Origin of the sequence: Streptomyces sp. NPDC001401 (genome assembly GCF_042895385.1) — a bacterium.
Lineage (GTDB): Bacteria > Actinomycetota > Actinomycetes > Streptomycetales > Streptomycetaceae > Streptomyces.
In genome coordinates, this window is record NZ_JBIAWI010000001.1 from 154,349 (window position 1) to 267,027 (window position 112,679).

Consider the following 112,679-nt stretch of genomic DNA (forward strand, 5'->3'; position numbering starts at 1 on the left):
GACGGGGTTACGTAGGGTTAACAGGGGGGCCGTGTGGTTTAAACCCAACCCGCCCGCCCCCCGGGGGGGGGGGGCGCCCCCCGGGGGGGGGGGGGGGGGGGGCCCCCCCCCCCCCCCCCCACAACGACGTCAACTCCCCTGCTGCGAACGCGCCTTGAAGGCAGCCTTCCGCGCTTCCTTCGCGATCCGCTTGTCGGGGTGCAGCCGCCCCATGGCCTCCAGCACGTCCGCCGTAGCGGGATGGTCGACCCGCCAGGCGGCCGCGAAGAAGCCGCCGTGCTGCGCGGCCAACCCCTGCACCAGCGCCCGCAGCTCCTCGGAGTTCCCCTCCGCAGCCAGCTGCGCGGCGATCGTGTCGATGGTCAGCCAGAAGATCATCGCCTCGGACGGGGCCGGTACGTCCGGTGCGCCGTGCTCGGTCAGCCAGACCCGGGCGAGTCCGCCCAGCTCCGCGTCGTCGAGGACCTCCCGCAGTGCGGGTTCGGCCTCGGCGCCGACGAGCGACAGCGCCTGCTGGCAGCGCAGCCGGCGCAGGGGCGCGCCGGCGTCCACGCCACGGGCCGCCGCCAGCAACTCCCGCGCCGCGGCCAGAGGTTCGCGGCGGGCCAGCCACTGTTCGGTCTCGGCCTGCGCCGCGGCCTGGGGGAAGGTGGCCGTCCCGTCGAGCAGCGCGTCTGCGCCCTTGTCCACGAGGTCGCCCACCGCGGGCGCCGTCAGCCCGGCCTCCAGCAGCCGCGCCCGCAGCCCGTACAGGCCGAGGGGGGTCAGCCGCACCATGCCGTAGCGCGAGACGTCGGTGTCGTCGGGCCGCGCCGCGGGTTCCGCCGCATCGTCTTCGGGGTCTGCCATCAGCGCCTCGTCGACCGGCTGGTACTCGACGAGTCCCACCGGCTCCAGCAGCCGGAACTGGTCGTCGAGCCGCATCATCGCGTCGGAGACCTGCTCCAGGACGTCGTTGGTGGGCTCCCCCATGTCGCTGGGCACGATCATCGACGCGGCGAGGGCGGGCAGCGGTACGGGCGAGTCGCCGGGGCCGTCCTCGCTGACGGTGAGCAGGTACAGGTTGCCGAGGACACCGTCGAGGAACTCGGCCTCCGCCTCCGGGTCCCACTCCAGCTGGGAGAAGTCGATCTCGCCTGCCTCGTCGAGGGCGCCTTCCAGGTCGTCCAGGTCGGGGACGCTCGCGTCGGCGAGCACCGTCTCCAGGGCCTCCTGCCACACAGCCAGCACTTCGTGCGGCGAGCCCTGGGTGAGCAGCGCCAGGTCCTCGCCGGCGGCGACGGTGCCCTCGTCCTCGTCGACGATCTCGACGAGCCCGGTGTCCAGGGCGACCTGCCAGGCCTCGCTCGCGAAGGCCGCGGCGTCGTCCCCGCTCAGCCCGAGCAGCTCTGCGGCGGCCGGCAGCTGTTCCTCGGCAAGCCCGCCCCCGGCGTCGACGCGCGTGTCCGGCCCGGCCCAGCGGGCGAGCCGCGCGGCCCGGGAGAGCAGCGGCGTGGCCAACGCGTCCCGCGCCAGCTCCGCTTCGGGATGCAGCCGCACCGGCGGCAGGGGGGAGCTGTCTGACATCGGCTGGTTCTCCTCGGGCGTGTCGTACCACTCAAACGCTCAGCCTAGACGGATTTCCACCCATGCCGCCCGGTTCATCTCCCGGACCCCATGCGTACATGGCCGAAACCTTGACAAGTGGCCTGAGAACGCAGGAGATTGACGCGCGTAGAAACCCGGCGGACACATGTTCACTGTAATTTCTACGCGCGTCGCCACCGCCCCACCGGTCGCGGCCTCCGACCGTCCCACGCACCACCCTCGTCCCGGCACCCACGCATGTCCCCGGAGGGATCCCGTTGCCGAGCAAGTCTTCCGCGCGTCTCGCCGCGCTCACCGTCGCCGCTGTCTGTTCCGCGGCGTCCGCCGTCGCCCTGACCTCGCCCGCGCACGCCGACTCCGTGCGCATCCATGACATCCAGGGCAGTACGCGCATTTCTCCGTACGCCGGCCAGAAGGTCACGGACGTGGCCGGAATTGTCACCGGCGTGCGCACCTACGGCTCCTCCAGAGGTTTCTGGATCCAGGATCCGAACCCGGACGACAATCAGGCCACCAGTGAGGGCATATTCGTCTTCACCAGCTCCACGCCGAAGGCCGCCGTCGGTGACTCCGTCACGGTCACCGGCACGGTCTCCGAGTACGTCCCGGGCGGTGCCTCGTCCGGCAACCAGTCGGTCACCGAGATCACCAAGCCGACGGTCACCACCGTGTCGACCGGCAACGCGGTGCCGGCCCCGACGGTGGTCGACGCGAAGTCGGTGCCGAGCGAGTACACCCCGGCCGGCGACACGGCCGCGAGCGGCTCGATCAACGGCCTGACCCTGCAGCCGTCGACGTACGCCCTGGACTACTACGAGTCCCTGGAGGGCATGAACGTCCAGGTCGCCGACGCCCGCGTGGTCACGGCCACCGACCCGTACTCCGAGCTGTGGGTCACGGTGAAGCCGCACGAGCACCGCACACACCGCGGCGGCACGCTGTACGGCTCCTACGACTCGCAGAACACCGGCCGTCTGCAGATCCAGTCGCTGGGTTCGACGGCCGACTTCCCGAAGGCGAACGTCGGCGACACGCTGACCGGCACCACGGCCGGCCCGCTGGACTTCAACCAGTTCGGCGGCTACACCCTGGTCGCGAACCAGCTCGGCACGCTGAAGAGCGGCGGCCTGGAGCGCGAGACGACGCAGAAGCAGTCGCGCGGCGAGCTGGCGGTGGCGACGTACAACGTCGAGAACCTCGACCCGTCCGACAAGACCTTCGACGCGCATGCCGCCGCGATCGTGAACAACCTGCAGTCGCCCGACATCGTGTCCCTGGAGGAGATCCAGGACAACAACGGCGCGACGGACGACGGCACGGTCGCCGCCGACGTGACGGTGAACAAGCTGATCGACGCGATCGTCGCGGCGGGCGGCCCGAAGTACGACTGGCGCTCGATCAGCCCGGTCAACGACCAGGACGGCGGCGAGCCCGGCGGCAACATCCGCCAGGTCCTCCTCTTCAACCCGGAGCGGGTGTCCTTCGTGGACCGCGCGGGCGGCGACTCCACCACCGCGGTCGGTGTCACCAAGGTGAACGGCAAGGCGCAGCTGACGGCCTCCCCCGGCCGTGTCGACCCGTCCAACGACGCCTGGAAGTCCAGCCGCAAGCCGCTGGCCGCCGAGTTCGTCTTCCGTGGCCGCACGGTCTTCGTGATCGCCAACCACCTGAACTCCAAGGGCGGCGACCAGGGGCTGACCGCGCAGTACCAGCCCCCGACCCGCAGCTCGGAGACCCAGCGCCACGCCCAGGCGACACTGGTCAACGCGTTCGTCAAGAGCATCCTGGACGTCCAGAAGAACGCGGACGTCATCGCGCTCGGCGACATGAACGACTTCGACTTCTCCGGCACCGCCAAGATCCTGGAGGGTGACGGCGAGCTCTGGTCGGCGATCAAGTCGCTGCCGAAGAGCGAGCGTTACACCTACGACTACCAGGGCAACCAGCAGGTCCTGGACCAGATCCTGATCAGCCCGTCGATCCGGCGCGGCTGCGACTTCGAGTACGACAGCGTGCACATCAACTCGGAGTTCAACGACCAGATCAGCGACCACGACCCGCAGGTGCTGCGCTTCCACCCGTAACGGGCCCCTTGTCAGGACTGGCTGAACACGCCGTTCAGCCAGTCCTGCCAGGCGAGTTCGTTCGCCTTGGCGTCCGCGTCCGGTGCGAAGTCGTGGATGCTGATGCCGACCGGGGCGCCCCAGTGGTTGCGTCCGAAGAAGCGGATGAGGGCGCTGCCGGTGCGCAGCCCGATGAAGTACGGGTTGCGGAAGTCGAGTACGGCGCCGAGGAGTTGCCCCTCCGGCCCGCGCGCCTGCACCCGCGTGCCCGCCGCGGCGTCGTCCGCGAGCCCGAGCGCACGCCCGACGGCGGCGAAGGCATCGGAGGTCTGCGAGGCCGCCGGCCCGTCGAGCTGGGCGAAGGCGACCGGGCGGGGCGCGAAGTGCGTGAGGTACTCGCGCAGGGTGTGCAGATAGAAGTCGGTGTGCTTGCTCGCGCCGTCGTACTGGTTGTCCCAGTCGTCGGTGAAGATGCCGCTGTGCACGTACCGCACCCAGGCGCGCCGCCCGTCGTCGCGCGCCTCGATGGTGTGGTCGAGCTGGTTGACGCTCTGGATGGGGAAGCCGACGTCCTCGCTGCGTACGGTGAGGTGGTGCGGCGGGTCGTAGGCGGTGACCGTGGAGCCGAAGGCGGCCTTGCCACCCACCCGGGGCTCGGGCGGGTCCATCGGCCACAGGTAGGCGCCGGTGCCGTTCGTGATCGCCTCCCACACCTGCTCGGGCGTGGCGTCGACCTCGAACTCGCGGACGATCTCGAATTCCTTGTCCTGGGACATGGCGGGCTCCTCAACTACGTTTACTGGTCGGTGAGTTCGGGATTCTGCGGCTTGACCGTGGGATGGACGGCCACGACGATCCGGTGATCACGGCCGTCCTCCGCGCCCGGGGCGTCGTACTTGTGGATCAGCGCGGCGACCGAGGCCGTCAGCTCCTGGATGAACGCGGCCCGGTCCGCGGCCGAGCCGAAGCGCACCTCGCCGTCCAGCGCGTACGTGGCCAGCCGCTTGCGGGCCTTGGCGGCACCGGTGATCAGCGAGCCGACGTCCCGCACCAGGCGGGCGCCCAGGGCAAGCAGCCAGCGCGCGGACAGCTGGTCGCGGAAGCGGTCCGGGTCCGGCTGGACGGCGGCGAGCGCGAGCGGCGAGATCACGTACGACGCCGCGGTCGCCTGCATCAGCCGCTCGGTGACATTGCCCTTGCGGCGCTCACCGGCCAGCTCCACCAGGCCGTGCCGCTCCAGTGCCTTGAGGTGGTAGTTCACCTTCTGCCGCGGCAGGCCGACCTTGCCGGCCAGCATCGCCGCCGACGCGGGTCCGGCCGCCAGCTCGGCGAGCAGGCGGGCTCTTATGGGGTCCAGGGAGACGGCGGCGGCCTCGGCGTCCTCGATCACGGTCACGTCCAGCATGCGTCCACCGTCCCACCGAAAACTTTTTTTGTCCAGACGGCTTCAGTTTTCGGTGAGAGGCCGAAAAGATGCCGGCCGGCACCGAAGAGTGCCGGCCGGCATCTGACGTACTGCTCTGCCTCCGCCCGCTACCGCCTGGCATACCTCCAGGCCACCACCGCGGCCACGGCCACGGCCACCGCCGCACCGACGACCAGCGCGGGCCGCGGATGCCGTACATCCACCGTCCTGGCCGCCTCGTCGTGGACCTTGTGACCGGCGTGCGCGGCCCTCTCGTGCGCGGCGTGGCCGGCCTGCGCGGCGGTGCTGCGCAGTTGCACGGTCATCGCGCCCGCCCGGTCCCTGAGGTCGGCCGCCCGGGCCCGTGCGCGTCCCTTCACATCCATCCTGGCCGCCAACTCCTCGACGGTTTCGCCGAGTTGGCTGCGTGTCCGCTCGATCTGCCGCCGCAGCTCCTCGGGCCCCTTCGCGCCGGCCGCCGGCGCGTCCTCGGTGCCTGACCCCTGCGGCCCTGCCCTGTGCGGTGTCCTGTCCGTCATCGGTGTGCCCTTTCCCTGATCTCCTCCACGTCGCCCCTGACGCTGCCCAGGGTCTCCTCGGGCGTGGGCGGTGCGGCGCGGCGCAGCTGTGCGCGGCCGGTCACGGCCGGCAGCCCTGCCGTCACGGCGAGCGCCGCGGCCCAGACCGGCAGCGTCAGCGAGAGGGCGGCGACGGCCGCGCCGGCCGGCCCGAGCAGACCGGTGTAGGCGAACGCACCCGCGGCGCCGAGCAGTCCGCCGCCGCGTCCGGCGCGCCGACCCCTGGCGGAGAGTTCCTTCTCGCCGAGGGCCACTTCCTGGCGTACGAGCCGGGAAAGCTGTTCGGTGGCCTGCCCGACGAGCTCGCCCGCCGAGTGGTACCCCTCGCGCACCGGCCGGGGATGCATGGTCCCGGTCACGGGGTCGCCTCCTCTCGTGTTCCTCTCGGTTTCCTCTCGTTCGGAACACGCCGGGTACCCCTGCCGGGCCCCCGCTACCCCTGCCTGCCGCCGCCCGGCCCGCGCTCGCCGAGCCGGCCGAGCTGGGTCTGGAACCAGTCGAGGCGGGCCTGCAACAGGGCCGCCTCGGCGACCAGTTCGGGCACGCCGAGCCCTTCGGGCAGCGCGAGGTCCGCCGACGGCAGCACGTCGCCGCTGCCTGCCACCACCCGCAGCCCCTCCCCGGCCAGCCGCGCGAACGCGGCGAGCGAGACGGACGTACGGCCGCGGACGCAGCCCGTACAGGAGGGGGCCAGCGCGCGCCAGCCGGGGCGGCCCCAGCCCACGTCGGCCAGCGCGGCGGCGAGTGTGCCGCACGCACAGGGGCCGACCGTGACGGTCCGTACCCGCTGGCGGGCGTAGCGGAAGCCGCGCTCGAAGCGGATGTAGCGGCCGAGGACCAGCACTTCGAGCAGGACGGCCGCCCGGTGCTCGGCCGTGCACAGCAACGCCTCGGCCGCCGTGCGGTCGTGCACGCAGTGGAAGCCGCAGTCGCAGCGGCGGTGCGGTGCCCGGTGGCGCAGGCCGTAGACGCAGGACGCGTCGGCCAGGACGCCGTACGGCAGCGCGCCGCCCAGCGACACACCGGTGAACCCGGCCCGGGTGCCGTCCTGGGACAGCACCGGGTGGGCGATCTTGTATCCGGTCGGCGGCTCCGTCGGGCGTTCCTCCGGAAGCCGCAGTCTCATCGGGTCGCCGGAACCTCTTCGCGCGCGGACGCCTCGACGTCCTGGGTCTCCTCGGGCAGTTCGAGCTCTTCCTCATGGATCCGCGGCTGCTCCTCCGCGACTCCGGTGGCCAGTGCCTTGCCGAGCTTCATGACGCCTCCATGGGCCGATGCCGATGACCGTCACGACCATGCTGACCCATGGCGGGCGAAATGGACATAGGGCCTGGCCAGCCACAACACAGCAACGCTTATCAATATCTCGTAGAAGAATTAAGTGGAGCTTCACTGTCGGTCCGCCGAGACTGAGCACATGACGACTGACGCCCCCTTCGGCCGTGCCCTCTGCGCAATGATCACGCCCTTCACCGAGGAGGGTGCGCTCGATCTCGACGGGGCGCAGCGGCTCGCCGACCACCTGGTCTCCCGGGGGTGCGACGGTCTGGTGCTCTCCGGTACGACGGGCGAGTCGCCGACCACCACGGACGCCGAGAAGGCGGCGCTGGTCGAGGCGGTGCGGGAGGCGGTGGGCGGCCGGGCGTCGATCGTGACGGGCGTCGGGACCTTCGACACCCGGCACACGGTGGAACTCGCGCTGGAGGCCGAAAAGGCGGGCGCGGACGCCGTATTGGTGGTCAGCCCGTACTACAGCAGGCCCCCGCAGGATGCGCTGGAGGAGCACTTCCGGACGGTCGCGGACGCGTCCGGGCTGCCGGTCGTGCTGTACGACATCCCGGGCCGCACCGGCACCCGTATCGAGCCCGACACGATGATCCGGCTCGCCGAGCACCCCCGGATCGTGGCGGTCAAGGACTGCTCCTACGACTTCCTCGCGGCCCAAAAGGTGCTCTCCCGCACGGAGTTGGCGTACTACGCGGGCTGCGACGAACACAACCTCGCCCTGTACGCGGTGGGCGGCGCGGGCTACATCAGCACGGTCGCGAACGTGGTTCCGGAGCAACTCCGCGCGGTCATCGACGCGTTCGAGGCGGGAGACACCCCCGTGTCCGCCCACCTCCAGCAACGCGCCACACCGCTCATCGAGTCGATGATGTCGGCGGGCCTGCCCGGCACGGTCACCGCGAAGGCCCTCCTCACCGAACTCGGCCTGCCCGCGGGCCCGGTCCGCGCCCCGCTGCGGCCCGCCGGCCGCGAGGCGGTCGACGGGCTGCTGGCGGCCTACGAGGAGTGTGTGACCGGCTGAGCGCTCAGCGCTCGGCGAAGACGGGTCCGCCCCTGTGCCCCTTGTGACGCGTACGGCCGTGCGCGGCCATGCCTGCCCGGGCGAGGAATTTTTCCGTACGTTGTTGCTGTGAGCCGCCCCCTGCTGTTCCTCGACGTCGACGGCCCGCTCAACCCGTGGGCCGCAAAGCCCGAGCGACGCCCCGAGGGCTATACGACGATCGGGGTGGCCCTGCATCCGGGCCGGGCCCTGCGGGTCTGGCTGAACCCCTCCCACGGCCCGGCGCTGCTCGCCCTCGACTACGACCTCTGCTGGGCCACGACATGGATGGACGCCGCCAACCGCTGGATCGCCCCCGTCGTCGGCCTGCCCGAGCTGCCGTACGTCGACTTCGGCGCGAGTCTGTTCGCGTTCCGGCCCGACGGGGTGCACTGGAAGACGGAGGCGATCGTGGCGTACGCCGGGGGCCGCCCGTTCGCCTGGGTGGACGACGAGCAGGGCCCGGCGGACAAGGCGCACGTGGCTGCCGTCCACCCAGGCCCTGCACTGCTGCACCACGTCAACCCGCGGATCGGCCTCCGGGAGGACGACTTCGCGGCGCTGGCGGAGTTCGCAGCCGCCGTCCGGGGATGATCACTCAGAAGGTGCCGGGGATGCCGAGGGAGACGTTGTTGGTGGTGTCGTTGAGTGTGACGCCGGTGAACGAAACGGTCATCGGCGGGCTGCACTCCGGCTGGAAGACGGCCGTCACCGACAGCGAGAAGTCGGCCTTGCCGTTCTGCACCGGGAAGTCGCCCGCGGCGTTGACGGACTCCTTGTTGACCGCGTGGGGGTGGTGGCCGCCGTTGTTGATGCACAGGGCGGTGGCGCTCAGGACGACGTGTACCTGAGCCTCGTCGCCGAGCCCGGCCTCCTTGCCGCTGACGGTCAGCGTGTTGTCCGACCGGGACACGGAGGTGGCGTTGCTGATGAAGTGCGGGCTGCCCGCATAAGCGGGACCCGCAAGCAGTGACACGGCGGCCGTCGCCGTCGCCGCGGGAAGTAGGAACAGTGCGCTTCGTCGCATGCTTCGTCGCATGGGAATTGCCTCATTCGCAGCGCGATTCGAAGTGTGGATGTGCCCGAGGGCGTCGGCCGGAGGCCCGGCCACCTGAACCGGCGCTTGGCTGCACTTCGTCATGCGGAGGGCCGCGCTGACGGGGCACGACGAGATGACGAGACGTGAGAAGCCTCGCCGCACTTCTGCGGGTGCCCGTGCCCAGCCCCGCGACGCCGTATCCGATCAAGACCACCACCTCCCCTTGGCAGCGCCTCGGGGTCACGGAGGCGTTCTGGGCATGGCCCAGGAAATGCCGTAAGGGGGGCATAACTGACGTTACGCCCCCCTGCGGGGTGTGCAAGTTCGGCGGCCGCGGCCGCCGGTGATCAGTTGTGGCTGTGCAGGATCTCGTTCAGACCGCCCCAGACCGCGTTGTTCGGGCGGGCCTCGACCGTGCCGGTGACCGAGTTGCGGCGGAAGAGGATGTTGGAGGCGCCGGAGAGTTCGCGGGCCTTGACGATCTGCCCGTCGGGCATGGTCACGCGGGTGCCGGCGGTGACGTACAGCCCGGCCTCCACCACGCACTCGTCGCCGAGCGCGATGCCGACGCCCGCCTCGGCGCCGATCAGGCAGCGCTCGCCGATGGAGATGATGACGTTGCCGCCGCCGGAGAGGGTGCCCATGGTGGAGGCGCCGCCGCCGATGTCGGAGCCGTCGCCGACGATGACACCCGCGGAGATACGGCCCTCGACCATCGACGTGCCGAGCGTGCCCGCGTTGAAGTTGACGAAGCCCTCGTGCATCACGGTGGTGCCCTCGGCGAGGTGCGCACCGAGGCGCACCCGGTCGGCGTCGGCGATGCGGACGCCCTTCGGGGCGACGTAGTCCGTCATGCGCGGGAACTTGTCGATCGACGTCACCTGGAGGTACAGGCCCTCGGCGCGGGCGTTGAGCCGCACCTTCTCGACGTCGTCGACGGCGACCGGGCCGAGCGAGGTCCAGGCGACGTTGGCGAGGAAGCCGAACATGCCGTCCAGGCTCTGGCCGTGCGGCTTGACCAGCCGGTGGGAGAGGAGGTGCAGGCGCAGGTAGACGTCGTGCGCGTCGATCGGCTTCTCGTCGAGCGTGGAGATGACCGTGCGCACCGCGACCACCTCGACGCCTCGGCGGGCGTCCGGACCGATCGCGTTCGCCGCACCCTCGCCGAGCAGCTCCACGGCCTTCTCGGCGGACAGCCGCTCGGTGCCGGACGGGCCGGGCTCCTCGCTGAGCGCGGGCGCGGGGAACCAGGTGTCGAGAACAGTGCCGTCGGCGGCGATCGTGGCGAGGCCGGCGGCCACGGCGCCGGTGGTACGAGGAGCAGTCGTGTCGGTCATGAGGGCAACCTAACCGGCGGGAGGCCGCGCAGGCCAACCAGCAAGGGTGACGTCTCAGCGATCGGGCGCCCCTGCAGCCCGTCCGGCGTTTGAGGACGAGACCACGCGGGCACTGCACAGCCCGTCCGGCGTTTGAGGACGAGGCCGTTCAGGCCGAAGGGGGGTCTGGGGGCGCAGCCCCCAGCGGGGCAGCAGGGGCGGCGCCCCTGGGACGGGACGGGTAGGGGCGGCGGGGGCGAGAACCCTCGGCGTACCGAGACGCACCCCGCCCACCCGCCACCAGCACCGCCACTGCGGCCACCGCCCCCAGCCCCGCACACACCGGCCACACCGCACCGGGCGCCGCCTCGTACAGCGCCCCGCCCAGCGGCGCCGCCAGCACCACCCCGCTGATCGAAGCCCCGGCATACAGCGACTGGAACCGCCCCAGCACATGGTCCGGCGCCTGATCGGCGACGTACGCCGTGGCGGTCGTCTTGTACAGGGCCTCCCCGAGGGTCAGCAACGCCATCATCACCGCCGCCGTGCCGACCCCCGTCCCGAGCAGCAGCACCCCGTACCCGCCCGCGACCAGCAACAACCCGCTCCCCACGATCCGCAGTGGCGACCTCCGGCGCAACGCCAGCGCCACCGGCAGCTCCAGGCACAGCAGCAGACCGCCGTTGATCGCGAGGAGCGCCCCGTACACCCGCGCGTCCATCCCGTGGTCGGCCAGGAAGACGGGGAAGGTCGAGTACTGCTGCCGGTACACGACGTCGATCACCACGATCGCCGGCAACAGCACCAGCACCGCGGGCCTGGCCCGCAGAGCCGGCCACACTCCGCCGCCCCGGCCGGCGCCGGGCTCCGCGGCCGGGCGCCCCCGGCGGGAGGGCACGCTCGGCCCGCTCACCACCCGCGCCGTCCAGGCCGCCAGCCCCAGGCTCCCGAGCCCCTCCGCCAGATACAGCCAGTCGTACGAGAACCGTGTCGCGACCAGCGCCCCGAGCACCGGCCCCACCGTGAACCCCCCGTTGGACGCCGCCCGCATCACCGCGAACGCCTGCCGCCGCGCCCCCTCGGGCACGATCGTCGCGACGAGCGCGGAGTTCGAGGCGCGCTGTACGCCGGCCAGGTACTGGGCCAGCGGCAGTGCGGCGAACAGTGCGGGCGTGGGCAGGAGCGGTACGGCGGCCAGTGTCAGGCCCGAGCCCGCGGCGCCCGCCAGGAGCACACGCCGGTGGCCGAACCGGTCGCCGTACCAGCCGCCCGTGAAGTTCCCCGCCACGAGGCCGATCCCGGCCGTTCCGCTGAGGACCCCGGCCTCGCCCGACCCCAGCCCGCGCGGTCCGGTCAGGTACAGGAACGTGTAGGCGAAGCTCACGCTCACGACCATGTTCACGAACGTTCCGCAGGCCAGCAGCCAGACCGGCCGCGGCACCTCTCGCAGCGCTCGCACCCGTTCCCCCCGTTCACAGACCGACAACCGAGTCAGTTCCTTTTAGGAACTCACTATGGACACGGTGACAGCCTCAGGTCAAGGACGGCTGCTTCAACTCCTCGACCACACGGGCGAGTTGCGCGGTGGCGCCGTGCACGGGGTCTCCACCCAACGCCCGTACGAACAGCGGGCGTTCACCCAGGAGGAGGGGCTGTCGAGGCAGCGCTCAGCGCGGTCCGGCGGCTCGGTTCGCAGGAATGATCCGGGCGGCCCGCACTCCCCTCGTGGTGCGGGCCGCCGGGGTTCGGGGGTGTCAGCCGCGGTCGCCCGGCTTGTCCACCACGGCCGTCGCGACGAGCGAGCCACCACCGAGGATCTTGTTCCCCTCGACCAGACGCTCGCCGACGATCCGGTAGGTCTGCGGGTCGATGAGCCACTGGTTGCGTCCCGACCCGCCCTTCTCCTGCCGGGGGAAGTCCAGCGCGATCACCTGGCGCCCGGAGGCCGTCTTGACCAGGTGGTCGACGACCTTCCCGCCCGGCAGGGCCGCGAGGGCCCGGTAGAGGGAGGCCAGCCCCCTGGGCGGCATCACGTCGGCGGCCATCAGGACGGCGATCTCCTGATAGTCGTTCTGCGCCTGGGACGCTCCGTTGATGTCGGCGATGGCGTTCTTCTCGCGCAGCACCTTGAGCGTCGCCTCACCGCCGGCCGGCAGCGCGGCGAGCACCCGGTACATCTCGCGCTCCGAGCGGTCGTCACCCTCCCCGCCGTTCTCCAGGTGCATCGGCTGAACGTGGATCTTGAGGGGACGGCCCTTGGCGTCGAGCTGCTGGAAAGCCATCGCGGAGCCGTCGTAGCGGATCCACTGCTCGTGCTCGGCCCACGGCAGCCCGCCCTTCTGCTTGTCCGGCGACTCGTCCGCCTGCTTGGTGTAGATCCACTTCTGGGCCGTCGGCGGGGTGATGTCCGGCTGCGCCTCCAGGACGTCGGCCGCCTGCTCCAGGAACTCGGCCGCGCTCACGCCCTCGAGGCTCACGCTCGGCGTGACCGCGGGCTGCACCCTCCGCCCGGTGCCGCCACCGCCCACCAGCAGGGAGACGGTGACGGCGACCGCGGTCACCGCCGCCACGACCCCGACGATCACGAACTCCCGTCGCCGCCACACCGCCCGGCGCCGCTCCCCGGCCCGTGCCGCCGCGACCAGCCGCGCCCGCCCCGGCGCGAGCCGTGCGCGGTCGGGCAGCGGGGCGTTTACGCGCAGCTCGCGCACCTTCGTCATCTCGTCCATCGCTACGCCACCTCCGCCGCGTCGCTCATGAATGCGGGATCGGCTCCCAGCGCCGTACGGACCTTGCGCCGCGCCCGGTTGAGCCGGGAGCGGACCGTGCCGACCGGGATGTCGAGCGCCTCTGCGGCCTCCTCGTAGGTGAGCTCCGCCCAGGCGATGAGCAGCAGCACGTGCCGGTCGCCGGCCGAGAGCACGGCGAGGGCACCGGCCAGCGGGCCCTGTGCGGCGATCCGGCTGTCGGTGTCCTCGACCCAGGACGCGCCCCAGGAGTCGGTGACCGGGTCGTGCCCGGTGCGGGCCAGTGCCCTGAGCGCCCGCACCTCGGCACGGCGCTGCTTGCCGATGAGGTTGCCCGCGATGCCGTACAGCCACGGGCGCGCGTTGGCGCGCGTCAGGTCGTAGCGGGAGCGGATGCGGAAGGCGACGAGGAAGGTGTCCGCGGTGACATCGTCGGCCGTGGTGTCGCCCAGGCGGCGGGCCGCGTAGCGGTGGATGTCGGACGCGTAGCGGTCGTAGAGCAGGGCGAACAGCTCCGGTTGCTCCAGCGACTGCGCGATGATCGCCGCGTCGTCCTCCGTCCGCGCCATGGGCGGCGGTGCTCCGCTCACAAGGCTCCCCCTGCTTCATCGGTGTGTGCGTGTCACCTCCTGTTCCCCGATGGACGGCGGAGAGTTCACGGTTTCCGGAAAGACATGCGCACGACAGAAGAACAGGGACGGCAGGGGCGGGCGTCAGGGAATCATGCGCGCCAGCACTTCGCGCGCGTACCCCTCGTCGTACGGCGTCCCCGTCAGCAGCACCTGCAGGCAGATGCCGTCCATCAGCGCGACCAGCGCCCGGGCCGTGACCGGGTCGGTGCGCCGTGAGATCCGCTCCGCGAGGTCCTCGGCCCACTCGGCGGCGACCGGGCGCAGGGCGGGGCGGCGCAGGGCGGCGAGGTAGAGCTCGTACTCCAGCTCCACGCCGGTGCGGTCGCCGGCCAGCCACTCGCCCAGCCAGCCGGCGAGTTCGGCGGCCAGGTCGGCGTGCGGGTCCTCCAGGCCGCCGCGCGAGGCGACCACTTTGGCGAAGCCCTCGCTGGCCTGGCGCAGCGCGGCGACCACCAGCTCGTCGAGGGTCTTGAAGTGGTACGTCGTCGAGCCGAGCGGTACGTCCGCCTCGGCCGCGACCGTGCGGTGGCTCAGGCCGGCCAGGCCCTTGGCCCCCACCACCCGGATCGCCGCGTCGATGATCCGCTGGCGGCGGTCGGGGTCGTAGCGGCGGGGCATCAGTGCGCGCCCCCCAGGTTGAGCACCACGACCCCCACGATGATCAGCGCGATGCCGACGGCCTTCTGAACGGTCATCCCCTCCCCGAGGAAGAGCGTCCCGATCGCCACGATCGCCGCCGTGCCGAGGCCGGCCCAGATCGCGTAGGCCGTGCCGACCGACATGGTCTTCAGCGTCTGGGCGAGCAGCGCGAAGGAGAGTCCGTATCCGACGAGCGTGAGCACCGTCGGCCACAGCCGGCTGAAGCCGTGGCTGAACTTCATGGCGGTGGTGCCGCCCACCTCGGCGCCGATGGCCGCGAGGAGAATCAGGAATGCCATGCGTACGAGTGTACATAACAGCGCTTACAACGGCGCTCGCGCCGGATGCGAAGTCCGGCATTCCACATGGGGAGGTTCAACATTCACGGAAATCGCTCGCTGCAAACCGCTCCCGGCACTCCCCCAGCTCCACTAGGGTTTCACCGCTCACCCACCCCACCTTCACACCCCCGGCCGCCGCCTCGGGCGCCGCTGGAGGAACAGCGCATGCCACAAACCACCCCCGAGCCGCCCCCGAAGCAACCCTGGGAGAACGGCTGGACCCCCGACACGTCCCGGGCCCCCGGAACCCGAAGACTCTGGCTGGCCGGCGCGCTGGCCCTGGCCACGATCGTCGCGTGTGCGACGGCAATAGCCGTGATGGACAACAGTTCTGACGCTCCGTCACGAGCGTCCGGGCTCCCGTCGTCCTCCGTCGCCGAGACGCCCCCCGGCCTGATCTCCTTCGCCACCCCGTCCACGACCGGCGTCACGACGTCCGCCGGCAAGAGCGGTCCGTCGTCCGCGCAGACCATTACGTCCCCTGCGCCCAGCCCGCGCGACTCCGCGACCGGCGGCACCGAGCCGTCCAAGTCGCCCACGTCCCACGCGAGTTCGCCGAGCGATCCGAAGCCGTCGGCCACCTACAGGTCCGTACGGTCGGTGAACTACCCCGACCGCTACTGGCATGTGAGCGGCGACTACGTGAAGCTCGACCCGGTCAACTCGGCCTCCGCCCGGCAGAACGCCACCTTCAAGGTGGTCAAGGGCCTGGCCGACAGCTCCTGTTACTCCTTCGCCACGCACGACGGCACATACCTGCGCCACCGCAGCTTCCTGCTCCGCTCCGAACGCAACGACGGCTCGAGCCTCTTCAAGCAGGACGCGACCTTCTGCCCCCGGCCGTCGTCGTACGCGGGCGCTGTGATGCTGGAGTCGGTGAACTACCCCGGCCGCTTCCTGCGCCACCAGAACTTCCAGCTCAAGCTGGATCCGTTCCAGAACGGCGACCTCTACCGGGCGGATTCGGCGTTCCGGTTCGTGGCCGGGCTCACCTGAGAGCACGAGAACGGCGACGCCCTCAGGGCGTCGCCGTTCTCTTCAACCAGCGGGTGGACCTCAGACGTTGAACCCGAGCGCCCGCAGCTGCTCCCGCCCGTCGTCCGTGATCTTGTCGGGACCCCACGGCGGCATCCAGACCCAGTTGATGCGCAGCTCGCTGACGAGGCCGTCCGTGGCGGACTTGGCCTGGTCCTCGATGACGTCCGTCAGCGGGCAGGCCGCCGAGGTCAGGGTCATGTCGACGGTCGCGATGTTCGCGTCGTCGACGTGGATGCCGTAGATCAGGCCGAGGTTGACGACGTCGATGCCGAGTTCGGGGTCGACGACGTCCATCAGGGCCTCGCGGAGTTCCTCCTCCGAGGCGGGCTTGATCTCAACGGTGTCACTCATGCCGTGTTCCTTTCGGCGTCGGCTCCGCCCAGGGCCTGGGCCGTCGCGTCCTTCCACGCCATCCAGCTGAGGAGGGCGCACTTGACCCGGGCCGGGTACTTGGAGACACCGGAGAACGCGACCGCGTCCTCCAGGATCTCCTCCATCGCGTCGTCCGGCTCGATCCGGCCCTTGGACTGCATCAGTTCCAGGAAGGTCTCCTGGATCTTCTGGGCGTCCGCCAGGTCCTTGCCGACCAGCAGTTCGTTCAGGACGGAGGCCGAGGCTTGGCTGATCGAGCAGCCCTGGCCCTCGTACGAGACGTCCTCGATCTTCGTGCCGTCGTACTTCACGCGCAGGGTGATCTCGTCGCCGCACGTCGGGTTGACGTGGTGCACCTCGGCGTCGCCATCCCGCAAGCCCCGTCCGTGCGGGTGCTTGTAGTGGTCCAGGATGACTTCCTGGTACATCGAGTCCAGCTTCACGGTCTCAGCTCACGCCCTTCAGCCGAAGAAGTTCCGTACGTGCTCCAGGCCGTCGATCAACGCGTCGATCTCGGCCGGCGTGGAGTACAGATAGAACGACGCTCGCGTGGTCGCAGGAATTCCGTAGCGCAGGCAGACGGGCCGCGCGCAGTGGTGGCCGACGCGGACCGCGATGCCCTGCTCGTCGAGGACCTGGCCCACGTCGTGCGGGTGGATGTCGCCGAGCGTGAAGGAGATCGCCGCGCCGCGCTCCTCGGCCGTGGTCGGGCCGATGATCCGCAGGTCCGGGACCTCGCTCAGCCGCTTCACCGCGTACTCGGTGAGCGCGTGCTCGTGGGCGAGGATCTTGTCCATGCCGATCGAGGACAGGTAGTCGATCGCCGCGCCCAGGCCCACGGCCTGCGCGATCGGCGGGGTGCCCGCCTCGAACTTGTGCGGTGCCGGGGCGTAGGTCGAGGAGTGCATCGACACCGTCTCGATCATCTCGCCGCCACCGAGGAACGGGGGCAGGTCCTCCAGGAGTTCCTGGCGGCCCCAGAGGACGCCGATGCCCGTCGGACCGCACATCTTGTGGCCGGTGAAGGCCACGAAGTCGGCCTGCAGCGACTGGACGTCCAGCGGCATGTGCGGGGCGGCCTGCGAGGCGTCGATGCAGACCAGCGCACCGACCTGCTGGGCACGGCGGACTATCGCCTCGACCGGGTTGACCGTGCCGAGGATGTTCGACACCAGCACGAAGGAGACGATCTTCGTCTTCTCGGTGATGATCTCGTCGATGTTGGAGAGGTCGAGGCGGCCGTCGTCGGTCAGGCCGAACCACTTCAGCTTCGCGCCCGTGCGCTGCGAGAGCAGCTGCCACGGGACGATGTTGGAGTGGTGCTCCATCTCCGTGATGACGATCTCGGTCTCGTGGTCCACGCGGTAGGGCTCGTCGGCCCAACCCAGCATGTTCGCCACGAGGTTGAGCGACTCGGAGGCGTTCTTGGTGAAGATCACCTCGTCGCGGCTCGGCGCGTTGATGAACGACGCGACCTTGTCCCGCGCGCCCTCGTACAGCGCCGTGGCCTCCTCGGCGAGCACATGCACACCGCGGTGGACGTTGGCGTTGTAGCGCTCGTAGTACTCGTTCAGGGCGTCGAGCACCTGGCGCGGCTTCTGCGAGGTCGCCGCGTTGTCCAGGTACACGAGCTTCTGCCCGTCGTGGACCTGACGGTCCAGGATGGGGAAGTCCTTGCGGATCGCCTCGGTGTCGAGAAGGCCCGGCAGCTGGGTCACTCGGATGCGCCACCCTTCGTGTATGCCTCGTAGCCCTCGTCCTCCAGCTTGTCGGCGAGCTCGGCGCCGCCGGACTCGACGATGCGACCGCCGGAGAAGACGTGGACGTAGTCGGGCTTGATGTAGCGCAGGATGCGCGTGTAGTGCGTGATCAGCAGGGTGCCGACCTCGCCCGTCTCACGGACGCGGTTGACGCCCTCGGAGACGATGCGGAGCGCGTCGACGTCCAGACCGGAGTCCGTCTCGTCCAGGATCGCGACCTTCGGCTTGAGCAGTTCGAGCTGGAGGATCTCGTGGCGCTTCTTCTCACCGCCGGAGAAGCCCTCGTTGACGTTGCGCTCGGCGAAGGAGGGGTCCATGTTGAGACGCTCCATGGTCTCCTTGACCTCCTTCACCCAGGTGCGCAGCTTGGGGGCCTCGCCGCGGATGGCGGTGGCGGAGGTGCGCAGGAAGTTCGACACGGAGACACCCGGGACCTCGACCGGGTACTGCATCGCCAGGAACAGGCCCGCGCGGGCGCGCTCGTCGACGGACATCTCCAGGACGTCCTCGCCGTCGAGGGTGACGGTGCCGCCGGTGATCGTGTACTTCGGGTGACCCGCGAGGGAGTAGGCGAGGGTCGACTTACCGGAGCCGTTCGGGCCCATGATGGCGTGCGTCTCGCCCTGCTTCACGGTCAGGTCGACACCCTTGAGGATCTCCTTCGTGGCGTTGTCGGCCTCGACGGTGACGTGCAGGTCTCGGATTTCAAGCGTTGCCATGGGTGCCTCAGGACTCCTGGGTGAGGGAGACGAGCACGTCGTCCCCTTCGATCTTTACGGGGTATACGGGGACGGGGCGCGTCGCGGGCAGGCCGGACGGCTTGCCGGTGCGGAGGTCGAAGCTGGAGCCGTGCAGCCAGCACTCGATCTGGCAGTCCTCCACCTCGCCCTCGGAGAGCGAGACGTTCGCGTGCGAGCAGATGTCGTGGATCGCGAAGACCTCGCCCTCGGTACGGACGACCGAGACCGGCGTGCCGTCGAGTTCCACCCGCTTGGGGGTGTCCTCCTCGAGCTCGCTCAGCCCGCAGGCGCGTACGAAAGCCGACATCAGACCGTGGCCTCCAGCTCCTCGTCGATCTTCACGAGAAGACGTTCCTGGATGTCGTCGACGCCGATCTGCTGGACCAGCTCGGCGAAGAAGCCGCGGACCACCAGGCGACGGGCCTCGTCGGCCGGGATGCCGCGGGCCATCAGGTAGAAGAGCTGCTCGTCGTCGAAGCGGCCGGTCGCCGAGGCGTGGCCTGCGCCGACGATCTCGCCGGTCTCGATCTCCAGGTTCGGGACCGAGTCGACCCGCGCGCCGTCCGTCAGGACGAGGTTGCGGTTCATCTCGTACGTGTCCGTGCCCTCGGCCTTGGCCTCGATGAGGACGTCGCCGATCCACACCGCGTGGGCGGCCTCGCCCTGGAGCGCGCCCTTGTAGGCGACGTTCGACTTGCAGTGCGGGGTGTTGTGGTCGACCAGGAGGCGGTGCTCCTGGTGCTGGCCGGCGTCCGTGAAGTACAGGCCGAAGAGCTCGGCCTCGCCGCCGGTCCCGGCGTAGGCGACCCTCGGGTGCAGGCGCACGAGGTCTCCGCCGAAGGTGACCACGAACGACTTGAAGGTGGCGTCCCGGCCGATCAGCGCGTTGTGCTGGCCGACGTGCACGGCCTTGTCGTCCCAGTCCTGGACCGAGACGACGGTCAGCTTGGCGCCGTCGCCCAGGATGTAGTCGACGTTGGCGGCGAGCACCGCGTCACCGGTGTGGTCGATGACGACGACGGCCTCGGCGAAGGCTCCGAGCTCCACGACCTGGTGACCGTAGGCGACCCCGCCCTCGCCGTGCACGGCGATGCGGATCGGCTCGGTGAGGACCGTCTCCTTGGGGACGGTGATCACGCCGGCCTTCTCGAACGCCGAGTACGCCTGGGCGGCGACGCGGTCCACCGGGGTGCCCGCCTTGCCGAGGCGCGCGTCGTCACGGCCGACGGTCTCGACGGTGACGCCCTCGGGGGCCTCGACGGCGACCTTCACGCCCTCGCCGGTCGCGACGGCGGTGCCGTCGTGCAGCCCGCGCAGGCGCTCCAGCGGAGTGAACCGCCACTCCTCCTCGCGGCCGTGCGGGACCGGGAAGTCCGCCACGTCGAAGGACGGGGGCGCGCTCATGCGCGTGGCGACGGTCGACTCGGCGGCCACCGCGATCTGGCCGGCGGTGGTGGACCCCACCGGAATGTTCTGAGCCTCAGCCATGGCTGTCGGTCTGCTCTCTTCCTACGTCAAGAAATCTGGCTACTGCTTCGGGAGGTGGGTCTTAACCGACCGCGCCTTCCATCTGCAGCTCGATCAGCCGGTTGAGCTCGAGGGCGTACTCCATGGGCAGCTCCTTCGCGATGGGCTCGACGAAGCCGCGCACGATCATCGCCATCGCCTCGAACTCGCTCAGACCGCGGCTCATCAAGTAGAAGAGCTGGTCATCGGAGACCTTGGAGACGGTCGCCTCGTGGCCCATGGACACGTCGTCCTCACGGACGTCCACGTAGGGGTACGTGTCGGAGCGGGAGATGGTGTCGACGAGCAGCGCGTCGCACAGCACGTTCGACTTGGAGCCGTGGGCGCCCTCGCCGATCTCGACGAGACCGCGGTAGGACGTACGACCGCCACCGCGCGCCACCGACTTGGAGACGATGTTGGAGGAGGTGTTCGGCGCCATGTGGACCATCTTGGAGCCGGCGTCCTGGTGCTGCCCCTCGCCCGCGAAGGCGATGGAGAGGGTCTCGCCCTTGGCGTGCTCGCCCATCAGGTAGACGGCCGGGTACTTCATCGTCACCTTGGAGCCGATGTTGCCGTCGATCCACTCCATGGTGGCGCCCTCGTAGGCGACGGCGCGCTTGGTGACCAGGTTGTAGACGTTGTTCGACCAGTTCTGGATGGTCGTGTAGCGGCAGCGGGCGTTCTTCTTGACGATGATCTCGACGACCGCGCTGTGCAGCGAGTCCGACTTGTAGATCGGCGCCGTACAGCCCTCGACGTAGTGCACGTAGGCACCCTCGTCCACGATGATCAGGGTCCGCTCGAACTGGCCCATGTTCTCCGTGTTGATGCGGAAGTAGGCCTGGAGCGGGATCTCCACGTGCACGCCCTTCGGCACGTAGATGAAGGAGCCGCCGGACCACACCGCGGTGTTCAGCGACGCGAACTTGTTGTCGCCGACCGGGATGACCGTGCCGAAGTACTCCTTGAAGAGCTCCGGGTGCTCCTTCAGCGCGGTGTCGGTGTCGAGGAAGATGACGCCCTGCTCCTCCAGGTCCTCGCGGATCTGGTGGTAGACGACCTCGGACTCGTACTGGGCCGCGACACCGGCGACGAGGCGCTGCTTCTCCGCCTCCGGGATGCCGAGCTTGTCGTACGTGTTCTTGATGTCCTCGGGCAGGTCCTCCCAGGACTCCGCCTGCTTCTCCGTGGAGCGCACGAAGTACTTGATGTTGTCGAAGTCGATGCCCGACAGGTCCGAGCCCCAGTTCGGCATGGGCTTCTTCTCGAACAGGCGCAGGCCCTTGAGACGGAGCTTGGTCATCCACTCCGGCTCGTTCTTCTTCGCGGAGATGTCCCGGACGACGTCCTCGTTGATGCCTCGCTTGGCAGAGGCACCGGCCACGTCGGAGTCGGCCCAGCCGTATTCGTAATTGCCCAGACCCTCGAGCTCAGGGTGGGCAGTCTCCTCGATGGGGAGCGTCATGCTGGGTTCCTCCCGGCGGTGCTTGCAGTTGCGTTATGGGTGGCTTGGGAAATCTTTGGGATGAACGTCGTGCAGACGCCGTCGCCGTGCGCGATGGTCGCCAGCCGCTGGACGTGCGTGCCGAGCAGCTGGGAGAAGATCTCGGTCTCCGCCTCGCACAGCTGCGGGAACTTCTCCGCGACATGGGCCACCGGGCAGTGGTGCTGGCAGAGCTGCTCGCCTTTTTGCGGGAGGGGGGCGCTGCGCGCCGTAGCAGCGTACCCGTCCGCGCTCAGGGCCTTGGCCAGGGCTTCGGTGCGCTCCTCGGGGGCGGCGGCCTCGATCGCCTTGCGGTAGGCGGCGGCCTGCTCGGCGATCCTCGCGCGCGCGAAGGCGACGACCGCCTCGTCCCCGCCGAAGCGCTCCGAGATCCAGCGCAGAGCGTCCGCGGCGAGCTTGTCGTAGGACTGGTCGAAGGCGTCGCGGCCGCAGTCGGTCAGCGCGAACACCTTGGCGGGACGGCCGCGCGTCCGCGCGCCGTACACCCGCTGCTCCCGTGCCTCCACGACGTCGTCCGCGACCAGTGCGTCCAGATGACGTCGTACGGCCGCGGGGGTGAGCCCCAGTCGCCCGGCCAGCTCGGTGACGGTCGACGGCCCGTGGTCCAGGATCGATCGCGCGACCCGGTTGCGCGTGGAGCGCTCCCCGGTCACGTGCTCTTCCTGGTGCGCCCCCGTGGGGGTCTCCAGAGCCTCGCCGACGTTTTTCACAACGCCATTGTTGCGTAATTCCTCAGGGCCGGGCAACCCGCGTCCCGGTCAGTGGACGGTGCCCTGCGTCACTTAGGCACCCCTAACCTGACCTGCGAAAACGATCTTTGATCGATCAAACGACGGCCAATTCGGTAGCGCGCCCGGGCCCCTTCCGGGACACTCCCCAACCATGTCGACACCCCCTCCGACCGGCCCTCTTGTCACCCGCGACACACTCGCCGCACAGGTGCGCACGCTCGGCGTCGAGACCGGCGAGACCCTTCTCGTGCACTCCTCGCTCAGCAGCCTCGGCTGGGTCTGCGGGGGCCCTGTCGCGGTCGTCCAAGGACTGCTCGATGCGCTCGGCCCGGAGGGCACCCTGGTCGTCCCGACCCAGACCGGCGACCTCTCGGAACCGGCGCTGTGGGGGAACCCTCCGGTGCCGGAGGAGTGGTGGGAACGGATACGGGCCGCCATGCCCGCCTACGACCCGCTGATCACGCCGTCGCGCGGGGTCGGCGTGATCCCGGAGACCGTGCGCACCTGGCCGGGCGCCCGGCGCAGCGCACACCCGCAGACGTCCTTCGCGGCGCTCGGCCCGCGCGCGGCGGAGGTCATCGACGGCCATGCTCCCGACTGCCGACTCGGTGAGCACAGCCCGCTGGCGCGGCTGGAGTCCCTGGGCGCCCGGGTGCTTCTGCTCGGCGCCGGCTATGACAGCTGCACCAGCTTCCACCTGGCCGAGTACCGCATACCGTCACCGCTCGTGAAGGTGGGCCGGCCCGGTCCGGCGGGCTGGGAGGTGGTGACCGAGGTGTCGATCACCTCGGAGCGGTTCGACGAGCTGGGGTACGACTTCGAGCGGGACCGTCCCGTCGTACGCGCAAAGGTGGGCGCCGCCGACGCCCGGCTGTTCCCCGTGGCGGACGCGGTGGCGTACGCGCAGCGGTGGCTGGCGCTGCACCGCTCGCGGGAGGACGAAATACCGACCGGTGGAGATCCTGCACCCGCCGGTCCGGGCCGCCGACCCCGAACCTAGACTCTGGACCCATGCGAAGTGAGCCCGTGCTCCAGGTTCAGGCCCTGGTGAAGCGGTACGGCACCAAAACCGCTGTGGACGGCCTCGACCTGGTGGCCAAGGCGGGCGTGACCGCCGTACTCGGCCCGAACGGCGCGGGCAAGACGACCACCGTCGAGACCTGCGAGGGATACCGCAGGCCGGACTCCGGCACGGTGCGCGTCCTCGGCCTCGACCCGGTGCGGCAGGCCCGTCAGCTGCATCCGCGCATAGGCGTGATGCTGCAGTCCGGCGGCGTCTACTCGGGCGCCCGGGCGGACGAGATGCTGCGGCACGTGGCAAAACTGCACGCCGATCCGCTGGACGTGGACGCCCTGATGGAGCGGCTCGGCCTCGGCAGCTGCGGCCGTACGACATACCGTCGCCTCTCCGGCGGCCAGCAGCAGCGGCTCGCGCTCGCGATGGCCGTCGTCGGGCGCCCGGAGCTGGTGTTCCTGGACGAGCCGACCGCCGGCCTCGACCCGCAGGCCCGCCACGCGACCTGGGACCTGGTCCGCGACCTGCGCAACGACGGCGTTTCGGTCATCCTCACCACGCACTACATGGACGAGGCCGAGCAGCTCGCCGACGACGTCGCGATCATCGACGCCGGCCGGGTCATCGCCCAGGGCTCCCCGGAGGAGCTGTGCCGCGGCGGCGCCGAGAACACGCTGCGCTTCACCGGCCGTCCCGGCCTGGACGTGGGCTCCCTGCTGAAGGCGCTCCCCGCGGACTGCTCGGCGGCGGAGCTGACTCCGGGCTCGTACCGGGTCGTCGGCAAGGTCGATCCGCAGCTGCTGGCGACGGTGGCGTCCTGGTGCGCGCAGCACGGGGTGATGCCGGACAGGATCTCGGTCGAACGGCACACCCTCGAAGACGTGTTTCTGGAGCTGACCGGCAAGGAGCTGCGCTCGTGACCACGGCCACCGGTACGTACTCGCCGAAGCCCGGCGCGGCGCCTCTCCCCCGCATGATCGCGGCCCAGGCCGCGCTCGAGACGAAGATGCTGCTGCGCAACGGCGAGCAGCTGCTGCTGACGGTCGTGATCCCGACCCTTCTGCTGGTCCTGTTCAGCTCGGTGGACATCGTCGACACCGGCGCGGGCGAGGCCGTCGACTTCCTCGCCCCCGGCATCCTGGCTCTCGCGGTCATGTCCACGGCCTTCACGGGCCAGGCGATCGCGACGGGCTTCGAGCGCCGCTACGGCGTCCTGAAGCGCCTCGCCTCCTCACCGCTGCCCCGCTGGGGCCTGATGACCGCGAAGACGGCGTCGGTGCTGGTCACGGAGGTCCTGCAGGTGATCCTGCTGACGGTGATCGCCTTCGCGCTGGGCTGGTCACCGCACGGCAACCCCTTGGCCGTCCTGCTCCTGCTGATCCTGGGCACGGCGGCCTTCTCGGGCCTGGGTCTGCTGATGGCCGGCACGCTGAAGGCGGAGGCGACCCTGGCCGCCGCCAACCTGGTGTTCCTGCTGCTGCTCGTGGGCGGCGGCGTGATCGTGCCGATGGACAAGTTCCCGCAGGGCGCCCAGGACGTGCTGGGACTCCTGCCGATCTCCGCCCTCTCCGACGGTCTGCGGGAGGTGCTGCAGCACGGGGCCGCGATGCCGTGGGGCGACCTGGGCATTCTGGCCGTGTGGGCGGTCGTGGGGCTGGCGGCGGCCGGCAGGTTCTTCCGCTGGGAGTAGCCCGGAGCAGTACGGAGACGGGGGCTTCACGGACCCTCGTGAAAGCGTGCACAAGCGACCCGCCTACGATGGGCGCGTGCCAAACGTGACCCGCGCCGACGCCGTGGCGGCCCTGCGCAACCCGCTCTCCTTCATCGCCGGACGCTGGACCCCGCAACCCCGGACGGTCCAGCGGTCGGCCTTTTCCGCGCTCGTCATGTCGGTGGTCATCGTGGTCACCGGCGGTGCGGTGCGCCTGACCGGTTCCGGGCTCGGCTGCCCGACCTGGCCCAAGTGCACCGCCCACTCGCTCGCCCCCACCGGCGCGATGAACTTCCACAGCGCCATCGAGTTCGGCAACCGCATGCTGACGTACGTGCTGTGCGCCGCCATCGGCTGGGCGATCATCGCCGCCCGCTCCGAGAAGCCGTACCGGCGCAGCCTGACCCGCCTCGGCTGGGTGCAGTTCTGGCTGGTCATGAGCAACGCGGTGCTGGGCGGCATCGTGGTCCTGGTCGGCCTCAACCCGTACACGGTCGCGGCCCACTTCCTGCTCGCCTCGGCACTGATCGCGGTCGCCACCGTGATGTGGCAGCGCACCCGCGAGGGCGACGGAACGCCGCGTCCGCTGGTCGGCAAGCCCGTGCAGCAGATGGTGTGGTTCCTGGTCGCCGCCTCGGCGCTGCTGATCGCGGTGGGCACCGTGGTGACCGGCTCCGGTCCGCATGCGGGCGACTCCAGCGAGGTCGAGCGGATGCCGCTGGACTGGGAGACGGTCAGCAAGCTGCACGCCGTACTGGCCTGGATCGTGGTCACGCTGACCTTCGCCCTGTGGTTCGTCCTCAAGGCGGTCGACGCCCCCGCGGGCCCGCTGCACCGCACCCGCGAGCTCTTCCTGATCCTTCTCTCACAGGGCGTCATCGGCTACGTCCAGTACTTCACCAACCTCCCCGAGGCCCTGGTCGGGCTGCACATGCTCGGCTCGGGCCTGGTGTGGATCGGGGTGCTGCGGGTGCTGCTGGCACTGCGGGAGCGGCCGGAGGCCGTTGCCGACCTGCCCGGCCCCGCTGCCGAGGTGTCGGTGGGCACGCGCGCGTAGAGCGCACTTTCGCGCGGCGGCGGCGCCTCACTCCAGTCCGTACACCCTGCGCGCATTCCCCGCCGCCACCATCCCCGCCACCCGCTGCGCGTCCTCGAGCGACCACGCGCCCTCGGCGACCCAGCCGCCCAGCACCCGCCCCAGGGCCTCCCGGAACAGCCGCGCCCCCACGACGTGCAGTTCGGGCAGCCCATGGGCCCCGCTGGAGAAGAGGATCTTGCCGAAGGGGGCCAGCTCCAGGATCTCGGCGAGGACGGTCGCGGCGCGGGCGCCGGTGCGGACCAGGGCGGCGCCCGAGTCGGTGTAGACGTGCGGGAAGACGCCAGCGAGATGGGCGGCGTGGCGGTGGTAGGGGTAGCCGTGCAGCAGGACCAGGTCGGTGCCCAGGCCCGCCGTCGCGCGAACGAAGTCCGTGAGCAGCACCGGGTCGGTGCGGTCGATGCGCTGGCCCGGTTCGCCGAGGCCCGCGTGCAGTTGGAGCGGCAGGCCGGAGGCGACCGCGATCCACAGCAGGTGCCGCAGCAGCACGGGATCGCTCAGCTCACCACCCACCCGGCGCCCGGCCAGCCACCGCCCGGCCGCACCCCGCACCTCCCCCGGCCCCGGCGGTTCGGGCGCGAGCGCCAGACCGTGCCGTGCGCCGGCGACCGACGTGAAGGCCACGGCGTTCGCGGCCGCGCCGTGCACCGACTCGGCGAGGTTGGCGAGGAACGACTCGACGGTGCCGGAGGTGTCGGCGACCTGTTCGGCCAGTAACTCCAGGCGGACGATCTCGCGGGCCTCGGCGGCCGCGGCGGATGCCAGCTCGGAGGGGCCGGTCAGATCGCCGGGCAGCCCTGTGTCGACCAGATACGTCGTGATGCCGCTGCCGCGCAGCAGCCTGCGGCCCGTTTCCAGTACGCCCAGTTCACGACGGCGGGCGAGATAGCGGGCGGGCGGGCAGTGCGGTTCCAGGCCGAGCAGCGGGGGGCACCAGCGGCGTACGGCGAAACCGGTCTGGGTGTCGAAGAGGGTCGTGCCGGCTGCGGGCGGGCCCTCGGTGCGGGACAGCTGGGCCTCGAAGGTGCCGAGACCCAGCTCCGTCCTCAGTACGCCGTGGCAGTACTGGTCCACGAGGGACGGCGTTTCGATCATCCGGACTCCCCGTGTCGGACCCTGCACTCGTACAGGTCCTAACGGGTGAACCGGGCACTAGGTGTTGGTCTCACACACCCGGTGTGAACCACCGACGGTTGTCAGCCGTTGCTGGGACCGCCCACCTGGATGCCCGCCATGCGCGTCCACTCGTACCGGCCCGTCTTCACCTTGGCCGCGAACTCGCCGTCGAAGTCCTCGTGGACGGTGATGCCGGCCTTCTCGACCGCCTTCTCGGCCAGCTCGTACGAGGGCGCCACCAGGTCTCCCCAGCCGCCGTCCTCGCCGACGAGGACGATGCGCGCACCGCGCTCGCCGATGTAGGCCACCTGGCCCTCGGCCCCGCCGTGCGCCTTGGAGAAGGCACCGATCTGCTTGGCGAGCTTCGCCACCTTGCGCTCGGCCTTCGGGTCAACCTGCTGAGTCTCTGCCATGGCCAGGATGCTACCGACGGGTAGATCAAACGGCGACGGGCGGGGTGCGTGGCCTTGACCACGCACCCCGCCCGAAGCGACGTACAGAGAAGGACTAACGGAGGAACGGGTCCACCGCGACCGCGACGAACAGGAGCGACACGTAGGTGATGGACCAGTGGAACAGCCGCATCTCCTTCAGCTTCGCGCCCGTCACCTCCGCCTTGGCCCGGTTCTGCAGGCCGTGCGCCTCCCACAGCCAGAAGCCGCCGGCCAGCAGCGCCACGAGCGTGTAGAACCAGCCCGTGTAGCCGAGGGGGGTGAGCAGGAGCGAGACCGCGACCATCACCCAGCTGTAGATGACGATCTGCTTGGCAACGACCTTGTTGGAGGCGACGACCGGCAGCATCGGCACGCCCACGCGCGCGTAGTCGTCCTTGACCTTCATGGACAGCGGCCAGTAGTGCGGCGGCGTCCAGAAGAACATGACGAGGAAGAGGATGACCGGCGCCCACGACATCGAGTTGGTGACGGACGACCAGCCGATGAGGACCGGAAGGCAGCCGGCGATGCCGCCCCACACGATGTTCTGCGAGGTACGGCGCTTGAGGATCATCGTGTAGACGACGACGTAGAAGAGGAGCGCGCCGAGGGAGAGCCAGGCGGACAGCCAGTTGACGGCGAAGCCGAACAGGAGCGTGGAGACGACCGCGAGGGTGATGCCGAAGGCGAGGCACTCGCGCGGGCTGACCATCCCGGTGACCAGGGGGCGCTGCGAGGTGCGGTCCATCAGGGCGTCGATGTCGCGGTCGATGTACATGTTCAGCGCGTTCGCGCCGCCCGCGGAGAGGTAGCCGCCGATGCAGGTGAGCAGGACCAGCTTCAGGTCCGGCACGCCCTGCTGGGCGAGGAACATCACCGGCACCGTGGTGATGAGCAGGAGCTCGATGATCCGCGGCTTGGTCAGCGCCACGAACGCCTTGACACGGGCCCCGAACGGCCGGTGACGCGGGCTCTCGCTCGCACCGAGTACCCCCGCTGGACGGGATTCGACGGCCGTCACGCACACCCCTACAGAGACATCCCAGCAAGCCTCACCCGTGTGAAGTCCCGGTAAAGGCTCGCGCGTACCACGCCACTTTAGACGTTGCCCATACCCCGATCTTCGCGGGGGTGGGGTCGTGTTGGCAGGGGCCGTCGACCAGCCGCTCAAGGGTCCGCTCATCGGTCGTACGGAAGCTCGATTGAGCAGTCGGATGAGCGGCTCCGTATTCAGATGCCGAATGCCATACAGGCCAGTCGGGAGGCGGATCCCCGTAAGGCCCGGCAGTCTGGAATGACTCGAAAAAATGCACGTTCTCACGGGGGTAGGCTCGACAGCGGCCGGTGGGCGTCCAGTGCGCCGGCATTCGACATGCGTGACATGTGGAGAGGAGCCCTGACCCAGGGTGAGCACCAAGCCGACCACCACAGACCTCGAGTGGACCGAGTTGGACCAGCGGGCCGTGGACACCGCCCGCGTCCTGGCCGCCGACGCCGTACAGAAGGTCGGCAACGGCCATCCGGGTACGGCGATGAGCCTGGCGCCCGCCGCCTACACCCTCTTCCAGAAGGTGATGCGGCACGACCCGGCCGACCCGGACTGGGTTGCCCGCGACCGCTTCGTGCTGTCCGCCGGTCACTCGTCCCTGACCCTCTACACACAGCTCTACCTGGCCGGCTTCGGCCTGGAGCTGGACGACCTGAAGGCCTTCCGCACATGGGGTTCGAAGACCCCCGGCCACCCGGAGTACGGCCACACCAAGGGCGTCGAGACGACGACCGGCCCGCTCGGCCAGGGTGTCGCCAACGCGGTGGGCATGGCGATGGCCGCCCGCTACGAGCGCGGTCTGTTCGACCCGGAGGCCCCGCAGGGCGAGTCCCCCTTCGACCACTTCGTCTTCGCCATCGCCGGTGACGGCTGCCTCCAGGAGGGCATCTCCGCCGAGGCGTCCTCGCTCGCCGGCCACCAGCAGCTCGGCAATCTGATCCTGCTGTGGGACGACAACCACATCTCGATCGAGGGCGACACCGAGACGGCCGTCTCCGAGGACACCGTCAAGCGGTACGAGGCGTACGGCTGGCATGTGCAGCGCGTCGCGCCGAAGCCGGACGGCGACATCGACCCGCACGCCATCTACAACGCGATCGAGGCCGCGAAGCAGGTGACGGACAAGCCGTCCTTCATCGCGATGCGCTCGATCATCGCCTGGCCCGCCCCGAACGCGCAGAACACCGAGGCCGCGCACGGCTCGGCGCTCGGCGACGACGAGGTGGCGGCCACCAAGCGCGTCCTGGGCTTCGACCCGGAGAAGAGCTTCGAGGTCTCCGACGAGGTCCTCAAGCACTCCCGGCAGGCGCTGGAGCGGGGCCGCGAGGCGAAGGCCGAGTGGGACAAGTCGTTCCAGTTGTGGCGCGACAACAACCCCGAGCGCGCCGCCGAGTTCGACCGCATCCGCGCGGGCGAGCTGCCCACCGGCTGGGAGGAGAAGGTCCCGGTCTTCGAGCCCGGCAAGGGCGTCGCCACGCGCGCCGCGTCCGGCAAGGTGCTGCAGGCCCTCGGTGCCGTGATCCCCGAGCTGTGGGGCGGCTCCGCCGACCTGGCCGGCTCGAACAACACGACCATCGACAAGAACAGTTCGTTCCTGCCGGCGGACAACCCGCTGCCGGAGGCGGACCCGTACGGCCGCACGATCCACTTCGGCATCCGCGAGCACTCCATGGCCGCGGAGATGAACGGCATCACCCTGCACGGCAACACCCGTGTCTACGGCGGTACGTTCCTGGTCTTCTCCGACTACATGCGCAACGCCGTACGTCTGTCGGCCCTGATGCACCTGCCGGTGACGTACGTGTGGACGCACGACTCCATCGGTCTCGGCGAGGACGGCCCGACGCACCAGCCGATCGAGCACCTCGCGTCCCTGCGCGCCATCCCGGGCCTGAACGTGGTCCGCCCGGCCGACGCCAACGAGACCGCGATCGCCTGGCGCGAGATCCTCAAGCGCTACACCAAGGTCTTCGGCAAGGGCGCCCCGCACGGCCTGGCGCTGACCCGTCAGGGCGTGCCGACGTACGAGCCCAACGACGATGCCGCCAAGGGTGGTTACGTCCTGTTCGAGGCCGACGGCGGCGACGCCGAGGTCATCCTGATCGCCACCGGTTCCGAGGTGCACGTCGCCGTCGAGGCGCGCGAGCAGCTGCAGGCCGACGGAGTGCCGACGCGGGTCGTGTCCATGCCGTCCGTGGAGTGGTTCGAGGAGCAGGACCAGGGGTACCGGGACAGCGTTCTGCCGCCGAACGTGAAGGCGCGGGTCGCGGTCGAGGCCGGTATCGGGCTCACCTGGCACAAGTACGTCGGGGACGCCGGTCGCATCGTTTCCCTGGAGCACTTCGGTGCTTCCGCCGACGGCAAGGTCCTCTTCCGCGAGTTCGGCTTCACTGCCGAGAACGTGGCCGCCAAGGCGCGGGAATCCATCGCCGCCGCCCAGCGCTGACGCTGACATACGACACGTAGGAGATGTAATTCCATGACAGACGCACTCAAGCGCCTCTCCGAAGAAGGCGTCGCGATCTGGCTGGACGACCTGTCGCGCAAGCGGATCACGTCCGGCAACCTCGCCGAGCTGATCGACCAGCAGCACGTCGTGGGCGTCACCACCAACCCGACGATCTTCCAGAAGGCGATCTCGTCCGGTGACGGTTACGAGCAGCAGCTCACCGACCTCGCCGCCCGCAAGGTCACCGTCGAAGAGGCCGTCCGCATGATCACGACGGCGGACGTCCGCGACGCCGCCGACATCCTGCGCACGGTCTTCGACGCCACCGACGGCCAGGACGGCCGCGTGTCGATCGAGGTCGACCCGCGCCTGGCGCACAACACCAAGGCGACGATCGCCGAGGCCAAGCAGCTGGCCTGGCTGGTCGACCGTCCCAACACGCTCATCAAGATCCCGGCCACCAAGGCGGGTCTGCCGGCGATCACCGAGGTCATCGGCCTCGGCATCAGCGTCAACGTCACGCTGATCTTCTCGCTGGAGCGCTACCGCGAGGTCATGGACGCCTACCTCTCCGGCCTGGAGAAGGCCAAGGAGCGCGGCCTGGACCTCTCCCTGATCCGCTCGGTCGCGTCCTTCTTCGTGTCCCGCGTGGACACCGAGATCGACCAGCGGCTCGACGCCCTGGGCACCGACGAGGCCAAGGCGCTGCGCGGCAAGGCCGCCGTCGCCAACGCGCGTCTCGCCTACCAGGCGTACGAGGAGGTCTTCTCCTCGGACCGCTGGAGCAAGCTGGAGAAGGCGGGCGCGCGCAAGCAGCGTCCGCTGTGGGCCTCCACCGGCGTGAAGGACCCGGCGTACAAGCCGACCCTGTACGTCGACGACCTGGTGGCGCCGAACACGGTGAACACCATGCCGGAGGCCACCCTGCAGGCCACCGAGGAGCACGGCTCGATCACCGGCGACACCGTCGCCGGCACGTACGAGCAGGCCCGCGCCGACATCGACGCCGTCGAGAAGCTCGGGATCTCGTACGACGACGTGGTGCAGCTCCTGGAGGACGAGGGCGTCGAGAAGTTCGAGGCGTCCTGGAACGACCTGCTCAAGTCGACCGAGGCGGAGCTGGAGCGCCTCGCCCCCTCGGAGGGCTGAGATCTTGTCGAGCAGCAACCCGCTGCGTGACCCCGCCGACCGACGGCTCCCGCGTATCGCGGGGCCGTCGGGCCTGGTCATCTTCGGCGTCACGGGCGATTTGTCACGAAAGAAGCTCATGCCCGCCGTGTACGACCTCGCGAACCGGGGTCTGCTGCCGCCGGGCTTCTCGCTGGTGGGCTTCGCCCGCCGCGAGTGGCAGCACGAGGACTTCGCGGCCGAGGTGCACGACGCCGTCAAGGAGCACGCCCGTACGCCGTTCCGTGAGGAGGTCTGGCAGCAGCTCATCCAGGGGATGCGCTTCGTCCAGGGCACCTTCGACGACGACGACGCGTTCGAGCGGCTGCGCGGCACCATCGAGGAGCTCGACAAGGCACAGGGCACGGGCGGCAACTTCGCCTTCTACCTGTCGGTGCCGCCGCGCTCCTTCCCGGTCGTCATCCAGCAGCTGAAGAAGCACGGCCTTGCCGACCAGACCTCCGGCTCCTGGCGCCGCGCGGTCATCGAGAAGCCGTTCGGGCACGACCTGAAGTCGGCCGAGGAGCTCAACAAGGTCGTCCACGAGGTCTTCGCCCCGGACCAGGTCTTCCGCATCGACCACTACCTGGGCAAGGAGACCGTCCAGAACATCCTGGCGCTGCGCTTCGCCAACACGATGTTCGAGCCGATCTGGAACCGGTCCTTCGTGGACCACGTACAGATCACCATGGCCGAGGACATCGGCATCGGCGGCCGGGCCGGCTACTACGACGGCATCGGCGCCGCCCGCGACGTCATCCAGAACCACCTCCTCCAGCTCATGGCTCTTACGGCCATGGAGGAGCCCGCCTCCTTCGACGCGGACGCGCTGGCCGCCGAGAAGACCAAGGTGCTCGGGGCCGTGCGGCTGCCGAAGGACCTGGGCCTGGCCACCGTGCGCGGGCAGTACGCGGCGGGCTGGCAGGGCGGCGAGAAGGCGGTCGGGTACCTCCAGGAGGAGGGCATCGACGCCAGGTCGAAGACGGACACGTACGCGGCCATCAAGCTGGAGGTGGACAACCGCCGTTGGGCGGGCGTCCCCTTCTATCTGCGCACCGGCAAGCGTCTGGGCCGCCGCGTCACCGAGATCGCGGTCGTCTTCCAGCGGGCACCGCACTCCCCCTTCGACCACACGGCGACGGAGGAGCTCGGCAAGAACGCGATCGTCATCCGCGTCCAGCCGGACGAGGGCGTGACGGTCCGCTTCGGCTCGAAGGTGCCGGGCACGTCGATGGAGATCCGGGACGTGTCGATGGACTTCGCCTACGGCGAGTCCTTCACCGAGTCGAGCCCGGAGGCGTACGAGCGCCTGATCCTGGACGTCCTGCTCGGCGACTCGAACCTCTTCCCGCGCACCGAGGAGGTCGAGCTGTCCTGGCAGATCCTCGACCCGATCGAGCAGTACTGGGACAAGAACGGCAAGCCCGCCCAGTACCCGTCCGGTACGTGGGGCCCCGTCGAGGCGGACGAAATGCTCGAGCGAGACGGACGGAGCTGGCGCCGGCCATGAAGATAGACCTCACGGACACCACGGCCAGCAAGATCAACAAGGCGCTGGTGCAGGGCCGCCGGGCCATCGGCACGCCGGCCGTCGGCATGGTGCTCACGCTGGTCATCGTGACGGACGAGGAGAACGCGTACGACGCCCTGAAGGCCGCGAACGACGCCTCGCACGAGCACCCCTCTCGCACCCTGGTCGTCATCAAGCGCGTCTCGCGCTCGCCCCGCGACCGTACGCAGTCCCGGCTGGACGCCGAGGTGCGGGTGGGCGCGGACGCGGGGACGGGCGAGACGGTCGTGCTACGGCTGTACGGCGAGGTCGTGCACCACGCCCAGTCGGTCGTGCTGCCGTTGCTGCTGCCGGACGCCCCGGTGGTCGTCTGGTGGCCGGTGAACGCGCCCCTCGACCCGGCGAACGACCCCCTGGGCGCACTCGCCCAGCGCCGGGTGACGGACACCTACGCCGCGGAGCAGCCGGTACGGGAGCTGACGGCCCGCGCCGACACCTACACCCCCGGCGACACCGACCTGTCCTGGACCCGCATCACGCCCTGGCGTTCGATGCTGGCCGCCGCGCTCGACCAGGTCACCTGCGAGGTGGAGGCCGTCGAGGTGGAGGGCGAGGAGTTCAACCCGAGCTGCGAGCTGCTGGCGATGTGGCTGGCGGACCGGCTGGACGTGCCGGTGAAGCGGTCGCTGTCGGGCGGCCCGGGGCTGACGGCGGTCCGCATGGCCACCGACACCGGCCAGATAGTCCTGGACCGGGCGGACGGCTCCCTGGCGACCCTCTCCATCCAGGGCCAGCCGGACCGTGCGGTGGCGCTGAAGCGGCGTGAGACGGCCGAGCTGATCGCGGAGGAGCTGCGGCGGCTGGATCCGGACGACACGTATGCGTCGGCGCTGCGGTTCGGGGTGGACCGGTTGAACCCTTCGGTGCCTGCGCCGGGTCTTTCGGTGCCCGCGCCGGAGGCGGCCGCCGAACCGGAGGTGGCACCCAAAGGAGAACCCAAAGGAGAAGAGGTCGCGGTCGAGGCCGCCGCGGAAGCTTCCGCACCGGAAGCGGAGGCGGAGGCACCGGTGAACGACGCGGCGACGAACACGGCGACGAAGGCGGCGGCGAAGTGAGTACTCCGCAGCTGGTCGTGCACCGCGACAAGGAACTGATGGCGCAGGCCGCCGCGGCCCGCCTCATCACGAAGATCGTGGACGCGCAGGCCTCCCGGGGCTATGCGTCCGTGGTCCTGACCGGCGGCCGCAACGGCAACGGCCTGCTGGCCGCCCTGGCTGCCGCACCGGCTCGGGACGCGATCGACTGGGGCCGGCTCGACCTGTGGTGGGGAGACGAGCGCTTCCTGCCCGAGGGCGACCCCGACCGCAATGTCACCCAGGCCCGCGAGGCCCTGCTGGACTCCGTCCCGCTGGACCCGAAGCGCGTGCACGCCATGCCTGCGTCGGACGGCCCGTACGGCGCCGACGTCGAGGCGGCGGCGGAGGGTTACGCGCAGGAGCTGGCCCGGTCGGCCGGTCCGGAGAACCACGGCGCAGTGCCCACCTTCGACGTGCTGATGCTGGGCGTCGGACCGGACACGCATGTGGCGTCGCTGTTCCCGGAACTGCCGGCGGTCTACGAGACGGAGCGCACGGTGGTCGGCGTCCATGGGGCGCCGAAGCCGCCGCCTACGCGGGTGACTCTGACGCTGCCGGCGATCCGTGCGGCGCGTGAGGTCTGGCTGCTGGCTGCCGGTGAGGACAAGGCGCAGGCGGCTGCGATCGCGCTGTCCGGTGCGGGGGAGGTGCAGGCCCCGGCGGCGGGCGCCCGCGGCCGCTCCCGCACCCTGTGGCTGCTGGACGCGGCGGCGGCCTCGCAGCTGCCGCGGTCGCTGTATCCGCCGGCATCGCCGTGACCTGAGGGTGCGGCGGAGGTTTTCCTCGCCCCCGCCGCCCCTACCCGTCCCGTACGGGGGGCCAGCCCCCGGACCCCCGCTCCTCAAACGCCGGAGGGGCTGAATTTTTCGCCGGCCGGGCCTGATCTTCTTCGCCGACCGGGGCTTGATCTTTCAGCCCGTCCGGCGTTTGAGGACGAGGCCGTTCAGGCCGAAGCGGGGGTCTGAGGGCGGCAGCCCCCAGGGACGGGACGGGTAGGGGCGGCGGGGGCGAAGAACCCTCACTTCACCGAACCCGCCATCACCCCCTGCACAAAGTGCCGCTGGAACGCGAAGAACACCACCACCGGCACCACCAGCGACACAAACGCCCCCGGCGCCAGCACATCGATGTTGCTCCCGAACTGCCGTATCTGCGACTGAAGTTGCACCGTCAACGGCTGCGACGAAGGATCCGCGAACAACAGCGCCACCAGCATGTCGTTCCACACCCACAGGAACTGGAAGATGGCCAGCGAGGCAATCGCAGGCCGCCCCACCGGCAGCACCAGCCGCGTAAAGATCCGCCACTCGCTGCCGCCGTCCATACGAGCAGCCTCCAGCATCTCCTTCGGCATCTCGGCGAAGTAGTTCCGCAGCAGAAACACCGCGAACGGCAGCCCGTACGCCACATGGAAGAGCACGACACCCGGAATCGTCCCGAACAGCCCCAGCTCCCCGAAGAGTTTGGCCACCGGCAGCAATCCGATCTGCACCGGCACCACCAACAGGGCCACCACAACCAGGAAGACGGCCTCCCGCCCGGGGAAGTCCAGCCAGGCGAAGGCATATCCGGCCAGCGCCGCCAGCACCACGACCAGCACGGTCGCGGGCACCGAGATCAGCACCGTGTTCCAGAAGGCCTGCGTCATCCCGGAGTTCTTCAGCAGCGCCGAGTAGTTGTCGAAGGACAGCTGGCCGGGGCTGCTGAACACCGTCCACCAGCCACTGCTCGCCGAGTCCTGCGAGGACCGCAGCGACGACAGCAACAGCCCCGCGAGCGGCGTCAGCCACACCAGGCCGATCAGCACCAGGAACGCCTGCACCAGACCACTGCTCAGACCGCGCCTGACCGCGTTCATCGCTGACTCCTTCGGAAACGACGGACGTTGAGGACCATGGCGGGCACGACCAGCAGCAGGAGCAGCACACCCAGCGCGCTGCCGAGCCCCTGGTTGTTGCCGCCGCCGAACGACACCAGCCACATCTGCGTCGCGAGCACGGTCGCGTCCTCCTGCACCGGCCCGGGGGCGATGATGTAGACGAGGTCGAACACCTTCATCACGTTGATCACCAACGTCACGAAGACCACGGTCAGCACGGGTGCGAGCAGCGGAACCGTGATCCGGCGGAAGATCTGCCACTCGTTCGCGCCGTCCATCCGGGCCGCCTCCAGCGCGTCCCGGGGCAGGCTCGCAAGGCCCGCGCCGATCAGCACCATCGCGAAGCCCGTCCAGATCCACAGATACGCCCCGATGATCGCCGGCGTGACGAGCATCGGCCCGAGCCAGGAGACTCCCTGGTACGGCTGCGCGAAGTTCGACGCGGGCAACTCCACCGTGTACGAGCCGGAGTCCAACCCCGAGAAGTGGAACGAGCCGTCGGACGCCGTCGTCGTACTCGCGGCAGTCGTCCCGTCGTCCCGCACCGCCTCGACCTTCATCTCCGGCAGCCCGCTCTCCCGCCGGTCGACCTTGCCCTGCTTCCCGCCCCCGCCGGGGGTGAAGTCCAGGTAGACGACCCCGCGCACCTCACCGGCCGCCGCCTTGCGCTGCGCGGCGCCGTACGCGGGCTCGGCACCGCCTGGCAGGTCCTTCGGTGCGACGCCCACGAGCCCGAGCGCCACCGACTCCCCCGGCGACACGCTTCCGCTCGTCCGGTACGAGCCGTCCGCCCCCGCCGTCAGCCCCTGGCCCGCGCGGGCCCGCGCGGTCGGATACTCCGACGTGCCCTTGAAGGCGTCGTGCACCCCGACCACGGCCGCGTTCAGCACACCCTTGTTCGGGTCCTCGTCGTAGGCGAGCCGGAAGATGATGCCCGCCGCCAGGAAGGAGACCGCCATGGGCATGAACAGCAGCAGCTTGAAGGCCGTGGCCCAGCGGACCTTTTCCACCAGTACGGCGAGGATCAGGCCCAGGCCGGTCAGCAGCGCCGGAGCGACCACGACCCAGATGGCCGTGTTCCGTACGGCCTTGAGGGTCGCCGGGTCGCGGAACATCTCGGTGTAGTTCTCGCCGCCCACGAAGCGCGTGCCGGACGCGTCGAAGAAACTGCGGCCGATCGAGAACAGCACGGGGTACACGACGAGCGCTCCCAGCAGGAGCAGCGCCGGGAAGACGAAGAGCAGGGCGATGATCCGGGCCCGCCGGCGCGACCGCCGGGCCCGCTCGACCGCCCCGACCCTGGGCGGACTTGTCTCTTTCACCAGAGTTGCGGTCATGGCGCGTCAGCCCTTGTAGGCCTTGGCCGCCGCGGCCTCCAGCTGTGCCGCGGTCCCCTTCGGGTCCGACGGGTCGCGCAGGAAGTCCTGGAGCAGCTTCCACTCGCCGGCGCCCTTCGTGCCGCCGAAGGCCGCCGGTGCCTGGTCGGACATGTCGAAGCGGACCGAATCCCCGGCCGACACAAGGGACTTGGCGGTGGCGCGGGTGACGTCGTCGCCGTACGCATCGAGCGACAGCTTGTTGTTCGGGGACAGGAAGCCGCCCGCCTTCGCCCACACGGCAGCTGCCTCGGGGGTCGCCAGGTACTCCAGGAGCTTCATGCCGGCCTTGGCGTTCTTGCCGTCCTTCAGGACGACGGCCGCGTCACCGCCGCTGACCACCGGCGCCTTGCCGCCGTCGACCGCGGGGAAGGGGAAGAAGTTCGCATCCGTGCCGATGGTCTTGCCGAACTGGTCGTGCGCCACTCCGGCGACGAAGTCGCCCTCGTAGACCATGCCGGCCTCGGGCTTGGGTCCGAACACCTTCTCCACCGAGCCCGGGAAGTCGGTGTTGAGGGCCTCCTTCTGGCCGCCCGCGATCAGCTGCTTGTCCTTGAACAGCTTGCCGAGCGTGCCGAGCGCCTTGACGACCGACGCATCGGTCCACTTCAGCTTGTGGGCGGCCAGGGCGTCGTACTTCTCGGGGCCCGCCTGCGAGAGGTAGATGTTCTCGAACCAGTCGGTGAGGGTCCAGCCGTCCTGCCCGGCGACCGAGAAGGCGGCCAGGCCCGAGTCGGAGACGGTGTGTCCGGCCTTCAGCATCGCGTCGTAGGTCTTCGGCGGCTTGATGCCGGCCTGGTCGAGGGCGTCGGGGCTGTACCAGACCGTCGACTTGTGGGCGGCCTTGAAGTAGAGGCCGTAGAGGGTGCCGTCGACGCTGCCGTACTTCTTCCAGACGGGGGCGTACCCCGCGTCCACGGTCTTCTCCGTGGTGGACGACAGCGGCTTCAGCCAGCCCTTCTTCGCGAACTGCTGCAACACACCCACCTGCGGGACCATCACCACGTCGGGCGCGTTACCGCCTTCGATCTTGCTGCCGACGACGGTGGAGACGTTGTCCCCGGTGGAGATGAACTGCGTCTTGGCGCCGGTCTTCGCGCTGAACGCGTCCAGCACCTTCTGGAAGTTCTTCTGCTCGCTGCCGGTCCAGACTCCGGCAACGGTGACGGTCTGGCCGCCCAGCGCCTTGTCGCCGCCTCCGGCCGAGACCGGACCGCCGCCGCAGGCGGTGGCGCCCAGCGCGAGGGCGAGGGCGGTGCAGCTGGTGAGCAGGGTCGTACGTCGTCGCATCATCGTTGATGTCCCTTCAAGGGGTGGGAAACTGACGAACAATCAGGGATGGTCGGCGGTGATCAGAGCTCGCCGATCCACCAGGCCGCGGTCGAGCCGGGCAGCACCCCGGCCGTGCAGGGGCCGCTGGACAGCAGCGGGGTGCCGGAGACCGGCGCGGGCATGGGCGCCGTACCGAAGTTGACGGCGCAGACGAGGCCGTCGCCGCGGACGAAGGCGAGGACGCCGGGCGGGGTGTCCAGCCAGTCGAGGGTTCCTTCGCCCAACTGGGGCAGTGCGGCCCGGAGTTGGAGGCCGTCGCGGTACAGGTGCCAGAAGGAGCGGGTGTCGGCGAGGGCGCGGTCGGTGGCGTACTCGGCGAAGTAGGAGGGCTGCGGCAGCCACGGTCGCGCGCTCTCGGCGCCCGAGGTGAAGCCGAACGGGGAGGCCTGTCCCGACCACGGCAGCGGGACCCGGCAGCCGTCGCGGATGCGAGCCCGGCTCCCCGTCCGCCGGAAGATCGGGTCGGTGAGCACGTCGTCCGGCAGGTCGACGACCTCGGGCAGGCCCAGTTCCTCGCCCTGGTAGATGTACGCGGCTCCGGGCAGCGCCAGCATCAGCAGCGCGGCGGCGCGGGCGCGGGCGGCGCCGAGACCGCTGCCCTCGGTGGCGGGTTCGCCGTAGCGGGTGACGGTGCGGACCTGGTCGTGGTTGTTGAGCACCCAGGTGACCGTCGAGCCCGTGCCGGCTATGTCCTGCATGGCCTCGGAGATGACCTTGCGGAAGGCGTCGGCGCTCCAGGGGGCGCTGAGCAGGTCGAAGAAGAAGGCCTGGTGGAGTTCGTCGGAGCGGACGTACTGCGCGTGCTCGCGCGCGGTCGGGACCGACACCTCGCCGACCAGCAGCCGCTCGCGGCCGTCCCCTGCCGTGTACTCCTCGCACACCGCACGCCAGTGCCGCCACACGTCGTGCACCTCGGGCTGGTTCCAGGCGAGCGGGTTGACGGAGTCGCGGGTGCGGGCGTCGGCCTCGGGGTCGTCCGAGTCGGGCAGCTCGGGGTGCTTGTAGAGGCCGGCGGCGACGTCGATGCGGAAGCCGTCGATGCCGCGGTCGAGCCAGAAGCGGAGCACCCGGTCGAACTCGGCGCCGGTCTCGGGGTTGCGCCAGTTCCAGTCGGGCTGCTCGGGCGCGAACATGTGCAGGTACCACTGGCCGGGCCGCCCGTCCGGCTCGGTGACCCGGGTCCAGGCCGGGCCGCCGAACATGGAGTGCCAGTTGTTGGGCGGCTCCGAGCCGTCGGCGCCGCGACCGTCGGCGAAGTGGAAACGGGCACGGGCCTCGCTGCCGGGCTCCGAGGCGAGGGCCTCCTGGAACCACGGGTGCTCGCTGGAGCAGTGGTTGGGCACGACATCGAGGAGCACCTTGACGCCGAGCCGCCGGGCGGCCGCCATCAGCAGGTCGAATTCGGCGAGGTCGCCGAAGAGCGGGTCGACGTCGCAGTAGTCGGCCACGTCGTAGCCGTGATCGTGCTGCGGGGACGGATAGAAGGGGCTCAGCCAGATCCCGTCGACGCCCAGCTTCTTCAGGTACGGCAGCCCGGCGCGGACCCCGGCCAGATCGCCGATGCCGTCGCCGGTGCTGTCCAGGAAGCTGCGGACGTACACCTGGTAGATCACCGCGTCACGCCACCAGCGGTACTTACTCAACATGCATGCATGTTAGGTAGGCGTGTCGTGAGGGTGTCAATGAAAGAAACGGAAGCTACTGCTGAGTTGGTGTAACAAAAGCGGACCTAATGGGGCATCCTGAAGCCAGATGAGATATCCGCGTTACCTAACAAGTAACTAGGGACAGTGGCTGGGAGCAGTGACTAGCGACTGGAGACGGCTGCGAGCTCGCGTGCCAGCCTCTGCACCGCCGCCGCGGGTGTCTCGTGCCCGGTCATCGCGTCGTGCACGACTGCCTGCACCACCAGGCTGACCTGGTCGTAGCGCGGGCTCTTGGGGCGCGGCGCGGCATGAATGACGCTCGTACGGAGGGTCGGCAGATACGGGAAGCGCCGTATCAGCTCGGGATCCTGGTACAGCGCGGCCCGTACGGGCGGCAGCGCGCCGCGGGTGAGGACCTGGCGCTGGACGGGCTCGCTGGTGAGGTACGCGAGCAGGCGCGCGGCGGAGTCGGGGTGCCGTGTGTGCGTGTTGACGGCCAGGTTGGAGCCGCCGAGGACACTCCTGCCGGGCCCGTCCGGGCCGGGCAGCGGTACGGCGCCGACCTTGCCGGCGACCGGGGAGCCCTTGGCCGACGCCCCGACATAGGCGTAGGGCCAGTTGCGCAGGAAGAGCAGATGGCCGTCCTGGAAGGCCTGTTTGGACTCCTCCTCCTTGTACGTCAGCGCCTTCTTCGGGATCCAGCCCTCGCGCACGCCCCGGGCGAGGAAGCCGATGCCCTCGCGGGCCGCCGCCGAGTTCACGGTGACCCGTGCGCCCTCGTCGCCGAGGATGCTGCCGCCCGCCGAGTAGACGGCCTCGGCGGCGTTGACGGTGAGGCCCTCGTACGGGAGGAACTGCCCCGCGTAGCCGTCGAGTCCGTACTTCGGCGCGATGGTCTTGGCGTCGTGCTCCAGCTCGGCCCAGGTGCGCGGCGGCGGGACGCCCTCCTTGGCGAGGATGTCCTTGCGGTAGAGGAGCAGGCCGGCGTTGGTGACGTAGGGGACGGCGTACAGATGTCCGTCGTAGGTCGCCGTGTCGACGACCGGCTTCAGGAAGGACTTCGTCGGGAAGCGGTCGGGGGGCAGCGGCCGTATCCAGCCCGCCGCCGCGAACTCCGAGGTCCAGTTGACGTCGATGTTGAGGATGTCGAACCGGCTGCGGTCGCCGCCGCGCAGGTCCGTGGCCATCTGCGCATAGGTCTCGTCGGCGGAGTCCGGGAGCTCGACGAGGGTGACCTTCTCGCCGGGGTGGGTGCGGTTCCAGCCCTGAAGGAGGGGGCCGAGATAGCCGGTGAGGTCTCCGGCGGTGGCGAGCGTCAACGGCCCGCGGCCGCCCGCCGTATCCTCGTCGGCGCGGGCGCCCGAGGCGACGTAGCCGGTCATGACCACGACGAGAACGAGGAGGCCCCTACCCGCGGCATGGATCCACCGCATAGGTTCCTCCCTGTACACCGGCGCCGGGCATCTTCGCCCGGAGTCAGAGGCCATGTATACCTGTTAGGTATGGGCGATACTAGGGTCTGGAGCACATTGACCGGACAGGAGGACAGCACGAGTGCGCCTGCCCCTCCTGGCACTCCTGGCACGCGGTCCGGCCCACGGCTACGAGCTGAAGCAGGGCCTTGAGCAACTGCTGGGCTCCGCGTACCCTCAGCCGAACGTCGGCCAGATCTACGTAACCCTCGGCCGCCTCGAGAAGCAAGGGCTGATCGAGGGCGAGGACGTCGAGCAGTCGAGCCGGCCCAACAAAAAGGTCTACCACCTCACCGACATCGGGCGGGAGGCGCTGCGCGCCTGGTTCGAGGAGCCCGAGGACGAGCCGCGGGTGCGGGACGAGTTCTTCATGAAGCTGGCGCTCGCTCCGCAGACCGGTCTCGCCGAGCAGATCGCCCTGATCAACAAGCAGCGGCGCCAGTACCTCAACACCATGCGCGACCTGTCGAAGCTGGCCGCCGCCGAAGACCGCGACAACCGCATCGCCCATCTGCTGATCGAGGGCGCGATGCTGCACCTGCAGGCCGACCTCGACTGGCTGGAACGGTGCCAGGAAGAGCTGGAGGAGCTGGAGTGAGCGACAGTCCCGCTCCCGTGCTGCACGCCGAGGGCCTGGTCAAGACGCACTACGGCGAGGGCGCCCCGGCGCATGCCGTGCGCGGAGTCGATCTCTGTGTCCGGCAGGGCGAGTTCGTGGCCGTCACCGGCCCGTCCGGCGCCGGCAAGTCGACACTGCTGCACCTGCTGGGCGGGCTGCAGCGGCCGGACGGCGGCAGCATCCGGCTGGACGGCGAGCGCACGGACGCGTGGAGCGAGGCGCGCTGGGCGGTGGAGCGCAGGAAGCGGATCGGGATCGTCTTCCAGTTCTTCAATCTCGTCTCCAACCTGTCGGTCGCCGACAACGTGGAGCTGCCCGCTCTGCTCGCCGGAGTCGCGCCGAAGCAGGCCCGGGCCGGGCGGGAGGAGCTGCTCGGCGAACTGGGGCTGGGCGGCAAGGAGCGGAGCATGCCGGGCGAGCTGTCCGGCGGTGAGCAGCAGCGGGTCGCACTGGCCCGGGCCCTGGTCAACCACCCCCCGCTGCTGCTGGCCGACGAGCCCGCGGGCAGCCTGGACAGCAAGGGCACCCGCGAGGTGATGCGGCTGCTGTCCCGCTTCCACCAGCGCGGCCAGACGATCGTGCTGGTCACCCATGACGCCCGACTGGCGAGCGCCGCGGACCGCGTGATCAGCTTCTTCGACGGCCGGATCGCCGACGACGCGGAACTGGACGGCAGGCCGACCCGCGGGACCGGGATATCCGGCGTGCTGGAGCTCAGGGACTGACATGCGGGCGTACGACGATCCCCGGAAGGCCTGAGCCGCATGCGAGCAACACTGCGCTGGGCGCACTCCGATCTGCGCACGCACCGCGGCGAGGCGCTGTTCCTGGTGCTCGCCACCGCCGGGATCGTCGTGTCGCTGCTGCTGGCCACGGCCCTGTTCGGGTATGCCACCAACCCCTGGCAGCGGATCTTCACACAGGAGCGGGGTGCCCACGTCTGGATCCACACGGGCGAGTCCGCCCAGGTGCGGAAGCTGGCGGGCCTGGACGGCGTGGAGTCCGTCGCCGGCCCCTACCCCACCGCCTCCACCACCCTCGCCTCACGCGGCACCCGCGCCTCGGTCGAACTGCGCGCGACACCCGAGCGCCCCACCGTCGGCCGCCCGCAGCTCACCGCCGGCCACTGGCTGAACCCCGCCACCCCCGACGGAGTGGTCCTGGAGAGCCGCTTGGCCCGCGCCCTGCTCGCCGAACCGGGCGACACGCTCAGCCTGCCGGGCACGGCACGGACGGTGACCGTCCTGGGCGTGGCCGACAGCGCGGAGCCCCGCTACCGCGCGAACGAGCAGCCGGGCCTGGTCTGGGCACTTCCCTCCGCCGTGCCCCACCCCACCGGCCAGGTCATCGGCCTGCGCCTCACCAACCCCGACGACACGGACTACGCCGTCCAGCGCGCCGTCACCGTCCTCGGCGCCGGCGCCATCGGCGAGGTCTCCACCTGGCAGCAGGCCCGCGCCGAGGCCCAGGGCGACAACCGGCTGCTGGGCCAGGTACTGGGCCTGTTCGGCCTGGCCGCGCTGGTGGCCGCCGGGCTCGCCGTGCACGGCGCGATCGCCACCCGCATCCGCGGCCACCTGCGGGACATCTCGGTCCTGAAGGCAATCGGCTTCACCCCGGCCCAGGTCGTCCGCGTGTTCCTGTTCCAGCACATCGCCTACGCCGTCCTCGGCGCGGCAACCGCGGCAACCCTCACCCAGGCCCTGGGCAGCCACTTCCCGGGCCGCCTCGGAGACGCCCTCGGCGTATGGCAGGGCCTGCCCGGCCACACGGTGGCCCTCTTCACCATCCCGGTGGGCGCCGTGCTGTTCATCGGCGCAACGACGGGCCTCGCCGCCTGGCGAGCGGGCCGGGTACCACCGGTTCCGGTGGCACGACCTGCGGCTACGCAAGGCGGAGGGCTGCTGGGGATGGCTCGGCGAGCACTGGCACTGGCAGCCGCCGCTCCGTCGCCCGGCCGGCTGTCGCACGAGGCACGACGGACACCCGGCCCTCGACCCGACGCTCCGGCCGCCGCCCACTCCACCGCCCCGGCACACCAATCCCCAGGCTTGCACCCCACCACCTCGCGACCTACGGCTACGCAAGGCGGAGGGCTGCTGGGGATGGCTCGGCGAGCACTGGCACTGGCAGCCGCCGCTCCATCGGGCAGCCGGCTGCGGGACGAAACGCAACAGGCACCCGGCCCTCGACCCGACGCTCCGGGCGACGACCACTCCGCCAACCCGGCACACCAATCCCCAGGTGTGCACCCCACCACCTCGCGACCTGCGGCTACGCAAGGCGGAGGGCTGCTGGCGCCAGCCGGGCGGACCCTGCGACCGGGGCCTCGGCCCACCGCTTCGCCGGATCACCCGCCGTCGGGTCCGGTGCGAGGGGCGTTCAGCCCCACCACCCCCTCCGGGGGGCACCTCACCGGTTTGGCCCGGCGGGCGCTGGGCCTTGGTGTGCCGCCCGCATTGGTTCTGGGCTGGCACACGGCTTTTGCCCGTCGGCTGCGGTCCCTGGCCACCGTGGCGCGGCTGGCCCTGCCGCTGCTACTGATCGTCGTGGCGATGAGTGCCTGGACCACCATCGACCGTTTCCACAGCAGGCCCGAGCAGTTCGGGCTCCCGACCGCGCTCACCGTCCACGCCGACGCGGGTCTGAGCGACCGGGACGCCCGCACACTGCTGCAACGCGACCCGCAGGTCACCGCCGCCTACCCGGGTGTCGAGGTGGCCGCCCTGGTTCCCGGCCAGACCGCCACGATCGCCCTGCGCGGCCTCGGCACCCGCCACAACCCCTACCCGTACGCCCTGGCCGAGGGCCGCTCCGCCCGCAACAGCGACGAGGCGGTGGCGGGGCAGGGTCTCCTGGACCTGCTGGACGTCCGCGTCGGCGACTGGGTACGGATGACGGTCGGAGACCAGCCGCAGATCCTGCACATCGTGGGCCGCAGCATCGAACCGGAGAACGCCGGCCGGGTCATCTCCACCTCCCTCGACACCCTCCGCGAGAACGACCCGCGCCTCACTCCGACCCTCTACCAGCTCCGCCTGCGCCCCGGCGCCGACCCGCACACGGTCGCCGGCCGGCTGGCTGCCGCCGGGCACGGCCGGCTCGACGTGCACGCCGTGACCAACCCTGCCGACGGGCTCTCGCCCCTGCGCTCGGTCGTCGTCGGTCTGATCGCCGTCCTGGCCCTCATCGGGCTCGTCGAACTGCTCACCGCGATCGGCGGCACCGTCCGCGAGGGCGAACGCGATCTGCTCGCCCTCAAGGCCATCGGCCTGTCCCCGCGCCAGATCACCGCGATCACCGTCACGGCCACCGGCTGCACCGCCCTGGCCGCCGTCCTCGCCGGTACGGCCCTGGGCACACCCCTCGCGCACTGGCTGATCGACTCCCAGGGCAGATCGAGCGGCATCGGCGCGGGGATCGCCCAGGGCCCGTCGCCGGCACTGCTGGTGCTGTTCGGCACTGCCGCGGTGCTCGGCGCGGCCGCGCTCGCCGCCCTCCCGGCGGCACGCGCGGCAAGACGACGGCTCGCGGACACACTCAGCGCGGTCGCCTGACCCCGGCGGTGTTACGACCGGCCCCGCAGCTCCCGGTACTTGGCGACCAGCGCCTTGCTGGACTCGTCCAGACCCGGCACCTGAGCCCCCTCGGTCAACGCGGGCTCGACCCGCTTGGCCAGCACCTTGCCGAGTTCGACGCCCCACTGGTCGAAGGAGTCGATGTTCCACACCGCGCCCTGCACGAACACCTTGTGCTCGTACAGCGCCACCAACTGGCCCAGCACGGACGGCGTCAGCTCGCGCGCGAGGATCGTCGTCGTCGGGTGATTGCCCTTGAACGTCTTGTGCGCCACCAGTTCCTCCGGCACGCCCTCCGCCCGCACCTCGTCCGGTGTCTTGCCGAAGGCGAGGGCCTGCGTCTGGGCGAAGAAGTTCGCCATCAGCAGGTCGTGCTGCGCCTTGAGCCCGTCGCTGAGCTCGGCCACGGGCTCGGCGAACCCGATGAAGTCCGCCGGGATCAGCTTCGTGCCCTGGTGGATGAGCTGGTAGTAGGCGTGCTGTCCGTTGGTGCCCGGCGTGCCCCACACCACAGGCCCGGTCTGCCAGTCCACCTCCTGCCCGTCCCGGCCGACGTACTTGCCGTTGGACTCCATGTCCAGCTGCTGCAAGTAGGCGGTGAACTTGGACAGATAGTGGCTGTACGGCAGTACCGCATGCGACTGGGAGTCGTGGAAGTTGCCGTACCAGACGCCCAACAGGCCCAGCAGCAACGGCACGTTGGACTCGGCGGGCGCCGACTTGAAGTGCTCGTCCACCAGCCGGAATCCGTCGAGCATCTCCCGGAAACGATCCGGGCCGATGGCGAACATCAGAGCCAGCCCGATCGCCGAGTCGTACGAGTACCGTCCGCCGACCCAGTCCCAGAACTCGAACATGTTGGCCGTGTCGATGCCGAACTCGGCGACCTTCCCGGCGTTCGTCGACAGCGCCACGAAGTGCTGGGCGACGGCCTCCTGACCGGCCTTCAGCTCGCCGAGCAGCCACGCGCGCGCCGAGGTCGCGTTCGTGATCGTCTCGATGGTGGTGAAGGTCTTGGAGGCGATGACGAACAGTGTCTCCGCCGCGTCCAGGTCGCGGATGGCCTCGTGCAGGTCGGCGCCGTCGACGTTCGACACGAAGCGGACCGTGAGGTCGCGGTCGGTGTAGCTGCGCAGCACCTCGTAGGCCATCGCCGGGCCCAGGTCGGAGCCGCCGATGCCGATGTTGACGACGTTCTTGATGCGCTTGCCGGTGTGGCCCGTCCAGGCGCCGGAGCGGACCCGCTCGGCGAACCCGGCCATCTTGTCCAGTACCGCGTGCACACCCGGGACTACGTTCTCCCCGTCGACCTCGATCACCGCGTCGCGCGGGGCACGCAGCGCGGTGTGCAGCACGGCGCGGTTCTCGGTCGTGTTGATCTTCTCGCCGCGGAACATGGCGTCCCTGAGGCCGAAGACATCGGTGGCGCCGGCCAGCTCGCGCAGCAGCCGCAGGGTCTCGTCGGTGACGAGGTGCTTGGAGTAGTCGATGTAGAGGTCGCCGACTTGGAGCGTGTACCCGGCGCCGCGACCCGGGTCGGCGGCGAACAGCTCCCTCAGCCGCACCTCGCCGAGCTCCTCACGGTGCTTGGCCAGCGCGGTCCACTCGGGCGTCTGGTTGAGCCTGGTACGGCCGTCTGCGTTCATGTGCGACTTCAGCCTTCTTTCGTGCCTGTCCCAGCTGTTCCAACCTAATTGATCAGCGCGGCGCGTGAGCCGTCGTGGCGTCGGCGCCCGGCGCAACAACAGGTACGTTCACCTTGAGCGCGGGTATCAGCGCGATGACGGCGAGGACGAAGAAGGCGGCCGTCAGCAGGGGCGGGGTGTTGAGGCCCCAGGCGGTGGCGACGGCACCGCCGAGCAGGGCGCCCACCGGAACGCCTGCGTAGGACAGGGTCCGGAAGGCCGAACTGACCCGCCCGATCATGTCGGCGGGACTGCGCTCCTGCATCAGGGTCGTCGTGTTGATGTTCCACACCATGCCCATGACCCCGAAGATCCCGATCGCCGCCACCAGGACGCCCAGGCTGCGCACGGTGCCCATGACCACGAGGGCCGCGGTCTGCACGGTGCCGGCGAGCAGCACAGCCCGGATCCGGCCGAGCCGGTCCACGAACCGGCGGTTCACCACTCCGCCGACCAGGCTGCCCGCGGTGACCGCGGTGCCCGCCGCCGCGTACCCCACGGTGCCACCGTGCAGCCAGCCGGTCACCAGGACGACCAGGGTGGCGAGCTGCGCTCCCATGCCGATGTTGCACAGAGCCGTGGCCGCGCACAGTCCGCGCAGGGCGCGATCCCGGCCCAGAGCACGCAGTCCCTGCCCGATCTCGCGGCGGAGGGTGCTGCCCGCCGCGCCTGGCCGCCGCTCCGGGGCGGCTGTCCGCAGCGAGGCCACCAGCGCAGCGGCCACCAGGAAGGTCGCCGCGTCGACAGCGAAGGGTGTGGCGGCTCCGGCCGCGAGCAGCACGGGTACGGCAGGCCCGCCGAGCAGTCCGCCCGCGATGCGCTGTCCGGTCATCAGCCGGGCATTCGCGCTGCCGAGGGCCTCGCGCTCCACCAGGGCGGGCAGCAGGGCCGTGGAGGCATTGTCGAAGAGTGTCTGCAGCGTGGTGAGAGTGAAGGCCAGCGCGATCAGCAGGCCGATCGAGGCGTGCCCGAGCGCGACGGCCACCGCGAAACAGGCGACCAGCAGCCCTCGGAGCGCATCCACCGTCCACATCGCCCGCCGCTGGTCCACGCGGTCGGCCACCGCCCCGCCGAGGAGCCCGAAGGCGACCCAGGGCAGATAGCCGCAGGCGGTCACGGCAGCGACGAGCAACGGCCGGTCCGTGAGTCGCACGGCGAGCAGCGGCAGCGCGGAGGCACGCAGCGCGTCCCCGAAACTCGAGAGCACGGCGGCGCTCCACAGCCTCCCGAATGCCCCGCGCCACGCAAGTTCACGCGTGTCCGTTCCCCCGACCGTCGCCACAACTCCCCCTCACGATTCGCCGATACACAAACCGTAGAGGGCACCACTGACAATCGGCCCGGAGGCGGCCGGGGCCGGGTACGAAACAGCTCCGGCCAGGCACCCCTCGGTGCCCGGCCGGACTCTCAACTCCTAGATCTCGCCCCGCAGTTTGGCGAGCGCCTCGGCGAGGATCGCCTCGCCGTCCGCGTCACTGCGCCGTTCCCGTACGTACGCGAGGTGCGTCTTGTAGGGCTCGGTGCGCGGCGGGTCCGGCGGGTTGTCCCGGTCCTGTCCGGCGGGGAAGCCGCAGCGCGGGCAGTCCCAGGTCTCGGGAACCTGCGCGTCGCTGGCGAAGCTGGGCTGCGTCTCGTGCCCGTTCGAGCACCAGAAGGAGATGCGCAGACGCGGCGCGGACTCGCCGCGCTCGGCCTCGCCCATCGGCCCCGCCCCGACCCGGCTTCCTCGGATCGCGTTGCCACTTGCCACGGTCGTAACTCCCTGCGTGATGGTGCCGCGAAGCGAGTCGGCGTTTCGCTTCGTTGCGAGCGCCTCAGTCTACGTAAGGCCCAACGCGCGTCCAGTGATTGGAGTTACACCCCCCACACCTAGACGCAAGCCCCATGATAGGCCGCGCTCAGCTGCGCGTACCGAACATGGGGCCTTACGTGCGGAATGTACGTGCTGTGTGCGTCGCTGCTCAGCTGTTCGACTTCATGAGGATGCCGAGTACGACAATGCACGCGAACCAGAGCAGACCGATCACCACGGTGATGCGGTCGAGGTTGCGCTCGGCGACCGAGGAGCCGCCGACGGACGACTGCATGCCGCCACCGAACATGTCGGAGAGGCCGCCGCCCTTCCCCTTGTGCATCAGCACCAGCAGCATCAGCAGCAGGCTGAAGACGATCAGGGCGATCGAGAACCCCAAAACCACGGCTGGACCAACTTCCTCGGATTCGGATGAACGACGGGGGCACAGCCACAGAGCTGTGCCCCCGCAAGGGTACGACGTATCGCCGCTACCGCATACTCCCAGCTCGTGTCACTGGTCGCGGAAGCGCACGATCTTGACGAACTCGTCCGCGTCCAGCGAGGCGCCGCCGACCAGGGCGCCGTCGATGTCGGCCTGCGCCATGATCTCGGCGACGTTGCCGGACTTGACGGAGCCGCCGTACTGGATGCGGACCTTGTCGGCCAGCTCCTGGGTGTACAGCTCGGCGATCTTGCCGCGGATGGCGGCGCAGACCTCCTGGGCGTCCTCGGCGCCGCAGACCTTGCCGGTGCCGATGGCCCAGACGGGCTCGTAGGCGATCACGACGGTCTCGGCCTGCTCGGCCGGGAGGTCCTTCAGACCGCCCTCGACCTGGGCGAGCGTGTGCGTGACGTGGTTGCCCGCCTCGCGCACCTCCAGCTCCTCGCCGACGCACAGGATCGGGGTCAGGCCGTGCTTGTAGGCGGCCTTGACCTTGGCGTTGACCAGCTCGTCGGTCTCGTTGTGGTACTGGCGGCGCTCGGAGTGGCCGATCGCCACGAACGTGCACTTCAGCTTGGCCAGCATCGAGCCGGAGATCTCGCCGGTGTAGGCGCCGGAGTCGTGCGCCGAGAGGTCCTGGGCGCCGTACTTGATCTTGAGCTTGTCGCCGTCGACCAGGGTCTGCACGGAGCGCAGGTCGGTGAAGGGCGGCAGGACGGCGACCTCGACGGCCTCGTAGTCCTTGTCCGCGAGGGCGAAGGCGAGCTTCTGGACGTGCGCGATGGCCTCGAGGTGGTTGAGGTTCATCTTCCAGTTGCCCGCCATCAGCGGCGTGCGCGTGCTCATGTAGGTCAGTCCTCCAGTGCGGCGAGGCCGGGGAGCGTCTTGCCCTCGAGGTATTCGAGGGAGGCGCCACCGCCGGTCGAAATGTGGCCGAATGCGTTCTCGTCGAAGCCCAGGAGGCGCACGGCCGCGGCGGAGTCGCCGCCGCCGACGACCGTGAAGGCCGGGGAGTCGAGGAGGGCCTGGGCGACCGCCTTGGTGCCCTCGGCGAAATCGGGGTGCTCGAAGACGCCCATCGGGCCGTTCCAGAAGACGGTGGCGGCATCGGTGATCTTCGAGGCGTACAGCTTGCGGGTCTCCGGACCGACGTCCAGGCCCATCTGGTCGGCCGGGATGGCGTCCGCGGCGACGGTGGTGGCGCCCGCCGGAGCCTTGGTCTTCAGGTCCGGGAACTCGGCAGCGACCACCGCGTCGACCGGCAGCACCAGCTCGACGCCGGTCTTCTCCGCCCGCTCGACGTATTCCAGGACCGCCGGGATCTGGTCCTCCTGAAGCAGGGACTTGCCGATCTCGTAGCCCTTGGCCTTGAGGAAGGTGTACGCCATGCCGCCGCCGATGAGGATGCGGTCGGCCTTGCCCAGCAGCTGGTCGATGACGGCGAGCTTGTCGGAGACCTTGGCGCCGCCGAGGGCGACGACGTAGGGCCGCTTGACGTCCTCGGTGAGCTTCTTCAGGACGGCGACCTCGTTCGCGATGAGGTAGCCGGCGGCGTGCGGGAGGCGGGCCGGCAGGTCGAAGACCGAGGCGTGCTTGCGGTGCACGGCGCCGAAGCCATCACCGACGTAGACGTCGGCGAGGGCGGCGAGCTGGTCGGCGAAGGCGCCGCGCTCGGCGTCGTCCTTGCTGGTCTCGCCGGCGTTGAAGCGCAGGTTCTCGATGACGGCGACCCGGCCGTCGGCGAGGCCCGCGACCGTGGACGTCGCGGACTCGCCGACCGTGTCGGTCGCGAACGCCACGTCCGCGCCGAGGAGTTCACCCAGCCGGGCGGCGGCGGGGGCGAGGGAGAAGGCCGGGTCCGGCGCGCCCTTGGGGCGGCCGAGGTGCGAGGCGACGACGACGCGCGCACCCGCCTCGGCAAGGGCCTTCACGGTGGGCAGCACGGCGCGGATGCGGCCGTCGTCGGTGATGGTGGTGCCGTCCAGCGGCACGTTCAGGTCGGCGCGGACGAAGACCCGCTTGCCTGCGACGCCTTCGGCGAGAAGTTCGTCGATCGTCTTCATTGAAGGGACTCCCGAGGAGGACTTGTGGTGCTCGTGATCGTAAGAGGGCCGATCTGTACGTGAGTCAGGGCCCGGACGGCGCGTCCCTGCGCTGCCCGAGCCCTGCATTCACATCGAAGTGCCTGCTCTGTCGATCAGAGCTGGTTGCCGACGAAGACCGTCAGGTCGACGAGGCGGTTGGAGTAGCCCCACTCGTTGTCGTACCAGCCGAGGATCTTCACCGAGTTGCCCTCCTGGACCATGGTCAGGGAGGAGTCGAAGGTGCAGGAGGCCGGGTCGCTGACGATGTCCGAGGAGACGATCGGGTCCTCGGTGTACGAGAGGTAGCCCTTGAGGTCGCCGTCCTCGGAGGCCTTCTTGAACGCGGCGTTGACCTCGTCCTTGGTGACCTCGCGCTGCAGCGTCACGACCAGGTCGGTGGCCGAACCGGTCGGGACCGGGACGCGCATGGCGATGCCGTCCAGCTTGCCCTTGAGCTGCGGGAGGACCAGGGCGGTGGCCTTGGCGGCACCGGTGGTGGTCGGGATGATGTTCTCGGCGGCGGCGCGGGCGCGGCGCAGGTCCGAGTGCGGGAAGTCCAGGATGCGCTGGTCGTTGGTGTACGCGTGGACCGTCGTCATCAGGCCCTTGACGATGCCGAAGTTCTCGTCGAGGACCTTCGCCATCGGCGCCACACAGTTGGTGGTGCAGGAGGCGTTGGAGATGACGTGGTGGTTCGCCGCGTCGTACTTGTCCTGGTTGACGCCCATCACGATGGTGATGTCCTCGTCCTTGGCCGGAGCCGAGATGAGGACCTTCTTGGCGCCGCCGGCGATGTGCTTCTCGGCGTCGGCCTTCTTCGTGAAGATGCCGGTCGACTCGACGACGATGTCGACGCCCAGCTCGCCCCACGGGATGTCGGCGGGGTTGCGCTCGGACAGGACCTTGATGGTGTGGCCGTCGACGGTGATCGTGTCGGCGGTGTGCGACACCTCGGCCTTGAGGCGGCCCAGGATGGTGTCGTACTTGAGCAGGTGGGCGGTGGTCGCGGTGTCACCCAGGTCGTTGACAGCCACGATCTCGATGTCTGCACCCTGCTCCAGCAGTGCGCGGAAGTAGTTGCGACCGATACGACCGAAGCCGTTGATGCCTACGCGGATCGTCACGAACCGATCTCCTCGTTGGTACGCCGGCCATGCGGTGCCGGCGAGCTCTGTTTGGGATGTCCCCGACCACCCCCGACCCTACCTCCCTGAGGGCCCCGCGGTGACATCGAGATGCCGCATACACGGGCAGGCGGTCCGTACCCGCCAGTAGGGGTACGGACCGCCCGGGCCGAAAGATCTGATCACTCTTTTTGACTACGGAGAGCTAGTCATCGTTGACCAGGGTGTTCACCCTTGCAGGGTCGCGAGCGCCTTCTTCATGAGGTCGTTGCGGTCCGCCGCCGCGGTGACGTGCTCCAGGCCGAAGCCCAGCAGCACGGTCCGGTCGGTGGCGATCGCCCCGTATGTCTTGAACAGCGCCCCGGTGCGCGCCCAATCCTTGAGGACGCCTGGGCTGCCCGCGGGCGGTCCGGGCACGCTCCAGGCGCCGAGCGATGTCTCGAAGCCCTCGGTCTGCGTCGGCGTGCCGCCGACGACGAGCGAAGGTTCGTCGGCGAGGACGCCATGGCCGCCGGTCCCCGGGTCGGTGACGTAGCTGATCGAGACCTCGACGGACTTGCCAGCGTAGGCGCTCAGGTCGTAGTTGACCTGCTCCCAGCCGCTGGAGGCGCCGGTGAGGCTGTTCCAGGAGCCGCTGGTGCCGGTCGCGGTGCAGCCGCCGGCGGCGACGGTGAGGTAGTGCTTGAGCCACGGGTGCTCGTTCACCAGGAAGCCCGCCTCGCACTCGCTCGGTACGGCCTTGCTGGTCGCGCCGCCCGCCTCGGGCAGCGTCGTCCAGTCGTCGGCGCCCGTGGTGTGGGCCTCGACGATCACGTGGTCGTAACCGGGCTCGGTGTCCCACAGCAGCCGGCTGCGCAGGGTGGGCTTGTCGGCCGCGCTCACTCCGGTGAGGTCGACGGTGCGGGTGAGGCGCTTGTAGGCGTCGTCGGTGTGGACGGCGGCCGCCATGTAGGAGCCGGCGTACGGCCCGTACGGGTTGACGGTCCCGGCGAACTGGCCCGCGCCCGCGCTCGCGAACTGCGGGTACTTGTCGGCGGGCAGCGAGTCGGAGGTGACTGCGTAGGTGCCCGCCTTGTCGAGCGGGTTGCCGGTGGCGGCGCCGAGCGCCCCGTTGAAGCCGTCGAGCTTGCCGGAGCCGGTGAAGCCGGTGGCCCCGGGGGTCGACGTACGCGAATAGGCGCCCAGGTAGTACTGGCTGAAGTCGTTCGACAGGGTGCCCCCGCCGAGGTCGACGGTGCCGCCGGCCTGCTCGCCCGCCTCGATCAGCTTGCCGCCCTCGTTGAGGTAGGCACGCAGCTGGAGCTGGGTGGCGTTGCCGGGGGCGCTCGCGCCGGTGTAGTGGACGACGGTCCTGAAGTGTTTCAGCACGCCGAGCGCGTCGGGCGCGCCCTGGGTGGCGACGTCCCACACGATCGCCTTGCGGCCGTTGGCCGTCAGCGCGTCCACGTACGTCTGCGCCTGTGTGGCGGCCGCGCCCTCCTCGGCGACGACGAGGGTGTCGGCCTTGGGCCGCTGGGCGACGGTGTACGTGAAGTGCTCGCTGGAGAGCTTCTTGCCGCCCTTCGCCCTGCCGGTGAACCACACCTCGACCTTGTCGCCCGGGTCGCCGTCCTTGACCTTGGCCCGGTACTCGTCGAAGTGCAGGTTGTCGTGGCCGCCGTAGGTCTCGCCGCCCTTCCAGGCCTTGAGCGCCCCGTCCTGCGTACGGCCGCCGTTCACGCGGTACTTGAGCTCCTTGTCGCGCACGGCCTTGCGTACGACGACGGAGACCTCCTGGTCGGCGCCGCGCGAGTACGACGTGGAGAACGTGGCCGGGGTGAAGTCGGCGGCGGTCAGACCGAGCGAGGAGGACGGCGTGTCGGGGTGCGGGGCGGTCTCGGCGACCGACAGCGCGAACGGGATGTTCTTCTCGAACTCCTGCTGGATCAGCTTCTCGTCGTCCGGGAAGTTGAAGACGGACTGGCAGTCGGCCGCGTTCCACTGGTCGCCCGGGTCGATGTTCGACGCGGTCTGACAGGTCGACATCTCGGGGGTGAACATCGACATGCCGTTGACGTTCGCCGCGTGTCCGTCCGCCTCGCCGTTGGTGGTGTACAGCTCGGAGGAGACCTGCGGGCGGTAGCCGGGGATCGCGGAATGGTCCGGCGAACCGGCGAGGGCCTTGTAGACGACGTCGTCCGGGGTGGGCGTGGCCACCTGCCAGCCGACGCCGTAGAGGAGGAGTTCGGCGGCGGAGTGGTAGTTGATGCCGTACGTGAAGCCGATGCGCTTCTCGAAGGCGTCCAGCGCCTTGGTCTCGGGCTCGGAGCCGGGGCTCGCGCCGCGATAGGTCTCGCTGGTGGGGTTGGGGGACGAACCCTCGTCGTCGTAGCCCCACTTGTAGGCGAAGTTGCGGTTGAGGTCGACGCCGTCACCGGTGGTGATGACACCGTCGCCGTTGACGTCCCGGAGGTTCTTGCGCCACAGGCGGGTGTCGGAGTTCTTGAAGGTGTAGTCGTAGCCGTCGGGGTTGGCCGAGATCACGAACCACAGCTCGGTGGAGTCGACGATCTTCTTGATGCGTTTGTCCGTCTTGTAGTGGTCCAGGTAGTAGTGCATCAGCCGCCGGGTCATCTCCGGCGTTATCCACTCGCGCGCGTGCTGGTTGGACAGGTAGAGGACGGAGGGTTTCGAGCCGTCCTTGGACTTCTTCGCGCCCTTGGTCAGTTTGAGGGCGAGGATGTCCTGTCCGTTGACGGTCTTGCCGATGGAGACGACCTTCGTGAGGCCGGGGTTCTCCTGCCCGGTTCTGACGATCTCCTCTTTGAGGCCACCGCTTCCGCTGTACGGGCGGAACACGCCCTCGGCGGCGGCGTCCACGCGCTTCTCGGCCCTGGCCGAAAGCGTGTGCTCGGTGAGGTCGACGCCCTGCTTCTCGAGCTTGTGGGCCTGTTGGCCGGTGAGGTAGACCTCGACCGAGGCCGTGCCCTTCTCCGGGACCTGGTTGGCGAGTTCGTCGCCGTCCTGTCCGGCCGCCAGCAGCAGGGGTACCTGCTTGGCGGTGACGTCGGCGCGGTAGACCTTGACCTCGTTGGGGTCGGATCCCTGCGAACTTCCGTTCTGCGCCTGGGCGATGGGCGCGAGGCTCGCTCCGCCGAGCAGGAGCGCGCCGACAGCGAGGATCGATCTCGCTCTATGTCTCATGAACCCCCCTAGCAGTGGTCCGCCACAGCAGCGAACTGTTGCCAGGCTCATGACACTTCATGATCGAGTCAAGGGCGCCTCACGGACACACGAACGCCGGTGCCGACGCCCCAAGTGGGCGTCGGCACCGGCGTGTTGAGCAGTCTGTCGAGCGATCTTCAAGTGTTCTTCTACGGGGTCAGCCGACCAGGTTGTCGGCCATCTCCTCGGTGATGCTGGACTCCGTGCCCGGGATGCCGAGGTCGGAGGCACGCTTGTCGGCCATCGCCAGCAGACGGCGGATACGGCCGGCGACGGCGTCCTTGGTCAGCGGCGGGTCGGCGAGCGCGCCCAGTTCCTCCAGCGAGGCCTGCTTGTGCTCCATGCGCAGGCGCCCGGCGGCCGCGAGATGCTCGGGAACCTCGTCGGCGAGGATCTCCAGCGCGCGCTGGACACGGGCGCCGGCGGCGACGGCCGCGCGCGCGGAGCGGCGCAGGTTGGCGTCGTCGAAGTTGGCGAGACGGTTCGCCGTGGCCCGCACCTCGCGGCGCATCCGGCGCTCCTCCCAGGCCAGCACCGACTCGTGCGCGCCGAGGCGGGTGAGCAGGGCGCCGATCGCGTCGCCGTCGCGGACGACCACGCGGTCCACGCCGCGTACCTCGCGCGCCTTCGCGGCGATCGACAGCCGGCGGGCGGCGCCGACCAGCGCGAGCGCGGCCTCCGGGCCGGGGCAGGTCACCTCGAGGGAGGACGAGCGGCCGGGCTCGGTCAGCGAGCCGTGCGCCAGGAAGGCGCCGCGCCAGGCGGCCTCCGCATCGCAGGTGGCCCCCGAGACCACCTGCGGGGGCAGACCGCGGATCGGGCGGCCGCGGCCGTCGACGAGGCCGGTCTGCCGGGCCAGTTGGTCACCGCCGGCGACGACCCGTACGACGTAGCGCGAACCGCGGCGCAGTCCGCCCGGCGCCATCACGATCAGTTCGGAGCTGTGCCCGAAGATCTCCAGGATGTCCCGCTTCAGGCGCCGGGCCGCCATCGCGGTGTCCAGCTCCGCTTCGATCACGATGCGCCCGCTGACCAGGTGGAGGCCGCCGGCGAACCGCAGAATGGCGGAGACCTCCGCCTTTCTGCAGCAGGTCCGGGTGACGGGGAGCCGAGAGATCTCGTCCTTCACCGCTGCCGTCATCGCCATGGGCCGATCCTTCCATGCATCCGAAAAATACGGTCGTACGCGGCGGCCAGCAGCTCCGGGTCGTGCCGCGGAGTTCCGTCCCTCCGGGCCACCGGCGCCAGCTCGACCGCGGCACCGAACCGCTTGGCGGCCTCGGTGAGCCGGTCACGGTCGGGCACGGCGGCCTCGTCGGCCAGCACCACGTCCAGGGCGAGTTTAGGGGCGTGTCGTCCCAAAACCTCCAAATGACGCTGCGGGGAGAAGCCTTCGGTTTCTCCGGGCTGCGGGGCGAGGTTCAGCGAGAGTACCCGGCGCGCCTTCGTCTCGGTGAGGGCGTCCAGGAGTTCGGGAACGAGCAGGTGCGGGATGACCGAGGAGAACCAGGAGCCGGGGCCGAGGACGACCCAGTCGGCGTCCAGGACCGCCTCGACGGCCTCGGGGACGGCGGGCGGGTCGTGCGGCACGAGGTGCACGGACTGCACCTCGCCCGGCGTGAGCGCCACGGTCGCCTGTCCCCGTACGGTGTCGACGTCCTCGGGCCGGTCCGGGTCGTGCCCCTTGACCAGGGCCTGCAGCTCCAGGGGTACGGCGGACATGGGCAGCACGCGCCCGTGCGCGCCGAGCAGCTTGCCGACCAGGTCGAGGGCCTGGACATGGTCGCCGAGCTGCTCCCAGAGGGCGACGATCAGGAGGTTGCCGACCGCGTGTTCGTGCAGGTCGCCCTTGGACTGGAAGCGGTGCTGGATGACCCGGGCCCAGGTCTGGCCCCAGTCGTCGTCGCCGCAGAGCGCGGCCAGCGCCTTGCGCAGGTCGCCGGGCGGCAGCACGCCCAGCTCGTCGCGCAGGCGGCCGCTGGAGCCGCCGTCGTCGGCCACGGTGACGACGGCGGTGAGGTCGCCGGTGATCCGGCGCAGCGCGGCGAGCGAGGCGGACAGGCCCATGCCACCGCCGAGGGCGACCACCTTGGGCTGGGCGCCGCGGCGGCGCGGGCGGGCGCCGCGGGCCTCGACGGGCCGGCCCGCGCGGGACTCGGGCACCACCCGGCGCAGCCTGCTCAGCCGCGGAGAACGTTCCGTCATTCGCGTCCCATGTCCCGGTGCACGACCACCGTCTCCACGCCCTCGGCGGCAAGGCGCGCGGCGAGCTTCTCCGAGGTGGCCACCGAGCGGTGCTTGCCGCCCGTACAGCCGATGGCGATGGTCACGTACCGCTTGCCCTCGCGGCGGTAGCCGGCCGCGATGAGCCTGAGCAGCTCGGCGTAGCGGTCGAGGAACTCCTTGGCGCCCGGCTGGTTGAAGACGTACGCCGACACCTCCTCGTTGAGGCCGGTGAAGGGGCGCAGCTCGGGGACCCAGTGCGGGTTGGGCAGGAAGCGCATGTCCGCGACCAGGTCGGCGTCGACCGGGAGGCCGTACTTGAAGCCGAAGGACATGACGGTGGCCCGCAGCTCGGGCTCCTCCTCGCCGGCGAACTGGGCGTCCATCTTGGCGCGCAGCTCGTGCACGTTCAGGCTGGAGGTGTCGATCACCAGGTCGGCGTCGCCGCGCAGCTCGCGCAGCAGCTCGCGCTCGGCGGCGATGCCGTCGACGATGCGGCCGTCGCCCTGCAGGGGGTGCGGGCGGCGCACCGACTCGAAGCGGCGCACCAGGGCGTCGTCGGAGGACTCCAGGAAGACGATCCGCCGGGTGACGTGCTTGGCCTCCAGGTCGGCGAGGGACTCGCGGAGGTTGTCGAAGAAGCGGCGGCCGCGGACGTCGACGACGACCGCGATCCGGGCGACGTTGCCCTGCGAGCGGGCGCCGAGTTCCACCATGGTGGGGATGAGCGCGGGCGGCAGGTTGTCGACGACGAACCAGCCGAGGTCCTCCAGACACTTGGCGGCGGTCGACCTGCCCGCACCGGACATCCCGGAGATGATCACCAGCTCGGGGATGGCCGCCTCGGGCACCGTCCCGGGTGTGTCGCTGCCCGTACTCACCTGTGCTCCGTCTCCGGCCTGGCTCTGTTGCCCGTCGTGCTCGTTCACATTCATGTCTCCTGCCCCCGTCGTTCGTCCGGGGCGCCCATGGTTACGGGCTGCCCGCTGGAACCCATTGTTCCGGGTTCCTCCTCCATGATCTCTCCAGTCGCCGTGTTCACGGCGGGCGCGGCCGGGGCCGCCTGGGCGAGGGCCACGGCGATCGTCTCGGCCGTCTTGCGGCCTATGCCGGGGACCTCGCAGATCTGGTCGATGGTGGCGGATCGTAGTTTCTTCAGCGAACCGAAATGTTTCAGCAGTGCCTGCCTGCGTGTGTCCCCGAGTCCCGGCACGTCGTCCAGGGGGCTCGACCTGAAGCGCTTGGCCCGTTTGGTGCGCTGGTAGGTGATCGCGAAGCGGTGGGCCTCGTCGCGGACGCGCTGCAGCAGGTAGAGGCCCTCGCTGGTGCGGGGCAGGACCACCGGGTCGTCGTCGTCCGGCAGCCACACCTCCTCCAGGCGCTTGGCGAGGCCGCATACGGCGACGTCGTCGATGCCGAGCTCGTCGAGGGCCTTCTTGGCGGCGGCGACCTGCGGCTGCCCGCCGTCGACGACGACGAGCTGGGGCGGGTAGGCGAACTTCTTGGGGCGGCCGTCCTCCTCAGTGAGGGTGTTCTCGCCCTCGGTGAGGGTGTTCTCGCCCTCGGTGAGGGTGTTCTCGCCGTCGGCCCACTCCCCCGTCTTCTCCTTCTCGGCGATGTACCGCTTGAACCGGCGGGTGATCACCTCGTGCATGGAGCGGACGTCGTCCTGGCCCTCGAAGCCCTTGATCTGGAAGCGGCGGTACTCGCTCTTGCGCTGCAGGCCGTCCTCGAATACGACCATGGAGGCCACGACGTCGTCGCCCTGGAGGTGCGAGATGTCGTAGCACTCGATCCTGAGGGGCGCGCTGTCCAGGTCGAGGGCCTCGGCGATCTCCTCCAGGGCACGCGAGCGCGTGGTCAGGTCGGAGGCGCGCTTGGTCTTGTGCAGCACGAGCGCCTGCTGGGCGTTGCGCTCCACCGTCTCCATCAGGGCCTTCTTGTCGCCGCGCTGCGGGATGCGCAGCGAGACGCCCGAGCCGCGGCGCTCGGCGAGCCACTCCTGGACCGGCTCGACCGGATCGGGCAGGGCCGGGACGAGGACCTCCTTGGGGACGGAGTCGCCCTTCTCCTCGCCGTACAGCTGCTGCAGGGCGTGTTCGACGAGGGCGCCGGTGGTGATCTCCTCGACCTTGTCGGTGACCCAGCCTCGCTGGCCGCGCACGCGTCCGCCGCGCACGTGGAAGATCTGGACGGCCGCCTCCAGCTCGTCCTCGGCGACCGCGATCAGGTCGGCGTCGGTCGCGTCGGCGAGCACGACCGCGTTCTTCTCCATGGCCTTCTTCAGGGCCTCGATGTCGTCGCGCAGGCGGGCCGCCCGCTCGTACTCCATCTCCTCGGCCGCCTGCGTCATCTGCTGCTCCAGGCGGCGGATGTACGTCCCCGTACGGCCGGCCATGAAGTCGCAGAACTCCTCGGCCAGTTCGCGGTGTTCCTCGGCGGAGACGCGCTCGACGCAGGGGGCGGAGCACTTGCCGATGTAGCCGAGCAGACAGGGGCGGCCGGTGCGGGCGGCGTTCTTGAAGACGCCCGCCGAGCAGGTGCGCACCGGGAAGACGCGCAGGAGGAGGTCCACGGTGTCGCGGATCGCCCACGCGTGTCCGTACGGCCCGAAGTAGCGCACGCCCTTGCGTTTCTGGCCGCGCATCACCTGTACGCGCGGGAACTCCTCGTTCATCGTCACCGCGAGGTACGGGTAGCTCTTGTCGTCGCGGTACTTGACGTTGAACCGGGGGTCGAACTCCTTGATCCAGGAGTACTCCAGCTGCAGGGCCTCGACCTCCGTGGACACCACGGTCCACTCCACGGACGCGGCGGTGGTGACCATCGTCCGGGTGCGGGGGTGGAGGTTCGCCAGGTCCTGGAAGTAGTTCGCCAGGCGCTGGCGCAGGCTCTTCGCCTTTCCGACGTAGATCACCCGGCGGTGCTCGTCACGGAACCTGTACACCCCTGGAGAGTCCGGGATCTGTCCCGGCTTGGGGCGGTAGCTGGAGGGATCGGCCATGTCTCACACCCTACTGGCGAGGGCTGACAGTGCGGCGGGCCTGTGGACAACGCCGTCGCGGGCTACCGGGACTCGAGAAACGTCAGAACGGCCAGGACACGGCGGTGGTCGTCGGTGTCCTCGGTGAGGTGGAGTTTGCCCAGGATGCTGCGGACGTGTTTCTCCACGGTGCCCTCGGTGACCCACAGCCTGCGGCCTATGCCCGCGTTCGAGCGGCCCTCCGCCATCAGGGCCAGGACCTCGCGCTCCCGGGTGCTGAGGCGGGACAGCGGGTCGTCGCGGCGCTGGGCGGAGAACAGCTCCTGCACCAGGGAGGGGTCGACGACCGAGCCGCCCCGGTGGATGCGCTCCAGGGCCTCGGTGAACTCGTCGACGACCGTGACCCGGCTCTTGAGCAGGTAGCCGACCTTCCGGCCGCTCGCCAGCAGCTCCAGGGCCTCGTCGACCTCGATGTACGCCGACAGCACGAGGATGCCGGTGGCGGGGTGGAGCTCGCGGATCGTGCGGGCCGCCTTGAGGCCCTCGGTGGAGTGGTCCGGCGGCATTCTTATGTCGACGATCGCGAGGTCGGGGTGCTCGGCGGCGACCAGTTCCAGTAGCCGTGCGGCGTCACCCGCCTGGCCCACCACCTCGTATCCGACCCGCTCGCACAGGCTGGCCAGCCCCTCGCGGAGCAGCACGTCGTCGTCGGCGAGAACGACCCGTCCCCGCGTGAGCTGCTGCGATGCGTCGTCCATGGTCCCGGCTCCCCTTGCCCGACCGATCGGTGCGCGCCCAACAGCCTGCCCGACCCTCGGGGTTACGGCTAGCCGGAAACGGGATTGGGGGCCTGCCGTGACGACATGGGGACGTTCGCGGGCGATGCTCGTGGCAGTGCAGATGAAGGTGGACCGGCCGGGCCTCGGAGCCGGCTGGTCGCGGGTCGAAGGGCTGCGGATGCGTCGGACGCGGATCGAGAAGCGACGGCGGCCGGTCCGCGCCCGCCGGTACGAGGACGGCACGCACGCGTGCAGCGACGTCCTGGACCCCAGGGACCCCGACATCGTGCGCGCCAAGCGCCTGCAGGGCGGACAGAACGGCGGAATCGACCGCCCCTAGAGCCGGACGGCTGCCTCTCCGTCCGACCGGACCGCCCGGACGTACGCGAACGTCACCGAAGTCCAAGGCCCCCGTCCTGGACTGCTCCCCCGCGTACGCCCGGGCGGTCACACATCCGTCGAGGGCCCGCTCAGCGGCAGTCGCACGTGCAGAGTCGTCCCCTCGCCCGGCGGGCTGCTGACGTCCAGCTTGCCGCCGATCGCCTCGACCCGGTCGATGAGCCCGATCAGGCCGGAGCCGCGGCCGGGCTCGGCGCCTCCCGCGCCGTCGTCGCGGATGGTCAGCTCCAGGACGTCGTCGCGGATCGCGGCCTCGACACTCACCACGCGCGCGTGCGCGTGTTTGGCGGCGTTGGTGAGGCACTCGGAGGTCATGTAGTACGCGGCCACCTCCAATCGCTCGGGCAGGCGCGGAGCGGGCAGCCTGAGGTCGAGTTCCACCCGGACGGCGGAGCGGCGGGCCAGCGAGCGCAGGGCGGGGCCCAGGCCGCCCTTGGACAGGATGGCCGGGTGGATTCCGCGGGCCACCTGCAGCAGGTCCTGGGAGGCGTCGTCGAGACCTTTGCGCGTACGGCGGAACTGGCCCCGGACATCGTCCTGGTGGACCTCGACCTCGACGGCGAGAGCGGTTTCGACGTCGCGGCGGCGCTGGCCTGCAGCGTCTCCTCCGTCATCATCCTGATCTCCACGCACTCCCTGGAGGACTTCCAGGAACTCGTCGCCCGCAGCCCGGCCCGCGGGTTCCTGCACAAGTCCGAGCTGTCCGCGCGGGCGATCAGGGAGGTGCTCGGCAACGACGGGACCAGCGCGTCGACTTGAGGCCGCCGATCGCGTCTCGGCCAGGAGTACATCGCTGTTGGGCCTCAGGTGTTGTCGGGACTAGGTCAACACGCTTCAATGCGGGGGAACTCGGGACCGGGAACGACGGCGTACGGATGTGAAGAGTCCCCGACGCCGACGGGGTGGCCCCGACAACAAGCGCAAACCCGGCCCGACCAGCCGTAGCGAGCATTCACAGAAAGGCCCCTGCATGCCGCACGCCACACAGCACGCGGACGTCGCCGCCGTCGCGACCGCGGAACTGGACTCGGCCCTGCGGGGCGGCCCCTTCCACGTCGCACTGCGCGCCGCGATCGCCGCCCGCGGACTGCCGCTGCAGCGCGTGCAGCACCATCTGTCGCGCTACGGGGTCAGGGTCGGCGTCACGAGCCTGAGTTACTGGCAGCAGGGCGCCCGACGCCCGCAGCGCCCCGAGTCCCTGCGGGCCGTGCGGGCGCTGGAGGAGATCCTCCAGCTGCCGGAGGAGTCGCTGATCCGGCTGCTTGCCGAGACCGACGAACCCTCGTGCGCGGGGCAGCCCACGGGCCGTTCCTACCGCTCCCTGGTGGAGGCGTCGGGCGTCCTGCAGCGGCTGCTGGCCGAGCTGGGCTCGCCCCTGGACGGCGGGCTGCACACCCTGGGGCACCACGAGCGGGTGCGGATCGGCGCGCGCCGTGAACTGGCAGGGCGCGAGTCCCACCACATAGTGCGCGCCCACAAGGACGGCGTCGACCGCTTCGTGGCCGTCCACCACGGCGATCCGGGGTGCGCGCCGGAACGCATGCGGGTGCACGCGCTGGAGAACTGCCGCACGGGACGCGTGCGCGTGCACCACGACACCGGCGTGCTCGTGGCCGAGCTCCTCTTCGACACCCGCCTGCGCGCCGGGGACACCTTCCTCTTCCGCTACGGCATCGAGGACGGCACCGCCGGCGTGTCCCGCGAGTACATCCGCGGCTTCGGGCCGGCCGGCGGGCAGTACGCGCTCCAGGTGCGCTTCGACGAGCAGGCCCTGCCGTCCCGCTGCCACCGCTTCTCCCAGCACTCGCCGGCGGCCCCGCGCAGCGGCCGCCAGGAACTGCCCCTCAGTGGCCGCCACCACTCGGTCCACCTCGTCGAGCCCCGGGTGCGGACGGGGATCGTGGGCATCGGGTGGGACTGGGAGTGAACCCCGCCCGAGGGGGCGACCGGATCGGCGTGCATCTCCCCGGTCACTGGACGTAAACGTTTGCGCAAGCGTTTACGTCCACCGCGGAATGGGATACCGTCCCCGCCGGAAGGTGCGCCGTGCCTGCCGCGAGGGGCCGGCCCGGGAAGGGGGACGCGATGGCGACCATGGCCGACGTCGCTCGGAGCGCCGGGGTCTCCGTGGCGACCGTCTCGCACGTCCTGAACGGCACCCGGCCCGTCCTCCCCCACACCCGCCAGGCGGTCCTGGACGCCGTCGACCAGCTCGGCTACACCCCGAACACCCTCGCCCGCTCCCTGGTGACCTCGCGCACCCGCTCCATCGGGCTCGCGGTGTCGGCGATCAGCAACCCGTACTTCACGGAGATCCTCCAGGGCGTCGAGGCCGGCGCTCTGGAACACGGCTACAGCCTGCTCATCGCCGATCCGCACGACGACCCGGAGCACGAGCGCAAGGTCGTCCAACTGCTGCACGAACGCCGGGTCGACGGCATGATCGTCGCCCCCTCGGCGAATCCGCGCGAACTCGTCGCCTACCTCGGCCGCCATGGCGTGCCGGCCGTCTTCCTCGACCGGCTCGTCGACGCCCCGGCCGACGGCACCCCCGCCTTCGACCAGGTCTGCGCCGAGAGCGCCGAACCGACCGCCAGGCTGGTCGGCCATCTCGCCGAGCTCGGCCACCGCCGGATCGCCCTGGTCGCCGGCCGGCCCGGACTCAGCACCACCCGCGAACGCATTGCCGGATACCGCCACGGCCTCGCCGCCTCCGGGCTCCCTCACGACGAACGCCTCCTGGTGCACGGCGACTCCGAGTCCGTCGGCGCCGAGCGCGCCACCGCCGCTCTTCTCTCCCTTGCCGCGCCGCCCACCGCGCTCGTCACCGCCAACAACGCGATGACCATCGGTGCTCTGCGCGCCCTGCGCGACCGTGGCCTGTCCGTGCCCGAGGACATGGCCCTGTGCTGCTTCGACGACTTCGCGTGGGCGGACCTGTTCTCGCCCCGGCTGACCGCCGTCGCCCAGCCCAGCAGGGAGATCGGCGCCCAGGCGGTCCGGGTGCTCCTGGAACGCCTCGCCTCCCCGGACCGCCCCGCCCGCACCCTGCGGCTGCCCTGCTCCTTCGTCCACCGGACCTCGTGCGGCTGCCCGCAGGGGCCGGTGCGGTCCGAACACCCCGAACAGCCCGAGAAGTTCGAGAAATTTGAGAAGCCCGAGAAGTTCGGGAAGTCGGAGAAAGGAACCGCCTCGTGATCGTCGTCGCCGGTGAGGCTCTGATCGACCTGGTACCGCAGGGCACGGGTGCCCTCGCGGGCCTGAAGCCGGCGCTCGGCGGCGGCCCGTACAACACGGCCGTGGCCCTCGGCCGCCTCGGCTCCCCCGCGGCGTTCTGCTCCCGCACCTCGCGCGACGCCTTCGGCGAGGCGCTGCTCGACGGGCTGCGGGAAGCGGGCGTGGACGTCTCGGCCGTGCAGCGCGGTGCGGAGCCGACCACGCTCGCGGTCGCCACGATCGACGGGAACGGATCGGCGGCCTACTCCTTCTACGTCGAGGGCACCGCCGACCGGCTGTTCGCGGCACCCGATGCGCTCCCCGCCGAGACGCGCGCCGTGTCCTTCGGTACCTGCTCGCTCGTCCTGGAGCCCGGCGCGACCGCCTACGAGACCCTGCTGCGGACCGCGGCCGCACAGGGCGTCTTCACCGCGCTCGACCCCAACATCCGGGCGGGCCTGATCCCCGATGCGGACGCCTACCGGGCGCGTTTCTGGAGCTGGCTGCCCTCGGTGTCGCTGCTCAAGCTGTCCGAGGAGGACGCCCTGTGGCTGGGCGGCTCCCCGCGGGAGTGGCTGGCAGCCGGGCCCGCGGCGGTCGTGATCACCCATGGCAGCGACGGCCTCAGTGCCTTCACCCGGGGCGGGGCCGTGTATCCCGTCCCTGGCGAGAAGGTCGACGTCGTCGACACCATCGGTGCCGGCGACACGGTGAACGCGGCTCTCCTGCATGGTCTTGCCGCCCAGGACGCCCTGTCCTCCGAGGCGCTCCTGGGACTGGGCGCCGACGGCTGGACCAGGCTGCTGCGATTCGCGGCGCGGGCAGCCGCGATCACCTGCTCCCGGGCGGGCGCGGAGCCGCCGTACGCCTCCGAACTCGGGGTCCTGTAAGAGGCGTTCGGCTTTCTTTCGCCGATTGCACTGTTCAGGAGTCAAGGACCGTCGTGGCCGCAGGGATCAGGCGGCTGTTCTTGCAACGAGCGGCGCCCCACGGGGAGTTCCCGTGGGGCGCCGAACTTTTCCGGATTTGTCGAGGCTTGTTGCTCGTGGGCCTCAGGCCTTCCGCGCCCGCGTCGTCTTCTTCGCGGGTACGGCCTTCTTCGTGGCGCCGGCCGCCTTCTTCGTGGCCGTGCTGTTGGCGGTCCTGGCCGTGGCCGTCTTCTTCGCCGTCGACTTGGCGGCGACCGTCTTCCTGGCCGTCGTCTTGCGCGGGGCCTTCACCGGGGCCGCGTCGCTGATCCGGTCGGCGCCGAGGATCTCCCGCAGGAACTTGCCGGTGTGGCTGGCCGGGATCCCGGCGACCTCCTCGGGTGTGCCCTCGGCGACGACGAGTCCGCCGCCGGCGCCGCCCTCGGGGCCCATGTCGACGACCCAGTCGGCGGTCTTGATCACATCGAGGTTGTGCTCGATGACGATGACCGTGTTGCCCTTGTCGACCAGGCCGGACAGCACCCTCAGCAGCTTGCTGATGTCCTCGAAGTGCAGACCGGTGGTCGGCTCGTCCAGGACGTAGACCGTGCGCCCGGTGGAGCGCTTCTGCAGTTCACTGGCGAGCTTCACACGCTGCGCCTCGCCGCCGGACAGGGTGGTCGCGGACTGGCCGAGGCGGACGTAGCCGAGGCCGACGTCCTTCAGAGTGTTGAGGTGTCGGGCGATCGACGGAACGGCCTCGAAGAACTCCGTGGCCTCCTCGATCGGCATGTTCAGGACCTCGGCGATGGACTTGCCCTTGTAGTGGACCTCCAGGGTCTCCCGGTTGTAGCGGGCGCCGTGGCAGACCTCGCACGGGACGTACACGTCCGGGAGGAAGTTCATCTCGATCTTGATCGTGCCGTCGCCCGCGCAGTTCTCGCAGCGGCCGCCCTTGACGTTGAAGGAGAAGCGGCCCGGCATGTAGCCGCGGACCTTCGCCTCGGTGGTCTCGGCGAACAGCTTGCGGACGTGGTCGAAGACGCCGGTGTACGTGGCCGGGTTGGAGCGCGGGGTGCGGCCGATGGGCGACTGGTCGACGTGCACGACCTTGTCGACGAGGTCGTCGCCGTCCACGCGCGTGTGCCGTCCCGGAACGCTCCTCGCGCCGTTCAGTTCGCGGGCCAGGTGCGTGTACAGGATGTCGTTGACCAGCGTCGACTTGCCGGATCCGGACACGCCCGTAACGGCCGTGAACACACCCAGCGGGAAGGAGACGTCGATGTCCTGGAGGTTGTTCTCGCGCGCGCCGTGCACCGTGAGCCTGCGGGACGGGTCCTGCGGGCGCCGGATGTCGGGCAGCGGGATCGACTTCTTGCCGGCCAGGTACTGGCCGGTCATGGACTCGGCGTTGGTGAGCAGCTCCTTCAGGGAGCCGCTGTGCACGACCTTGCCGCCGTGCTCGCCCGCGCCGGGGCCGATGTCGACGACCCAGTCGGCGACCTTGATGGTGTCCTCGTCGTGCTCGACGACGATGAGCGTGTTGCCCATGTCGCGCAGTCTGACCAGGGTCTCGATCAGCCGGTGGTTGTCGCGCTGGTGGAGGCCGATGGACGGCTCGTCGAGGACGTACAGGACGCCGACGAGGCCGGAGCCGATCTGGGTGGCCAGTCGGATGCGCTGGGCCTCGCCGCCGGACAAGGTACCGGCCGCGCGGTTCAGCGAGAGGTAGTCCAGGCCGACGTCGACCAGGAATCGCAGCCGCTCGTTGACCTCCTTCAGCACGCGCTCGGCGATCTTCTTGTCGCGGGCGTTGAGCTTCAGCTCGCCCAGGAAGTCCGCGCAGTCGCTGATGGACATGCCGGAGACCTCGGCGATCGACTTCCCCATGATCGTGACCGCGAGGACGATCGGCTTCAGGCGGGTGCCCTCACAGGTGGGGCAGGGCACCTCGCGCATATAGCCCTCGAAGCGCTCGCGGCTGGCGTCGCTCTCGGCCTCGCCGTGCCGGCGCTTGACGAAGGGGACGGCGCCCTCGAAGGGCGTGGTGTAGACGCGCTCGCGCCCGTACCTGTTGCGGTAGCGGACCTCGATCTGTGTCTTGTGGCCGTACAGCAGGGCCTTCTTGGCTCGCTGCGGCAGGCCCGCGAAGGGGATGTCCGTCCGGAATCCCAGCGCGTCCGCGAGGGCGCCGATCAGGCGGCCGAAGTAATCCTTGGTGTGGCCGTGCGACCAGGGGTGGATGGCGCCCTCGTCGAGGGACTTGTCCTCGTCCGGGACGATGAGCTCGGCGTCGACCTCCATGCGCGTACCGATGCCGGTGCAGTCGGGGCAGGCGCCGAAGGGCGAGTTGAAGGAGAAGGAACGCGGCTCCAGCTCCTCGAAGGACAGGTCGTCGTACGCGCAGTACAGGTGCTCCGAGTACATGCGCTCGCGCTCGGGGTCGTCCTCGGGGAGGTCGACGAAGTCGAGTACCACCATGCCGCCGGAGAGCCCGAGGGCGGTCTCCACGGAGTCGGTGAGGCGGCGCTTGGCGGAGTCCTTCACCGTGAGGCGGTCGACGACCACCTCGATGGTGTGCTTCTCCTGCTTCTTCAGCGTGGGCGGGTTGGAGAGCTGGACGGTCTCGCCGTCCACGCGCGCGCGGGAGTAGCCCTTGGTCTGGAGGTCGGCGAAGAGATCGACGAACTCTCCCTTGCGCTCGCGCACCAGCGGCGACAGCACCTGGAAGCGGCTCCCCTCCGGCAGCTCCAGGACCTTGTCGACGATGGCCTGCGGCGACTGGCGCGAGATCGGGCGGCCGCACTCGGGACAGTGCGGCTTGCCGATGCGCGCGAAGAGCAGACGCAGGTAGTCGTAGACCTCGGTGATGGTGCCGACCGTCGAGCGCGGGTTGCGCGAGGTCGACTTCTGGTCGATGGAGACGGCCGGGGAGAGACCCTCGATGAAGTCGACGTCCGGCTTGTCCATCTGGCCGAGGAACTGGCGGGCGTACGAGGAGAGCGACTCCACATAGCGCCGCTGCCCCTCGGCGAAGATGGTGTCGAAGGCCAGCGAGGACTTGCCCGACCCCGACAGGCCCGTGAAGACGATGAGCGAGTCGCGCGGCAGGTCGAGCGAGACATTCTTGAGGTTGTGCTCGCGCGCGCCACGGACGATGAGACGGTCGGCCACGCCGGTCCGCACCTTTCTTGGCTTGAGAGGAGTGACAGGGGCGGGGCCCCCGTGCTTTCTCAGACTAGGGGGAGCCACTGACAACGCCGGTCGGATTCCCGGGTTGCATAACAATCCCCGGCCATCCAGCATGCCCGACGCCGCACCCGACCATATAGCACGCGCATTCGATTTACGGCACGGCTTCACCACCTTCACCCAAAGGTGTGGCGGAGCTAGGGTCAGCACCATGATTGATCACGGTCATGACCTGGCGTCTGTACGTGACGCAACGGACCGGCTGCTCACCGCAGCCGCCAAACTGGACAACGCATCGGTGGCCGAGCCGTCACGGCTCCCCGGCTGGACCCGCGGCCACGTCCTCGCCCACCTTGCTCGCAACGCGGATGCTCTCGTGAACGTCCTCGAGGGCCGTCCCATGTATCCGTCCGCACAGGCCCGCGACGTCGACATCGAACGGGACGCCCCGCGCCCCCTCGACGTGCAGCTCGCCGACGTGCGCGACACCGCGGCCCGCTTCCAGCGGACGGGAGCAGTGCCGGCGGACTGGTCGCGCACGGTGGAGCTGCGCAACGGGGTCACCGACTCGGCGTCCAGGGTGCCGTTCCGTCGATGGGCCGAGGTGGAGCTGCACCACGTGGACCTCGGCATCGGCTACGAGCTGGAGGATCTGCCGGCGGAGTTCTCGGAGCGGGAGATCGACTTCCTCGCCGAGCGCTTCTCCGGGCACCCCGATGTGCCTCCCACGCGGCTGACGAACGGTACGCGCGCGTGGCGGACGGGCCGGGAGACGACGGAGCCGGAGGTCACCGTCTCGGGCCCGGCACCCGAGCTGCTCGGCTGGCTGGCCGGGCGCCGCGACGGCTCCGGGCTGGCCGTGGAGGGCGGCTCGCTGCCGGCGCTTCCCCCGTTGTGACCGCGCGGCCCATGGCGGGGGACCCGGGCGCGCTCCCCCGCTATAGGCTGACGGCCATGACGTACAGCGGACAGGTGACGGTCGGCGGCCCGGCGGATGTGCACGAGCTGAAGGACCTGATGATCACCAAGATCGCGGTCGGCCCGATGGACAACAACGCCTATCTGCTGCGCTGCCGGGCCACCGATGAGCAGTTGCTGATCGACGCGGCCAACGACGCGGACACGCTGCTCGGCATGATCGGTGACGACGGCATCGCCTCCGTCGTCACCACGCATCAGCACGGCGACCACTGGCAGGCGCTCGCCCAGGTCGTCACGGCCACCGGCGCCCGCACGTATGCGGGCCGGGAGGACGCGGTCGGCATCCCGGTGCCGACCGACGTCCTCGTCGACGACGGCGACACCGTCCGGGTGGGGCGCGTGGAGCTCACCGCGCGCCATCTGGTCGGGCACACGCCGGGCTCGATCGCCCTCGTCTACGACGACCCGCACGGGCATCCTCATGTCTTCACGGGGGACTGCCTCTTCCCCGGGGGCGTCGGCAACACCCGTAAGGATCCGAAGGCGTTCGCCAGTCTGATCCACGACGTCGAGACGAAGATCTTCGACGTGCTGCCGGACGAGACCTGGGTCTACCCGGGACACGGCAACGACACGACCCTGGGCGCGGAGCGGCCGCATCTGCCGGAGTGGCACGCGCGCGGGTGGTGAGAACACCGAACGGCACACAGGGGCGGTCAGGTTCCACGACCTGACCGCCCCTGTACGCCTCGGCCCGCTTGCCGCCTCGAGAGGGCGGGCCCGTGACCCATGGGAGTCATGCCCTACAGCGCACAGGGCGGCGGATGCGTCACATCCCGACGGCGCGCACGTCATGGCGCGAGGGGCCGCACCCCCGGGCCCTCGACGCTCCGGCGTGAACTCCCCGTACGCCCGCGCCGACTTGCACGTACGCGCCCCGTGTGAAGCATTCACACGAGCCGGAGCCATGCGCGCGCTCCCCGCGCACCTTGTTGCGCAGTCAACTGGAAGCAGCCCCGCACAGGATGACGGCTCCTGCGCGGTATGGGCCGCCGGTCTTTCGATCCCCGCCCTCGACCGGCGGCCCCGGCGTTCCCTCAGGAAGTGTTCACAGGAATGCAACACGCGTTCCCACTATGCGGACAATTGCCGTCGTGACCTCGACAAACTGGACGTCGGGCTGCCAATCTCCCGCCATGCACCTTGCCCCTCGCGCACTGCGCCGCGCCGTCGCCGCGGCAACCATAGGCCTGCTCGCCACCGCTGTCGGATGCGCTCCGCAGCCGGAGGACAAGGCGGCGGCCACACCGTCCGGGTCGGCCTCGAAGACCTGCGCCAAGGGCAAGTTGGCCACCAAGACGTCCGGGAAGCTGACGATCGCCACGGACGAGCCCGCGTACGAGCCGTGGTTCAAGGACGACAAGCCCGCCAACGGCAAGGGCTTCGAGTCGGCCGTCGCCTATGCGGTGGCGAAGCAGCTCGGTTACGACAAGAGCGCCGTCGTCTGGCAGAGCGTGCCCTTCAACAAGGCCTTCGCGCCCGGCGTGAAGACCTTCGACTTCGACATCAACCAGGTGTCGATCAGCAACGAGCGCAAGAAGGCCGTGGACTTCTCCTCCGGCTACTACGACGTGCGCCAGGCCGTCATCGCGCTGAAGGGCTCGAAGGCCGCGAAGGCGACGAGCATCGCGGATCTGAAGGGCCTCAAGCTGGGCGCCCAGGTCGGCACCACCAGCCTCGACTACATCGACGACGTGGTGAAGCCGAAGCAGGAGGCCGCGGTCTACGCCAAGAACGACCAGGCCAAGTCCGCGCTGAAGAACGGCCAGGTGGACGCCATCGTCGTCGACCTGCCGACCGCCTTCTACATCACCGCGGCCGAGGTGACGAACGCCAAGATCGTCGGGCAGTTCGAGAACCAGGGCGGTACGCCGGAGCAGTTCGGGCTCGTGCTCGACAAGGGCAGCGCACTCACCTCCTGCGTGACCGGCGCGGTGGACGCCCTGCGCAAGGACGGCACGCTGGCGAAGATCGAGAAGCAGTGGCTTTCGGACGCCGTCGACGCCCCGGTGCTCAAGTGACGGTCGCCAAGGAGGAGTCCGGCCGGGAGGGCGCGGACGACGAGGGTGACATGTCCGGCGGGGGCGACGGCTACGTCCCCTCGCAGCGGCGGATCGAGCGTGAGGCCTTCAAGCGCGCGCGTGCCCGCCGCGCGACGGCGATCGCCGCACTGTCGACCCTCGTCACGGGCGTGGTGCTGTACCTGGTCGTCGTCAACGCGCCCGGCTGGCCGCGCACGAAGGAGACGTTCTTCAACGGGCAGTACGCGCGCGAGGCGTTGCCCAAGGTCCTCGAAGGGCTCTGGCTCAATGTCCGGCTGCTGCTGATCTGCGGCGTGGCGGTGCTGGTCCTCGGCATGCTGATCGCCATCGCGCGCACCCTGCGCGGTCCGGTGTTCTTCCCGCTGAGGGTGCTGGCGGCCGCGTACACGGACTTCTTCCGCGGCCTGCCGCTGATCATCAACCTGATGATCGTGGTCCTGGGTGTTCCCGCGCTGCGGCTGCAGGGCGTGACCGTCGACCCGGTGCTCCTCGGCGGCACGGCGCTCACACTGACGTATTCGGCGTACGTGGCCGAGGTGTTCCGTGCCGGCATCGAGTCCGTGCACCCCTCGCAGCGCGCCGCGGCCCGCTCGCTCGGCCTCACCAACCGGCAGGCCCTGCGCCACGTCGTCCTGCCGCAGGCCGTACGCCGGCAGGTGCCGCCCCTGCTGAACGACCTGGTGTCGCTGCAGAAGGACACCGGGCTCGTCTCGATCGGCGGCGCGATCGACGCCGTACGGGCCGCGGACATCATCGTGGGGCGCAGCCTCAACTACACGCCGTACATCGTCGCCGGCCTGGTCTTCGTGGCGCTGACCATCCCGATGACCCGCTTCACGGACTGGGTGACGGCCCGGATGGACCGTCGGCGGGCCCAGGGAGGATCGATATGAGTGACGCGCCCGTGCTGCGCATGGAGTCCGTCCGCAAGACCTTCGGCGACTCGGTCGTCCTGCGGGGCGTCGACCTGGAGGTCGCTCCGCACACGGTGACCGCACTGATCGGTGCCTCCGGTTCCGGCAAGTCGACGCTGCTGCGGTGCGCGAACCTTCTGGAGGAGATCGACGACGGGGCGATCTGGCTGGACGGCGAGGAGATCACCGATCCGCGTGCGGACCAGGACGCGGTACGCCGCCGTATCGGCGTGGTCTTCCAGGCGTACAACCTGTTTCCGCACATGACCGTCCTGGACAACATCACCCTCGCCCCGCGGCGGGTGCACGGCGCCTCGCGCGCGGAGGCCGAGGAGCGTGCCCGGGAGCTGCTGGAGCGGCTCGGGCTTGCCGGCAAGGCGGGCGAGTACCCGGACCGGCTGAGCGGCGGTCAGCAGCAGCGGGTGGCGATCGTGCGCGCTCTCGCCGTACGCCCCCGGCTGCTGCTGCTCGACGAGATCACCGCCGCCCTGGACCCCGAGCTCGTCGGCGAGGTCCTCACCGTCGTGCGCGACCTCAAGGACGACGGCATGACCATGGTGCTGGCCACGCACGAGATGGGCTTCGCCCGCGATGTCGCCGACCAGGTTTGTTTTCTGGACGCAGGGGTGGTTCTGGAGCACGGGACCGCCGAGCAGGTCTTCGGCGATCCGCAGCAGGAACGCACGCAGCGGTTCCTGCGGCGGATCGTGGAGGCGGGGCGGCTGTAAGACTCGCGCGCCTGGTGATCGGGGCTTACGCGTCGGCCTGAGCGGCCCCCACCAGCGCCGCGACGCGCTCCACGCCGAACACGTACCCCTGCACTCCGCACCCGGCGATGACGCCGTCGGCGCGGAGGGAGACGTACGAGTGGTGCCGGAACGACTCGCGCTGATGGATGTTGGAGATGTGCACCTCCAACACCGGCAGTCCGTCGCAGGTGTTGAGCGCGTCCAGAATCGCAACCGAGGTGTGGGAGTAGGCCCCGGGGTTGATGACGATCCCGCAGTGGTTCAGCCGCGCCTCGTGGATCCAGTCGACCAACTCGCCCTCGTGGTTGGACTGCCGGAAGTCCACCGTGCCGCCGTGCGCGGCGGCCGCCTTGGCGCACAGGGCCTCGACGTCGGCGAGGGTGTCCTTGCCGTAGATCTCCGGCTGGCGCTGTCCGAGCAGGTTCAGATTGGGCCCGTTGAGGATCATGATCGGGGCGTTGGCCAGGGTGCGGGGCACGGTTCCTCCGGTCCGGTGGGTTGCGGCGATCCGTCGGGGACCGCTGTTCGAACCCGGTTTATCACGGTGCCTTCGCGGCGGGACGGCCCGCACTCGCGCCCGTGCGCCCCCGTAACCCGCGGTCACCATGGGTAGTTGACGCGGCATGCACGACGTACGCACCGTAACGAAACCCTCCATGCTGCGGCTCGCGGCCGCCTCGCTCGCCGGGACGGCCATCGAGTTCTACGACTTCTTCGTCTACGGGACCGCCGCGGCGCTGGTCCTGGGGCCTCTGTTCTTCCCGGCGTTCTCACCGGTGGCGGGGACACTCGCCGCCTTCGTCACGTTCGGCGTGGGATTCGTGGCGCGGCCGCTGGGCTCGGTGCTGTTCGGGCACATCGGGGACCGGCGCGGACGCCGGCCGGTCCTGGTCGGCTCGCTGCTGCTGACCGGCGCCTCCACGGTCGCGGTCGGCTGTGTGCCGACGTACGAGTCGATCGGTGTGGCCGCCCCGGCGCTGCTCCTGGTGCTGCGTTTTCTGCAGGGGCTGGGGCTCGGCGGGGAGTGGGGCGGAGCCGTGCTGCTCACCGCCGAGCACGCGCCCGCCGAACGGCGTGCACTGTGGTCGAGCTTCCCGCAGGTGGGGCCCGCCCTGGGGTTCCTGCTCGCCAACGGTGTGATGCTGGCGCTGTCGGTGACGCTGTCCGACGCGCAGTTCGCGCAGTGGGGGTGGCGGGTGCCGTTCTGGGTGGCGGGGGTGCTGGCCACGGTGGGGCTGTGGCTGCGGTCGTCCCTCGCCGAGAGCCCCAGCTTCCTCGAAATCGACGACCACGCGCGCGTGCCGCTTGCGGAGGTCGTGCGCGACCACTGGCGACTCGTGCTGCTGACGGCCGGAGCGCTCTCGGTCGGATACGCGATCTTCTACGCCGTGACGACCTGGTCCCTCGCGTACGCGACGGAGCGGCTCGGAGTGAGCCGCACCGTCATGTTGACCTGCATCATGGCCGCGGTGGTGGTGAAGGGCGCGCTCACGCCGCTGGCCGCGCTGCTCGGGGACCGCTACGGGCGGCGGCCGATGTGTCTGACCGGCTGCACTGCCGCTGTTCTGTGGATGTTCCCGACCGTCTACCTCCTCGCGACCGGGGAGCCACTGCTGATGTTCGCCGGCTTCCTGGGGGCGCTGATCGCGTTCGTCACGATGTTCGGAGTGATCGCCGCGTATCTGCCTGAGCTCTACGAGCCGCGGGTGCGGTGCACGGGAGCGGCGGTCGGCTACAACCTCGGCGGGGTGCTCGGGGGCGCGCTCACGCCGATCGCAGCGACGGCGCTGGCCGAGCACGGGGGCCGGGTGCCGTGGGGTGTGGGCGCCTATCTGACGGGGATCGCGCTGCTGAGCCTGGGGTGCTTCGCGCTGCTGCCGGAGACGCGGCCGGTGCCGCTGGTCGTTGCGGAGCCGGTCATGGATTGACCGCGAGCTCCAAGTACGCAGCGAACAGCACCAGATGGACCCCGCCCTGCAGTGGCGTGGCCCGGCCCGGCACCACTGTCAGCGAGCTCACCACCACGGTCAGGGCGAGCAGCACCATGTGCGTGGAGCCGAGACCGAGGACGAGCGGCCCGGAGAGCCAGATGGATGCCAGGGCGACCGCGGGGATGGTCAGGCCGATGCTGGCCATGGCGGAGCCGAGGGCGAGGTTCAGGCTGGTCTGCACCCGGTCGCGGCGGGCGGAGCGCAGGGCCGCGATGGTCTCCGGGAGCAGCACCAGCAGAGCGATGATCACGCCGACGACCGCCTGGTGCAGTCCGGCGGCCTCCACGCCGGACTCGATCGTGGGCGACACGCCCTTGGCCAGCCCGACCACGCCGATCAGCGCGAGAGCGAGCAGGCTCAGGCTGATCCACGCGGTGCCGGCGGTCGGTGCGTCCGCGTGGTCGTCCGCGGTGATCACCTCGCCATGGCGGGTGATGGGGAGGAAGTAGTCGCGGTGCCGCACGGTCTGGGTCGCGACGAACAGGCCGTAGAGGATCAGCGAGGAGATCGCGGCGAAGGTCAGCTGTACGCCCGAGAACTCCGGGCCCGGCTTGCTCGTGGTGAACGTCGGCAGCACCAGGCTGAGCGTGGCCAGGGTGGCGACGGTTGCGAGCGCGGCGCCGGTGCCTTCGGGGTTGAAGACCGCGGTGCCATGGCGCAAGGAGGCGACGAGTAGACAGAGGCCGACGATGCCGTTGCAGGTGATCATTACCGCCGCGAAGACCGTGTCCCTGGCCAGGGTCGAGCTCTTGTCGCCGCCGTCTGCCATCAGGGTGACGATCAGTGCGACCTCGATGACCGTGACGGCGACGGCGAGCACGAGCGAGCCGAAGGGCTCGCCGACCCGGTGGGCGACCACCTCGGCATGGTGCACCGCGGCCAGGACGGCGCCCGCGAGGACGAGGGTCACCACCGCGACGACCGCGGCAGGCAGATCGCGCCCCCAGGTGAAGGCCAGCAGGACGATCGCGAGCACCGGCACGACGGACGTCCACTGTGTCGTGAGCGACCTCAGCCGAGCGATCATGCAGCGATCGTTGCAGAGGCCCACGGGCCCCGCACTCGGGCGGTGCGGGGCCCGGGTCGATCACTTCAGCTCGGTCATCTCCCGTACGTCGCAGTCGGTGAAGGACGGTGGCCGGCTGCACAGCGCGGCCAGCTGCTCGGCCATCTTGCCCGTCTCGGGATCGCTGCTGTTGCGCATGGCCTCGTCGTACGAGTCGAACTCGATCACGACGAGGTAGCGGCCCGGCTGATTCCTGTCCTGGAGGACCAGGCGGTGCGTCGGGCCGCCGCTGCGGCTCGACGCACGCTTGTCCGCCTCCTGGACCAGCGCACGCATCTCCTCGATGCGCTCGGTTTCGAAGTCGATGATCTGCACGAACTTCATCGGTGCGTCCACGGTGCCTCCACCCGGCAGTGGCGCTCCCGGGCGGAAGCGCTCAGCACTCAACGAAGCACCGGCAGCGGTGGTCGGCAATTCGCCGCGCACCGCTCCCGGTGGTGGTTGTTTCTACGTCCGTCGCAGTCAGGCCTGGATGCTGTCCTTCGGAGCGCCTTCGCTCTCACGCTGCGCCGCCGCCTGCTTCCTCGACGCCCTGAGACTGGTGATGGTGGTGACGACCAGGACCGAGCAGATCACGCCGAGGGAGACCGGGATGGAGATCTCCGGGACGTGGACCCCGGACTCGTGCAGCGCGTGCAGCACCAGCTTGACGCCGATGAAGCCGAGGATGATCGACAGGCCGTAGCTGAGGTGGACCAGCTTCTTCAGCAGTCCGCCGATCAGGAAGTACAGCTGCCTGAGGCCCATCAGCGCAAAGGCGTTGGCGGTGAAGACGATGTACGGGTCCTGGGTCAGACCGAAGATCGCGGGGATCGAGTCGAGCGCGAACAGGACGTCGGTGGTGCCGATCGCGAGCATCACGACCAGCATCGGCGTCATGACCCGCTTGCCGTTCTGCTGGATCCACAGCTTGGTGCCGTGGTAGCGGTCGGCGACGCCGAAGCGGCGCTCGGCGGCCCTGAGCAGCTTGTTCTCCTCGAACTCCTCGTCCTCCTCATCGGCGCGAGCCTCCTGGATGAGCTTCCAGGCGGTCCAGATGAGGAAGGCACCGAAGATGTAGAAGACCCAGGCGAAGCTGGCGAGGATCGCCGCGCCGGCGGCGATGAAGATCGCCCTCAGGACCAGGGCTATGAGGACGCCGACGAGCAGCACCCGCTGCTGGTACTGGGAGGGCACCGCGAACTTCGCCATGATCAGGACGAAGACGAAGAGATTGTCGACGCTCAGGGACTTCTCGGTGATGAAGCCCGCGAAGAACTCGCCGCCGGCCTGGCCGCCACCGAAGAGGAGCAGACCGAGCCCGAAGAGCCCAGCGAGGGCGATCCAGACGACCGTCCAGATCCCGGCTTCCTTGATCGAGACGTCGTGCGGCTTGCGGCCGATGAAGAAGTCGACCGCGATCAGGGCGGCAAGGCCCAAGATGGTCAGGACCCACAGGGTCGGGGAAACATCCACTGCGCCTCCGGCAATACGTAACGGCAGATAACAGCGTCGTCGCGCTGCCGGAGGTCTCTTCCACCCAGGGTGGGCCGACGCCCCGGGATCAGTCCTGATCCGTATTGACGGGTACGCCGCAGTCGACAGGGAGTACTCCCCTCCGTGAGGACAACAGTACCCAATCACCAAGGAAAGGTAAAGTGATTGGCAAAAGAAAGGTCAAAGTGCCTGGTCAATGATGCTTTACCTGTACTTGGCGCGAGCCGCTGCCACCTGCCTGAGCACCTGCTGGAGCACCTGGCTGCCGGGCGGCACGAGGGCCGGCTCGTACGTCCAGGCATGGCCGACCCACGGGTCGGCGAGGTGGTCGTCGGGCAGCGGAGTGAGTCGCAGCAGCGAACGCCACAGGGGGTCGAGCAAAGGCCCGTATCCGGCGGCCTCCTCGCGGTCCGCGACCATCATCAGGTGGACGCCCACGGCCGGGCCCTCGTCCGCGAGGTAGCGCAGCTGGGTCACGGCCCGGTCGTCGAAGCCGTGCGGGAAGTCGTTGACGATCAGGAGCTGCTCGGCGGTGTCCAGGCCGGGCGGGAGCGAGTCGGCCGCACCGCCGCGCACCGCCATCTGCACCAGGTCGACGCGCTGGGTGAGCCGGGTCAGGACGTCTGCCACTCCCGCCGCGCCCAGGGCGGGCGGGGTCGCGAGCACGCCGCTCTGTACCAGCGGTGCGAGCGCCTGCGCCCCGGAGCCGGCCGGGTCGATGACGTGCACGGTGAACTCGCCCGCCGGATAGACCGCGAGCAGCCGGGCCGCCAGCGCCACCGCGGTGTCCATCGCGAGGCTTCCCAGCTCATGGGCGTCCGCGAACGCGTCGTCGAGTGATCCGGAACGTCCGCTGTCGATCCACAGGCCGCGTTCGAGCGGCAGGCGGACCAGCATCGGGATACGCAGCAGCTCGCTCTCGGGCAGCGAGAGGTCGCCCAGGCGCAGGGCCATGGGGATCTCCATCGGCACCCGGTAGCCGTGCCAGACGGGGTTGTCCCAGCGCGCGTACGCGGGCGGCAGCGCGGGCTCGACGACCTCGGCCTCGGCGGTGAGCTGGGCGAGGTCCCGGTCGAGCGCCGCCCTGGCCTGGTCGACGAGCTGCACGTGCTTGGCGCGGGCCGCCTCGCGCGCGGCGTCGCCCTGTCCGCCGATTCTGCTGCGCGGGTCGGACAGGGCCTGGTCGAGCTCCTTCTCCATGCGCGAGTCGGCGAAGTCGACGGCGCTGCGGTATGCGGCCGCGGTGCGGGCCAGGTCCTCGAACATGCCCCAGACCTGGTTGTACAACCGCTCGTCCATGGACCAGCCGGTCGCGTCGCCCGCGACCGGCTGCGCGGGCTGTCCGGGCGGGGCCGGGGGCGCGGTCGGCGGGGGCGGTGGCGGAGCGCCGGTCTGCCGGCCCGGATGGCTGTAGTCGACCGGGCCGCCGGCGGTGGGCGAGGTGGGCTGCGTGACCGCGGAAGGATCCGCTGGGTATCCGGGCTGTGTGCCCTGTGGTCCGTACGGAGACGTGGGCTGCGGGGGTACGGGGCCGGGGGCGCCCTGGGGTGCCGCGGGGCCGCCCTGGTCGGGGCCGAGCGCCGGTGCGGCGGCCTGGCGTGTGCGGTCCCCGTCAGCCGTGCGCTGCGGAGGTGCGGGGACCGAGCGGGCCAGGCCCTGGGCCACCGCCTCGTTGATGGTGCCCGCGAGGCGGTGGGCCTCGGGCAGGCCCTGGTCGGCGAAGAGCTCGGCGAGGCCGCCCGCGTACCCCTGGCCGACGGCACGCACCTTCCAGGCGCCCTGCCGGCGATAGAGCTCCAGGGCGACGACGGCGGACTCGGCGTCCAGACCGGTGATCGTGTAGCTGGCGACCTCGGTGCCGTCGAGGGCGGTGACCGCGACGAAGGGGGCCGCGACCGTGCCGAAGCGGACCGGGCCTCCGCCGCCTTCCGTGGGCAGGGCGAGCAGCACATTGACCCGGTGCACGGCCTCCGGCATGGCGTCCAGGTCCACCGCGAGCCGGTGGTCGGCGGCCGCCTGCTTGGAGACCTCGAGCCCGGGCAGGGTGGACGCGCCCGGGTGGGCCACCCACTCGACGCCGCGGGCCTTGCCGTTCTCGTCGCTGAGTGTGGCCGAGGCCACGATCGGCGTGCCGGCCGAGACCCGGATCTCGAGACGGGACTGGGAGAGCGGGTGGTTCTGCCCCCGCACCAGCTCGGCCGTCATCGCCCTCGTCCCCCTGTGTCGCTGGTGTGTCGTGTCGTCTGCCGCCAGGGCCTGTCTTCGGGACCGGCCCTGGCCGGGTCGCCTACAGGTGCGGCAGGATCGCCGGCATCAGGTCCTGGAAGGTGCGGCCGTTGGCCGGGGTGCCGAGCGCCGTCATCGTCCAGCCCGGGCCCGAACGGTGCACCTTCGCCATGATCTGGGCCGTGTAGGCGCCGCCGCCCGCCAGCGTGTAGCGGGCGAGCTCCTGGCCGTTGGTCTCGTCGACCAGACGGCAGAACGCGTTCTGCACTTCCTGGAACGTCTGGCCGGTGAAGGAGTTCACGGTGAAGACGATCTGGTCGATGTGGACCGGGATGCGCGCCAGGTCCACGAGGATCGCCTCGTCGTCGCCACCCTGGCCGACACCGCCGACGAGATTGTCACCGGTGTGGCGCACGGAGCCGTCGTCGCTCACCAGGTGGCGGAAGAAGACGACGTCGACCGGCTGCTTGTCGGCGAACAGGACGGCGGAGGCGTCCAGGTCGATCTCCCGGGTGCGCGTGCCGAACAGGCCGCGCCTGGGAGCCGCCTGCCAGCCGAGACCCATACGGACCGCGGTCAGGCTGCCTCCGTCGTTCTTCTGCAGACTGATGGCCTGACCCTTGGTCATGTTGACGGTCACGACTGATTCCCCTCTCGAACTGTCCCCTGTTGCCGCAGAGTCCGCGGTTGACAAAACCCTACGCAGGGCCGCCGACCGGGCCGCACCCCGACTCGTACTTTGTGTCGGTCTTGCAACACAGAGCACATATACCGAGGTCCGGTGAGGTCCGGCAGCGGCTGCGGATGGTCAGGCCAGGCCCGCCTCCCGCATCTGGCGCAGCTCCTTCTTCATCTCGGAGACCTCGTCGCGCAGCCGGGCCGCGATCTCGAACTGGAGGTCGGCGGCGGCGGCCCGCATGCGCGCCGTCATCTCCTCGATCTGGTCGGCGAGTTCGGCCGCGGGACGGTCGGTCGGGACGGTCTCCTTGGCCTTGCCCCTGGCGGCCTTGGCACCGCCGGCCGCCTTGGAGCCGAGGGCGGGCACGGGTGCCTTGGCGCCCTTGCCGTCCTTCAGCTTGCGGTAGCCCGAGCCGAGCAGCTGCTCCGTGTCGACGTCCTCGCGGGCGATCTGCGCGACGATGTCGTTGATCTTCTTTCGGAGCGGCTGGGGGTCGATGCCGTTCGCCGTGTTGTACGCGACCTGCTTCTCCCGGCGGCGGTTGGTCTCCTCGATGGCCTTCTCCATCGCCGGGGTGATCTTGTCGGCGTACATGTGGACCTGGCCGGAGACGTTGCGTGCGGCGCGGCCAATCGTCTGGATCAGCGACGTACCGGAGCGCAGGAAGCCCTCCTTGTCGGCGTCGAGGATGGCCACCAGGGACACCTCGGGCAGGTCGAGGCCCTCGCGGAGGAGGTTGATGCCGACCAGGACGTCGAACTCGCCGGAGCGCAGTTCGCGCAGCAGCTCGACGCGGCGCAGGGTGTCGACGTCGCTGTGCAGATAGCGGACCTGGATGCCGAGCTCCAGGAAGTAGTCCGTGAGGTCCTCGGCCATCTTCTTGGTGAGGGTGGTGACCAGGACACGCTCGTCCTTCTCGGTGCGCGTGCGGATCTCGTGCACCAGGTCGTCGATCTGGCCCTCGGTGGGCTTGACCACGACCTCGGGGTCGATCAGTCCGGTGGGGCGGATGATCTGCTCCACGGCGCCGTCCGCGCGCGAGAGCTCGTACTTGCCCGGGGTCGCCGACAGATAGACCGTCTGCCCGATGCGCTCCTGGAACTCCTCCCACTTCAGGGGCCGGTTGTCGAGGGCGGAGGGCAGGCGGAAGCCGTGGTCGACGAGGGTGCGCTTGCGGGAGGCGTCGCCCTCGTACATGGCGCCGATCTGCGGGACTGTGTTGTGGGACTCGTCGATGACGAGCAGGAAGTCGTCCGGGAAGTAGTCGATCAGGGTGTTCGGCGGGGAGCCGGGCTGTCGGCCGTCGAAGTGCATCGAGTAGTTCTCCACGCCGGAGCAGGAGCCGATCTGGCGGAGCATCTCGAGGTCGTACGTGGTACGCATCCGCAGGCGCTGGGCCTCCAGGAGCTTGCCCTGCTTCTCCAGCTCGGCCAGGCGCTCGCCGAGCTCCTTCTCGATGTCGTTGACCGCCCGCTCCATGCGCTCGGGACCGGCGACATAGTGCGAGGCCGGGAAGACATACAGATGCTCGTCGTCGCTGATGATCTCGCCGGTGAGCGGGTGGAGCGTGGAGAGGGCCTCGATCTCGTCGCCGAACATCTCGATGCGGACGGCGAGTTCTTCGTAGACCGGGAAGATCTCGATGGTGTCGCCGCGGACGCGGAAGGTGCCCCGGGTGAAGGCCATGTCGTTGCGCGTGTACTGGATGTCGACGAAACGGCGCAGCAGCTGGTCGCGGTCGATCTCGTCGCCGACCCTGAGGGGGACCATGCGGTCCACGTACTCCTGCGGTGTGCCGAGGCCGTAGATGCAGGAGACCGAGGCGACCACGATGACATCACGGCGGGTGAGCAGCGAGTTCGTCGCGGAGTGGCGCAGGCGCTCGACCTCCTCGTTGATCGAGGAGTCCTTCTCGATGTAGGTGTCCGACTGGGGGACGTAGGCCTCGGGCTGATAGTAGTCGTAGTACGAGACGAAGTACTCGACGGCGTTGTTCGGCAGCAGCTCGCGGAACTCGTTCGCCAGCTGGGCGGCCAGGGTCTTGTTCGGCGCCATCACGAGGGTGGGGCGCTGAAGCTTCTCGATCATCCACGCGGTGGTGGCGGACTTGCCGGTGCCGGTCGCGCCGAGCAGGACGACGTCCTTCTCGCCTGCCTCGATGCGCCGGGCGAGCTCGGCGATGGCCTGCGGCTGGTCGCCGCTGGGCTGGTAGGGGCTGACGACCTCGAAGGGCGCCACCGTGCGTTCGATGTTGGAAACGGGCCGCATGGGTTCCACCGTACGACCCGGCACTGACAACGCGGGCCGATCAGCGGTTCTGCGGGGTGCGGGAGCTGCGTCGGCCCGGCTGCCGGGCGGGGCGGAGCGGGGGGCGGCGGGCCGGGTGGTGGAGGGCCGGGTGGGCCGGGACGCCCGGCTTGTTCTCGACGGGGGTCAGGACCGGCTTGCCCATGACCATCAGCGGGTCGAACATCACGACCACAGCGGCGAGCAGGAGGAAGGCTAGCGGGCCGATCAGCATGGGCCACAGCAGCGCGGCGGGCGAGTCTCCGGAGGCCGGGGCGGTCGTGCCGTGGAGGTGGACGCTGAGGGCCGCCATGCCCGTGTAGTGCATGCCGCTGACGGCGAGTCCCATGACGAGGCTCGCGCCGACGCTCCACAGGAACCCTCTGACCTGTCCGGCCGCCCACAGGGCTGCGGTCGCGGCGCCCATCGCGATGACGACGGAGGCGGCGACGGTCAGCGTGTTGTACTCCAGCTTTCCGTTCAGGCGCATTCCGGCCATGCCCAGATAGTGCATCGAGGCGATTCCCAGGCCGGTGATCGTGCCCCCGGTGAACAGGGCCGTTCCCTTCGCGCCCTTGTAGCCGACGATGAAGATCCCCATGCCCACCATGACTATGGCGACCCCGAGGCTGGCGAACGTGGTCGGCTGGTCGTAGTGGATCGGCGCCTGTCTGACCGTGAACCCCATCATCGCGACGAAGTGCATGGTCCATATGCCGGAGCCGATGGCCGCCGACCCGAGGGCCAGCCAGCCGGGCCGCCACGAGTGGGCGACGAGCATGGATCTGGTCGTGCAGCGCAGCCCCAGGGCGCCGCCGAGGGAGGCCATGAGGTAGGCCACCAGCGGTGTGACGAGTCCGTAGCTGAATCCGTCGACCGTGCCTTGCATGCGCGGCTGCCCTTCCCGCCCTCTTACGTCCCGGAATTCCCTGAAATGCGCCCCCTCCCAGGACCGCCCGAGCGGTCAGGGTTGAGGCAGAGAGTATGACTCCCACCAGAATGGTCGAACGATTTTCCGGCAAAGAAACACGTCGTTGCCTCAGTTGTGCGGCACCAGTGAGCGGACTTGGGCGACTCCATTCAATGTGTGGCTGTTCTGCACCCCGCCGTCGTTGACGCTCTGCTGTCACAGTTGAGCTGTCCGTGTTCATACGACACGAGGAGTACGCATGTACGCGCGCGCAGTCGCCGCCATCACCACCGCGCTCCTGGGGACCGCCGCCCTCCTGCTGCCCGGCTCCGCCGCGCGGGCCGGCGACGTCGACGCACGACCCCTGGTCATCGGCCACCGGGGGGCCTCCGCCTATGCGCCCGAGAACACGCTGGCCTCCATCGACAAGGCGGCCCGGTTGGGCATCCCCTGGGTCGAGAACGACGTCCAGCGCACCAAGGACGGCGAGCTCGTCGTCATCCACGACGACAGCCTGCAGCGCACGACCGACGTCGAGGAGGTCTTCCCCTGCCGGACGTCCTGGGAGGTGAAGGACTTCACCTCGGCCGAGATCGCGCGCCTCGACGCGGGGAGCTGGTTCGGCCCCCGGTATGCGGGCGCGCGCGTGCCGACACTGGACGCTTACATGCGCCGTGTCGAGCACAACCACCAGAAGCTGCTGCTGGAGATCAAGAATCCCGAGCTGTACCCGGGCATCGAACAGCAGACCCTGAAGGTGCTCGGCAACGAGGGCTGGCTCGACCGGCAGCACCTGGCCGACCGGCTGATCGTGCAGAGCTTCAGCGCGGACAGCCTGCGGATCGTCCACGACCTGAAGCCCGCCGTCAGGACGGGTTTCCTCGGTACGCCGCGCGTCTCGGACCTGCCCGCCTATGCAGGCTTCACCGACGGGATCAATCCCTCGTTCGGCTCGATCTCGACGGGTTACGTCGCCGCCGTGCACGACTTCACGGGCCCGCATGGTAAGCCGCTCAACGTCTTCACATGGACCGTCAACGACGCGGACACCGCCCGCCAGGTCACCCGGTACGGCGTGGACGGCATCATCACCAACGAGCCCGACGTGGTCCGGACCGCGCTGCAGGCGTCCTGAGCCCCGTTCCCCGGGCGTTGTCAGTGGCGGGTCGTACGGTGGGCGCATGGACAGCGATGGGCAGTACGAACAGCAGGTCGTGTGGGCGGTGGTCGGCACCGGGATCGGTCCGTTGCTGCTGGCCGCGACCCGCGAGGGCCTGGTCAACGTCGTGTTCCACGCCACGGACGCGGTGCGCGACAAGGCGCTCGAGCGGCTGGCGTCCCGACTGGGCTGCGAGCCCGTCGAGGCACCCGACTCGCCGCTGCTGGCCGAGGCGATACGGCAGGTCCGGGCGTACTTCGCGGGCGAGCGGCGCGACTTCGAACTGGCGCTGGACTGGTCGCTGATCTCGGGCTTCAACCGGCAGGTGCTGCGCGAACTGGCCTCCGGCGTCCCGTACGGCGCCGTCGTGGGCTACGGCGACCTGGCCGGGCGGGTGGGCCAGCCGGGCGCGGCCCAGGCGGTGGGGGTGGCGATGGGGTCCAATCCGCTGCCGGTCGTCGTGCCCTGCCACCGGGTCGTGGAGAGCGACGGGGGCATCGGCGGGTTCGGGGGCGGTCTGGAGACGAAGCGCAAGCTGCTCGCGCTGGAGGGGGTACTGCCCGAGCCGCTGTTCTGAGACCCGGGCTCTGGGTGGCGCGCGAAGGGTGGTCGGGAAGCGGAGGCGGTAGCAGACTCCGCCATGCGCACAGCCACTGGCATCCGAAGCCTCGGAGCCGAAGGGACGGCGATCACGCATGAGCGGAAACAGGGCAGTCGCGTATCTCAAGCCGGGCGCGGTGGAAGTGAGGACCATCGACTACCCGACGCTTGAACTCCAGGACGGGCCGGGGGTCGCACCCGAGAACGTCGGCCGCAAGTGCCGGCACGGTGTGATCCTCAAGGTGCTCGCCACCAACATCTGCGGAAGCGACCAGCACATGGTGCGCGGGCGGACGACCGCACCGGAGGGGCTGGCGCTGGGACACGAGATCACCGGAGAGGTCGTCGAACGGGGTCCGGACGTCGAGTTCATCGACGTCGGCGACATCGTCTCCGTACCGTTCAACATCGCCTGCGGGCGGTGCCGCAACTGCAAGGAGCGCAAGACCGGCATCTGTCTGAACGTCAACCCGGCCCGCCCCGGGGCGGCGTACGGCTATGTCGACATGGGCGGCTGGGTCGGCGGTCAGGCCCAGTACGCCATGGTCCCGTACGCGGACTTCAACCTGCTGAGGTTCCCGGACCGGGACGAGGCGCGCGAGAAGCTGCTCGATCTGACCATGCTGTCGGACATCTTCCCGACCGGCTTCCACGGCGTGGTGAGCTCGGGCGCCGGGGTCGGCTCGACGGTGTACATCGCCGGGGCGGGCCCGGTCGGGCTCGCGGCGGCCGCGTCGGCGCAGCTGCTGGGCGCCGCCGTGGTCGTCGTCGGCGACCTCAATGCCGAACGCCTTGCGCAGGCACGGAGCTTCGGCTGCGAGACCGTCGACGTCTCGCAGGGCAGCGTCGAGGAGCAGCTCGCGCAGATCCTCGGGGAGCCCGAGGTGGACGCGGCGGTCGATGCGGTCGGCTTCGAGGCCCGGGCCCACGGCAAGGACGCCCCCGAGGCGCCCGCGACGGTCCTCAACTCGCTGATGGGCATCACGCGCGCGGGTGGTGCCCTTGGCATCCCCGGGCTGTATGTCACGGACGACCCCGGCGGGATCGACGAGGACGCGAAGTCCGGGACGCTGAAGGTGCGGCTCGGACTCGGCTGGGCCAAGAGCCACCACTTCACGACCGGACAGTGCCCGGTGATGAAGTACCACCGAGCCCTGATGATGGCGATCCTGCACGGGCGCGTGCACATCGCCAAGGCGGTCAACGCGACCGTCATCGGCCTGGAGGACGCACCGCGCGGTTACGCCGAGTTCGACCAGGGCGCCAGCCGCAAGTACGTGCTCGATCCGCACGGGGCGCTGAACGGCGTACGACCCGTCTGAGTCCTGAAAAGAAGAAACACAGGCGGAAGAAACACAGGACAACAGCAGGAACAGGGGGTGCCCACACGTACACGTGCGGGCACCCCCTTTCCGCACCCTCGTTTCCGGGCCCGCTACTGGGTGCCCGCTGCTAGTCGTAGTGCCGGGCTTCGAAGACGTTTCCGTCCGGGTCGCGGAAGTAGAAGCTGCGCCTGGCCTTTCCGCGGGCGCCGTAGGAGTCGTAGGAGAACTCGGAGACGGGGACGGCGCGTTCCTCGAGGCGGCTGTGCAGGGCGTCGAAGTCGTCGCCGGGCAGGGCCAGGCAGACATGGTTGACGGGGTGGCCCGCGCTGTCGGCGGCGCCGGGGAGCATCTTCATGTGCTCCGCCATGGAGTGGGGCATGAGGTCGAGGATGGTCTCGTCGTTGAGCCGCACCGAGGGGAAGGATGCCTTTCCCGCGGAGAACTCGGTGACCCTCAGGGGGCGCAGCCCGACCGCCTTCTCGTAGAAGTCGGCCGAGGTGACCGGGTCGTGTACCCACAGGACGACATGGTCGAGACGTGTCGTGTTGTCCGTCATGTTCTTCAGGCTGATGCTGTCTCCCACGGGCCGCAAGGGTCTACCCCGAGCCGGCCGGAGCAGCCTGGAGCTGCCCGGAGCTGCCCGATGCAAGATCGCCGGAGCTGAGGGACCGGACGGGCTACGCCTTGATCCCCCACGCCGAGATCATCGGGGCCGTGGCCAGGTCCATCCCGCCTGCTTCGATGTTCGCCAGGTGGCGGTCGATGTCCTCGTTCGTGGCGAGGTTCGCCTTGACGAGGGTGTCGCGGATCTGGCGGATCGTGGCCGACTCGAGGGCGGCGCAGGCCGGAGAGGTGAGGGGGAAGTAGGCATCGGCCTCGACGCTGTGCAGACCGGCCTCGCGGAGCAGGCGTGGCAGGCGGCGGCCGTAGGAGAGGTCGGCGCCACGGTCGGCGAGCAGCCGGCGGAAGCCGTGCCGCAGACGGTTGGCGAGTCGCTGCTCGGGGCCGTGCTCGTCGGGGCAGACCAGGGGCTGCAGGGCGGGGTCGGCGTCCTCGATCAGGAGCCGGCCGCCGGGGCGCAGGGCCTTGATCATCGACCGCAACGCCCGTTCGCGGTCGGGCACATGGACGAGGACCAGCCGGGCGTGCACCAGGTCGAAACCCTCGCCCGGCGGTTCCTCGGCGCCCACGTCGTGGACGCGTACGTCCACCGGCGGGCGGGCCACGGAGGCGAGCAGGGACGTGTCGATGTCGGTGGCGACGACCTGTCCGGTCGGGCCGACCTTCCCGGCCAGCCAGGACACCACGGAGGTGCCGCCCGCGCCGACCTCCCAGCAGCGCGAGCCGGAGCCGATGCCGACCGCTTCGAGGTGCCGGAAGGTGGTGGGGTCGAAGAGGGTGGCGAAGGCATCGAAGCGCTCTCCCGCCTCGGTCTGCCGGTTGTCGAGGAGATACCCGTCGGGTCGCTTCATGACGCGATCATCCCAGTTGCCCGGCTTGCCGGAAGCGGTCGACGACTCACCTACGGCGAGTTGGGCAGACGTTCCGTTGGCGGACCCCTTCGCCCACAGGCGGGAACCAAGCGGAATGCCCTGCTCCCACAGGCTCACCCGCCCCTTACACAGACCTGGCAAACTTGCGCGTCAAGGCACAGGCGGGTGGCTCACCACGGGGGCGAACCGCGAACCGCGCATCGAGCCCGGAGATCCACGCAAGGAGATCCAGATGTCCATGGCAGGGAATCTGCGCAAGGTCACGCACCTCAGCAGGGTCGGCGGCCTGCGCAAGGTGGCACGGCTGGCCAGGCGGCGACCACGCGTCGACCTGAGTCACCCGGCCCGCTCCCCGCTGGGCTCCTCGGTGGTGAACTGTGTGACGTACCGGGACGGCGTGCGGGTGCCCGGAGGCAGTGATCTGGTCGACGCCGTGGAGCGGGTGCGGAAGAAAGGTGACGGGTTTGTGTGGCTGGGGCTGCACGAGCCGACGGACCAGGAGTTCGCGGGCATCGCCGAGCTCTTCGACCTGCATCCACTGGCGGTGGAGGACGCGGTCGAGGCCCATCAGCGCCCGAAGCTGGAGCGGTACGGCGAGACGCTGTTCGCGGTGTTCAAGACGGTCTGCTACGTCGAGCACGAGGAGCTGACGGCGACCAGCGAGGTGGTGAACACCGGCGAGATCATGGTGTTCGTCGGCGAGGACTTCGTGATCACGGTCCGGCACGGGATGCATGGTTCGCTGGGCCCGCTGCGCGAGGGCCTGGAGGCCGACCCGCAGCAGCTCGCGAAAGGGCCGGCCGCGGTGCTGCACGCGATCGCGGACCATGTGGTCGACGACTATCTGCTCGTCACCGACTCGGTGCAGGCGGACATCGACCAGGTGGAGATGGACGTGTTCGCGCAGAACGGCGCGCGGGCGGACCCCGGCCGGATCTACCAGCTCAAGCGTGAACTCCTGGAGCTGAAGCGGGCCGTGGTCCCCCTCGGCCGCCCCATCGAGGACCTGGCGACCCGGCCGATCCGGGTGGTCGACCCGGAGATACAGGCCTACTTCAGGGACGTCCTCGACCACCTCATGCGGGCGAAGGAGCAGATCGCCTCCTTCGACGAGCTGCTGAACTCGATCCTGCAGGCCCATCTCGCCCAGGTCACGGTCGCGCAGAACGAGGACATGCGGAAGATCACGGCCTGGGCCGCGGTGATCGCCGTACCGACGATGGTCTGCGGTGTGTACGGCATGAACTTCGATCACATGCCGGAGTTGCACTGGAGGTTCGGATACCCCCTGGTCATAGGCGTGATGTCGGTGGCGTGCCTGATGCTGTACCGCGGTTTCCGGCGCAGCGGCTGGCTGTGAGGCGCTCCGTCGGGCGGGTCAGCGCGTCGTGCCCCGCGCGTACACGCTGTGGGCGAAGTCGGCGATCTGCTCCTCCGTCAGGTGCTGGGCCAGGTCGGCCTCGCTGATCATGCCGACCAGCCGCTTGTTCTCGATGACGGGGAGCCGGCGGATCTGGTGGTCCCGCATCTCCCGGAGCACGTCACCGACGTCGGCGTTCGCGTCGATCCAGCGGGGGGTGCCGTGGGCCATCTCGCCGGCGGTGACCTTGGCCGGGTCGTGGCCCATGGCCACGCAGCCGATGACGATGTCACGGTCGGTGAGGATGCCGCAGAGCCGCTCGTTCTGGTCGCTGATGGGCAGGGCTCCGACGTTCAGTTCGCGCATCAGCTGGGCCGCGCGGTCCAGTGTCTCGTGGGCGGGGATCCACTGGGCGCCACGGTGCATGATGTCTGAGGCGGTGGTCATGGAGTACCTCCCGGTGCCGGACGGCCGGCGCGGCGCGGGAACGCACCGCTAGTCCCGGCGCCCTACATTCTCGCCGCGCGGCCCGACCCGTGCACCCGGAACTCTGCGGTAACGGGCAGCCGGAGAGAGCCACCCAGACACCGCAGGCACCTCGGACACCACGGACGCCTCGGACACCTCGGACATCTCAGGCCGAGAAGCCCACGATCTTCCGCGGGACGATGCGGATGATCACGCGGACCTCGTCGTCCTTCTCGCCGGGCGGGTCGATGCCGAGGTACTTGTGCGAGAGCTCGTACGGGAGCCTCTTGCCCTCGTCGGGAAGGATCTCGGCGGTGCCGCGGATCTCGACCGAGGTGTAGGGGTCGGCGAGGTCGAAGACCGAGAGGCTGATGCGGGGGTCGCGGCGGAGGTTGCGCACCTTCTGGCGTCCGCCGGTGGAGGAGAAGAGCACGGTGTCGCCCTCGCGCTTGATCCAGACCACCGAGTTCTGCGGGGCGCCGTCGGGGCCGAGGGTGGCGACGCTGGCGAAGTTCTTGCCGTCGAGAAGGGTGCGGACGGAGTCGGCGAAAGGGACGGGAGTACTCGAGGAGGTCGTCATGGGGCCCAGAGTAGCTATATGCACGTGCATATAAAAGAGGCTTGCCGATCGGGCTCACTGGCCGATCGGACCCTCCAACGATCAGCCACTCCAACGATCAGCCCCTCCATGCCGGATGGCGTGGGTCGTCGGCCCGTACAAGGACGTCGGCCGTGCCGGCCGGGTCGGTCTCGTCCGCGTAGCGCTCGAAGGCGGGGAGTGTCCAGTGGTCGGCCTCGGGGGTGCGGCGGCGGAGGGCGCCGGGTGAGAGGAGGACGTGGACGGTCAGGTCGAAGGGGAACCAGTGGCGCAGCAGGAGGGGGCCGTGCAGCAACAGGACGCCGCCGGGCGGGAGTTGGGCGTAGGGAGTGCGGGTGGCGCGGTCGGTGACCGGGTCCCACAGGTCGGGCAGGACGCGTCCGTCGCCGCCGGGTTCGAGGGGGCCGAACACCTCGCGCCACAGGGCGCCGGTGTCCAACCAGCCGTCGTAATAGGCGTCGACGTCCTGGTGGCCGTACTCGAGGCGGAGCGAGGCCGGCCGCAGGAAGCCCTCCGCGCCGACGGTCAGCGAGGGGCGGCCGCGTACGCGCAGGGCCTCGGCAACGCGCTCGGCGAGGTCTCCCGGACGGGCCGCCGGGGCTCCGTCGAAGGCGATACGGGGCCAGGCGCCGCCGTCGGTCGGCTTGAGGTGGAGCAGACGCTCGGCCAGGAGGTCGCCGAGCCGGTCCCAGGTGATCGCTTCGAGTCGCACATGGCCCATGATGCGTCAGCCGTCGACCGGGATGCGCCTCGCACGGGCGGAAGGACGGCGCGGCGGAGGGGCGGACGGCGAAGGAGCAGAGGGCGTGATTTCGCGGTAGTCCGGAGTGCCGTCGGGGGGAAGGAAACACCTATGGCACGTCTTGCAACTCCTGCACCCCGCACCGGGCTTGTCGTCTTCCAGCCGCTCAAGAGACGGCACTGCGGAGAGTGTCATGCGGGGCCCTTGCCGCTGCTCGTGCTCGAGGAGGGGGCGCCTCGGTGTCTCGACTGTGCCGACCTCGGGCACCTGGTGTTTCTGCCGCGCGGCGACACGGCACTGACACGGCGGTCGCGGGAGGAGAGTGCGCTGTCGGCGGTCGTGGTGCGCTTCAACCGGCGCAAGTCGCGGTACGAACGGCAGGGCGTCCTGGTCGAGGAGACGGGGCTCGCCCGGGCCGAGGAACGGTGCCTGGCGGACGCGGAGGCGCGGCGGCGGCGCCGGGTACGGGACGCCCGGCGGCGGGTCGCGGAGGACCTGCGGTTCACGGAGGCGTTCGCGGCGGAGATACGACGGCTGTTTCCCGGCTGCCCGGCGGAGCGGGCCCGGGCGATCGCGGCGCACGCATCGGTGCGGGGCAGCGGGCGGGTGGGCCGGAGCGCTGCGGGGCGGGCACTGTCCGAGGGGGCGGTGGCCTCGGCGGTCGCGGCGTCCGTACGGCATATGGACACGCCGTACGACCAGCTGCTGATGAGCGGAGTACCGCGGCACGAGGCCCGGCGACGGATCGGGGCGGCGGTGGAGACGGTGCTGCGGGGCTGGCGATCGGAAGCGGCGGGGGTCGGTTGACAAAGGGCGAGGGGCTGTCGGCGACGGGCGGAATCGGTCGGCAAAAGGCCGGGCCCGTTGGCGGAAGGCCGTGGGCAGGGGGCGAAGGGCGGGGTCCGTTGACAAGAAAGACGGGTCGATCCGCGAGAGGCCGGGGGCCGTTGAAGGTGGACGAGGTCGGTCCATGAAGGCGGGAGCCGTTGATGGAAGACAGGGCCGGTCCACGAAAGGCCGGGGCCGTTGATGGAGGGCCGGGGTCGGTTGGCGAAAGGCCGAGCTCGGTTGGCGAAAGGCCGAGATCAGGTGGCAAAGGGCGCGGGGCCGTTGACGCAAAGCAGGGAACCGTTGACGAAGGACCGGCGTCGGCCGACGAAAGACCGAGGCCGGTGGGCGAAAGACCGCGGTCAGTTGGCGAAGGGCGCGGGGCCGTTGACGCAAAGCAGGGAACCGTTGACGAAGGACCGGCGTCGGCCGACGAAAGACCGAGGCCGGTGGACGAAAGACCGAGGCCGGTGGACGAAAGACCGCAATCAGTTGGCGAAGGGCGAGGGCCGTTGACGCAAAGCGGGGGACCTTTGACGGAGGACCGCGGCCTGCTGGCGAAGGGCTGTCGGCGGAAAGCCGAGATCAGTTGGAGGAAAGCCGAGATCGATGGGCAAAGGGCGGGAGCCGTTGACGCAAGGTGGGGGTCCGTTGGCGAAGGAGCGGGATCGGTTGACGAGGTGCCGTGGCCCATTGACGAAAGACCCGGGCCCGTCGGAAAAGGATCCGGGCCCGTCGGAAGAAGTCACTGAACCGCTGGCGACAGACCCAGGCGCATTGGCACAAGGCACGGATCCCGTGGCGATAAGCCCGGGTCCGCCGGCGAAGGGAGATCGGGCGGCAGGCGGCGGGCCGGTGTGGTATTCGCGACCGCCGACCGCTGGATCATGGCTGGACGCTCGCGCATGTGCCCGCGTTCTTCGGCCATGGTCACTGTGCTCGTACGGGAATTCACTTGTGGTGACGGGAGGTGCCGGGGAAGATCTCGGCTCGACGCGGGAGTTGACGACATGATCGATGGACCGTATTTCTGGCTGACGGTGCTGGGTGTGCTCGGGACCGGCCTGGTGGCCGGGGTTTTCTGCGGCTTCTCGACGTTCGTGATGAGGGGGCTCGCCGAGCTGCCGCCCGCGCAGGGCGTGGCCGCGATGAACGCGATCAACGTGACCGCGGTGATGCCGGCGTTCATGCTCGTGTTCGTGGGGTCGGCAGTGCTGTGCGCGGTGCTCGCCGTGGTGACGTTCGTGCTGTGGCCGGACGACGGGAGGGTGGCGCTGCTGGTGGGCAGCGCGCTGTATCTGTTCGGCTCGTTCGGGGTGACCATGGTCGCGAACGTGCCGCGCAACGATGCGCTGGCCAAGCTGGACCCCGGCACCCCGGAAGCGGCCGCGTACTGGCCGTCGTACATACGCGAGTGGACGTTCTGGAATCACGTGCGGATGGTCGCCTCGGCCGGCTCGGCGGTGGCGTATGTGCTGGCGCTGACCTGAGAGAGCTGAGAGGGCGCTGAGAGATTCCGGGCGGGCGCTGGCAGAATCCTGAGAAGGGTGGGGCGGAAAGCGCTGTCCGTCCCCTCTGCGCAGATGGCCGGGGAGTCGTATCGTGGCCGAAAGAGTGCCGCCCGATGACGCACGGCTCGCCGTACGCGTAGGCAAGGAAGCCGGCCATGGCCGATCCCAAGGGATTCATGACCACGCCTCGCCGGGAGTGGCCTCGCCGTCCGGTCGAGGAGCGGGTCCGGGACTGGGACGAGGTCTACGTCCCCGGGGCGCTGCTGCCCATCATCAACAAGCAGGCGGACCGCTGCATGGACTGCGGCATCCCGTTCTGCCACGAAGCCTGTCCGCTCGGCAATCTGATCCCCGAGTGGAACGACCTGGTCAGCCGGGACGACTGGCGGCAGGCGGCCGACCGGCTGCATGCCACGAACAACTTTCCCGAGTTCACGGGGCGGTTGTGTCCCGCGCCGTGCGAGGCGGGGTGTGTGCTCGCCATCAACCAGCCCGCGGTCACCATCAAGAACGTCGAGGTCGCCATCGCCGACCGGGCCTGGGAGCTGGGGTTCGCACCGCCGCGGCCGCCGGACCGGCTGTCCGGGCGGACCGTCGCGGTGATCGGGTCGGGGCCGACAGGGCTGGCGGCGGCACAGCAGCTGACGCGGGCCGGGCACACGGTCGCCGTGTACGAGAAGGACGACCGGCTCGGCGGGCTGATGCGGTACGGCATCCCCGAGTTCAAGATGGAGAAGCACCATCTCGACCGGCGGCTGGAGCAGATGCGGGCCGAGGGGACCAAGTTCCGTACGTCGACGGCGGTCGGGCGGGACATCGGGGCGGCGGACCTGCGGGCGCGGTACGACGCCGTGGTGGTCGCGACGGGGGCAACCGCGTGGCGCGAACTACCCGTACCAGGGCGGGAGTTGGCCGGGATACAGCAGGCGATGGAGTATCTGCCGCTGTCCAACCGGGTGCGTGAAGGGGACCTGGAGTCCTCCCCCATGTCCGCCGCCGGGAAGCACGTCGTCATCGTCGGCGGCGGTGACACGGGGGCGGACTGTCTGGGGACCGCGGTGCGTGAAGGGGCCGCGTCCGTCACGCAGTTGGACATCTACGCCCAGCCCGGCGCCGAGCGCGACGAGGACGCCGAGCCCTGGCCGACGTACCCGAAGATCTACCGGCTGTCGGCCGCGCACGAGGAGGCCCGGGATCTGGAGACGGCGCCGGCGGCGGACGCGGACGCGCGGCTGTTCGCTGCGTCCACGCTCCGCTTCACCGGCGACGAGAGCGGGCATGTGCGGTCGCTGCACCTGGTCGAGGTGGACGCGGCGCGCCGCGCGCTGCCGGGCACCGGGCGGACGCTCCCCGCCGACCTCGTGCTGCTCGCGCTCGGTTTCTCCGGACCCGACCGGGAGGACGGGCTCGTCGACCAGCTGGGGCTGTCGATGGAGCCTCGCGGGACGATCACCCGGGACGCCGGGTTCGCGACGAACGTGCCCGGCGTGTTCGCGGCCGGGGACGCCGCACGGGGGCAGTCGCTGATCGTGTGGGCGATAGCGGAGGGGCGGGCGGTGGCGGCGGCCGTCGACCGTTATCTGACGGGGAGTTCGCAGCTCCCGGCGCCTATTGGGCCGTACGACCGCCCGATGACGGTGTAGAAACCGTCGGCCCGTCCTGACGGCGCCGCTCGTCCGTACCCGCCACCTTGCCCGTCGAGATCGCCACCCGGTTCCAGGTGTTGATCGTGAGGATCAGGGCGAGCACATGGGCCAGTTCCTGCTCGTCGAAGTGGGCCGTGGCCTGCGCGTAGACCTCGTCCGGGACGCCGCCGTCGGCCACCAGCGTCACCGCCTCCGTGAGGGCGAGAGCGGCCTGTTCCCGCTCGGTGAAGAAGTGGCGGGCCTCGCGCCAGACGGCCACCATGTGCAGCCGGTCCTCGCTCTCGCCGGCCTTGCGGGCGTCGCCCGTGTGCATGTGCAGGCAGTAGGCGCAGTGGTTGAGGTGCGAGGCGCGGATCTGGATCAGTTCCACGAGGGCCGGGTCGAGGCCCTCGCGGGCGGCGGCGTCGAAGCCGATGAGGGCGCGGAAGACCTTCGGGGCGGACTTCGCGAAGTCCAGGCGGGTCTTTTCGGCCACAGCCGCGGCTACGGGGATGTCCGTCGTGCTCGTCGTGTTCACCGTGTTCGTCGTCATGTGCTTCAACCTACGCAGTAGAAAGACCCACGTTAGGGTGCATTTTCATGGCGAAAACATGGGTCAATTCCGCTGAGCGGATCGGGGCGGACCTGCATCTCGAGCTGGCCGAGGCAGGGGGGCGGCGTGCCGCGCTCATCGGGGCGTTGCGCGAGGCCGTACGCGATGGGCGGCTCGCTCCCGGCACCCGGCTGCCCCCGTATCGCTCGCTCGCCGCCGACCTCGGTGTCGCCCGCAACACGGTGGCCGACGCGTACGCGGAACTCGTCGCGGAGGGCTGGCTGACCGCCCGTCAGGGCTCGGGCACCCGGGTGGCAGACCGTGCCGAACCTCTGCGCCATGCGGAGCGGGCACCGAGAAAGTCACCTCCACGCGCCCGTGGCCCTCGCCACGATCTGCGCCAGGGCACCCCGGACGCGTCCGCGTTCCCCCGTGCGGCCTGGCTCGCGTCCTATCGGCGGGCCCTGCAGCAGGCGCCCAACGAGGTGTTCGGTCCCGGTGATCCCGCCGGCCGGATCGAGCTGAGGGAGGCGCTCACGGAGTATCTGGCACGCGCGCGTGGTGTACGCACCGAGCCGGACCGGATCGTGATCTGCTCCGGTTTCGCGCACGGACTGCGGCTGCTCTTCGGCGGCCGGGACCGGGTTCTGACCGGGCCGCTGGCCGTGGAGGCGTACGGGCTGCCGTTCCACCGGGAGCTGCTCACGGCCGCGGGCGTGCGGACCGTACCGCTCCCCCTGGACGAACAGGGCGCACGCGTCGACCGGTTGGCGCGGGAGCGGGCCGTCCTGCTCACGCCCGCGCACCAGTTCCCGACCGGGGGACCGCTGCACGCGGAGCGCCGGGCCGCGGTGGTCGACTGGGCACGCGCGCGTGGCGGGGTGGTGGTGGAGGACGACTACGACGGGGAGTTCCGTTACGACCGCAGGCCCGTCGGGGCGGTCCAGGGGCTGGACCCCGAGCGGGTGATCCTCCTCGGCTCGGTCAGCAAGAGCCTTTCGCCGGCCGTGCGGCTGGGCTGGATGGTGCTGCCCGGGCGGTACGTCGACGGCGTGCTGGCGGCCAAGGGCGAGCGCGAGGCGTGGGCGAGCGTCCTCGACCAGCTGAGCCTTGCCGACTTCATCGTCTCCGGCTCGTACGACCGTCATGTGCGGCGCATGCGGCAGCGCTACCGGAGCCGCCGCGACCGCCTCGTCGCGGCGCTCGCCGCGCACGCCCCGCACATCGAGGTCACCGGGGTCGCGGCGGGGCTGCACGCGGTGCTGCGACTGCCACCCGGCACGGAACGGTCCGCCGTCAAAGCCGCCGCCTGGCAGGGCATCGCACTGGACGGGCTGGCCGAATTCCGGCACCCGACAACGGACATGGCGGCCCAGGACGGTCTGGTCGTGGGGTACGCGACGCCCTCCGAGCATGCGTACGGGGCGGCGTTGGAGGCACTGTGCGGGGTGCTGCCGCCGCAGGCGGACAGCGGCGGGCCGGTGTCGATCCCAACCATTAATTGACGATTCATCACTTTAAAACGACAACACGTCATGACAGCAGGAAGTCCGCCTCCCCCGCCTTGGCACCCTCGATGAACGCCGTCATCTCGTCGGTGGTGTAGATCAGCGCCGGCCCGTCCGGGTCGGTGGACTGGCGGACGGCGATCCGGCCGTCGGCGAGCTTCATCGCCTCCAGGCAGTTGCCGCCGTTGCCGCCGCTCCACGGCTTGAGCCAGCCCTCGCTGCCCAACTCCCGCGCGGGCATGCCGTTGTAGACGTGTTTGCGCGGCTTGATGCGATCCATTCACAGCTCCTTGCGGAGATCCTCGAGGATCTCCTTCGTGCGATGTGCCGTAGCGGCCTGCGCCGCCATGCGGTCCATGACCTCGAGGTGGGCCGCCACCTCGGCGCGCGCGTCGAGATAGACGGCGCCGGTCAGGTACTCGCTGTAGACCATGTCCGGCAGTTCTGACATGGCAAATCGGAACAGCACGTAGGGCCCGTACGTGCCGGGGTGCGGCCCGCCCGCGAAGGGCGCGACCTGCACGGTCACGTTGGGCAGCTTCGTGGCCTCGAGCAGTCTGTCGATCTGGGCACGCATCACCTCCGGGCCGCCGACCGGGCGGCGCAGCGCGGTCTCGTCCATGACGGCCCAGAAGCGCGGCGCGTCCTGACGGGTGAGCAGTTCCTGGCGTTGTATGCGCAGGGCGACATGGCGCTCGATGTCGTCGGGGCTGGTCTGGCCGATCGCGCCCGACCGCAGGACTCCGCGGGCGTAGTCCTCGGTCTGCAGCAGGCCGGGGACGAAGTGGGGGTCGTAGGAGCGGATGAGGCTCGCGGCGCCCTCGAGGCTGACGTACATGGAGAACCAGCCGGGCAGGATGTCGTGAAACCGCTGCCACCAGCCGGGCTTGTTGGCCTCCTCGGCCAGCCGCACGAAGACCTCGGCCTCCTCGTCGGAGACGCCGTAGGACTTCAGGAGCAGCTGGAGGTACGGGATTTTGAGGGCGACCTCGGCCATCTCCATGCGGCGGACGGTGGCGGGGGCGACACGGAGGACGCGGGCGGCTTCCTCGCGCTTGAGGCCGGCGTGCTCCCGCAGGTCCAACAGACGGCGGCCGAGGACGACTTGACCGACCGTCGGCGCGGACCGCGGTTCGCTCACCCTCCACCTCCCGTGGCCGCTGAGAATCCAAAAAAGCATGCTGACAGCCATACGGCGCCATTCGAAGACCTATTCGAAGATCTGTACGGTTTCGTACGGGTCTTCGTTGATCCCAACTGGCGCCGCTTGACGTGCTGTTGCGAGCAGTGTGCCACGGCCTTCCACAACGTCACAGGCACTCTGCAAATTTCAGAGTGACACTTGCCAAGTGTTCACGCCGGGGCGATAGTGGCAAGCGTGATTCCGTCCGCGCCCTTAGGAACAGACGCCGCCGAAGGCCGCCCCCACAGCCTTGGTGCACGCCCTGACGGGGCCGTTGCCGAGCGCCGGTTCCGCTTCGAGCTGGCCGCACACCCGGCTTCTCCCGCGCAGGCCAGACGTCTGACGAGGGCCCGGCTGAACGTCTGGTCGGTGTGCGAGGACATCTGCGACACCGCGGCTCTGGTCATCTCCGAGCTGGTCACCAACGCCCTTGTGCACACGGCGAGCAGCCACATCGTCTGCGAGCTGCACGACGGCGACGAACTGGTGCGCATAGCCGTACGTGACGAGGGCTGCTCTCCGGGCGCGCCCCATGCGTCGCGGGCGCGACCGGAGGAGGAGCACGGGAGGGGATTGCTCCTCATCGACGCGCTCTGCGACGCATGGGGCGCCCATGAGCACGGTCCGGGGCTGCTGGTCTGGGCGGAGCTGCCGCGCAAGGCTGTGCTCCCGGCCGGTCCCCACCATGACTGCGGGCCCTGCAACGACCTGGGCTGGGGAGCCAGGCCCAAGCCGGGCCCGGCAGGCGGTTCGGGCGACGAGGACGAGGCGGCCGCGGCACACGGTCGGGACACACGGCAGGGGCACCACGGGACGGGGGCCGCATGGCGGTGAGGGCTGCGTCCGGCGGCCGGGTGCTGAGCCTGGACACGCTGGTCCGCCTCCGGCGCGGACTGCACACGCCGGGCACGCCCCGGCGGCTGCCCGTGCCGGACGGTATGACGGCCCCGATGGGCTGCGACGCGGTGGCGATACCCGCCCGCTTCGGCCCGCCGGTGCTGTCCCGGCTGCCGCGCGTGGGGTGCGTGTACGCCGATGCGGCGCACTGGTGGTGGCTCGTCCCGTCCGACTCCGACTACGCACTCGAGTGGCCGACGCCCGCGCAGTACGCCGCCGGGGCGCTAGTTCCGGACGCCCCGGCGGTCCCCGACCTCATCCACCGGCCGGCCGGCACACTCCCCTACACCCCGCCGATCCCGCTGTACCTGGCGCTGTGCCGGGTGACGGGGACGACCCCGACGTGGTCACGGCCGGCCGTCGCATGACCGCCGTGATTGCGTAAACATCGCGTCCTTGCAGGGCGTACGCCCGCGCGCTCGCCCCTCTCCGACATGCGCTCTCCCCCGAAGGACCCGGCCCCGAGATAGTGGCCGTTCGTCGACGTGGATCGGGGGAGGCCGACGGTGGCGGAATCACAGGGCTCGGGTGGGCGGGAGAAGACGCAGGGCTCGGGTGGGCGGGGGAAAGCACAGCGCTCGGGTGGGCGGGGGAAAGCACAGCGCTCGGGTGGGCGGGACAAGGGGCGCGGCGAGGGCACGCCCGAGGTGTCCGAGTCGGAACGGCTGCTCTTCGGCGGGCCGTTGCGCTACGACTTGGGCTGGAACCAGCACCGGGACGCGTTTCTGGAGCTGAACTTCCGGGCGATGGTGACGCGGCTGCCGGCCCTGCTGGGGTCGAGTTTCCGGCTGGCCTGGCAGGCCGACCGGCGGGCGGCGCGGATCGTGCTGGCGGCCGAGGTGGGCCGGGGTGCGGCGCAGGCGGTGAGCCTGCTGGCCATGAACAGCGTGCTGGGGCGGCTGATCAGCGGCGGTTCGATCGGGGACCGGCTGCGCGATGCCGTCCCGGTGCTGGCCGCCATGGCCGCCGTGGCCCTGCTCGGAGCGGTGCTCAGGGGTGCGTCGACGTATGCGACCGGACGCCTTGAGCCCAAGGTGGAGCGGGTCGCGACCGAGCTGTATCTGGAGCGGGCGGCGGCCGTGGAGCTGGCCGCGATCGAGGACCACGCCTTCCACAAGCTGCTGGACACCGCGCAGTACGGCGCCGGATCGGCGCGGCGGATGATCTCGTACTCCACGCGCGTGGTGAGCGCGCTGATCTCGCTGATCGCGGCGGCGGGCGTGCTGACCGTGCTGCACCCCGTGCTGCTCCCGCTGCTCGCGACGATGACGCTGCCGACCGCGTGGAGCGCGCTGACGAACGCCCGGCGGCGCTACGAGTCCTGGCACACCTGGGTGCAGCACGCCCGGGCCGGCTATCTGCTCAGCGGCCTGCTCACCGAACCGGCCGCGGCGCCCGAGATCCGGGTGCACGGTGTCGGCCCCTTTCTGCTGCGGCACTATCACGCCATGTCGGAGACGGCGGAGGCCGAGCAGGCGCGGCTGGCCCGGCTGGCGGCGCGCACCGGGCTGATCGCGGCGGCCTGGACGGGCCTGGCGAACGTGGCGACGTATGCGACGCTCGGCGGGCTGCTGCTCGCCGGGGCGATGGCGCTGTCCGTGGCGGGTACGGCGGTGATCGCGATCCGGACGGGCTCGTCGAGCCTGGACAACCTGGTCGTGGCGGTCAACTCGCTCCACGAGGACGCCCTGTTCGTGGGCGATCTGCAGAAGCTGTACGTCGAGGCGGCCGAGCGGGCGATCCCGGTCGGCGGGGCCCCGCTGCCCGAGGACCCGCGGGAGATCCGCTTCGAGAACGTCACGTTCAGCTACCCGGGCGAGTCCGCCCGTCCCGCTCTCGACGATGTCACGCTCACCCTCCCGTTGGGCCGGATCGTGGCGCTGGTCGGTGAGAACGGCTCCGGCAAGACAACCCTGATCAAGCTGCTCGCGGGCCTGTACAAGCCGGACGGGGGCCGGATCCTGTGGGACGGTGTCGACGCGGCGACCGCGGACCGGCACCAGCTCGCCGAACGGGTCGCGATGGTGGCCCAGGACTTCAAGCGCTGGCCGTTCACGGCCCGGGTCAACGTGGCCATCGGCCGCTCCTCGGCACCCCTCACCGAGGAGCGCATGACCACCGCGCTCGCCGAGGCCGGCGCCGAGGACGTGGTGGCCGATCTGCCGCGCGGCCTGGACACCCTGCTGGCCCGCCAGTTCAGCGGCGGCCACGAGCTGTCCGGCGGTCAGTGGCAGCGGCTCGGCGTTGCGCGGGCCGCCTACCGGCGCGGCCGGATCCTGGTCGTGGACGAGCCGACGGCGGCCTTGGACGCGCGGGCCGAGCTGGAGGTCTTCGAGAAGATCCGTGCCCTGGCCTCGGCCGGGCAGACCGTCGTCCTGATCACCCACCGGCTGGCGTCGGTGCGCCACGCGGACCTGGTGCACGTTCTCGACCAGGGCCGCCTCGCGGAGTCCGGCACCCCGGACGAGCTGCTGGCGAGCGGCGGTATCTACGCGGAGCTGTACTCGCTCCAGGCCGAGCAGTTCACGGCGCCGGTGCCGAAGGCGGGATGAGCCGACGCCGCTGCGGACCGGTCAGGCGACCGCGTCGGCGGTCGCCTCGCTGCGGACCACTACCAGGAACGCGTCCGTCGCAAGGTCCATGACGACCTCGGCGGCCAGCCCTTCCAGGCGCCGCGCATGCGCGAACTCCTCCGCCGGCCACGATCCCCGCGGCCCGCCCGCGGGAAAGCGTTCGAGCACTGTTCGCCCGTTCACCATCCTGCACCTCCAGAAAGCGTCGTACTTGTAGGAGTTAACGCCTTCCAGGGGCCGAACGCCTCGCTCAGTTGCCGGACTGAGACGTAGTTGACACTCGTTCACCGCGGAGTGTGAGGATCCGGTCACTTAGTGAAGATCCCCGCCACATATCGACTACTTTCTGTTTCATTCCTCGTACTCGTCGTGATACCGGACCCGCTCGCTGCCCGCGGGCGCCCCGAGCGAGGACGCGCGCCCCTTGGGCTCCTCCCACTCCTCCTGCCGGCCCAGCGCGGTCAGGTCCAGGAAGCTGGTGGTCGAGCCGAGCCCGTCCAGACCGCGCTCGTACGTCGAGTAGGTGTGGAAGACCCGCTCCCCGTCCCGCAGGAAACAGCTGACGCCGGGCCGCTCGACCCACTCCCCCTCGTGCTCCAGGGTCACGCCGAAGTCGCGGTTGAAGTCGCTGCCGTACGAGGAGTGCCAGGGCACCGTCCACCCCATCCGTGCCTTGAACGGCAGGATCTTCGTGTACGGGGCCCGGGAGACGGCCGCGAAGGTCGTCCCCCGTGCCCTCAGATGCGCCAGATGCCCGATCTGGTCGAGAAAGCCCGAGCAGCTGCGGCAGCCGGCGTCCCACTCGGGCGCGAACATGAAGTGGTAGACGACAAGCTGGGGCCGCCCCTCGAACAGGTCGGGCAGGGTGGCCTTTCCGTCGCCGCCCTCGAAGACGTACTCCTTGTGCACCTCGACCATAGGCAGCCTGCGCCGCTCGGCATTGAGCGCATCACGCGCGCGCGTGGCCGCCTTCTCCTTGGCGAGCAGTTCCTCGCGTGCGGCACGCCACTGCTCGCGCGAGACGATCTCCGGAAGCGACATGGCCCCTCCTGTGCCCCTTCTGTTAAACGGTCCGTTCCGGGTAGTGACTGGAGGTGAGGGCGGAACTCATCGCTGCCGCGGAAGATTGTCGACGGAAGATGCCGGGAGGAGCCGGACCGTGCCTGATCGAATTGCAGGAAGGCTTGAAGGAAGGCTTGAGGGCAAGACCGCGATCGTGACCGGAGCCTCCAGGGGCATCGGCCGCGCGATCGCCGCCGGGCTCGCCGCGAACGGCGCGGCGGTCGCGGTCGGATACGTCAACAGCGAGGACCGGGCCCGCGAGACGGTGCGGGCGATCACCGAGGAGGGCGGCACCGCGGTCGCGATCGGGGCGGACCTGTCCCGCCCGGCCGAGGTCCTGCGCCTGTTCGACGAGGCGGAGAAGGCACTCGGCTCCCCGGACATCGTGGTCGCCAACGCCGCCGACGCGCTCGTCAAGCCGCTGGCGGAGTGCACGGAGGAGGACTACGACCGGATCTTCGACACCAATACCAAGGGCGTGTTCTTCACGCTGCGCGAGGCCGCACGCCGGCTGCGGGACGGTGGCCGGATCATCGTCACGTCCACCGGCGGGACGAAGATGTTCTTCACGGATACGTCTCTCTATCTGGGCAGCAAAGGGGCGGTCGAGCAGTTCGTACGGGTGCTGTCGAGGGAAGTGGGCCCCCGGGGCATCACCGTGAACGCCATCTCACCCGGCTTCACCGACACCGACCTGCTGCCGGACCGGGACCGCGAGGTGGCGGCCGGCATGTCGCCGTTCGGCAGGGTCGGCGCGCCGGGTGATGTGGCGGACGTGGCCGTGTTCCTCGCCGGCCCTCAGGCTCGCTGGGTGACGGGGCAGAACGTCGGTGCCGGGGGCGGCGTGTTCTGAGGTCTTCCGCAGGTCTTCCGGTTTCCGAGAGTTCAGTACGTCACCGGGAGCGCCGTCAGTCCGCGAGCGCGCAGGGAGCGGCGCCACCGCAGGTCTCCGTCCGCGAGCGCGAGTTCGGGGAAGCGCTCCAGGAGGGCGGCCAGAGCGATCTCGGTCTCCGCGCGGGCCAGCGGTGCGCCCAGGCAGTAGTGGATGCCGTGGCCGAGGGCGAGGTGGCCGGAGGCGTCGCGGGTCAGGTCGAGGCGGTCCGGGTCGGGGAAGCGGGCGGGGTCGCGGTGGGCGGCGGCCGGGGACACCCAGACCGTTTCGCCGGCGGGGACGGTGACGCCGCCGATGGTCACGTCCTCGACGGGGAAGCGCCGGATGGCGAGCAGCGCGGGGCCTTCGTAGCGCAGGAACTCCTGTACTGCGGCGGGGAGTTGGGTCATGTCCTTGCGCAGGTCGGCCAGCTGCTCGGGGTGTTGCAGCAGGGCGAGCACGGCGTTGCCGATGAGCTGGGCCGTGTTCTCGTAGCCGGCGAAGAGGATGAGGAAGGCGAGGGACATCAGCTCGTCCTCACTGAGCCGGTCGCCCTCCTCGCGCACGGCGATCAGGTCGGAGAGCAGGTCGTCGGCGGGGTGGCTGCGCTTGTCCGCGAGGAGCCGGGTGAAGTAGCCGAGCATGGCCACCACCGCTTCCTTGGCAGCCTCGGGGCGCGCAGCCGGATCCGGGGCGACGAGGGTGTCGGTCCAGACGCGGAAGTCGAGGCGGTGCTGGTCCGGGATGCCGAGCAGGTCGCAGATGACGATGATGGGCAGGGGCGCGGCGTAGGCGGCGATCAGGTCTGCGGTGCCGTGCGGGCCGAGCGCGTCGAGGAGTCGGTCGGCGGTGCGGCGGATCGGTGTGCGGAGCTGCTCGATGCGGCGGGTGGTGAAGGCGCGGCCGACCAGGCGGCGGATGCGGGTGTGGTCGGGCGGGTCCATGTTGAGGAGATTGGCGTCGAGCGCGGGCGGCAGGGAGAAGCCCTTGTAGGTGCCCGCGGTGGCATGCCGTTTGTCGAGCGAGAGCCGTGGGTCGGCGAGGGCCGCCCGTACGTCGTCGTAGCGGGTGACGAGCCACGCGGGGGTACCGTCCGGTCCGGCGATGCGGTGCACGGGCGCGGTGTCGCGCAGCCGCCGGTAGACGTCGTAGGGGTGGTCGAGGAGGCCGTCGGCGGGATCCATGGGGTTCAGCGTAGGGGGCCGGGGCTCAGGGGTTCGTCGACTGCGTTATCCCCTGGGCGAGTTGACCGACGACGTGGAAGACGCCCTGGCCGAAGGTGGTCGGGGCGATCAGCACGCCGAAGGCCAGGGCGAGAAAGACGGTCAGCCACGCGTCGGAACGGCTTCGGGCCAGCGGCTTGCGGCGTGCTCGCACGAAGATGACAACAGCGAGCAGCACCGCTACATCGATCGAGAGCTCCACCGGCCGACCTCCCTCAGACGAGTACGTCCCGGCCTTCCTGTGTAGCGTGAAACCACTCAGTGCGACTGCCCGGTCACCAGTGGTTGGCGCCAAAGCGCTTGTTCAGGGCTGGTTTCTAGGTCTTGTAATCCTGGATCCGGCGGCCATGGCCGCGGTCGAGGAGTGCGGGCATCCGCTCCCCCAACTCCCGTACGACCGTCGGGACATCGAGGGTGAGCAGCTGCCGGTCCCGCATCAGTACCCGCCCGTCGACGATCGTCGTCCGTACGTCGGAGGAGCGGGCGCTGTGCACGAGGGTGGCGGCGAGGTCGTGGACGGGCTGGGTGTGCGGGCCGGTGAGGTCGACGAGGACGATGTCCGCCCGCCGGCCGGGGGCGAGGGCGCCGAGGGTGCCGCCGAGGCCGACCGCCCGGGCGCTCTGCAGCGTTGCGTGGTGCAGGGCTTGACGGGAGGTCAGCCAGCGCGGGTCGCCGGTGGTCTGCTTCTGGATGAGGGCGGTGAGCGCCATCGACTCCCACACGTCCAGGGAGTTGTTGGAGGCGGCACCGTCCGTGGCGAGCCCGACGGGGACGCCGATGTCGTGCAGGGCGCGGACCGGAGTGGTGGTGGGCCAGGCGAATTTGAGGTAGCCGCGGGGCGCGGTGGCGACGGAGACGCGGCCGGTGGCGCTTTCGAGGACGGGCAGGTCGCGCTCGACGATGCCGGTGCCGTGCGCGATCAGGACGTCGGTGTCGAGGATGCCGGTACGCTGCAGGACCTCGATCGGGGTGACGCCGTGGCGGTCGAGGCTGACCTCGGTCTGGTCGCGGTTCTCGGCGGCGTGGATGTGGACGGGCAGGCCGTGTTTGCGGGCGAGTTCGGCGGTGGCGGTGAGGTCGGCGTCGTCGACGGTGTAGGGCGCGTGCGGGGCGAGGGCGGTGGTGATGCGGCCGCCGGCGCCGTCCCGGTGTCGTAGCGCGAACTCCAGGGATTTCTCCCGGCCTTGAGGGCCCTGGGAGGAGAAGTACGCCTGCCCGAGGTGGGCCCGGATGCCGCACTCCTCGACGACGGCGGCGACCGCGTCCATGGCGAAGTAGTGGTCCGCGAAGCAGGTGACGCCGCCGCGGATCATCTCGGCGCAGGCGAGCCGCGCGCCCAACTCCACATCCTTTTCGGTGAGGTTGGACTCGACGGGCCAGACGACGTCGTTGAACCACTCCTCGGTGGGCAGGTCCTCGGCGACGCCGCGCAGCGCGACCATCGGCGCATGGGTGTGGCAGTTGATCAGGCCGGGCATGGCGATCTGGCCGCGCGCGTCGATGCGCTCGGTCGCGGCGAGGTGCTCCACCGCGGAGGCGGCCGTCACCGATTCGACGGCCCCGTCCCGTACGACGACGGCGGCGTCCTCCTGGAAACCGACCCGTTCTTGGTCGTCGTGCACGAGGACGGTGCATCCGGTGATGACGAGGTCGGCGGGAGAGTCGGTCATGCCGCCAACGTACGACGCGGTCGTCCGGCGGCGTGAGCCGAACCGCACATCCTGTCCCGCCCGGTCGCGGAAACGGCCGGTCTCGGGGACCCTGTCCTCACCACAGCTCGCCGCACGGCTTCTGAAAGGGGCCCGGCATGCTCCTCGGCACCTGGAACCTGGAGAACCTGTACCGGCCCGGCAGCCCCTTCGGGCCCAAGGACAAGGCCGCCTACGAGACGAAGCTCGCCTCCCTCGCCGCCGTGATCACGGAGCTCGACCCGGCACTGCTCGGCGTGCAGGAGGTCGGCGAACCCGAGGCGCTGGACGACCTGGTCGGCATGCTGGACGGCGACTGGCATGTCGCGCTGTCCGGGCACCCGGACGGCCGGGGCATCCGGGTCGGCTTCCTCAGCCGTACGGCGGTGGAGGTGGTGGCCGACACGAACGCGTTCCCGGCGAAGCTGCGGCCCGTGCAGGAGGACGACTCGGGTGCGCAGGTGTCGGCGGCGGGGCGCGGCTTCCTGGCGGTCGAGGTCGCGACGGACTTCGGCCCGCTGCGGGTGGCCGTGGCCCACCTCAAGTCGAAGCTGCTGACGTATCCGGGAAACCGTTTCTTCCCCCATGACGAGGGCGAACGGGCCCGCTACGGCGCCTACGCCCTCTACCGGCGGGCCGCCGAGGCGACGACCCTGCGGGCGCTGGCCGGCGACCTGCTGGCCGGGGACGGCCGCGAACGGGACGTCGCCGTACTGGGTGACATGAACGACGAGGTGCAGGCGGCGACCACCCAGATCCTGCTCGGCCCGCCCGGCTCGGAGATCGGCACACCGGGCTACGACCGGCCCGACCAGGGCGATGCGGAACGGCTGTGGGACGTGGCCCCGCTGATCCCCGCCGAGCAGCGCTACTCCCGCGTCAACTCCGGGCGCCGCGAACTGATCGACCACATCCTGGTCAGCCACCGCCTGGTCCGGCGGGTGTCGGCGGCGGGGACGGGCCTTCCGGGCGACGGGACGCTGCGGCTGCCGTCGGTGGGACCGGATCCGGCGGACCGACGGGGGAAGCCGGGGTCGGACCATGCGCCGGTGTGGGTGCGGCTGGGGCAGTGACGGCGCCGGCAGGGCGCGCCCCAGGAGAGCACGCCCCGCCGCAGGGCTCGCTAGTCGTCCAGATGGGCGAGGAGCAGGTTCGGGTCCTGCTGGGTGAAGTACGCGGCGCTGTTGACGTAGACCGTGCTGCCGCACACGGCCAGGGAGGTCGGGTTGGACAGCCCGTCGCCCTGCGTGAGGACGACGGAGTGGGTGCCGTCCGGTCGCACCTCGACGACCTCGCTGTCGCCGATCAGGGCCGCGAGGACGGTGTCGCCGTACGGTTCGGCGAACGTGAAGTCGTCGATGTGGTCGAGCCCGGTGGCCCGGGTCTCCACCGCGCCCGCGGAGCCGTTCGGCCGTACGGGAATGCGCAGCAGTGTGCCCCGGTCGCTGTTGGACACCCATACGGCACCGCCGTGGACCTTCACACCGTTGGCACCGAAGCCGGCGCCCGTGACGGGGACCGGGTCGAGGGCGGTGTCCTTGGCCCACACGGTCGGCGTGCCCCCGGCCTGCGGAACCCGCCACACGATGCCCTGCGCCGAGTCGGCGGCGTAGAGCACGCCGTGGCGCTCGTCGAGGGCGAGGCCGTTGGGCAGTGCGGTGGTCGGCAGTTGCGCGATCTGCCGGGGCGCGCCGCCGTCGGGTGCGATGCGCCAGATGCCGGTCTTTCCGGTGCCGGTGGCGTAGTCGACGTAGAGCGTGCCGTCGTGGGCGCGGGCGATGCCGAAGACGGTCGCGGCCTTCAGGACGGGGGTGTTCGGGTTCGGCTCGTCGGGCAGGGTCGCACGGATCGACGTCTTCCCGTCCCGGGTGACATGGGCGACCTGCCGGGCGGAGGCGAAGGTCAGGTCGGCGGAGCCGTCGGGCTCGACGGTGATGTTCTCGGGCGACTGCCCTGCGGCGAGGTCGAAGTGGGCGACGATGCGGGGCTGGGACACAGTCAGCTCGTCTGCGGACGCAGGAGCGGTTGCGAGCACTGCTAAGGCGACGGCGGCCGTGGTGGTACCGACCAGGTGCGGGAGTCTGGGCATGATCCTCTCCTTGGACTGGGGCACGAAGGCACCAGTGTGCGGCGCGGGACAGGAACTGTCGTACGAATTTCGGTGGAGCGCCCGGGAGTTCACCCCGCGGTCACCCGGATCTTCGACTGCCCGTGCGGGAGTTCCTCCCAGTCGTCCATGAACCGGGCCCGCAGCCCGTGCTTCTCGGCCAGCGCGACGAGCGTCCCGGTGCGGTAGTAGAAGTCCTCCCGCAGCACGTGGTGTTCCTCGCCCTCCGTGCGGTCGAAGGTGAAGTCGAACCAGCCGCCCGGTGCGAGCACCCGCCCAACGCCTGCCAGGCATTCCTCGATGACGGGGAGCGGGGAGTGCGAGAAGACGCTGTGCGCGTGTACGACGTCGAATTGGGCGTCGGGCAGGAAGCGCAGCGTCAGATCGCGTACCGGTGTGAGGGTGGGCAGCCGCTTCTCCAGCCCCATCTCCACGACCGTGTCCTGCGCGGCGACGAGGATGTCCGGCGAGATGTCGATGCCGTAGTAGTGCCCGGGCTCCAGGTGCCGGATGAACCGCCAGCCGCCGCGCAGATTGCCGCAGCCGATCTCCAGCATGCGGTGCTCGGGCCGCAGTCCATGGCCGACGAGGTAGTCGAACTGCATGGCTCCCAGCGCCAGCCAGCGCTCCCGGTTGCGGCTGCCGACCGCCGCGTCCGGGTCGGCGCGGGTGTCGGAGCGCATCACGGCGCGGTAGTAGGAGATGTGGTCCGGGTGGCGGTGGCTCAGCCACAGGTCCCGGGCGGCGCGGGCCAGATGGCGGGGCACGCGGTCGGGGTGGCGCAGGGCGTAGGTGATGCGGTGGGTGAGGGCGGCGCGGTTGGCGGTGAGGTTCTTGGCGGGCATGGGGTCATTGCCTTTCCGAGGCGGTGGGGCGGGACTGCTGCAAGCCTCGGGGCGGCAGCACGGTGTCCGGCTCGGCCGACAGGCCCGGTTGCGCGGGAGGTTCGGGCGATCGCGATGTCAGCCGATCGGTTGATGCGAACCGAAGGGAGCCGCGTTAGACACGGAGCATGGACAACACCACCGATCCGGACGAGC

The 112,679-nt window shown here is 70.2% G+C and carries 109 protein-coding genes (1 of these 109 cut by a window edge); 41 read left to right on the top strand and 68 right to left on the bottom strand.

From position 1 onward, the window contains the following. Positions 1-129 precede the first annotated feature (129 nt). On the bottom strand, positions 130-1,566 hold the full coding sequence (locus ACFY10_RS00730) for a hypothetical protein (RefSeq protein ID WP_390662831.1): 1,437 nt from the start codon (positions 1,564-1,566) through the stop codon (positions 130-132). Between the two features lie 278 nt (positions 1,567-1,844). Here ACFY10_RS00730 and ACFY10_RS00735 point away from each other — a divergent pair, with 278 nt between their 5' ends. Next, entirely contained in the window at positions 1,845-3,671 is a 1,827-nt protein-coding gene (locus tag ACFY10_RS00735; protein WP_390662832.1) for an endonuclease/exonuclease/phosphatase family protein, read from the top strand. Positions 3,672-3,682: 11 nt separating this feature from the next. Here the strand turns inward: ACFY10_RS00735 and ACFY10_RS00740 are convergent, their stop codons facing one another. From ACFY10_RS00740 to ACFY10_RS00765, 6 genes are all read right to left on the bottom strand, one after another. Next, a complete protein-coding gene (locus ACFY10_RS00740) occupies positions 3,683-4,426 on the bottom strand; it encodes an SRPBCC domain-containing protein (protein WP_390662833.1) in 744 nt (247 codons plus the stop codon). Positions 4,427-4,446: 20 nt separating this feature from the next. Next, complete coding sequence (locus ACFY10_RS00745) at positions 4,447-5,055, bottom strand: ArsR/SmtB family transcription factor (RefSeq protein WP_390662834.1); 609 nt, start codon at positions 5,053-5,055, stop codon at positions 4,447-4,449. A gap of 128 nt (positions 5,056-5,183) precedes the next feature. Further along, complete coding sequence (locus ACFY10_RS00750) at positions 5,184-5,594, bottom strand: DUF3618 domain-containing protein (protein ID WP_390662835.1); 411 nt, start codon at positions 5,592-5,594, stop codon at positions 5,184-5,186. Further along, positions 5,591-5,992 (bottom strand): phage holin family protein, encoded by a 402-nt coding sequence (locus ACFY10_RS00755; RefSeq protein ID WP_390662836.1) that lies wholly within the window; start codon positions 5,990-5,992, stop codon positions 5,591-5,593. The genes ACFY10_RS00750 and ACFY10_RS00755 overlap by 4 nt, the downstream gene beginning before the upstream one ends. 74 nt (positions 5,993-6,066) lie before the next feature. Beyond that, the gene (locus tag ACFY10_RS00760) at positions 6,067-6,759 is read right to left on the bottom strand and encodes a hypothetical protein (RefSeq protein ID WP_390662837.1); all 693 of its coding nucleotides are present in this window, start codon (positions 6,757-6,759) and stop codon (positions 6,067-6,069) included. Continuing rightward, positions 6,756-6,890 carry a hypothetical protein gene (locus ACFY10_RS00765; protein WP_390662839.1) on the bottom strand — a complete coding sequence of 45 codons (135 nt, stop codon included), beginning with the start codon at positions 6,888-6,890 and terminating at the stop codon, positions 6,756-6,758. The genes ACFY10_RS00760 and ACFY10_RS00765 overlap by 4 nt, the downstream gene beginning before the upstream one ends. A gap of 160 nt (positions 6,891-7,050) precedes the next feature. Between ACFY10_RS00765 and dapA the strand changes: the two genes are divergently transcribed. Continuing rightward, positions 7,051-7,941, top strand: coding sequence for a 4-hydroxy-tetrahydrodipicolinate synthase (dapA, locus tag ACFY10_RS00770; RefSeq protein WP_390662840.1), 891 nt, complete (start codon positions 7,051-7,053; stop codon positions 7,939-7,941). A 108-nt stretch (positions 7,942-8,049) separates the two neighbouring features. Continuing rightward, positions 8,050-8,553 (top strand): hypothetical protein, encoded by a 504-nt coding sequence (locus ACFY10_RS00775; RefSeq protein ID WP_390662841.1) that lies wholly within the window; start codon positions 8,050-8,052, stop codon positions 8,551-8,553. Between the two features lie 4 nt (positions 8,554-8,557). Here ACFY10_RS00775 and ACFY10_RS00780 read toward each other — a convergent pair whose 3' ends face one another. The 7 genes from ACFY10_RS00780 to ACFY10_RS00810 form a co-directional block, all read right to left on the bottom strand. After that, entirely contained in the window at positions 8,558-8,986 is a 429-nt protein-coding gene (locus ACFY10_RS00780) for a hypothetical protein (protein WP_390662842.1), read from the bottom strand. Between the two features lie 359 nt (positions 8,987-9,345). Beyond that, positions 9,346-10,335, bottom strand: coding sequence for a 2,3,4,5-tetrahydropyridine-2,6-dicarboxylate N-succinyltransferase (dapD, locus tag ACFY10_RS00785; RefSeq protein WP_390662843.1), 990 nt, complete (start codon positions 10,333-10,335; stop codon positions 9,346-9,348). A 148-nt stretch (positions 10,336-10,483) separates the two neighbouring features. After that, on the bottom strand, positions 10,484-11,773 hold the full coding sequence (locus ACFY10_RS00790; protein ID WP_390662844.1) for an MFS transporter: 1,290 nt from the start codon (positions 11,771-11,773) through the stop codon (positions 10,484-10,486). Between the two features lie 295 nt (positions 11,774-12,068). Further along, positions 12,069-13,043, bottom strand: coding sequence for a CU044_5270 family protein (locus ACFY10_RS00795; RefSeq protein ID WP_390662845.1), 975 nt, complete (start codon positions 13,041-13,043; stop codon positions 12,069-12,071). Between the two features lie 2 nt (positions 13,044-13,045). Continuing rightward, positions 13,046-13,651 (bottom strand): RNA polymerase sigma factor, encoded by a 606-nt coding sequence (locus ACFY10_RS00800; protein ID WP_390662846.1) that lies wholly within the window; start codon positions 13,649-13,651, stop codon positions 13,046-13,048. 123 nt (positions 13,652-13,774) lie between these two features. After that, entirely contained in the window at positions 13,775-14,311 is a 537-nt protein-coding gene (locus ACFY10_RS00805) for a TetR/AcrR family transcriptional regulator (protein WP_390662847.1), read from the bottom strand. Further along, positions 14,311-14,631 carry a multidrug efflux SMR transporter gene (locus ACFY10_RS00810; protein ID WP_275771017.1) on the bottom strand — a complete coding sequence of 107 codons (321 nt, stop codon included), beginning with the start codon at positions 14,629-14,631 and terminating at the stop codon, positions 14,311-14,313. Before ACFY10_RS00810 ends, ACFY10_RS00805 begins: the two co-directional genes overlap by 1 nt. 207 nt (positions 14,632-14,838) lie before the next feature. On the opposite strand from ACFY10_RS00810, the gene ACFY10_RS00815 reads away from it, so the two are divergent. Continuing rightward, positions 14,839-15,669: an AbfB domain-containing protein gene (locus tag ACFY10_RS00815; RefSeq protein ID WP_390662848.1), complete on the top strand. Its 831-nt coding sequence runs from the start codon at positions 14,839-14,841 to the stop codon at positions 15,667-15,669. Between the two features lie 60 nt (positions 15,670-15,729). On the opposite strand, the gene ACFY10_RS00820 is transcribed toward ACFY10_RS00815, so the two are convergent. The 8 genes from ACFY10_RS00820 to ACFY10_RS00855 form a co-directional block, all read right to left on the bottom strand. Further along, positions 15,730-16,062: a metal-sulfur cluster assembly factor gene (locus ACFY10_RS00820; protein WP_132854537.1), complete on the bottom strand. Its 333-nt coding sequence runs from the start codon at positions 16,060-16,062 to the stop codon at positions 15,730-15,732. After that, a complete protein-coding gene (sufU, locus tag ACFY10_RS00825) occupies positions 16,059-16,526 on the bottom strand; it encodes a Fe-S cluster assembly sulfur transfer protein SufU (protein ID WP_390662849.1) in 468 nt (155 codons plus the stop codon). Before sufU ends, ACFY10_RS00820 begins: the two co-directional genes overlap by 4 nt. A gap of 18 nt (positions 16,527-16,544) precedes the next feature. Continuing rightward, positions 16,545-17,801 carry a cysteine desulfurase gene (locus tag ACFY10_RS00830; protein ID WP_390662850.1) on the bottom strand — a complete coding sequence of 419 codons (1,257 nt, stop codon included), beginning with the start codon at positions 17,799-17,801 and terminating at the stop codon, positions 16,545-16,547. Then, complete coding sequence (gene sufC, locus ACFY10_RS00835; RefSeq protein ID WP_390662851.1) at positions 17,798-18,562, bottom strand: Fe-S cluster assembly ATPase SufC; 765 nt, start codon at positions 18,560-18,562, stop codon at positions 17,798-17,800. Before sufC ends, ACFY10_RS00830 begins: the two co-directional genes overlap by 4 nt. Positions 18,563-18,569: 7 nt before the next feature. Next, positions 18,570-18,890: a non-heme iron oxygenase ferredoxin subunit gene (locus ACFY10_RS00840; protein ID WP_388837943.1), complete on the bottom strand. Its 321-nt coding sequence runs from the start codon at positions 18,888-18,890 to the stop codon at positions 18,570-18,572. Further along, positions 18,890-20,071, bottom strand: a complete 1,182-nt coding sequence (sufD, locus tag ACFY10_RS00845; protein WP_390662852.1) for a Fe-S cluster assembly protein SufD — start codon at positions 20,069-20,071, stop codon at positions 18,890-18,892. Before sufD ends, ACFY10_RS00840 begins: the two co-directional genes overlap by 1 nt. A 61-nt stretch (positions 20,072-20,132) precedes the next feature. Then, the gene (gene sufB, locus ACFY10_RS00850; RefSeq protein ID WP_390662853.1) at positions 20,133-21,557 is read right to left on the bottom strand and encodes a Fe-S cluster assembly protein SufB; all 1,425 of its coding nucleotides are present in this window, start codon (positions 21,555-21,557) and stop codon (positions 20,133-20,135) included. Further along, a complete protein-coding gene (locus ACFY10_RS00855) occupies positions 21,554-22,306 on the bottom strand; it encodes a helix-turn-helix transcriptional regulator (protein WP_390662854.1) in 753 nt (250 codons plus the stop codon). The genes sufB and ACFY10_RS00855 overlap by 4 nt, the downstream gene beginning before the upstream one ends. A 172-nt stretch (positions 22,307-22,478) precedes the next feature. Between ACFY10_RS00855 and ACFY10_RS00860 the strand changes: the two genes are divergently transcribed. The 4 genes from ACFY10_RS00860 (at position 22,479) to ACFY10_RS00875 (ending at position 26,110) form a co-directional block, all read left to right on the top strand. Then, positions 22,479-23,327: an aminoglycoside N(3)-acetyltransferase gene (locus ACFY10_RS00860; protein ID WP_390662855.1), complete on the top strand. Its 849-nt coding sequence runs from the start codon at positions 22,479-22,481 to the stop codon at positions 23,325-23,327. An 11-nt stretch (positions 23,328-23,338) separates the two neighbouring features. After that, complete coding sequence (locus tag ACFY10_RS00865) at positions 23,339-24,262, top strand: ABC transporter ATP-binding protein (protein ID WP_390662856.1); 924 nt, start codon at positions 23,339-23,341, stop codon at positions 24,260-24,262. A gap of 53 nt (positions 24,263-24,315) precedes the next feature. Further along, entirely contained in the window at positions 24,316-25,032 is a 717-nt protein-coding gene (locus ACFY10_RS00870; RefSeq protein WP_390664105.1) for an ABC transporter permease, read from the top strand. An 85-nt stretch (positions 25,033-25,117) separates the two neighbouring features. Next, entirely contained in the window at positions 25,118-26,110 is a 993-nt protein-coding gene (locus ACFY10_RS00875) for a heme A synthase (RefSeq protein WP_390664106.1), read from the top strand. A 27-nt stretch (positions 26,111-26,137) separates the two neighbouring features. Here the strand turns inward: ACFY10_RS00875 and ACFY10_RS00880 are convergent, their stop codons facing one another. From ACFY10_RS00880 to ACFY10_RS00890, 3 genes are all read right to left on the bottom strand, one after another. Beyond that, positions 26,138-27,244: an amidohydrolase family protein gene (locus ACFY10_RS00880; RefSeq protein ID WP_390662857.1), complete on the bottom strand. Its 1,107-nt coding sequence runs from the start codon at positions 27,242-27,244 to the stop codon at positions 26,138-26,140. A 101-nt stretch (positions 27,245-27,345) separates the two neighbouring features. Beyond that, on the bottom strand, positions 27,346-27,678 hold the full coding sequence (locus tag ACFY10_RS00885; RefSeq protein WP_390662858.1) for a hypothetical protein: 333 nt from the start codon (positions 27,676-27,678) through the stop codon (positions 27,346-27,348). Between the two features lie 94 nt (positions 27,679-27,772). Then, the gene (locus ACFY10_RS00890) at positions 27,773-28,726 is read right to left on the bottom strand and encodes a heme o synthase (RefSeq protein ID WP_390662859.1); all 954 of its coding nucleotides are present in this window, start codon (positions 28,724-28,726) and stop codon (positions 27,773-27,775) included. 379 nt (positions 28,727-29,105) lie between these two features. On the opposite strand from ACFY10_RS00890, the gene tkt reads away from it, so the two are divergent. From tkt to pgl, 5 genes are read left to right on the top strand one after another with little or no spacing between them, the layout of a single operon-like run. Further along, positions 29,106-31,193 carry a transketolase gene (tkt, locus tag ACFY10_RS00895; RefSeq protein WP_390662860.1) on the top strand — a complete coding sequence of 696 codons (2,088 nt, stop codon included), beginning with the start codon at positions 29,106-29,108 and terminating at the stop codon, positions 31,191-31,193. 33 nt (positions 31,194-31,226) lie between these two features. Then, the gene (gene tal, locus ACFY10_RS00900; protein WP_390662861.1) at positions 31,227-32,345 is read left to right on the top strand and encodes a transaldolase; all 1,119 of its coding nucleotides are present in this window, start codon (positions 31,227-31,229) and stop codon (positions 32,343-32,345) included. A 1-nt stretch (position 32,346) separates the two neighbouring features. Beyond that, the gene (gene zwf, locus ACFY10_RS00905; RefSeq protein WP_390664107.1) at positions 32,347-33,873 is read left to right on the top strand and encodes a glucose-6-phosphate dehydrogenase; all 1,527 of its coding nucleotides are present in this window, start codon (positions 32,347-32,349) and stop codon (positions 33,871-33,873) included. Further along, entirely contained in the window at positions 33,870-34,988 is a 1,119-nt protein-coding gene (opcA, locus tag ACFY10_RS00910) for a glucose-6-phosphate dehydrogenase assembly protein OpcA (RefSeq protein ID WP_390662862.1), read from the top strand. Before zwf ends, opcA begins: the two co-directional genes overlap by 4 nt. Then, positions 34,985-35,767 (top strand): 6-phosphogluconolactonase, encoded by a 783-nt coding sequence (pgl, locus tag ACFY10_RS00915; protein ID WP_390662863.1) that lies wholly within the window; start codon positions 34,985-34,987, stop codon positions 35,765-35,767. The genes opcA and pgl overlap by 4 nt, the downstream gene beginning before the upstream one ends. 260 nt (positions 35,768-36,027) lie before the next feature. Here pgl and ACFY10_RS00920 read toward each other — a convergent pair whose 3' ends face one another. The 5 genes from ACFY10_RS00920 to ACFY10_RS00940 form a co-directional block, all read right to left on the bottom strand. Further along, the gene (locus tag ACFY10_RS00920) at positions 36,028-36,867 is read right to left on the bottom strand and encodes a carbohydrate ABC transporter permease (RefSeq protein WP_390662864.1); all 840 of its coding nucleotides are present in this window, start codon (positions 36,865-36,867) and stop codon (positions 36,028-36,030) included. Then, the gene (locus tag ACFY10_RS00925; protein ID WP_390662865.1) at positions 36,864-38,225 is read right to left on the bottom strand and encodes a carbohydrate ABC transporter permease; all 1,362 of its coding nucleotides are present in this window, start codon (positions 38,223-38,225) and stop codon (positions 36,864-36,866) included. Before ACFY10_RS00925 ends, ACFY10_RS00920 begins: the two co-directional genes overlap by 4 nt. 6 nt (positions 38,226-38,231) lie before the next feature. After that, positions 38,232-39,557, bottom strand: a complete 1,326-nt coding sequence (locus tag ACFY10_RS00930) for an ABC transporter substrate-binding protein (RefSeq protein WP_390662866.1) — start codon at positions 39,555-39,557, stop codon at positions 38,232-38,234. A gap of 59 nt (positions 39,558-39,616) precedes the next feature. Next, positions 39,617-41,242 (bottom strand): glycoside hydrolase family 13 protein, encoded by a 1,626-nt coding sequence (locus ACFY10_RS00935; protein WP_390662867.1) that lies wholly within the window; start codon positions 41,240-41,242, stop codon positions 39,617-39,619. A 161-nt stretch (positions 41,243-41,403) separates the two neighbouring features. Beyond that, entirely contained in the window at positions 41,404-42,675 is a 1,272-nt protein-coding gene (locus ACFY10_RS00940; protein WP_390662868.1) for an ABC transporter substrate-binding protein, read from the bottom strand. 121 nt (positions 42,676-42,796) lie between these two features. On the opposite strand from ACFY10_RS00940, the gene ACFY10_RS00945 reads away from it, so the two are divergent. The 3 genes from ACFY10_RS00945 to ACFY10_RS00955 are packed head-to-tail and all read left to right on the top strand — an operon-like array spanning position 42,797 to position 46,890. After that, positions 42,797-43,312, top strand: coding sequence for a PadR family transcriptional regulator (locus ACFY10_RS00945; RefSeq protein ID WP_390662869.1), 516 nt, complete (start codon positions 42,797-42,799; stop codon positions 43,310-43,312). Beyond that, entirely contained in the window at positions 43,309-44,058 is a 750-nt protein-coding gene (locus tag ACFY10_RS00950; RefSeq protein WP_390662870.1) for an ABC transporter ATP-binding protein, read from the top strand. The genes ACFY10_RS00945 and ACFY10_RS00950 overlap by 4 nt, the downstream gene beginning before the upstream one ends. Positions 44,059-44,097: 39 nt before the next feature. Next, positions 44,098-46,890, top strand: coding sequence for an FtsX-like permease family protein (locus ACFY10_RS00955; RefSeq protein ID WP_390662871.1), 2,793 nt, complete (start codon positions 44,098-44,100; stop codon positions 46,888-46,890). 11 nt (positions 46,891-46,901) lie between these two features. On the opposite strand, the gene pgi is transcribed toward ACFY10_RS00955, so the two are convergent. From pgi to ACFY10_RS01020, 13 genes are all read right to left on the bottom strand, one after another. After that, positions 46,902-48,557 carry a glucose-6-phosphate isomerase gene (gene pgi / locus ACFY10_RS00960; RefSeq protein WP_390662872.1) on the bottom strand — a complete coding sequence of 552 codons (1,656 nt, stop codon included), beginning with the start codon at positions 48,555-48,557 and terminating at the stop codon, positions 46,902-46,904. A 52-nt stretch (positions 48,558-48,609) separates the two neighbouring features. Further along, positions 48,610-49,878, bottom strand: a complete 1,269-nt coding sequence (locus ACFY10_RS00965; RefSeq protein WP_390662873.1) for an MFS transporter — start codon at positions 49,876-49,878, stop codon at positions 48,610-48,612. A gap of 132 nt (positions 49,879-50,010) precedes the next feature. After that, positions 50,011-50,346: an RNA polymerase-binding protein RbpA gene (locus ACFY10_RS00970; RefSeq protein WP_003976875.1), complete on the bottom strand. Its 336-nt coding sequence runs from the start codon at positions 50,344-50,346 to the stop codon at positions 50,011-50,013. Positions 50,347-50,557: 211 nt separating this feature from the next. Further along, positions 50,558-50,794: a preprotein translocase subunit SecG gene (gene secG / locus ACFY10_RS00975; RefSeq protein WP_110627372.1), complete on the bottom strand. Its 237-nt coding sequence runs from the start codon at positions 50,792-50,794 to the stop codon at positions 50,558-50,560. Between the two features lie 108 nt (positions 50,795-50,902). Continuing rightward, complete coding sequence (gene tpiA / locus ACFY10_RS00980; protein ID WP_390662874.1) at positions 50,903-51,679, bottom strand: triose-phosphate isomerase; 777 nt, start codon at positions 51,677-51,679, stop codon at positions 50,903-50,905. Positions 51,680-51,684: 5 nt separating this feature from the next. Then, positions 51,685-52,896 (bottom strand): phosphoglycerate kinase, encoded by a 1,212-nt coding sequence (locus tag ACFY10_RS00985; protein WP_390662875.1) that lies wholly within the window; start codon positions 52,894-52,896, stop codon positions 51,685-51,687. A 134-nt stretch (positions 52,897-53,030) separates the two neighbouring features. Then, complete coding sequence (gene gap, locus ACFY10_RS00990; protein ID WP_057618359.1) at positions 53,031-54,041, bottom strand: type I glyceraldehyde-3-phosphate dehydrogenase; 1,011 nt, start codon at positions 54,039-54,041, stop codon at positions 53,031-53,033. A gap of 228 nt (positions 54,042-54,269) precedes the next feature. Then, on the bottom strand, positions 54,270-57,224 hold the full coding sequence (locus ACFY10_RS00995; protein ID WP_390662876.1) for a M14 family zinc carboxypeptidase: 2,955 nt from the start codon (positions 57,222-57,224) through the stop codon (positions 54,270-54,272). Between the two features lie 178 nt (positions 57,225-57,402). After that, positions 57,403-58,392: a DNA-binding protein WhiA gene (gene whiA, locus ACFY10_RS01000; RefSeq protein ID WP_242774651.1), complete on the bottom strand. Its 990-nt coding sequence runs from the start codon at positions 58,390-58,392 to the stop codon at positions 57,403-57,405. Then, positions 58,383-59,450, bottom strand: a complete 1,068-nt coding sequence (gene yvcK, locus ACFY10_RS01005) for a uridine diphosphate-N-acetylglucosamine-binding protein YvcK (RefSeq protein ID WP_390662877.1) — start codon at positions 59,448-59,450, stop codon at positions 58,383-58,385. Before yvcK ends, whiA begins: the two co-directional genes overlap by 10 nt. Then, positions 59,447-60,403, bottom strand: coding sequence for an RNase adapter RapZ (rapZ, locus tag ACFY10_RS01010; protein WP_390662878.1), 957 nt, complete (start codon positions 60,401-60,403; stop codon positions 59,447-59,449). Before rapZ ends, yvcK begins: the two co-directional genes overlap by 4 nt. After that, a complete protein-coding gene (gene uvrC / locus ACFY10_RS01015) occupies positions 60,400-62,472 on the bottom strand; it encodes an excinuclease ABC subunit UvrC (protein WP_390662879.1) in 2,073 nt (690 codons plus the stop codon). The genes rapZ and uvrC overlap by 4 nt, the downstream gene beginning before the upstream one ends. Before the next feature lie 62 nt (positions 62,473-62,534). Beyond that, positions 62,535-63,209 carry a response regulator gene (locus ACFY10_RS01020; protein WP_390662880.1) on the bottom strand — a complete coding sequence of 225 codons (675 nt, stop codon included), beginning with the start codon at positions 63,207-63,209 and terminating at the stop codon, positions 62,535-62,537. A 124-nt stretch (positions 63,210-63,333) separates the two neighbouring features. Between ACFY10_RS01020 and ACFY10_RS01025 the strand changes: the two genes are divergently transcribed. Further along, on the top strand, positions 63,334-63,570 hold the full coding sequence (locus ACFY10_RS01025; protein WP_390662881.1) for a hypothetical protein: 237 nt from the start codon (positions 63,334-63,336) through the stop codon (positions 63,568-63,570). A 107-nt stretch (positions 63,571-63,677) separates the two neighbouring features. On the opposite strand, the gene ACFY10_RS01030 is transcribed toward ACFY10_RS01025, so the two are convergent. Next, positions 63,678-64,097, bottom strand: coding sequence for a sensor histidine kinase (locus ACFY10_RS01030; protein WP_390662882.1), 420 nt, complete (start codon positions 64,095-64,097; stop codon positions 63,678-63,680). Between ACFY10_RS01030 and ACFY10_RS01035 the strand changes: the two genes are divergently transcribed. From ACFY10_RS01035 to ACFY10_RS01050, 4 genes are all read left to right on the top strand, one after another. Beyond that, positions 64,080-64,388, top strand: coding sequence for a hypothetical protein (locus ACFY10_RS01035; protein WP_390662883.1), 309 nt, complete (start codon positions 64,080-64,082; stop codon positions 64,386-64,388). The genes ACFY10_RS01030 and ACFY10_RS01035 overlap by 18 nt on opposite strands. 211 nt (positions 64,389-64,599) lie before the next feature. Further along, on the top strand, positions 64,600-65,556 hold the full coding sequence (locus ACFY10_RS01040) for a hypothetical protein (protein ID WP_390662884.1): 957 nt from the start codon (positions 64,600-64,602) through the stop codon (positions 65,554-65,556). A 158-nt stretch (positions 65,557-65,714) separates the two neighbouring features. Further along, a complete protein-coding gene (locus ACFY10_RS01045; RefSeq protein WP_390662885.1) occupies positions 65,715-66,827 on the top strand; it encodes a LacI family DNA-binding transcriptional regulator in 1,113 nt (370 codons plus the stop codon). Beyond that, the gene (locus ACFY10_RS01050; RefSeq protein ID WP_390662886.1) at positions 66,824-67,735 is read left to right on the top strand and encodes a carbohydrate kinase; all 912 of its coding nucleotides are present in this window, start codon (positions 66,824-66,826) and stop codon (positions 67,733-67,735) included. Before ACFY10_RS01045 ends, ACFY10_RS01050 begins: the two co-directional genes overlap by 4 nt. A 162-nt stretch (positions 67,736-67,897) precedes the next feature. On the opposite strand, the gene uvrA is transcribed toward ACFY10_RS01050, so the two are convergent. After that, the gene (uvrA, locus tag ACFY10_RS01055; protein ID WP_390662887.1) at positions 67,898-70,927 is read right to left on the bottom strand and encodes an excinuclease ABC subunit UvrA; all 3,030 of its coding nucleotides are present in this window, start codon (positions 70,925-70,927) and stop codon (positions 67,898-67,900) included. Between the two features lie 229 nt (positions 70,928-71,156). On the opposite strand from uvrA, the gene ACFY10_RS01060 reads away from it, so the two are divergent. The 5 genes from ACFY10_RS01060 to ACFY10_RS01080 all read left to right on the top strand — a co-directional run bounded on the left by ACFY10_RS01060 (position 71,157) and on the right by ACFY10_RS01080 (position 75,610). Continuing rightward, a complete protein-coding gene (locus ACFY10_RS01060) occupies positions 71,157-71,843 on the top strand; it encodes a maleylpyruvate isomerase family mycothiol-dependent enzyme (RefSeq protein WP_390662888.1) in 687 nt (228 codons plus the stop codon). Between the two features lie 56 nt (positions 71,844-71,899). Continuing rightward, positions 71,900-72,556, top strand: a complete 657-nt coding sequence (locus ACFY10_RS01065) for an MBL fold metallo-hydrolase (protein WP_390662889.1) — start codon at positions 71,900-71,902, stop codon at positions 72,554-72,556. Between the two features lie 506 nt (positions 72,557-73,062). Beyond that, a complete protein-coding gene (locus tag ACFY10_RS01070; protein ID WP_390662890.1) occupies positions 73,063-73,947 on the top strand; it encodes an ABC transporter substrate-binding protein in 885 nt (294 codons plus the stop codon). Further along, entirely contained in the window at positions 73,944-74,861 is a 918-nt protein-coding gene (locus ACFY10_RS01075) for an amino acid ABC transporter permease (protein WP_390662891.1), read from the top strand. The genes ACFY10_RS01070 and ACFY10_RS01075 overlap by 4 nt, the downstream gene beginning before the upstream one ends. Then, the gene (locus ACFY10_RS01080) at positions 74,858-75,610 is read left to right on the top strand and encodes an amino acid ABC transporter ATP-binding protein (RefSeq protein ID WP_390662892.1); all 753 of its coding nucleotides are present in this window, start codon (positions 74,858-74,860) and stop codon (positions 75,608-75,610) included. The genes ACFY10_RS01075 and ACFY10_RS01080 overlap by 4 nt, the downstream gene beginning before the upstream one ends. A gap of 25 nt (positions 75,611-75,635) precedes the next feature. On the opposite strand, the gene aroQ is transcribed toward ACFY10_RS01080, so the two are convergent. Further along, entirely contained in the window at positions 75,636-76,109 is a 474-nt protein-coding gene (gene aroQ, locus ACFY10_RS01085) for a type II 3-dehydroquinate dehydratase (RefSeq protein WP_365832585.1), read from the bottom strand. 145 nt (positions 76,110-76,254) lie between these two features. Between aroQ and ACFY10_RS01090 the strand changes: the two genes are divergently transcribed. Continuing rightward, the gene (locus ACFY10_RS01090) at positions 76,255-77,559 is read left to right on the top strand and encodes an MFS transporter (RefSeq protein ID WP_390662893.1); all 1,305 of its coding nucleotides are present in this window, start codon (positions 76,255-76,257) and stop codon (positions 77,557-77,559) included. On the opposite strand, the gene ACFY10_RS01095 is transcribed toward ACFY10_RS01090, so the two are convergent. The 7 genes from ACFY10_RS01095 to ACFY10_RS01125 form a co-directional block, all read right to left on the bottom strand. Then, positions 77,549-78,649, bottom strand: coding sequence for a calcium:proton antiporter (locus tag ACFY10_RS01095; protein ID WP_390662894.1), 1,101 nt, complete (start codon positions 78,647-78,649; stop codon positions 77,549-77,551). The two genes, ACFY10_RS01090 and ACFY10_RS01095, sit on opposite strands and share 11 nt — an antisense overlap. Before the next feature lie 60 nt (positions 78,650-78,709). Further along, on the bottom strand, positions 78,710-79,024 hold the full coding sequence (locus tag ACFY10_RS01100; protein ID WP_390662895.1) for a hypothetical protein: 315 nt from the start codon (positions 79,022-79,024) through the stop codon (positions 78,710-78,712). A 126-nt stretch (positions 79,025-79,150) separates the two neighbouring features. Then, positions 79,151-80,143, bottom strand: coding sequence for a TerC/Alx family metal homeostasis membrane protein (locus ACFY10_RS01105; protein ID WP_390662896.1), 993 nt, complete (start codon positions 80,141-80,143; stop codon positions 79,151-79,153). Between the two features lie 225 nt (positions 80,144-80,368). Beyond that, positions 80,369-82,369, bottom strand: a complete 2,001-nt coding sequence (locus ACFY10_RS01110) for a TerD family protein (protein ID WP_390662897.1) — start codon at positions 82,367-82,369, stop codon at positions 80,369-80,371. Positions 82,370-82,451: 82 nt separating this feature from the next. Continuing rightward, positions 82,452-83,030, bottom strand: coding sequence for a TerD family protein (locus ACFY10_RS01115; protein ID WP_390662898.1), 579 nt, complete (start codon positions 83,028-83,030; stop codon positions 82,452-82,454). 168 nt (positions 83,031-83,198) lie between these two features. Continuing rightward, on the bottom strand, positions 83,199-85,337 hold the full coding sequence (uvrB, locus tag ACFY10_RS01120; protein WP_390662899.1) for an excinuclease ABC subunit UvrB: 2,139 nt from the start codon (positions 85,335-85,337) through the stop codon (positions 83,199-83,201). Between the two features lie 40 nt (positions 85,338-85,377). Then, positions 85,378-86,244 (bottom strand): MHYT domain-containing protein, encoded by an 867-nt coding sequence (locus ACFY10_RS01125; protein WP_390662900.1) that lies wholly within the window; start codon positions 86,242-86,244, stop codon positions 85,378-85,380. Between the two features lie 280 nt (positions 86,245-86,524). On the opposite strand from ACFY10_RS01125, the gene ACFY10_RS01130 reads away from it, so the two are divergent. The 3 genes from ACFY10_RS01130 to fdhA all read left to right on the top strand — a co-directional run bounded on the left by ACFY10_RS01130 (position 86,525) and on the right by fdhA (position 89,346). After that, positions 86,525-87,400 carry a glycerophosphodiester phosphodiesterase gene (locus ACFY10_RS01130; RefSeq protein WP_390662901.1) on the top strand — a complete coding sequence of 292 codons (876 nt, stop codon included), beginning with the start codon at positions 86,525-86,527 and terminating at the stop codon, positions 87,398-87,400. A gap of 46 nt (positions 87,401-87,446) precedes the next feature. After that, positions 87,447-88,001 carry a methylated-DNA--[protein]-cysteine S-methyltransferase gene (locus ACFY10_RS01135; RefSeq protein WP_390662903.1) on the top strand — a complete coding sequence of 185 codons (555 nt, stop codon included), beginning with the start codon at positions 87,447-87,449 and terminating at the stop codon, positions 87,999-88,001. Positions 88,002-88,119: 118 nt separating this feature from the next. Then, the gene (fdhA, locus tag ACFY10_RS01140; RefSeq protein WP_390662904.1) at positions 88,120-89,346 is read left to right on the top strand and encodes a formaldehyde dehydrogenase, glutathione-independent; all 1,227 of its coding nucleotides are present in this window, start codon (positions 88,120-88,122) and stop codon (positions 89,344-89,346) included. A 130-nt stretch (positions 89,347-89,476) separates the two neighbouring features. Here fdhA and ACFY10_RS01145 read toward each other — a convergent pair whose 3' ends face one another. Continuing rightward, the gene (locus ACFY10_RS01145; RefSeq protein WP_390664108.1) at positions 89,477-89,905 is read right to left on the bottom strand and encodes a VOC family protein; all 429 of its coding nucleotides are present in this window, start codon (positions 89,903-89,905) and stop codon (positions 89,477-89,479) included. Positions 89,906-90,026: 121 nt separating this feature from the next. Further along, the gene (locus ACFY10_RS01150) at positions 90,027-90,821 is read right to left on the bottom strand and encodes a methyltransferase domain-containing protein (RefSeq protein WP_390662905.1); all 795 of its coding nucleotides are present in this window, start codon (positions 90,819-90,821) and stop codon (positions 90,027-90,029) included. Between the two features lie 253 nt (positions 90,822-91,074). Here ACFY10_RS01150 and corA point away from each other — a divergent pair, with 253 nt between their 5' ends. Next, positions 91,075-92,202: a magnesium/cobalt transporter CorA gene (gene corA, locus ACFY10_RS01155; protein ID WP_390662906.1), complete on the top strand. Its 1,128-nt coding sequence runs from the start codon at positions 91,075-91,077 to the stop codon at positions 92,200-92,202. Between the two features lie 18 nt (positions 92,203-92,220). Here corA and ACFY10_RS01160 read toward each other — a convergent pair whose 3' ends face one another. The 3 genes from ACFY10_RS01160 to ACFY10_RS01170 all read right to left on the bottom strand — a co-directional run bounded on the left by ACFY10_RS01160 (position 92,221) and on the right by ACFY10_RS01170 (position 93,980). Continuing rightward, positions 92,221-92,649 (bottom strand): CBS domain-containing protein, encoded by a 429-nt coding sequence (locus ACFY10_RS01160; protein WP_390662907.1) that lies wholly within the window; start codon positions 92,647-92,649, stop codon positions 92,221-92,223. 187 nt (positions 92,650-92,836) lie between these two features. Beyond that, complete coding sequence (locus ACFY10_RS01165) at positions 92,837-93,250, bottom strand: PPOX class F420-dependent oxidoreductase (protein WP_390662908.1); 414 nt, start codon at positions 93,248-93,250, stop codon at positions 92,837-92,839. A 97-nt stretch (positions 93,251-93,347) separates the two neighbouring features. Continuing rightward, entirely contained in the window at positions 93,348-93,980 is a 633-nt protein-coding gene (locus tag ACFY10_RS01170) for a uridine kinase (protein WP_390662909.1), read from the bottom strand. 141 nt (positions 93,981-94,121) lie between these two features. On the opposite strand from ACFY10_RS01170, the gene ACFY10_RS01175 reads away from it, so the two are divergent. From ACFY10_RS01175 to ACFY10_RS01185, 3 genes are all read left to right on the top strand, one after another. Beyond that, positions 94,122-94,817, top strand: a complete 696-nt coding sequence (locus ACFY10_RS01175) for a DUF2293 domain-containing protein (RefSeq protein ID WP_390662910.1) — start codon at positions 94,122-94,124, stop codon at positions 94,815-94,817. 1,031 nt (positions 94,818-95,848) lie between these two features. Further along, a complete protein-coding gene (locus ACFY10_RS01180; RefSeq protein ID WP_390662911.1) occupies positions 95,849-96,328 on the top strand; it encodes a DUF1772 domain-containing protein in 480 nt (159 codons plus the stop codon). A 176-nt stretch (positions 96,329-96,504) separates the two neighbouring features. Next, a complete protein-coding gene (locus ACFY10_RS01185; RefSeq protein ID WP_390662912.1) occupies positions 96,505-97,992 on the top strand; it encodes a glutamate synthase subunit beta in 1,488 nt (495 codons plus the stop codon). Here the strand turns inward: ACFY10_RS01185 and ACFY10_RS01190 are convergent. Further along, positions 97,958-98,527: a carboxymuconolactone decarboxylase family protein gene (locus ACFY10_RS01190; RefSeq protein ID WP_390662913.1), complete on the bottom strand. Its 570-nt coding sequence runs from the start codon at positions 98,525-98,527 to the stop codon at positions 97,958-97,960. The two genes, ACFY10_RS01185 and ACFY10_RS01190, sit on opposite strands and share 35 nt — an antisense overlap. A gap of 47 nt (positions 98,528-98,574) precedes the next feature. Here ACFY10_RS01190 and ACFY10_RS01195 point away from each other — a divergent pair, with 47 nt between their 5' ends. After that, positions 98,575-100,032, top strand: coding sequence for a PLP-dependent aminotransferase family protein (locus ACFY10_RS01195; RefSeq protein WP_390662914.1), 1,458 nt, complete (start codon positions 98,575-98,577; stop codon positions 100,030-100,032). Positions 100,033-100,060: 28 nt separating this feature from the next. On the opposite strand, the gene ACFY10_RS01200 is transcribed toward ACFY10_RS01195, so the two are convergent. Both ACFY10_RS01200 and ACFY10_RS01205 read right to left on the bottom strand, forming a co-directional pair. Beyond that, on the bottom strand, positions 100,061-100,315 hold the full coding sequence (locus ACFY10_RS01200) for a DUF397 domain-containing protein (RefSeq protein ID WP_030933216.1): 255 nt from the start codon (positions 100,313-100,315) through the stop codon (positions 100,061-100,063). Further along, complete coding sequence (locus ACFY10_RS01205; RefSeq protein ID WP_390662915.1) at positions 100,316-101,176, bottom strand: helix-turn-helix domain-containing protein; 861 nt, start codon at positions 101,174-101,176, stop codon at positions 100,316-100,318. It abuts the gene before it with no gap. Positions 101,177-101,404: 228 nt separating this feature from the next. Between ACFY10_RS01205 and ACFY10_RS01210 the strand changes: the two genes are divergently transcribed. From ACFY10_RS01210 to ACFY10_RS01220, 3 genes are all read left to right on the top strand, one after another. After that, positions 101,405-102,052 carry an ATP-binding protein gene (locus ACFY10_RS01210; protein WP_390662916.1) on the top strand — a complete coding sequence of 216 codons (648 nt, stop codon included), beginning with the start codon at positions 101,405-101,407 and terminating at the stop codon, positions 102,050-102,052. Continuing rightward, the gene (locus tag ACFY10_RS01215) at positions 102,043-102,483 is read left to right on the top strand and encodes a hypothetical protein (protein WP_390662917.1); all 441 of its coding nucleotides are present in this window, start codon (positions 102,043-102,045) and stop codon (positions 102,481-102,483) included. The genes ACFY10_RS01210 and ACFY10_RS01215 overlap by 10 nt, the downstream gene beginning before the upstream one ends. Positions 102,484-102,810: 327 nt before the next feature. After that, positions 102,811-104,667 carry an ABC transporter ATP-binding protein gene (locus ACFY10_RS01220; RefSeq protein WP_390664109.1) on the top strand — a complete coding sequence of 619 codons (1,857 nt, stop codon included), beginning with the start codon at positions 102,811-102,813 and terminating at the stop codon, positions 104,665-104,667. A gap of 21 nt (positions 104,668-104,688) precedes the next feature. Here ACFY10_RS01220 and ACFY10_RS01225 read toward each other — a convergent pair whose 3' ends face one another. Beyond that, a complete protein-coding gene (locus ACFY10_RS01225; RefSeq protein WP_390662918.1) occupies positions 104,689-104,874 on the bottom strand; it encodes a hypothetical protein in 186 nt (61 codons plus the stop codon). Positions 104,875-105,039: 165 nt separating this feature from the next. Then, positions 105,040-105,729 carry a DUF899 domain-containing protein gene (locus ACFY10_RS01230; RefSeq protein ID WP_390662919.1) on the bottom strand — a complete coding sequence of 230 codons (690 nt, stop codon included), beginning with the start codon at positions 105,727-105,729 and terminating at the stop codon, positions 105,040-105,042. A 175-nt stretch (positions 105,730-105,904) separates the two neighbouring features. On the opposite strand from ACFY10_RS01230, the gene ACFY10_RS01235 reads away from it, so the two are divergent. After that, positions 105,905-106,603 carry an SDR family oxidoreductase gene (locus tag ACFY10_RS01235; RefSeq protein ID WP_390662920.1) on the top strand — a complete coding sequence of 233 codons (699 nt, stop codon included), beginning with the start codon at positions 105,905-105,907 and terminating at the stop codon, positions 106,601-106,603. 32 nt (positions 106,604-106,635) lie between these two features. Here ACFY10_RS01235 and ACFY10_RS01240 read toward each other — a convergent pair whose 3' ends face one another. From ACFY10_RS01240 to ACFY10_RS01250, 3 genes are all read right to left on the bottom strand, one after another. Beyond that, on the bottom strand, positions 106,636-107,805 hold the full coding sequence (locus ACFY10_RS01240) for a cytochrome P450 (protein ID WP_390662921.1): 1,170 nt from the start codon (positions 107,803-107,805) through the stop codon (positions 106,636-106,638). A gap of 25 nt (positions 107,806-107,830) precedes the next feature. Continuing rightward, positions 107,831-108,046, bottom strand: a complete 216-nt coding sequence (locus ACFY10_RS01245) for a hypothetical protein (RefSeq protein WP_390662922.1) — start codon at positions 108,044-108,046, stop codon at positions 107,831-107,833. 115 nt (positions 108,047-108,161) lie between these two features. Then, positions 108,162-109,514, bottom strand: a complete 1,353-nt coding sequence (locus ACFY10_RS01250) for an amidohydrolase (RefSeq protein WP_390662924.1) — start codon at positions 109,512-109,514, stop codon at positions 108,162-108,164. Between the two features lie 137 nt (positions 109,515-109,651). On the opposite strand from ACFY10_RS01250, the gene ACFY10_RS01255 reads away from it, so the two are divergent. Further along, the gene (locus tag ACFY10_RS01255) at positions 109,652-110,605 is read left to right on the top strand and encodes an endonuclease/exonuclease/phosphatase family protein (protein WP_390662925.1); all 954 of its coding nucleotides are present in this window, start codon (positions 109,652-109,654) and stop codon (positions 110,603-110,605) included. 50 nt (positions 110,606-110,655) lie between these two features. Here the strand turns inward: ACFY10_RS01255 and ACFY10_RS01260 are convergent, their stop codons facing one another. Continuing rightward, positions 110,656-111,621, bottom strand: a complete 966-nt coding sequence (locus ACFY10_RS01260; RefSeq protein ID WP_390662926.1) for a hypothetical protein — start codon at positions 111,619-111,621, stop codon at positions 110,656-110,658. 89 nt (positions 111,622-111,710) lie between these two features. After that, entirely contained in the window at positions 111,711-112,484 is a 774-nt protein-coding gene (locus ACFY10_RS01265; protein ID WP_390662927.1) for a class I SAM-dependent methyltransferase, read from the bottom strand. 167 nt (positions 112,485-112,651) lie between these two features. Here ACFY10_RS01265 and ACFY10_RS01270 point away from each other — a divergent pair, with 167 nt between their 5' ends. Next, positions 112,652-112,679: the beginning of a sensor histidine kinase gene (locus ACFY10_RS01270; RefSeq protein WP_390662928.1), read on the top strand. It continues 1,187 nt past the right edge of the window; only the first 28 of its 1,215 coding nucleotides appear in the window; it begins with the start codon at positions 112,652-112,654; the stop codon falls past the right edge of the window.

Coding starts and splice junctions, on each gene's coding strand:
- ACFY10_RS00730 (WP_390662831.1), bottom strand. CDS start 1,566: ATGTCAGACAGCTCCCCCCTGCCGCCGGTGCGGCTGCATCCCGAAGCG.
- ACFY10_RS00740 (WP_390662833.1), bottom strand. CDS start 4,426: ATGTCCCAGGACAAGGAATTCGAGATCGTCCGCGAGTTCGAGGTCGAC.
- ACFY10_RS00745 (WP_390662834.1), bottom strand. CDS start 5,055: ATGCTGGACGTGACCGTGATCGAGGACGCCGAGGCCGCCGCCGTCTCC.
- ACFY10_RS00750 (WP_390662835.1), bottom strand. CDS start 5,594: ATGACGGACAGGACACCGCACAGGGCAGGGCCGCAGGGGTCAGGCACC.
- ACFY10_RS00760 (WP_390662837.1), bottom strand. CDS start 6,759: ATGAGACTGCGGCTTCCGGAGGAACGCCCGACGGAGCCGCCGACCGGA.
- ACFY10_RS00765 (WP_390662839.1), bottom strand. CDS start 6,890: ATGAAGCTCGGCAAGGCACTGGCCACCGGAGTCGCGGAGGAGCAGCCG.
- dapA (WP_390662840.1), top strand. CDS start 7,051: ATGACGACTGACGCCCCCTTCGGCCGTGCCCTCTGCGCAATGATCACG.
- ACFY10_RS00780 (WP_390662842.1), bottom strand. CDS start 8,986: ATGCGACGAAGCGCACTGTTCCTACTTCCCGCGGCGACGGCGACGGCC.
- dapD (WP_390662843.1), bottom strand. CDS start 10,335: ATGACCGACACGACTGCTCCTCGTACCACCGGCGCCGTGGCCGCCGGC.
- ACFY10_RS00795 (WP_390662845.1), bottom strand. CDS start 13,043: ATGGACGAGATGACGAAGGTGCGCGAGCTGCGCGTAAACGCCCCGCTG.
- ACFY10_RS00805 (WP_390662847.1), bottom strand. CDS start 14,311: ATGCCCCGCCGCTACGACCCCGACCGCCGCCAGCGGATCATCGACGCG.
- ACFY10_RS00810 (WP_275771017.1), bottom strand. CDS start 14,631: ATGGCATTCCTGATTCTCCTCGCGGCCATCGGCGCCGAGGTGGGCGGC.
- ACFY10_RS00815 (WP_390662848.1), top strand. CDS start 14,839: ATGCCACAAACCACCCCCGAGCCGCCCCCGAAGCAACCCTGGGAGAAC.
- ACFY10_RS00820 (WP_132854537.1), bottom strand. CDS start 16,062: ATGAGTGACACCGTTGAGATCAAGCCCGCCTCGGAGGAGGAACTCCGC.
- sufC (WP_390662851.1), bottom strand. CDS start 18,562: ATGGCAACGCTTGAAATCCGAGACCTGCACGTCACCGTCGAGGCCGAC.
- ACFY10_RS00840 (WP_388837943.1), bottom strand. CDS start 18,890: ATGTCGGCTTTCGTACGCGCCTGCGGGCTGAGCGAGCTCGAGGAGGAC.
- sufD (WP_390662852.1), bottom strand. CDS start 20,071: ATGGCTGAGGCTCAGAACATTCCGGTGGGGTCCACCACCGCCGGCCAG.
- sufB (WP_390662853.1), bottom strand. CDS start 21,557: ATGACGCTCCCCATCGAGGAGACTGCCCACCCTGAGCTCGAGGGTCTG.
- ACFY10_RS00860 (WP_390662855.1), top strand. CDS start 22,479: ATGTCGACACCCCCTCCGACCGGCCCTCTTGTCACCCGCGACACACTC.
- ACFY10_RS00865 (WP_390662856.1), top strand. CDS start 23,339: ATGCGAAGTGAGCCCGTGCTCCAGGTTCAGGCCCTGGTGAAGCGGTAC.
- ACFY10_RS00870 (WP_390664105.1), top strand. CDS start 24,316: ATGATCGCGGCCCAGGCCGCGCTCGAGACGAAGATGCTGCTGCGCAAC.
- ACFY10_RS00880 (WP_390662857.1), bottom strand. CDS start 27,244: ATGATCGAAACGCCGTCCCTCGTGGACCAGTACTGCCACGGCGTACTG.
- ACFY10_RS00885 (WP_390662858.1), bottom strand. CDS start 27,678: ATGGCAGAGACTCAGCAGGTTGACCCGAAGGCCGAGCGCAAGGTGGCG.
- tal (WP_390662861.1), top strand. CDS start 31,227: ATGACAGACGCACTCAAGCGCCTCTCCGAAGAAGGCGTCGCGATCTGG.
- opcA (WP_390662862.1), top strand. CDS start 33,870: ATGAAGATAGACCTCACGGACACCACGGCCAGCAAGATCAACAAGGCG.
- ACFY10_RS00920 (WP_390662864.1), bottom strand. CDS start 36,867: ATGAACGCGGTCAGGCGCGGTCTGAGCAGTGGTCTGGTGCAGGCGTTC.
- ACFY10_RS00925 (WP_390662865.1), bottom strand. CDS start 38,225: ATGACCGCAACTCTGGTGAAAGAGACAAGTCCGCCCAGGGTCGGGGCG.
- ACFY10_RS00930 (WP_390662866.1), bottom strand. CDS start 39,557: ATGATGCGACGACGTACGACCCTGCTCACCAGCTGCACCGCCCTCGCC.
- ACFY10_RS00935 (WP_390662867.1), bottom strand. CDS start 41,242: ATGTTGAGTAAGTACCGCTGGTGGCGTGACGCGGTGATCTACCAGGTG.
- ACFY10_RS00940 (WP_390662868.1), bottom strand. CDS start 42,675: ATGCGGTGGATCCATGCCGCGGGTAGGGGCCTCCTCGTTCTCGTCGTG.
- ACFY10_RS00955 (WP_390662871.1), top strand. CDS start 44,098: ATGCGAGCAACACTGCGCTGGGCGCACTCCGATCTGCGCACGCACCGC.
- pgi (WP_390662872.1), bottom strand. CDS start 48,557: ATGAACGCAGACGGCCGTACCAGGCTCAACCAGACGCCCGAGTGGACC.
- tpiA (WP_390662874.1), bottom strand. CDS start 51,679: ATGAGCACGCGCACGCCGCTGATGGCGGGCAACTGGAAGATGAACCTC.
- ACFY10_RS00985 (WP_390662875.1), bottom strand. CDS start 52,896: ATGAAGACGATCGACGAACTTCTCGCCGAAGGCGTCGCAGGCAAGCGG.
- ACFY10_RS00995 (WP_390662876.1), bottom strand. CDS start 57,224: ATGAGACATAGAGCGAGATCGATCCTCGCTGTCGGCGCGCTCCTGCTC.
- whiA (WP_242774651.1), bottom strand. CDS start 58,392: ATGGCGATGACGGCAGCGGTGAAGGACGAGATCTCTCGGCTCCCCGTC.
- yvcK (WP_390662877.1), bottom strand. CDS start 59,450: ATGACGGAACGTTCTCCGCGGCTGAGCAGGCTGCGCCGGGTGGTGCCC.
- rapZ (WP_390662878.1), bottom strand. CDS start 60,403: ATGAATGTGAACGAGCACGACGGGCAACAGAGCCAGGCCGGAGACGGA.
- uvrC (WP_390662879.1), bottom strand. CDS start 62,472: ATGGCCGATCCCTCCAGCTACCGCCCCAAGCCGGGACAGATCCCGGAC.
- ACFY10_RS01020 (WP_390662880.1), bottom strand. CDS start 63,209: ATGGACGACGCATCGCAGCAGCTCACGCGGGGACGGGTCGTTCTCGCC.
- ACFY10_RS01025 (WP_390662881.1), top strand. CDS start 63,334: ATGCTCGTGGCAGTGCAGATGAAGGTGGACCGGCCGGGCCTCGGAGCC.
- ACFY10_RS01040 (WP_390662884.1), top strand. CDS start 64,600: ATGCCGCACGCCACACAGCACGCGGACGTCGCCGCCGTCGCGACCGCG.
- ACFY10_RS01045 (WP_390662885.1), top strand. CDS start 65,715: ATGGCGACCATGGCCGACGTCGCTCGGAGCGCCGGGGTCTCCGTGGCG.
- ACFY10_RS01060 (WP_390662888.1), top strand. CDS start 71,157: ATGATTGATCACGGTCATGACCTGGCGTCTGTACGTGACGCAACGGAC.
- ACFY10_RS01065 (WP_390662889.1), top strand. CDS start 71,900: ATGACGTACAGCGGACAGGTGACGGTCGGCGGCCCGGCGGATGTGCAC.
- ACFY10_RS01070 (WP_390662890.1), top strand. CDS start 73,063: ATGCACCTTGCCCCTCGCGCACTGCGCCGCGCCGTCGCCGCGGCAACC.
- ACFY10_RS01080 (WP_390662892.1), top strand. CDS start 74,858: ATGAGTGACGCGCCCGTGCTGCGCATGGAGTCCGTCCGCAAGACCTTC.
- ACFY10_RS01090 (WP_390662893.1), top strand. CDS start 76,255: ATGCACGACGTACGCACCGTAACGAAACCCTCCATGCTGCGGCTCGCG.
- ACFY10_RS01095 (WP_390662894.1), bottom strand. CDS start 78,649: ATGATCGCTCGGCTGAGGTCGCTCACGACACAGTGGACGTCCGTCGTG.
- ACFY10_RS01110 (WP_390662897.1), bottom strand. CDS start 82,369: ATGACGGCCGAGCTGGTGCGGGGGCAGAACCACCCGCTCTCCCAGTCC.
- uvrB (WP_390662899.1), bottom strand. CDS start 85,337: ATGCGGCCCGTTTCCAACATCGAACGCACGGTGGCGCCCTTCGAGGTC.
- ACFY10_RS01125 (WP_390662900.1), bottom strand. CDS start 86,244: ATGCAAGGCACGGTCGACGGATTCAGCTACGGACTCGTCACACCGCTG.
- ACFY10_RS01130 (WP_390662901.1), top strand. CDS start 86,525: ATGTACGCGCGCGCAGTCGCCGCCATCACCACCGCGCTCCTGGGGACC.
- ACFY10_RS01135 (WP_390662903.1), top strand. CDS start 87,447: ATGGACAGCGATGGGCAGTACGAACAGCAGGTCGTGTGGGCGGTGGTC.
- fdhA (WP_390662904.1), top strand. CDS start 88,120: ATGAGCGGAAACAGGGCAGTCGCGTATCTCAAGCCGGGCGCGGTGGAA.
- ACFY10_RS01145 (WP_390664108.1), bottom strand. CDS start 89,905: ATGACGGACAACACGACACGTCTCGACCATGTCGTCCTGTGGGTACAC.
- ACFY10_RS01150 (WP_390662905.1), bottom strand. CDS start 90,821: ATGAAGCGACCCGACGGGTATCTCCTCGACAACCGGCAGACCGAGGCG.
- corA (WP_390662906.1), top strand. CDS start 91,075: ATGTCCATGGCAGGGAATCTGCGCAAGGTCACGCACCTCAGCAGGGTC.
- ACFY10_RS01160 (WP_390662907.1), bottom strand. CDS start 92,649: ATGACCACCGCCTCAGACATCATGCACCGTGGCGCCCAGTGGATCCCC.
- ACFY10_RS01165 (WP_390662908.1), bottom strand. CDS start 93,250: ATGACGACCTCCTCGAGTACTCCCGTCCCTTTCGCCGACTCCGTCCGC.
- ACFY10_RS01175 (WP_390662910.1), top strand. CDS start 94,122: ATGGCACGTCTTGCAACTCCTGCACCCCGCACCGGGCTTGTCGTCTTC.
- ACFY10_RS01180 (WP_390662911.1), top strand. CDS start 95,849: ATGATCGATGGACCGTATTTCTGGCTGACGGTGCTGGGTGTGCTCGGG.
- ACFY10_RS01185 (WP_390662912.1), top strand. CDS start 96,505: ATGGCCGATCCCAAGGGATTCATGACCACGCCTCGCCGGGAGTGGCCT.
- ACFY10_RS01190 (WP_390662913.1), bottom strand. CDS start 98,527: ATGACGACGAACACGGTGAACACGACGAGCACGACGGACATCCCCGTA.
- ACFY10_RS01195 (WP_390662914.1), top strand. CDS start 98,575: ATGGCGAAAACATGGGTCAATTCCGCTGAGCGGATCGGGGCGGACCTG.
- ACFY10_RS01200 (WP_030933216.1), bottom strand. CDS start 100,315: ATGGATCGCATCAAGCCGCGCAAACACGTCTACAACGGCATGCCCGCG.
- ACFY10_RS01215 (WP_390662917.1), top strand. CDS start 102,043: ATGGCGGTGAGGGCTGCGTCCGGCGGCCGGGTGCTGAGCCTGGACACG.
- ACFY10_RS01225 (WP_390662918.1), bottom strand. CDS start 104,874: ATGGTGAACGGGCGAACAGTGCTCGAACGCTTTCCCGCGGGCGGGCCG.
- ACFY10_RS01230 (WP_390662919.1), bottom strand. CDS start 105,729: ATGTCGCTTCCGGAGATCGTCTCGCGCGAGCAGTGGCGTGCCGCACGC.
- ACFY10_RS01240 (WP_390662921.1), bottom strand. CDS start 107,805: ATGGATCCCGCCGACGGCCTCCTCGACCACCCCTACGACGTCTACCGG.
- ACFY10_RS01250 (WP_390662924.1), bottom strand. CDS start 109,514: ATGACCGACTCTCCCGCCGACCTCGTCATCACCGGATGCACCGTCCTC.
- ACFY10_RS01255 (WP_390662925.1), top strand. CDS start 109,652: ATGCTCCTCGGCACCTGGAACCTGGAGAACCTGTACCGGCCCGGCAGC.
- ACFY10_RS01260 (WP_390662926.1), bottom strand. CDS start 111,621: ATGCCCAGACTCCCGCACCTGGTCGGTACCACCACGGCCGCCGTCGCC.
- ACFY10_RS01265 (WP_390662927.1), bottom strand. CDS start 112,484: ATGCCCGCCAAGAACCTCACCGCCAACCGCGCCGCCCTCACCCACCGC.